Raw genomic sequence first — 113,540 nt, 5'->3', positions numbered from 1 at the left:
GCGTGCGTCGAAGGCCAGCGCTTTGAGAATCTGCACCACGTGCTGTTTGAGGGCACCTAGGCTGCCCGTCGGTAAATCCAAATCTGTTTTGCTCAATCCGAATTCTTCGCAGAGCGATTCAACACGGCGCCGCATGGCTCGCTCGTCCAGGAACGGACCGCGCTTCAATTCGCGACCGAAGTAGACGTTCTCAATCACCGTCAGGTGCGGTGCGAGGGTCTGCTCCTGGTAAATCGTGCTGATTCCCAAGTCCTGAGCCTGTCGCGGGCTGGTGAAGTTGCGCGTCTTATTGTCGACCAGCAACTCGCCACTATCTGGGTTCGAGAGACCAGAGAGCAGACCGATCAGGGTCGATTTTCCCGCCCCATTTTCTCCGAGGAGAGCGTGGATCTCTCCTGCGCGGAGCGACAGACTCACGTCGTCGAGGGCGATGACTCCGGGGTAACGCTTGCCCAGTCGGCGAGCTTCCACAATTGGCGCCTCGGCAGCGAGGCCGACCTGTGTGGCTGCTGTCACGTTGGAGGGAAACATTCATGCTCCTTTGCATGTCTGTCAGGACGACGGGTGCCGTCACGGTTTCGTACCACCTAAACAGGGTGTTCAGGTTAGTTGGAAATCAGGTGGTCTGAACTCTTCGATTACAATTCTCCCCTGTCAAGAGAATTCAGGGCGTGTTGAACGACTCTGAACCGCCACATTTCACCGGCGGGAAACGATCAGACAGCTCTGTTATAAGACAGCCTCAAGGTGTACTTCAATGTCTTTCTGAACTTCGGCTAGATGGTTGGCCACGGCAATTTCAGCGGCGGCCGAGTCTCCCCCGGCCACAGCCTCCACAATGAGCACGTGGCCGGCATGGGCTGTTTTCCGGCGGCCTGGCAAGCGAATCACCCGATGAGAATAGACCACGAACAAGTGCTCAATGCTCTTGGACAGGTCAACCAGAAGCTGATTTCCACTAGCGGCTGAAATCGCCTGATGAAGTTGTCCGTCCAGCTTGATGAATTCATAATCGGTGATGCCCGGAACCGCGGCCTGCTCAAGAAGTGAGTGCAAATTTGCCACCTGTTCTGCGGAGATTTTCTTGGCCGCGAGTGAGGCACCTTCCCGTTCCAGAGCCAACCGTGCTTCAAAGAGGTCTGGAACGGTGTAATCACCCGTCAGAATCATGTCCGAGGGCAGTAACGTTGTTTTCTCGTTACTCACGACGAAGACACCCACACCGTGGTCAGTCCTGAGCAGGCCGCCCGCCTCCACCATGCGAAGGGCTTCGCGCATAGAGCTGCGCCCCACACCAAAGTTCTCGGCCAGAACGCGTTCCGGGGGAAGCTTCTCGCTGATCTTGTATTCACCCTCAATAATGAGCCGCTCAAGTTGGAGAGCCACGGCGTCTGCCAACTTGACCCGCGGTACGCGTTCGATCATTTTGTTGGCACTCATCGCGGGTCTCCCTGGTCAAGATAAAATCGCTTGGAAAAAAGGTGCGGTTCACCTATTGGTGGTCTGAAGATATGAAGTCTCAAGTTTAGTGACCTCTCACCGGAGCGGGCGTAATGACACGCTCATCACAACAAGGCGGGAATGGCCTGAAGCGCGAACCGACCGTAGGCATCCGCGGTCAATTCGATTCCCAGACCGGGGGCATCCGTCGCCTCGAGGAAACCGTTCTTCAACAGCGGAGCAGACGCCAAGAGACCGTCCCAACCGGGACCACCGTAGGCATCATATTCGATCATCGGCGCGTTCTCACAGGCAAGAATGAGGTGGAGTCCGGCAGCCAGAGCGATACCGGTCCCCGAGGAACAGGCGATGTGCGGAACACAGTCAATGTTCCACGAACTGGCCATGTCGGCGACCCTCTTGGCCTCCGAGATTCCCCCTACACTGGTGCAATCAGGCTGGAGAATGTCGAAAGTTTTACGTTTGAGTAGGTCAAGGTATTCAAATCGGGTCAGGAGAGATTCTCCGCCGGCCAGGTTTATGGACACCCGGTCCGAGAGCCAGGTGTGCTCATCGATGTACTGGGTCAGGCTGCGAGACAGAATTGGCTCTTCGAGCCAGGCAATCTGAAGCTGCTCGAGTTCCCGGGCCAACGTCAACGCTTCCCGTCGATCAAAGGCCATGTTGGCATCGACCATGATGTCAATGTTCGGACCCACGGCGTCGCGCACGTCGGCCACCATGTCGACCCCGGCCTTGAGATCAGGACCGTGCCGAAGTTTCATGGCAGTGAAGCCCTGTTCAACGGCTTGGATGGCCTCTTCCACCACCAGATGGGGGGCTTTCAACGAGGGCGCGAAATAGGCGCGAACCTTCGACTTGGCCGCTCCCAGCAGGCGATACACCGGTTGACCGCTCACCTTGCCGAGCAGGTCCCAGAGGGCAATGTCGACCCCACTTAGTGCATAGGTTTCGATGCCTCGTCTGCCCCACATGTGTGTCGCATCCAGCATCTCTTGCCAGAGCGCGGCAATATCCTGGGGGTCCCGACCGATAAGCATGGGACCCAGTTGATTATTGATGATGGGCCCGACGGTGCTGAAATACTCCGATGAGAACCCGGCTTCGCCGATTCCCTCGAAACCCTCATCAGTGCGAATGCGCACCACAATTCCGCCCTTGGAATTGACCGCCATGGCGCCCCAGCGCAGGGGCTCATCGAGAGCGACTCCCACCGGGAAGGCTCTGACCTCAGTGATCTTCATTATTTTCCTTCGTCTAGTGAACAGCGGCCACCAGTTTCCCGGGGGCCGCCGTGGTGAGGTTCCTTAGAGCGTGCCGCCCGCGTCGCGGTAGACCTTCAACTGCGGAATCAGGTCTTCCCACTCGAACTCACCCTGATAGAAGTACTCAGCGGTGCTGTAGGTGCCGTCCATGGTGTCCTTGAGCGACTTCGGGCCAGGGAATCCAATGAACTTCCAGCCCATCTGTTCCTTGTTACCGCCGTAGACCGGGTCACAGTAAAATCCTTGACGGGTGTGCAGGCAGAGAGCACTAAAAAAGTCCAGCCCCTCATCAAAAGACCCCTGCAGGAACGTCGTCACCGGCTCTTTGGTGCCGAGAGTTACCTGACCAGGCTTTGGCGCTCCGGAGAGAAGCTCCAGCACGTGGTCGGCTTCTGCGTCGCTGAGATCAGCAAACCTTCGACCTGACTCAGAATGTGCCAATTCATCGAGCCGGACGAGCCCGTGTCGGTACACATTTTGCATCTCATCCATTCGAGCACGCCAAGCATCCGCATATTTTCCCGACATTTTCAGGAACCCGCTGCCGTCGGCGGCTGCGTAGACATAGTCTGTGCCGGAGAGGTAACGGTCGATGAAAACCACCACCCGGGCCTCGCGTGCACCTGGATCCTGATCGGTCGGCATGATCCGCGCAGTCGCGGCCTCGACCGTGTCCCATTCGGCGTCGGTAAAGAAGAGTCGTTCGGTGGTGTCCGGATCTACCGGAGCCCCAACGATCTCCCATTCTGATTTCAGAGTCATGAGTGTCTTCCTGCCTGTCTCAGCGCTTGGTGTTCGAGAGAATGAGACGTTCTTCGCGTCCCTTGGAATAGACCTGGGCAATGTATTCACTGCACCGCCAGGCGTTGGCCATCATGGTCAACGTCGGGTTGACACCAGTGGCCGTCGGGAAGCCGGAGCCGTCGAGAACGAAGAGATTGTCCACTTCGTGGGCCTGACCCCATTCATTCAGCACGCTCTTGGCCGGGTCGGTGCCCATGCGCGCAGTGCCGTGCTGGTGGCACGTGTTGCCGGTCATCTTGTCCAGATAGACAGGGACGGTCTTGCGTGCCCCGGCCGCCTCCAGAATCTCAACGTTCTTGTCTACTTGCCATTTACCCATGGCGATGTCGTTGCGGTGGGGACTGTGTGTAATGCGTGCAACCGGCCGACCAAAGGCATCTTTCACCGTGGGGTCAAGATCTACCCGATTGGATTCCACCGGCAGGTCGTGCAGAATCAGGCCGATCTTCATGGCGTAGTTGTAGTAGTTGCGGTCCGCGTCTTTCAACGCTTCGCCCCAGCTCGGCCGGCCCGGAAAGACCCAGTTGATGGGGTGGCAGGTCTGCGAGGCGGAGATGATGGAACCACCGATGTGACCACGGTTTTCGTCGGTCTCATAGAATTCCAACGATCCGCCGCTGATGTAGTTGCCGGCAAATCCGTTCAGCGGCTCGTCGATGTCTTTATCGAACAAACCCACCGCAAAGAGGTATTCGTGGAAGGTGGCGTTCTTGCCGACCAAGCCACTGCCGTTGGCCAGACCATCGGGAAACCGAGGCGACTTGGACATGAGCATGAGGCGCGCGGATTCAATGGCACCAAGCGTCAAAATCACGACGCGTGCATCCTGCTCTACTTCGTTTCCATCCGGGTCGATGTAAACGACACCGGTGGCTTTGCCATCATGACCCAACTTCACCGACTGCACGAAGCACTCGGCGCGGACTTCCAGGTTTCCCGTGGCCACGGCTTCCGGGATAAAAGAGGTCAGCGTGTTGGAGCGGGCGCCACTGGGATCGCCATACTGGTTCCAGAAACTGGTCTGATTAAAGGGGTCACGACCGTTGTGTTTGTTCGTAACCATGGCATGCGGAATAGGAAAGGCGTTAATGCCCATTTTGTTGCAGGCATCGTAGAAACGCTTGCCGTACTGGGTCGGTCGGAGCGGCGGGCTGGGATAGCCCTTGCTGCGGTACGGTTCGTACTTGTCGGCCCCCGCGATACCGGAGACGCCGAAGGCCCACTCAACCTTGGTGAGGTAGGGCTCCAGGTGTTCGTAGCGGAAGGGCCAGTCGGCGAGACTTGCGCCTTCGATCTCGCCGTGGAGGGAGCGCATCATGAAGTCAGACTCGCGCGGGCGCGGCACCCAGCCGGCCCAGTGGTTTGTTCCTCCACCGACCATCTGCGGGGTCGGTGAAAAGGGGAATCTTTCTGCCACGGCGTTTTCGTCGTAGCGCACGGTTCGGGGGAACATTTTCGGGTCCGGCCACATGTAGTCACGGTTGACGAACTTGAGTTCATCGCCGGAATAATGTTCCAGGGGTCGCAGCCACGGGCCACGGTCAAAGCCCACTACCTTCAGTCCTGCCTCGGCCAGCACCTTGACAGCGGTGCCACCGTTGGCGCCAAGTCCCACGACGATCGCGTCTACAGGCTCGGGCTTCTTCCGATTCAGCATGATTTTCTCTTCCTTGAGACGGTTTTGTGAACTTCTTGATCACTTTTTACCGCGTCGTCAGTGATCCACGCGGAAGTGTTGTCTGGTGTTGACTAGACGCTGAGTTGCCGGCGAAATGATCGAACCGGCAACTCAGCTTCCCCAGTGCGCGCCTAGTGGGTCTCGAGGTACGTAACGAGAGCCGCTCCGAAGGCAGGCAGGTCGATCGGAGTTCGGGAGGTGATGACGTTGCCGTCAATGACGACTGCTTCGTCAACCCAGACTCCCCCTGCGTTTTCCACATCGTCCTTGATCGGCAGGTAACCGGTAACCTTACGACCGTTTTTGAGCACTCCGGCTGACGCGAGGACCCAGCCACCGTGGCAGATGGCGGCGACCAGCTTGCCCGACTCGTGGGCGTTACGAACGAGGGAGATCATCTCGGGGTGCAGTCGCATATTGTCGGGCGCAAATCCGCCCGGCACGACGACGGCGTCGAAATCTGCCGACGTCACGTCAGCGGCGTCTGCGTCGACGTCCATGGGGTAGTGCTCTTTGGAGTCATAGCTCTTCTTGGTTCCGCTGCCGACGACGACAACGGTCGCCCCGGCCTCTTCGAGGCGGAGTTTGGGGTACCAACCTTCGAGGATCTGGTATTCGTCCTCGATCAGCAGGGCAACTTTTTTTCCGGAAAGTGTCATTTCTGGGAGTCCTTTTTATCGCGAGTTGTGGGGTCACACGGGGTGAGAGGCTGGCGCCTTATTTCGCCAGCATCTTGAGAAACTCGATGCTCGTGCGCACGTCACCGTGATTGGCCTGAATATTGCGCAGAGCCTCCCAGTGCTGGCCGTAGCCCAGCGGGTCGTCCTGACCAGACGGGATAGCTGCGGTTGTGTCGGCCAGGACGACGATCTTGTAGTCCTGGTTGGCGCCATCGATGGCCGTTGCAATCTGGCAGTTTCCGCTGGACAGGCCGGCCACGACGAGCGTGTCTGCTCCCGCGCGGCGCATGTACTCGTTCAGCGGAGTACCGAAGAAAGAAGAAAAACGGTGCTTGCGCATCACAGGCTCGTCGGGAGCCGGAACGAGTTCGTCGACGAGTTCATCGCCACCATTTCCCCATGATCCGGGGAAGCCTGCAAGCTGGCCTTCGAGGCCCCACTTGACATCGGCGTACCCAGCGTCTTTTCCATCGCCACGCAAGCCCCAGAGGGACCAGACGACGGGGATGCCCGCTTCCCGGCAAGCATTCAGCACGTTCACGACCGGCTGTACCGTGTCTTTGCCCTCCGGAGCGCCGCCAACGCTCTCGATGTACATGGCACCGCCAACCTCGGCACACGCCTTCTGCATGTCGAGCACAAGCAGCATCGTCTTCTTCGGGTCGATCGTGGGAGCGACCCACGTGGACCGGTTAATTACTTTGTCAATGTTCTCGTAGGTGAAATCAAGCGAGGACAACATTGTCTCTTTTCTATTCGAGATACTACCGAGGTAGGTTATCTAATGGTCTGGTGGTCTGGTGGTCTGAACTATGACACAGTTGAGGCGAATCAGTCAAACTATTTTTGAAAATTCACGACGGATCACGCGGATCCAGAGCTTCACTCACGATGCGGCGCGGGTCATATTGGCGCGGATCGAGCTTTTTCCAATCGAGATCCTGGGCATCCTCCCCCAGCTCTTCAGTGAATCGACCCTTGGCACCATTGGCCATGGACCTACCTCGCTTGACCAGCTGAGCAAGATTGGCCGTGTAGAGCGGCAGCCGTTCCGGCCCGATAAGGAACGCGGCGATCACGCCAATGATGACTAATTTGTCGAAGGTTAATCCAAACATGTTGACACCATAACACGCAGACCACTAGACATCAGATCACCATCACAGATAGTCTCTACGTCACCGCACACAGCGCTCAAAACGATCGAAGGGTCCAGCTCATGCTTGCAAATCTCAACGGATGGCACGCCGTCATCATCCTCGCCGTCGTTCTGCTCCTCTTCGGTGCACCAAAAATTCCGATGCTGGCGCGCAGCCTCGGGCAGTCGATGAAAATCTTCAAGAACGAGATCAAGCCAGACGCCAAACGTGCCGACGACGAACTGCTCGCAACCTCATCGACCGAGGCATCCGCGTCCCCGAGCAGTAATTCCCCTCTTGTTTAAGAGCGTGCACATTTCTCCGAACTTCGCATCCCCTCGCCGAGCCGACTAAATCCTGCGCATGAACGCAGACAACACATGAACACAGACAACACATGAGCACAGACAACACAGAGACCACGGCCGAAAAAAGTCGAATGTCACTTGCCCATCACCTAATTGAACTGCGCAAAAGGCTCTTCAAATCAGCCTTCGGGCTGCTCGCGGGCGCCGCGGCGGGCTGGATTCTTTCCGATTTCGTGATGAACAGCCTGCGAGTGCCGGTGAGCCTCATCGCAACGGCTCAAAACCGTTCTGCCACACTGAACTTCGCTGACATAACGAGCGCTTTCGATCTCAAGCTTCAAATTGCACTCACCGTCGGTGCCGTGGTCTCCAGCCCGATCTGGCTTTTTCAGATTTTTGCCTTTCTGGTTCCCGGTTTAACAAAAAAGGAGAAGCGCTACACGTTCGGTTTTTTCTTCACGGCCGTGCCTCTCTTCCTGGCCGGGTGCATCTCAGGCTGGTTTGTTCTGCCACAAATCGTTGCACTCATGACAAGTTTTGCGCCCGCTCAAGATGCCGCATTCATCGAGGCCAAGCCCTACTACGACTTCGTACTGAAGCTAGTTCTCGCTATCGGGATCGCTTTTGTCCTCCCGGTATTTATCGTCTTGCTTAATTTCATCGGGATTCTGAGTGCAGTGTCGATCATCAAATCCTGGCGCATAGCCCTTGTGGTGATTGTACTCTTCACGGCCGTCGCCACGCCCGCCGCCGACATCGTCTCTATGTTCATGTTGGCAATTCCGATGATCCTTCTCTATTTCCTGGCCGCGGGAGTCGCTGGGATACATGACCGACGGGTCGCGAAGAACCTGAGGCTTACAGACACGTTGTCTCCCTTTCTGTTGGAGACCTGAGTCAGTTGTCGGCTCATTATTCTTCGGTGAACCGCAGCTTCGGTGTTTTGTTTGCGCGTGTCGGTGGGCTGGTGATGTCACCATGCTCAGCTTATCTAAAGCGAGAGTGGTGGAAGAAGCGGCCTCACTCATGCGCCCAGCCAACTCGTGGGGTCTGACCCCCGGGGTCGCGGAGTACCGCAAAAACCGCATGGGCGTTCAAAGCGGATTCCACGACGCCCTCCAGATCGTTGGTGAGACCTGCTGCCCGGGTACGCCAACGCCGCATGAGGACGCATCGAAGGATCACCTGAGTGCACTGATCGAAACGCCCGCGCATCACCCGCGCATCAAGTCAAGAATTCCCGCGGCACCAGAATGAAAATGGCGAGTAGTCTGGGGAGTAAATCCTGATGGTAGCGCTAGTCCGGCGACTTAGTATGTGTGGTCCCAGCACAGTGTTTACAGCCTGTCTCATGACCTTGTTGGCACTATGTCTCAGGACGTTGTTTACAGGGTGTCTTACGACCTTGCATACACGTTGAGCAGTGGACGAAATCCTCACGTGGCCTCGGTTTTGATGGAGAGTGCCCAAATCTCTCCCACCTTTCGTCCGCCGCCAGATTATCGAATTTGATCCTCTTGCCGCCGATGGCCCCAGTATTTCCGAACTCTGCCAACGTCTGAATATCAGCCGGCCGTCGTTTATGATATCCGGCGACGCTTCCTTCAGGAGGGAAATAAGGCGCTGAATCCGCACTCGTCGGCACCAAAGAATCCGGTGCGGACGTTCGACAAGAAGGCGACGGAAATTGTCCTGCGCATCCGTGCTCGGCTGGAAAAGGATGGCTGGGATAACGGTCCCAAATCGATCTAGTTCACCGGTGTGGACACGAATGAATTCAGTCAACCGGTTCCGTCGGTGGCGACCATCGCCCGGATCCTGTCATCCTCCGGCGTGACGAAGGCCAACCCGCGTAAACGGCCACGGACGGCCTGGCTGCGGTTCGCGCGCTCGTCGGCGATGGAGATGTGGCAGCTGGATGCATTCGAGTATCGCCTGGCGACCGAGCTGGCCTCGAAAGTGACGGTCTACCAGCTGCTGGATGATTCCACCCGTTTCGACGTGGGCAGCATGTGCTTCGCCGAGCCCGAGAACGGCACCGATGCCATCATCACCCTGAGCGCCGCGATCGACGATCACGGCGTGCCCAAAGAGTTGCTCAGCGACAACGGGACCGCTTTCAACCAGAGCCGGCGCGGCAACATCTCGGCGACGGAACGCTTCTTGGCCGACCGTGGGTGCTTGGGGATCAGCGGCCGGGGCGGCCACCCGCAGACGCAAGGGAAAAACGAACGCAGCCACCAGACGCTGCTGCGGTTCCTCGATGCCCGCGCCCCGGAGAGCCTCGAGCAGCTCGCCACCCTCATCGTGGATACCGCAACTATTACAACTACCGTCGCCGGCACCAAGCGTTGCCCGGCTCCATGACACCGGGCCAGGCCTGGGACGCGGCCGAACACCGACCCTAGGACGGAACACACCCGTTAATTTCGTCCGGGAAACACGGGTTTGTGCCCACCGAGGCTGAGCATGGCGAGGGCGATGAGGGCGTCGGGTGATGTGAAGCCGTAGGCGATGCGGGTCATGAGGCGGATCTTGGTGTTCATGGATTCGACGCGGCCGTTGGAGAGGCCGTGTTCGATGGACGCGAGGATCGCGGTGCGGTGCTTGACGATGCTCTTCTGCAGTTTCACGAAGGACGGAATGCGGCAGCGTCGGGCCCAGCCGACCCATTTGTCGAGGGCTTCGGTCGCTTCGTCGAGGGGCAGTTTGAAGATCACCAGGAGGCCTTCCTTCAGGTAGTAGACGCGTGCCAAGCGGGGGTCGGTCTGCACGATCCAGGCGAGCTTGGCTTGCTGCTTCTCGGTCAGGTTTTCCGGGTTCTTCCAGAGGGCGTAACGGCAGTTCTTGATGCCGGCAGCTCGGGCGCTGTCCGGGCGAGCTGGAGCATCGACGGCAGGTCGGCCACGGGTGCGTCGGGCATCGTTTTGGCGGGCGGCTTTGCGAGCATCATTCCACGCAGTTCGGCAGACCTCATCGAGGGCTTCGGTTGCCCATTTCACGACGTGGAACGGATCAGCGCACCGAACGGCGTTGGGCGCTTTCTCCGCGACAACACTGGCGATCCAAGCCGCGCCGTTCGCGGAAACATGCGTGATCTGCGCTGAACGCTCCGGCCCTAACGCGTCAAAGAACGTCGCGAAAGTGGCTTTGTCTTGACCCGGTGCGGCCCACACAAGACGGCCGGAATCGTGGTCGACGACACGGGTCAAATACTTGTGGCCGCGCTTGTAACTGATCTCGTCGATCCCGATCCGCGTCAGGTCCGCGAACTGGTCGTACTGCTTTTCGGTATCGGCCCAGACCCGGGTGATGATTGCGCCGACGGTGCGCCACGCGATGCGCATCAGCACGGTGATGGCGGTCTTGGACGTTTGCGTGGCCAGCCACGCGACCTGGTCGTCAAAGAACATCGTTTGGCCGCTTTGGTGCCGAGCCCAGGGGACGGCGGCGACGGTGACGCCGTGGACGCGGCAGGACACTCGGGGTGCGTCGGCTTCGAGGTGAACTCGAATTGAGCCCACGTCTAACCCTCGCCAGCGACGCCGCCCGTCACCGAGGTCGTAGCGTGGGCTGCGTTTCTGACAGGACCCGCATCGGTTCCGCCTCGGCGCCATCGGACGCACCGACGCGATCAAAATCCTGCCCTCCAGATCAAGATTGATGTCCTCGACGAACGTGCTCTCGACACCGAGGAGGGTTCGCCATATTCTTAGGGTTCGCACGCCGCTTTTTCCCTTCGTAAGTTTCTTACCTTTGACAGTTAGAAACCTAGGCGGAGAGCGGCGTGCGGCCGTTAAGGCGCTCCCAACGGACCCACGGTTTCGTCAGGAGAGCCGATCAAACCGCCGATGCAGCCAAAAATAAACGCCGTCATAGTACTAGGTGGACACCAGCTTGTGCGGCATCCGCTTTTACTCAGCGGATGCCGCAGCGCGGCTATTCCTCCCGCTCGCCAAAGCGCGGCGCAGCCAGGCTGAGCGTCTCGCCGCGGAAGAACGCCGGGCGTACCCGCGACTGCACGATCATGATGACAACACCGATCAGCAAAATAGCCATGCCGAGCACGAAGACCAGACCCAGCCCGAAGATCTCGGAGCCGCTGCCGTAGTTCGGGTCCATGCTGTCGACCAGGGTGGTGCAGAACAGCACCGCCAGGATGATGCCGCCGACCAGGGGAAACAAGAAGGTGAAGAAGGCGTTGCGCACGGTGGCGAACCACTGCCGGCGAAAATACCAGACGCAGGCGAACGCGGTCAGACCGTAGTAGAAGCAGATCATCATGCCGAGGGTCGTAATGGTGTCCCAGAGCACATCTTCGCTGACGAAACGCATGATCGTGTAGAAGCCGGCTGCGACGACAGCGGAGGCGATGGTGGCGTATCCGGGAGTGAAGAAGCGCGGGCTGACCCTCGCGTAGGCCGGCGGCAATGCGCCGTAGTGGCCCATGGCGAGCAGGGTGCGTGCAGGGGAGACGAAGGTGGATTGCAGCGAGGCGGCCGAGCTGGAGAGTACGGCAATCGACATGAGCACGGCGAACGGGCCCAGTGCCGGGCCGGCCAGCGCGAAGAACACATTGCCCTGAATCTCCGGGTTGCCGAGGCCAACGCCCACACCGCCGACACCGGCAAACGAGATGGCCGCAATGGCGACGAACAGGTAAAGCACCATGACGATGATCACGGTGAGCGTGGCAGCCCGGCCGGGAGTCGAGCGCGAGCCCTTGGTCTCCTCCGACATGGTCAGGGTGACGTCCCAGCCCCAGAAGATGAAGATCGACAGGCTCAGGCCGGCCGCAAAGGCGGAGAACGTGGTGACAGCGAAGGGGTTGAACCACGACAGCGAGACCGGCGTCGGGTCGAACGCGGTGCCATTGGCGATGTGCACGAAGGCCATGATGCCGAATCCGACCAGCACGGTCAGCTGAAAGCCGACCAACCAGTACTGCACCTTCTGGGTGGTCTGCATGTCCCGGTAGCTAATCCAGGTTGCGATCAGAATGAACACCAGGCAGGTTCCGACGTTGATGAGCGGGTTTCCGGCGAGCCCCGCGATCTCGGCGCTGTTACCGAAGATCTGCGAGAGCATCAGATAGAAGAAGTCGACGGCGATTCCGGCGAGGTTGCTCAGCACGACGACGGTTGCGGCGATCAGGCCCCAGCCGGCCATCCAGCCGATCCATGGCCCGAATGCCCGCGTCGCCCAGGTGAACGAGGTGCCGCTGTCCGGCATGGCCTTGTTCAGCTCGCGGTAGCCGAGGGCGACCAGCAGCATCGGAATGAATCCGGCGACGAAGATCGCCGGCAGCTGCAAACCGACTTCAGCCACGGTAGGTCCGAGTGCACCGGTCAGGGTGTAGGCCGGAGCGATGCAGGAGATGCCGATGATGACGGCGCCGACCAGTCCGACCGAGCCAGCGCTCAGCCCCTTCTTGGAGATTCCCCCCGTCGGTTTTTCAACGGCTTCACTGGCGTTGATTTGTAGCGTCATGTTGTATTTACTTCCCCACCGTCTCGGTGAATTCGGTCGTCACGGTGGCATCGGGCGGCACGGTGAAATCTCGGGGCACCACGATCAGGGGCACCGGCAGTTCGCGCAGCATCTTGGCCGCGATGGAACCCAGAAAGAGGCGATGGGGCTGGGCCAGCCGGCTGGAGCCGACCAGGCAGACCTCGGTCGGTTCCCAGGGCAGTCCGCGCACGGCGTGCTCGATGCTGCTGCCGGAGGCGACACTGGCGGTCGCCTCCAGCCCGTCCATCAGGTGGTCGGTGGCGTAGTCGAGCACTGCCTGGGCATGGTCGGCGGCCAATACGATCGTCTGATCGTCGGCGCCGGGACGATCGATCGCGACGAGGGAAACCAACCGCAGGGGGGCATCCACTGTGCGCGCCAAGAGGATGCCGGCCGTCAGTAGTCCGTCGGCGCCCGGCTTGGTGCCGACCGCGCAGGTGACCCGGCGGATCGGCTCGTCGGTACCCATCACCCGGGTGCCTTCAGGGGCAAGGGCAACGGGGACGTGGGAGGAGTGCAGCAGGCCGCCGGCGACGCTGCCGATCGCGAAGCGTCCGAGCAGGCCGTGGGTTGCCGCGCCGACGACGATCAGGTTCGCCTGCAGCCGAGCGGCGGCGGCGAGCAGCCCCTGGGTGAAGGAATCGGCGTGTTCGAGGTGGGTGCGCACCGAAATTCCGGCGGGTACCAGGGTGAGCGCTTCGGCCAGCCAGCCCTCGGCCGTCTCGAGCAGCAGCCGGTCGTAGCCGGGATCGGTGGGGGTGAGCGTCGCGCGGTCCCCCGCATTGAGAACGAGGACCACGTCGAGTTCGGCGCCGGGCGCGCGGGCAAGACGCACGCCGAGGGCGAGGGCATCCGCTCCCCCCGAGGTCGCCGTGTAGCCGACCAGAAACCTCACGCGACCACGCGCGTGGCAAGGATCGCCGCAGCGGATTCCTGCCCGACCCGGATCGCCCCGTCCACGTGCTGGTAACCCTTGCCGGCCATGTCGCTGCAGGAGAACGAGATCGGGCCGACGGGACTGCGCAGTTCGGCGCCGTACCGGGCCAGTCCGCCCATATCGAAGCTCGCCGCGTAGGCGCCGCGGGTCCATTCCTCGGAGCCCCAGTCGCTTTCGTAGTAGACGACCGGGTGCAGCGCCTGCTCGCCGTAGTAGTGCGAGAGCGACTCGAGAATGCGGGCCTTGCGCTCGAGCGCGGTCAGCGCGAAGACGGCATCCGCTTCTTCATCGGAGACGAAACCGACCAGGGTGCCGCGTGGGTCCTCAAAATTGGTGTTGTCGTAGGCCTCATGCACGAGCTCGTACGGGCTGAACGCGGTGCCCGAGAGATCGTCGGCGCGCCAGAACGGCGTCTCGTAGACGGCGTGCACCTTGATCACGAAACCCATGGAGAGGTGCTGGTGCAGCTGCTGCTGGCGGCGCGGCAGGGGCGGGTCGAAGCTGATCCGACTGATCAGGGGCGGCGGAACCGCCACGATCGCGTGCCGAGCGGTGACCGTCATACCGTCGGCAACGACAATGACCCCGTCCTCCTCCCAGGTCAGGCTGCGCACCGGCTGCCCGAGATAGACATCGCCGCCAAGCTTCTCGGCCAGCAGCAGCGGAACCTGCTGCAACCCGCCGACCACGCGCTCGTCCAGAATGAAATCGGCATCGACGAGGTTGCTGAACGACCCGGCGCTGGCCGCCATGAGCAGCGCCTGCAACGCCGAGAAGGCGTGCGCGGGCTTGGTGAGCATGGCCCCGGCAATGAACATGCCCATGTTGTCGCGGGCCTCCTGATCGTCGGTCTGGGTCTCCAGCCAGCGGCTGAAGGAGACCTCGTCCAATTCTTTGGCGAGCGGGTGCTCCCACGGGGAATCAGGGTTGATCTCGGCCACGAGGGCGTCCAGTTTCTCGATCAGGCCAAGGATCTGTGCCTCGGTGCCGGCTGGAACCGGAAATATCTCACCGTCGAACCGGCTGACCACGCCGGAACCGTTGATGTACACGTTGCGGCCAGCCCGGTAGCGCGGGTAGGTCTTGAGGCCCAACTCGGCCAGGGTGGTCTTGAGGGCGTGCTGGTCGGGCGAGACCCACTGACCACCGATCTCGAGCATGGCACCCTCGATCTCATGGGTCCACAGCCGCCCGCCGACCCGATCGCGGGCTTCGAGCACCGCGACACTGAGGCCGGCCTTCTGCAATGCCGTGGCGGCGGTGAGACCGGATGCCCCGGCGCCGATTATGACGACGTCACGATCAATCGTGGTCATGGTTGCTCCTGTGTTGACTGAGTTATGACGAGGGAATGAGGGTGTACTTGGTCGAGAGGTATTCGTTGATGCCTTCAATGCCGCCCTCACGGCCGAGCCCGGACTGTTTGACGCCGCCGAATGGTGCTGCGGCATTGGAAACCAGGCCGGTGTTCAGGCCCATCATTCCGGTATCGATACTCTCGATCATACGGTGCCCACGGTTGATATCGGTGGTAAAAACGTAACCGATCAGACCATATTCGGTGTTATTTGCCATTTCGATGGCCTCTTCATCTGTTTCAAAAGTTTGGATGCCGACGACCGGTCCAAAGATTTCCTCCAGCACGAGGCGGCTGTCGGCGCTCACTCCGGTCAGCACAGTGGGGGCGTAGAACGAGCCGGGCCCCTCTGAGCGGATGCCGCCGGTGAGCAGCGTGGCGCCGCGCGCGAGGGCGTCCTGCACGAGGGCAGCCACGTTGTCGACGGCCGCCTCGGTCACGAGCGGCCCGAAGTTCACCGTGGGATCGATGCCGGGTCCCGACACGAGGGCATTGACCCGCTCGGTCAGTCGACGGGCGAACTCATCGGCCACAGACGCGTGCACGATGAACCGGTTGGCGGCCGTGCAGGCCTGGCCGGTGTTGCGGAACTTCGCGAGCATGGCGCCGGTGACGGCCTGCTCGAGGTCGGCGTCGGCGAACACTAGGAAGGGGGCATTGCCGCCGAGTTCCATCGAGGTGCGCAGCACGTTCTGGGCGGCCTGGGCGATCAGGGCACGCCCGACGCCGGTCGACCCGGTGAAGCTGAGCTTGCGCAACCGGGGGTCGGCGATGATCGGGGCCGACACCGCCTGCGACCGGGTCGTCGTAATGACGTTCACCACGCCGGCCGGCACGCCGGCATCCGCTAACAACTGCACGAACAGCAGCGTGGTCAGCGGGGTCAGCTCGGCCGGTTTCACGACCACGGTACAGCCCGCAGCGAGCGCCGGGGCAATCTTGCGAGTGGCCATGGCGAGCGGAAAGTTCCACGGCGTAATCAGGTAACACGGGCCCACCGGCCGCTGGGTGACGACCATCATGCCGGTCCCCTCCGGGTTGGCACCGTACCGGCCGTTGATACGCACGGCTTCCTCGCTGAACCAGCGCAGAAACTCGCCGCCGTAGGTGACTTCACCGTTGGCTTCGGCAATCGGCTTGCCCATTTCGAGCGTCATGAGCGTGGCGAAATTCTCCCGACGCTCCTGCAGCAGGTCGAAGGCGCGGCGCAGAATCTCCGCGCGCACCCGCGCCGGGGTCCCTGCCCAGACATCCGCTGCGGCAACCGCTGCGTCGAGGGCTCGGGCACCATCGGCGACGGATGCGTTTTGAATCTGTTTGAGAACCTGCCCAGTCGCCGGGTCGGTCACCGCAAACGGCTCCCCGGTCCCGTTCACCCACTGGCCGTTGATGTACAGCTGGTCGGGCACGCGGGCCAGCAGCTCTGCGCTGCCCTGCGCTGCCGACTGGCCGGTGCGGGTCACGGCGCTCATGCGACGGCCAGTGTCTCAGCCAGTGCGTCGGCGATAACCTGCAGGCCCTCGAGCAGCAAATGGTCCGGAATGCTGAGCGGCGGCAGAAAGCGGATGACGTTGCCGTACGTTCCGCAGCCCAGCAGGATGACGCCTTGGGCGTGGGCGGCGGCGATGACCCGACCGGTCAGGGCGGCATCCGGCTCCCCCGTGGCGGGGTCGACGAGTTCGATGGCGATCATGGCGCCGCGGCCCCGCACCTCGATAATGCGCGAGTCGGTGGCGGCGAGCGCGCCGAGCCGCTCGTTCAGGATGGCTCCGATGGCGACGGCTCGTTCAACCAGGTGGTCGCTCTCGTAGGTGTCGATGGTGGCGAGCGCTGCGGCGCAGGCGAGCGGGTTGCCGCCGTAGGTGCCGCCGAGGCCGCCGGCCTGGGGCGAATCCATGATGTCGGCGCGCCCGGTAACCGCCGACAGTGGCAGGCCGCCGGCGATCCCCTTCGCGGTGCAGATCAGGTCGGGCACGATGCCCTCGTGTTCACAGGCGAACATGTGGCCGGTGCGGGCGAAGCCGGTCTGAATTTCGTCAGCGATGAAGATGACTTCGTTGGCGCGGCACCAGGCCAGCAGAGTGGCCAGGAATCCCTGAGCTGGAACGATGAAGCCACCCTCGCCCTGAATGGGTTCGATGATGATGGCGGCGAGGTTGCTCGCGCCGATCTGCTTCTCAATCTGCGAGATGGCCCGGTTCGCCGCTACGACGCCGTCCAGGCCGCCGTCGCGCAACGGGTACGACATGGGCGCTCGGTACACCTCGGGAGCGAAAGGGCCAAAACCGTTCTTGTACGGCTGGTTCTTGGCGGTCAGCCCCATCGTGAGGTTGGTGCGGCCGTGATAGGCATGGTCGAAGGCGACGACGGCCTGCCTTCCGGTGAAGTGCCGGGCGATCTTGACGGCGTTCTCCACCGCTTCGGCGCCGGAGTTGAACAACACGCTGCGCTTCTCATGGTCACCGGGGGTGAGGCGGTTCAGGGCTTCGGCAACCTCGATGTAGGAGTCGTAGGGCGCCACGGTGAAACAGGTGTGGGTGAACTGGGCCAGCTGCGCGGCCACGGCCGCCACCACGCGCGGCGCGCTGTTACCAACGCCGGTCACGGCGATGCCGGATCCCAGGTCGATGAGCGAGTTGCCATCGACGTCGACGACAACGCCCCCGCCGGCGGCCACCACGTACACCGGCAGCGTGATCCCGACGCCGGCCGACACGGCCTGGGCCTTGCGTTGGCTCAGCGCGCGTGATTTCGGGCCGGGGATGCTCGTGACGAGCTTGCGTTCCTGCGCCAGCTGGGGGCCACCAACCGGTGTGCTGGTGGGGCGAGGGGTATCCAGGAAGGTCATCAGAGTTTCCGATCCAAAACGACGGGCGGCATCGCGGGACGATACCGCTGTGCCATGGGAGCACTGTGCCATTTGCAGCACGGAGCAATGCTAGGCAACACCGGGCCGCCGCAACATAGCCGGGTTGTATAGTTGGGGCCACCGAGCTCTCCAATCTGTATAAGGCCTCCCATGCTCCCCACACTGCGCCGCCTGCTTGCTGATCCCCAGCTCGGTCTGACTGTGCTCGGCATCGCCGAACCGGTCGCGCTCGAGGCACCGGTGGAGTGGGTACACAGCTCCGACCTCGTCGACCCCACCCCCTTCCTGTCCGCCGACCAGGTGCTGCTCACCACCGGCACCCAGTTCGGCACCGATCCGAAAGCGGATGCCGACTACCGCCGCTATGTGCAGCGCTTGCGCGACCGAGGCCTCACCGCGCTCGGTTTCGGTACCGAGGTCATTCGCAACGGCACCCCGGAGGGGCTGCTCGCCGCCTGCCAATCGCTCGGCCTTCCCCTGTTCGAGGTGCCGTATCGCACACCGTTCATTGCCGTGGCGCGAGCGGCCGGCGACCTCGTCGCCGAGGATCGCTACGCCGGGGCGACCTGGGCGTTGCGGGCACAGCGTGCGATCGCGCTCGCCGCACTTCGCCCCGACGGTTTGAGCGCGACCCTCGCCGAGCTGTCGAACCAGCTCGGCCACTGGGTCGCGCTGTTCGACGCGAGCGGCACCCTCGATCGGGTGTTTCCCCGCGAGACGTTCAGCGCAGCCCCCGACACCCGCGCGACCGTGCAGCACGAGGCCCGCCGCCTGCTCGGGCGCGGCAAGCGATCGAGCAGCAGCGTCGAGGCCGGCGGCGAGACGCTTTCCCTGCAGACCCTCGGCGGGCACGACCACCTACGCGGCGTGCTCGCGTTGGGCGGGCCGCGTGCCCTCGACCAGGCAAGCACCGAGGTCGTTACGAGCGTGATCGCCCTCGCCGGTCTCGCCCTCGAGCAGAACAACGCCCTCGATCGCGCGCAGGGGCTGCTGCGCTCCGGGCTGATGCACACCCTGCTCGGCGGTGACCAGAAACTGGTGGATCAGATTTCCCGGCAGATGTGGGGTGCACTTCCGGTCGGGCCGGTGCTGGTCGCGGTCGTTGACGCGCCGGCCGCGCGCCGCGACGCCATCACGGAGTACCTGGAGCTGCGCGTCGAGGACTCTCCAGGGCAACTGTTCTTCGCCCGCCAGGAGGACACCATCGTGCTCTGTCTCGACCGGGCGGCCGACGGCATCCTCTCGGACCTGTGCACGCTGTTTGAGTTGCACGCCGGCCTCTCGGAGCCAACCGAGTATCGCCAGCTGCCTCGGGGCCTCGACCAAGCCCAGCAGGCGCTCGCCCGAGCGCGGGAGGGCGCCGTCGGCGTGATCGGTTTTGACGTCGTCGCGCGGCAGGGCGTGCTCGCGCTGCTGGCCAGAACGGATGCCCGCGAGGTCGGCCTGGCCACGCTCGCCCCGGTCCTCGCCCACGACCAGACCCACGGCACGGAACTACTCGCCACCCTGCACGCCTGGTTGCTCTGCAATGGGCAGTTCGGGGCCGCCGCCGACCAGCTCGGCGTGCACCGACACACGGTGCGTGCCCGCATTCAGCAGGCAGAGCAGTTGCTCGCCCGCGACCTGGGGTCGTTTCCGGCGCGCGCCGACGTCTGGGCGGCACTGCTGGCCACCGATTCTGCCACCGAGACCGGCCGGACGACGAGAGAAGGGGGTTGAAGAGGATCGATACGGAAATTCACGTTTAGGCTGCACCGGTGCGGGTTCCGGCGCTGCACGGTGAAGCTTTTTTCGAATCAAACCGGCAGTGTCGCCGGCGCGCTGGATTGCACGGTAAACGGTTGACCGGGCTACCCCGTTGATACGCGGGTACCCTATAAGCATCCTGGTCAAGCTTATTGTGTGTACCGGTCAGCCCCCTTGATCAGGCATTTTCTCGGTCAGGGCTTACGGGCATCGGGCGCCGTTTCGGAGTGAACGTTGGCTCTGGCGTCCGGATCAATGGACTCTGGCCGAGGTTCAACGCAGACGTCATGGTCGCAACCATGAACAGTGTCCTCCGACCCCGCTGGGCTGAATGGGAGAGCGTCACTGCGCCGTCTCTTGTCGTCTACGCAGAAGCGGGGATGTTCACCGCTCAAGAAGCGGCTGAGTTCATCGACCGCGGCCGAGACGTGAAACGAGTTGATCTCGCCGGGGCGTCCCCCGACGGACACCTCGATTCATTCGACTCCCGGATCATCGCACTGCGTACATTCCTTCTGGCTTGACATTGTCTCGATCAAGGTTCCGCCTCTGGTACGCGCGCTAACGGCAATGATGACGAGCCTGGATCCTTCTTTGACGGTTATCTCCGGACGATCACCCCGTGTGGACGATTTCCCACAAATCTCCGAGAGTCACGGTGAGCTGCTCTTCACTCGGGCAATCGTCGCACAACGACTGAAACTTGCCGCGCTCAGTTTCACTCGCGCCGTGCTGATCGAGGTAGTGCCGACGTAGCGGGCCATCAGCGACGCCGACCGGACGCCGGTCCATCAATCTGCGCGGTGCGTGATCATGGAAGATCAACTGTTCTTCGAGCTCCGGCCGCATCGCCAGCGCGAGCTCAAGCTGACTCGTTGTCGCCGCCCAATGCCTGACTGTGGACTCCCGTACTGCCTCTTCGGCGTCATCGATCAAGGCTAGGAACACGTCAGCCAGCAACACAAATGGGTAAGCGCCAAGCTGCCACCTCACAGAGACGTCATCGGACCCCGCGGCCGCGCGAAGCACGTCATCAGGAAGTGGAACCGGAGGCACGAACGTCCTGCGGTACTCAGCATCGTGTGCCGCAATCAGCGCCAGCTCAATGTCATCATCGTCTGCCATTCGTCAATGATGCTTCCTGACGTTCATTAGCACCAGCCCCGGGCGCACCACGGGCGGACGTGCCGCAGGGGGGTCCACTTACGGTTGAACCCCTGGATGGCGTTGGGCGGATCTCGCTAGAGAAGTCGGCTCCACGCCACTTCGCGTTGGAGCTGCCCGGATTCTGTAAAGAGCCGCACCTGATGCGTTGACGCGAGTGCGATCGCGAGTTCGTTCCTGTCTGCCGAGACGAAGCCGACCTTGTGCCAGAACGGGCCGGATCGTCGGCTGAAGAGCCAGGCTCGAGTTGCTCCGGATTCGTCGGCTCGGTCAAGCGCGAAGCGCGCCAATTCGAGGCCCTTGCCGCGACCTCGGAGTGCCGGATCGACAGCAACGCTGCGAATGAGGACGTGATGGTTGTCGTCGCTGCGCTCGTAGCCGGTGCTGGCGACGATGCGTCCGGTTTCTGCGTCGCGTGACGTCCACAGTCGCACGGAGGGGGAATTGAGCCCACTGAGCGTCAGGTCAGCGAGTCGAAGGAACTCGGTCACTTCGTCGAGATCCTGGGGAGTCGTGGGCGTCAGGTGGAGCATTGCTCCACGATATCGCTCACGTAGATCAACTTGACCGGCACTGCAGGGTTGGCTGCGTGTGCCGTGCCATAGTCTGTGGCTGGGGAGCGCGGGCATCCGTTCTTGAAGAATTTCTTGCGGGCGAGAGAACGGAACGAGTATGGAATACAGCGGCAGTCGCATGATCAACGCAACGAGCACGACGATTGCGAACATTCTCGCCGATATTCGGCGACTGCCGGAGTGGAATCCCGCGATCTTTTCTGTCACAACGGTTGATTCCCTTGCGTTGGTTGGGAAGCCGTACCGGATTCGAGCCAAACTGCCTGGTTCTCCCACGATCACCTACGACCAGATAACCGACGACAACGTCGTCTGGCGCTTGGACGGTTTCCAGGCACATGAAACAGGCGCTTGGAAACTCGTGCCGGTTGCCGACCAAAAAACTGAGGTTGCCCACACCATCACTCACAGTGGGGCCATCTTTCGCGTCCTTGCCGGCGCTTTTCAAGCTGTGCCAGGTTTGAGACTCGATCGGCTGCAGCGCCGAGCAGAAGACGGCGAGTAGCGCGCCAGACCGCAGGACTGTCACATCGGAGTGACGCGGCGAGTGGCTAGTCCCACGGGTCAGTGGAATCAATGTACCGGTGCGGTTCCATGGCGTCATGTAGTACCCGGACGATAACCAACACGTCGCCGTCCGGGCGACAAATGAGAAAGTGCCGCGGTCGGTTCACAGCCTTACCAGGGGTGCGGGCGCGACTCTGCGCCAGATGCCAGGAGAACACGCCGTCTCCCAATTCTGGTCGGACAATATGCCCGACATCCCCGGTACGCGAAACAGCGTCGCGGATGGCTGTGGCGATCAGTGCCTCGTAGCGTTTGCGGGCATCTTTACCGAATTCCTCTTCAGACCAGGCAAGGATCGTGACGATATCGGCCTGAGCGACGTGAGTGAGGCGGTACTGCGCCATTAGCTGGTGACGTTGGCCCGCGCTGCGCGGTCACCGAGCGCTCCGATGAAGTTATCGAGGTTCGCATCGGCGATGTCGTCATAGCGGCCGGTGGCGAGATCTAACCAACCCGTCTCAGCAGCACCACGGAGGGCGGCAACCTTGGCCGCGTTCTCCAGTTCCTGACGTTCCAGGAGCCGAAGGCCGTCTCGCAGCACCTCGCTGGCGTTCTGGTAGCGCCCGGCCTTCACCAGTGACTCGACGAGTTCGTGCTGGTGTTGACTCAGGACAACATTCCTGGTTGCCATTTCGACCACCTCCATTGGCAGTTTATGCCATCGGAGGCGCGACAGGGCGATTCACAGTCGGAACATTGCAGCTATCCCCTAAAGGTTCCCCTTACGGGCGTTACTATTTGGCAGCTATCCTCGTCGCAACCTGTAGCGGAGTGCTCCAGGTGCGTCATGAAGACGATGCCAAGGCAACGCCGTCGTTCGCAGCCCCAACGACAAGACCGCGTGAATTCAACCGTCCTCCATGTCCTTACTGGGCCCAATGGTGCAGGCAAGTCCACGTTCGTCCAAGCGGTATTGCAGCCTGTCACGCACTTACCGTTCATCAACGCAGATGAGATCGCAGCGATCCGCTGGCCCGGCCACGAGATAGGGCGCGTTTAAGACCCCGGGAAGCATGACGCCCGACCGAGACGGCCAGCAGCACAAGCCTCCGGGGTGATCGTTGCTACGGCTGGAGGGTCCAGGGCTTGCGCCGCACCAAAACGTGACCGCGACTCGTGCTGAGGCGGGTCCACAGGCCCGACTCGTAGAGCTGCACCGGTTCGTCGGCAGCGAGAAAGCCGAGGCTGAACGCGGCAAACCCGGCGCCGGTCGGCACGAATTCGAGTCCATCGACCTGACGGCCCCACACTTCGGCGCGCACCCGCTCGACGATCATTTCGCCGGTTCCTTCCGGAATCGCCGCAGCGACCTCGTCGATGCCGGCGCGGGCGGCGGCTTCGAGATGCGCGGCCGTCGTCTGCCCGTGCCGGTCCCAGCCCCCCTTGGGCGGCGAGATTCCGGCCCAGGTCACGGTGTTCACCTCGAGGGGAACTGTCACCGTCACCGGCAGGGTCAGGTCGCTGGTCGTCGATTCGAGCCGTTTGAGGCGCTCGATCAGGGAACGCACCGGCACGACCTTGTCGAGATCGACCGGCGTGGTCAACGCGAAGGTGCGCAAGCCGAGCACGGTCGGGCTGACATCGAGCAGGCCGCGCGGGTAGAAGATCGCGGTGTACACCGCGATCACCCCCTCCGATGCGATCAAGCGCACGGAACCATCGAGAACGCGACCGGACCGTGACAGAAACACGATCAGATCGCTGAGGGACTGGGAATCGGTAAGAGTGAATGACTGGCTCATCACCTTCTAAACTACCAAGATGCGCCACGACCGTTGGCCGCGCACGCAAACTTGCCAGAGGAGACAGCATGCACAAGCCGATGGAAGGCCTTCTGGCTGTTCTCGATCTGACCGACACCGGAGCCCGCACCAACGAAGACATCTTCACCGGCCCTTCCCAGTGGATGCCGCTCGGTCGCGTCTTCGGCGGGCAAGTTCTGGCCCAGTCCCTCGTCGCCGCGATGCGGACCGTGCCCGATGAACGCCATGTGCACTCGATGCACGGCTATTTTCTGCGCCCCGGTGATGTCAACCAGCCGATCACCTTTTCGGTCGAACGCATTCACGACGGACGCTCGTTTTCGACCCGCCGCACCCAGTGCTATCAGGACGGTGTGCCGATCCTGTCGATGATTGCCTCGTTCCAGGACGCCGATGAAGGCCTGGAGCACCACATCGAGATGCCGGCAGACATTCCCGACCCAGAAAGCCTGCCGACGGCATCCGATTCGCTCGCGCACATCGACCATTCGGTGGCGCGCTACTGGGCAAGCGAGCGCCCCTTCGATATGCGCCACGTTCCCTCTCCGATCTACCTCAAGGTCAATGGCGAGCACACCTCGCGTCAGGCCGTATGGATGAAGACGTTTTCGCCGCTGCCGGACGACCCCGACGTGCATCGCGCCGCGCTCGCCTACGCGAGCGACTACTCGATCATGGAACCGATCTTGCGTCGGCACGGCGTCGCATGGGCCTCGCCGGGCCTCAAGGTCGCGAGCCTCGACCACGCCATGTGGTGGCACCGCTTCGGCCGGGTCGACGAATGGCTGCTCTACGTGCAGGATTCGCCGAGCGCGCAGGGCGGTCGCGGCCTCGCCACCGGTAGCATTTTCAGCCGCGACGGCGTACTTCTGGCCACCGTGGCGCAGGAGGGCATGTTGCGCGTGCCCATAATCCTCGAATAGTTCCGCAGCTACCAGCTCGGTTTGGACTCCAGCAGCACGCGTTCGTCGGGCATCCACCGGATGTCCACGCTCGCGATATCGTCTTCGGCGACACTCGTGGTGCCCGCGGCGGTGATCGTGGTGCCGGGGCCGGCAATCCAGCTGGCCACCAGCCTCTCGTCGCCGGCGGTGTCGGTCACGAACAGGGCGTAGGGCTGCGGGCCGAAGTTGTTGCCGCTCTTCGCGTAACTGCAGCTCGCGTCGATGCGGGTGCCCCAGTTTTCGCCGGTGAGGCGAAAGCTCGCGGTGAGCGGACTCGGGACGACGTCGGTCATGGCCACAGCCGGTTCCCTGGCACTGGTGACTCGCTGGTCCAGCCAGCCGGGCACCATCAGGGCAGCGGATGCCGCGATCGCGGCGGCCGCAAGCACGGCCCCCACCGTGCGCCGGCGGGCCCGCCGGGAGCGGACCCGTGCCTCGGCCAACAGCCGGGGCAGCAGTTCGGCGGACGGCGATGTGCCGGAATCCACTGCCGCACCGGTCGCGTGACCGAGCTGCGCAGCTTGATCCAGTGGCACCAGAGCGAGCAGCCCGGGCAGCCCGGCGAGGTGGGCGACGGCCTGACTGCAGGCGGCGCAGTCGTTCAGGTGTCGTTCGTAGTCACGCCGGTCGCCCGGCGTAAGCGCGCCCAGTACGTAGGCGCCGTCCCAGTCTGCGTACCGGTCAGCAGGAGTGGTCATCGCTCCGTAACTCCTCGCTCTTGCAGTGCGAGACGCAGGGCTCGCAGGCCATAGTGCAGCCTGGATTTCACGGTTCCTTCGGGAATATCCAGGTGTCGTGCAGTCTCCGCGACGGACTGGCCTTGATAGTAGGCGTAGACAATGACGGCCCGATGGTCGAGCGAGAGGTCGGTGAGGGCATCCGCTACCAGCCAGGCATCGAGCAGGGCGTCGGTCTGATCGTCGGTGGGCAGTTCGGGCAGCTGGTCGGTCGGCATCTCATGTCGGGCGCGGGCCGAGCGTCGGTCGTCGATCACCAGGTTTCGAGCCACCGTGAACAGCCACGCCCTGGCCGACACCTCGGTCTGATCGAGCAGGCGTGGCCGGCGCCAGGCGCGCAGCAGCGTCTCCTGCACCACGTCGTCGGCGAGGGCGGTGTCGTGGGTCAGCCTCACAACATAGCGCCACAGAATAGGCCCGTGCGTGTCGTGGAGGGCACGCAATAGTTCGGCACGCTCATCGGCCATGGCCTACCTCCCCTGGTAACACGGAACCGGGGCCATTGCGGTTCAATTGACGTCCTGAAACACTGAACCGAACCACCGGCCGCTTCGTTGATAGCTGAAGCAGCGCCAACCTACCCGCTAATACGTTCCTCAAGGAGAATCATGGCCCCGGCAATCAACCTGTCCCGTCGAAGCATGATCCTAGTGGGGGGAAGCGCCGCCGCAGCGGTCGCCCTGGCTGCCTGTAGCAGCACCCCGGATACCGGTACCGCCTCCACGGACGCGTCCCCGACCGAGACCGAGAGCGCGACCGATCCGACCGGTTCAGCCACGGATCCCGGCGCGGAAACTGCACCGGCCGGGACCGAGGTCGCCAAACTGGCCGATATCCCGGTTGGCGGTGGCATCGCGGCCACCCTCGATGGTCAACCAATCCTGCTCGCCCAGCCGACGGAAGGCACGGTCGTCGCCTTCAGCGCGATCTGCACGCATCAAGGCTGCAAGGTGGAGCCCGCCGCCACCGAATTCGACTGCCCGTGCCACCAGTCGCGCTACGACCTCGCCACGGGTGAAGTGCTCGGCGGCCCGGCACCACGCGCACTGGACCGAGTCACCGTCACTGTCGCTGGCGACACGGTTCTGGCCGGTTAACGATCCCGGTAGGCGCGGCGATCGATGGCCCGCGCTGGCTCATCGGCGGGCAAACTCGATCGGTTCGTCGAGGTAGGGAGTCCAGGCGGCACGTTCGGCATCGTTGATGCGGCGCGGGCGTTCGCTCGTCGCATCGACGAGCACGATGGTCGTGTTCGCCCGCGCATACAGTATCTCCGGCGTGACCCCCTCGGGGCTGTACACCTCATAGCAAACGTCGAGGCTCGCGCCACCGAGCTTACCGAGCCACAGCCGCACGTCGAGCGGCTGACGCAGGTAGGGCACCGGCGCCAGATACTCGATCTCCTGCCGGGCGATCAGCGTCAGGGTCGCCGCGCCCGGACGCCCGTCGAGCACGGCCGTGCTCGCGCCGATCGCCCCGTCGTCTTCGGTCACCCAGAAGGCCAGGATGCGGGCCTCTTCCAGCAGGCGCAGCATCTCGGAGTTGTTGACGTGACCGTAGGCGTCGAGGTCGGACCAGCGCAGACGGATCGGTACGTGCAGCTTCACTTTCTTGACTTTCTAGTCGCGAGTGAGCTTGCGGTAGGCGGAACGGTGCGGCTTGGCCGCGTCGGGGCCGAGTCGCTCGATCTTGTTCTCTTCGTAGGACTCGAAGTTGCCCTCGAACCAGTACCAGTTGGCCGGGTTTTCGTCGGTTCCTTCATACGAGAGGATGTGCGTGGCCACCCGGTCCAGGAACCACCGGTCGTGGGTGATCACCACGGCGCAGCCGGGGAACTCGAGCAGCGCGTTCTCGAGCGAACCAAGCGTTTCGACGTCGAGGTCGTTAGTGGGCTCGTCGAGGAGCAGCAGGTTTCCGCCCTGCTTCAGGGTGAGAGCCAGGTTCAGGCGGTTGCGCTCGCCACCGGAGAGCACGCCGGCCTTCTTCTGCTGGTCTGGGCCCTTGAAACCAAAGGTCGAGACGTAGGCGCGCGACGGAATTTCGGTCTTGCCGACCTGAATGTAGTCCTGGCCGTCGGAGACGACCTCCCACAGGGTCTTGTTCGGATCGATGCCGCCACGGTCCTGGTCGACATAGGAGATGTTGACCGTGTCGCCGATTTTCAGCTCGCCGCCGTCGAGCGGCTCCTTACCGACGATGGTCTTGAACAGGGTGGTCTTTCCCACACCGTTCGGGCCGATGATGCCGACGATGCCGTTGCGCGGCAGGGTGAAGCTGAGATTGTCGATGAGCATGCGCCCGTCGAAGCCCTTTTCGAGCTTGGTCGCGTCGATGACCTGGGCACCGAGGCGCGGGCCAACTGGAATCACAATTTCTTCGAAGTCCAGCTTGCGGGTGCTCTCAGCGGCGGTGACCATCTCTTCGTAGCGGGCCAGACGGGCCTTCGACTTCACCTGACGGCCCTTGGCGTTGGAGCGCACCCACTCGAGCTCGTCGGCGAGACGGCGCGACAACTTCGCATCCTTCTTGCCCTGCACGAGCAGTCGTTCCTGCTTCTTTTCGAGGTAGGTGGAGTAATTGCCCTCGTAGGGGTAAAGGTGTCCGCGGTCGATTTCGGCGATCCACTCGGCAACATGGTCGAGGAAGTACCGGTCGTGGGTGACGGCGATCACGGCGCCGGGATACTTGGCGAGGTGCTGCTCGAGCCACAGGACACTCTCGGCGTCGAGGTGGTTAGTGGGCTCATCGAGCAGCAACAGGTCGGGTTTCTGCAGCAGCAGCTTGGTCAGCGCTACGCGGCGCTTCTCACCACCGGAGAGGTTGGCGACCTCGGAGTCACCCGGCGGGGTGCGCAGGGCATCCATGGCCTGCTCGAGCTGGGAATCGAGGTCCCAGGCATCCGCTGCATCGATCGCTTCCTGCAGAATGCCCATTTCGGCGAGCAGGGTGTCGAAGTCGGCGTCAGGTTCGCCAAGAGCGAGGCTGATCTCATTGAACCGGTCGACCTTGGCCTTGATCGGCCCGACGCCCTCCTGCACGTTTTCGAGCACGGTCTTGCTCTCATCGAGCTGCGGTTCCTGCATCAGGATGCCGACGGTGTAGCCCGGGGAGAGTCGCGCCTCGCCGTTGCTGGGGGTATCCAGACCCGCCATGATCTTGAGAATGGTGGACTTTCCGGCGCCGTTCGGGCCGACCACACCAATCTTGGCACCGGGGAAAAAGGACATGGTGACGTCGTCAAGAATCAGCTTTTCACCGATCGCCTTGCGAGCGCGGACCATTGAGTAAATAAATTCGGCCATAATATCTACCAGTCTATTTGTCGACTGGACCCAACCAGACACAAACCGGTCGAGAGGATCGGCGCGACCACGCTGTGGAAGCCGTCGCTGGCCGGGCCGATTTGACCGATCAGGCATTCGCCGGCGAAGCGCACGGAGAATTGTACGGAGTCGGCGACGAGATCGGCCTGGGTGCGGTCGAAGCTCACTTCCATCGCGCTGCGGTCGAACCCGCCGGCGACGAGGGCGTCGATGTAGGCACGGCCGTCAGCAGAGGGGTTGGCCTTGGTTACCGCTACGGCCAGAAAGTTGAAGTAGACCAGATTCTCCCCGGCGGTTCCAGTCGGTACCAGCGCCGGGTCGGGCGCTGGAGTAGCCGAGGAGTCCGGTGTCGCCGACGTAGTGGGCACAGCGGTGGTCGCGGTGGACTCTGCGGGGACACCGGTACACGCGGCGAGGCTGACGCCGAGGAGCAGCGCAGCGCCCACCGCGACCACGGCGGACAGGGAGAACCGCGAGCGGCCGGCGCGCCGACCGGCCGTAGTCACGACGAACTGATCCTGCGGTTGTGGTTCTGCCACGATCACGTATTGCCTCCCCCCGTCCACGCGCGTGGACGATGTTACGAGTCTAAACGCGCGTAGGCATCCACATCCGCGTCGGTGTCGATCGGTACAAAGCCGTCTCCGGCCGGGTCGACCTGCCCGCGCTCCGCCTCGAACGCACTGGCCGATTCCTCCGATTCAGGGGATTCCACCGGGTCCGGCTCAGCCTGATCGGTGCTGGTACGCGAGGGTGCCACAGAGCGCACCGGCGTCGTGGTGTACCAGGTGAGGTCATGGCCGACAGAGTCAGCAATGATCTCCACGGAAGTTCCGGATTTCTCGGCGTTGGTCCATTTTCGAACGACCAGCCGTCCGGTGACGACAATGTGCTCGCCTTTGTTGAGCGACTTGCCCGCATTCGTGGCCAGCTGGCGAAAGGTCTTGACGGAATACCAGCAGCTTTCGTCGACGATCCATTCGTCTTTGGCCTGGTCGTGGTGGCTCTGGCGGGAGGCCAGCCGAAAGGAGGTGATCGGGGTCCCGTTTTTGCCGAAAGTCACACTGGGATCGGTGCCGATGACTCCGGATATCGTGATGTGGTCGCTCATGGTTTCTCCCGGCACGGTTGTCGCGAAGACGCTCGTTGGGCGCTCGACAGAGAGTGAGCGCACACGGCCCGGGAACGACAACTCGTGCCAGTCTTCGTCGCTCCCGGGTCGCACACTGCGAGTGTGCCGCCCCCATGGGCTGCGACGGATCGATTCAAGCGAATCAGTGGAGAATCCCGCCGACGAGCCGTTGTGGAGAAGAAACTAGCCGACGAGGTACTCGGAGTACGACTTGCGAATCTTGTTGACTTTCGGCACGGCAACGGCCATGCAGTAGCCCTGCCCGGGGTTCTTGTTGAAGAAGTCCTGATGGTAATCCTCGGCATCGTGGTAGTCGCCGAGCGGTTCGATTGTGGTGGTGATGCCGGAGCCCCACCACTCGCTCGCCCGATCGCGGGCCGTCTCAAACAGCCGCTTCTGCTCATCATCGCTGTAGAACATGGCCGACCGGTATTGGGTCCCGATATCGTTGCCCTGCCGGTTGAGCTGGGTCGGGTCGTGCAGTGTGAAGAACACGTCAAGGATGACGCTGGCCGGAATGACCTCCGGGTCGAAGGTGACCGCGACGGCCTCGGCGTGGCCGGTACGCCCGGTACAGACCGCTTCATAGTTCGGGTCGGCGGTGGTGCCGCCGGTATACCCCGACACGACCTCGCTCACACCGCGTAAGACCCGATAGACAGCATCGAGACACCAGAAACATCCACCTGCGATCACAAAAGTTTGCACTCCTCCACCCTAACTCGTCCGGCGTCGCCGCTGCCGAATGCTGCGTCAGCATCGCCGACTGTTCGCCGAAAGCGGATGTCGGTGGTCGCCCATACGGTGGATGAAACAACCGCGGCCGGCCGAAGCAGAAGGAGCAATCATGACCACTCTCATCGCACCGATCGCCCGCATTCGTGGCCGTGACTTCATCCTCGTGCGCGAGGGACTGTGGCGCGTCGTCGACCCCCTTGGCGCTGTCATCGGCTATCTCGAATGCCACGCCGGCATCGACGGCGACCGGTACAGCGCCCGCAGAATAGTCTTCGCCACGCGCACGCGCGATCTCGGTGTGTTCTGCCGCATCGAAGACGCCATCGATTGTTTCCGCTAGTGCTCTAATAGGTGCCGCGCTGCACCCATTGGTTCCAATTGCGTGGGGGCACGCCGAGGCTGGTCCCGCAGAACAGAAACTGCGCGGATAAAATCCTCGACATGGAATGGTGGAATAGCTTCGTAACCTGGCTCACAGACGTCAGCACAGAACCGGTGGTTTTCAGTGCAATCGTCTTCATTGGTGCGATTGTCATCGCCAGCGTGCTGGCGGCGTTGATCTCCCGGGGGGCCGTCAAGCGGCTCCTCACTCAGCGGGATCGGGAGATCAAGGTGGCCGCGATCGCCTCTCTCGTCGATGCCGCCACCGAGGCATCCGTTTGGAATTCACTGACCCCGCAGGAACAGGTCATGAGCGACCGGGCCGTCGGACAGGCCGACATTCAGGTTCGACTGCTGCCGATCCGCGGTTCGGGCATCGCCGCGAACTGGGCCGCCCACGAGTTGTATGAGCTCAAGCGCACCTCGGCCACATTCGGGTACCAGCTGGAACCGGCCCTGGTCGAGTTTCGCGACCGCCTGGTGGAGTGGCAGAACAAGCCCGGGCGTGCCCGCAAAATCTTCCAGGGCGATCTCGATCGTTGGAAGGCCCAGAATTCCGGCGCCGAGAAGAACCTGCTGGCCGAGCAGGAAGCCTGGGTTGCCCAGCAGCACCACGACCAGCACAGTGCGGCAGAGTCCGCCCCCGCACCGGTGCGAGCGGCACCGCTCACTCCTGCGGCGGTCAACCGTGCGCCGGCAGCCACTTCGACGGCGGCTGCGGCCGACGCATCACCGGAGACCCAGCGTCTGCTCGACGACGTGAACAAGCTCGAGGTGCGCAGCACAGACCCGCTCACTCGTTCGTCCTCCGCACCGACCACCTAGGTCAATCAGCACCACCTGAACAAGCCGGTCGGCGCTCTCGCAGCACTGACCGGCTCGTTTTTTCGTCGCGCTGGGGCGCTTACTGCCACCAGTCGTCAAACAGCGAAGCTGGCACTCGCCGCTTATGCTCCGTGCTCAGGAAGCGTGCTTCGATTGCCTCGGCCACTTCGTCCTCGACCGGAAGCCCCTCGAGAAAATCGTCGATGTGGTCATACTGCAGCCCCAGATTGGCTTCGTCGGTCTGGCCGGGCGTGTGATCGAGCAGATCAGCGGTCGGGTCCTTCAAATAGAGCTGTTCGGGGGCGCCGAGCTCCATCAACAGGGCCCGGCCCTGACGCTTGGTCAGGCCGGTCAGCGGGAGAATATCGGTGCCGCCGTCGCCGTACTTGGTGAAGAATCCGGTGACCGCCTCGGCAGCATGGTCGGTCCCGACCACGAGCAGGCCGAGCTGGCCGGCGAGCGCATACTGCGCGATCATGCGGGAGCGCGCTTTGACATTCCCCTTGGTGAAGTCGGTCATCGCCACGTCGAGGCTTGCAAGAAACTCGGTTTCGAAACCTTCGACGGCGAGTTCGATATTGAAGACGGCCTGCGATTGCGGGCGGATGAATTCCAACGCGAGTTGCGCATCCGCTTCATCGCGCTGCACCGCGTATGGCAGGCGTACAGCGACAAAGGTGGCCGGATGACCCTCGGCGACGAGATCATCGATGGCGAGCGCACACAACCGGCCGGCCAGGGTGGAATCCTGGCCGCCGCTGATGCCGAGCGCCAGGCCCGCAGCGCCGGTGCGCTTGAGGTAGTCCTTGAGAAATTTCACCCGGCGGCCAATCTCGGCGGCCGGGTCGATGGTGGGTGAGACGTTGAGTTCCGCGATGATTCGCGCCTGGAGTTCTCGCATACTTGAATCTAGCAATCCTCGAGAATTTGCGCTGCCGCCTCCCTCGAGATCAGCACCGGGGTACCGGCGAATCGTGGCGAAATTTTCCCGCACGGTAGGACAAAGACCGCTCGGGGGACGCAAGAATGATTGTTAAGAATAAGTACAGCATGCACGAGGAGTTCAGCGAAGCGCGATCCGGCAGAACGGTTCGCGGAATCAGCCGGTCTGCACTGGCAATCGCTGTGTCCGGTATTCTCTTGGCCGGACTCGGCGGGTGCGCCGCCGTCACGAACGACGAAGTTGATACCACGCCTGCTGAGCAGACCGCGCAGCCGACTGCCGCCCCACCCGCAGGCTGCATTCCGAACTCGCCCTGGACTACGGCGACGTGGTCGGCCTCGAAGATGTGACCGACGAGTTCGGCACCTACTGCCACACCACGATCAGCCCCACCGCTGAGGCAGCCGTCTACGACTCCACCAAGACCGACTTCGAGACCCTTGCCGAATTCGGCTTCACCGAGGACGACGCCGTGGAGGCCCTGCCGGTCGCCCTGCGTATTCTCACCGAAGAGGTTCTGGACAGCAGCCGGCTGGACAACTACAGCATCGCCCCGGCCGAGTGGTTTGCGGCGAATTCCGATTACATCACCACCGATTGGCAACCCAAGTTTCAGAATGCGATCGATAACGACGGTGCCGTGCTCGGCACGGCAGCCTTCGTCGTCACTGACATTCTGCCGGCCCCGCTTGCTCGCTACGGAGGCGCCCGCGCGTCGAGCACCGTCGTACGTCTGGATCGGGTGTACGCCGAAGAGCCAGACGGAGGCGAGCCGAATCTAATCTTCAGATTCAGCTCAACGAGCACGTTCGTTGCGACGGATGCCCAGATTGTCGCGCTGGTGCTCGCGGCCGACCCCGTCCAGAGCGCAGATGCTCTGCGCGCATCCAACCCCGAACTCTTTGACGGGGCAGACAACTCGTTCCTCATCATGACCGGGAACACCGTTCTGGGATTCGGCCTGGACAGTGACGATCAGGTCATCGGTATGAACTCAAATATCCAGCTGTACACGGACCAGGGCCTCGACGTCATCGCCTAGCCCATTCGAAGCAGAGCACCAAGGCCCCGCCGATGACGGGCCGGGTACCTCTGAGCGCCTCGATGGAGGCCTTGCGGAGAGCGCGCGGCAGAACCATCTGCTCCGTCCTCGCGAGAGCGGGTGAACGGTTACTTCGGCGCTCGTGAAGCAACCGTTCACTCGCTCGCGCCGGTGGGAAGAAACTTCTGAACTTGAGTCAGAATAATCTTGAGATTTGCTCGTATTTAGGGACGATTCGGGCTATAATTGTGAGTGAAGGAGGCACCGACGCCATGACCCTCACCGCCCCGCCCGCCGCAGCCGGCTCGATGCCGCAGGGTTCTCGCGTTGAAGCGGTGGCTCAGGCCGGTGCCATTCTGGCGGCAGCGTTTGACGATGTGCGGTTCGGTCACCTCGACGATGCTGAAGCTGTTGCGGTTCTCGCGGCGTTGGAGGGGCTCGGCCGCACGGTCGATGGGGTCAGGCTACGCGCCACCACCGACATCGGCGTGCGCGCCGAGATCGACCTTGGCAGTGGCTCGCTGGCGTACCGAAACGGATGCCGCAACCGGGTCGAGTTCATCACCCAACTCGTCTGCATCTCGGGCCGCGAAGCCAAACGGCGCCTGAAGCTCGGCGAGACCGCGGTGGAACGTACCCCGCTGGGCCTGCCCGTCCCGGCCCGGTACCCGGTCATCGCCGACGGCCTGACCAGCGGGGAACTCGGCATGGAATCGGCGGAGATCATCGCCAGCACCCTCACCGCTCTGCAGGGGAAGGTCTTGCCGGGCGACCTCGACCGGGTTGAGCGCGCCCTCGTCGCCACCGCCACCGGGGCCATCACCCCGGAAACCGTGGGGCTCCCCGGCGTGGGCATCCGCTTCACGCCCGACGTGCTCCGGGCGCAAGCGATGGAATGGCAGGCCCGCCTCGACCCCGACGGCACCGCCCCCAGCGACGACGTGACTGAGGCCAACAGCACGCTGACGTTCGGGCTGCTCCGTAACGGGTTGTACCCGCTGCGCGCCGAGGTCACCCCGGAGCTGCGCGGCATCATGGACACCCTCTTCGACACCTACCTGTCCGCCCGGTCGCGCACCCCGATGTTCGTGCCCACTGAATCCCTTGACGGCAGCGCCGAGCTGACTGGCCTCGATGGTAGCAACACGGAGACTGAGCGGTTCAGCGCCGACCCGTTCAGTTCTGAACAGTACAGCGGGGACACCCGCTTCGATGGGGACCGCCGCACCGCGGGCGAGAAACGTGCCGACATCCTCCGCGACGTCTTCCAAGCTGCAGCGCGCGACCCCAAAACCCCGACCATGGGCGGCGCCGCCCCCACCGTCATGATCCACGTCAACGCCACCGACCTCAACGCAGGCCGCGGCGTCGGCTGGATCGACGGCGTCGAAGCCCCCGTCAGCATGCGCCGGGTGAAAGAGACCATCTGCTCCGGCGGCGCCCAAAAAATCATCTTCGGCGACAACGGCGACGTCCTCTACCTCGGCGACAAAGTCCGCTGCTTCACCCCCAAACAACGCGCCGCCATCGCCGCCCGCGACGGAGGCTGCATCATCCCCGGCTGCACCATCCCCGCCCGCTGGACCGAAATCCACCACGTACTCCCCTGGCAACAAAATGGCCGCACCGACATCGACAACGGTGTCCTTCTCTGCTGGTTCCACCACCACACCATCGACACCAGCGGATGGAAAATCCGCATGATCAACAGCCGACCCCAAGTACGCGGACCCCTACTCTGGGACCCCACCCAAACCTGGCGCCCCACCCACAGCCACCGCGCCAACACCCCCAGCCCCGAACCACCCTGGCGCACCTAAGACCATCAAGCGCGGCCGGAATTCTGTTCATCTTTGACTTCGACCGGGCTCACCTCGAGCAAAACGGCGAGTCGCGGCCTTCTGCATTACTCACTGCAGTAACCCAGGCGTGGTGCCCCCGGTAGGAATCGAACCTACGACAATCGGATTAGAAGGCCGGTGCTCTATCCACTGAGCTACGGGGGCGGGTTGTGCTCTTCCATTCTACCGGAGGGCGGCTGTAGTCCCAATTCCCGCGTCTTTACGCGGAAGTTGGGGAGTCTGCAGGCTCCATTTTCAGTCGACAATGGTGCTTACGTTCAGGAAGCGCTCAGCTCGCATACGGTCTCAAACGCCCCAGAGCCACATAGGTTTAGGCCCACCTGTAGGCCCACCTAGGTCCACCCGATATACGCTTAGAGCATCGAACACAAAAAGGGGTGTTGTGACTAAAGCAAAACCGAAAGAAGTCAAACGTGCAGCCCCAGGAGACGGCTCGTACAAATTTGACACGAAGCGGGGGCTCTGGGTCGGCCGGGTGACCCTGCCCACCGGCATTGACGGCAAGCAACGCCGGCGCACCGTTACCAGCAAGGATGAAGTTCGAGGGCAGAAGAAGTTCGACGCGGCGAAGAAAGAAGCAGCCAAAGGTGGGGTGCAGCGAACAAGCAACCCGACGACAGGTGCGTACCTCATGGAGTGGCTGGGTACCGTCGCGACCCGGCCGCGAACCAAGGACTCGTACGAAGCGAACCTCCGTCTGTACATTATCCCGGCGCTCGGGAAGATCCGCATCTTGCATCTCGGGTACGGTGACGTGTTTGCGATGACTCAGGGAATGACCGCCCGCGGCCTGTCATCGACAACCGCGCGGACCGCCCACACGATCCTCAGCACCGCACTGACCGCCGCCGTCAACCGGAAGGTCATCGACTGGAACCCGGCAAAAGCAATCCTCCGCCCGCAAGCAGCTGTCGTCAAAGACAACTACTTGACTGTGGCCCAGACAGCGACGTTGCTTCGTTCTGTTCACGGCGATCGCATGGAGGCGATGTGGGCGATGTATGCGCTGACCGGATGCCGGGAAGGCGAAGGCCTCGGCCTTACGATCGATCGTGTAGACCTGACACCCGGTGCTGAAATCATTGACCTGTCCTGGCAGCTGCAACGGCTTCGCTGGGCTCACGCTGCCGGCTGTGTTGATCCAAAAACACGCAAGGCGGCCTGCTCAGGCAAGCGTGGAGCGGACTGCCCCGGCCGGCATATCATCACACCGGCCGGCTTTGAGATGAAGGTGTTGGCCGGCGCTCTTGTTCTCACTCGACCAAAGACGGCGTCGTCCAACCGCATGGTCCCATTGGTGTCCCCCCTGCTGGAGCTGATCACCGCTCGTGTCGCGGCAGCTACCGCTGAACACAACCCGTTAGGCCTGTTGTTCACCGGACCAGCGCACGTTCGTAAGCTGGCCGGTAACCCCTTCTTCGAAGGGGGTGCGCCATGGAACCCGAGTGCCTGCAACCTCGCCTGGCATCGCGCTCTGGCTGACGCCGGCCTTGAGGAGGACCGCAAGCCGGTCTACTCGCTGCACTCCACCCGGCATTCCGCGGTGACAGTCCTCGCATCTATGGGAGTACCGATATCTGTCCGCATGCAGATCACGGGGCATGCATCGACCAAAGCACACGCCGGGTACAACCATAACGCGGAGCTTGCCGAAGCTCGAGAAGCTCTAAAAGCAATGGGGAAGCTGTTCTCCTAAACCGGGATCAGCGAGCACTCTATATAGAGGAGCGAATCATACCGCCCGAAGGTACGCGTAAACCGTTTCTCGGCTGACCCCAAATTGACGGGCCAGCTCTGCTTTCGATACTCCCGCTGCTGCTTTCTCGCGAAGTTCGACGGCTCGAGCCGCGTCCAGTGAAGGCGCCCGCCCACGGTAGATGCCGCGCTTTTTTGCCAGGGCGATCCCCTCGCGTTGACGTTCACGGATGAGCGAGCGCTCGAACTCGGCGAACGCGCCCATGACGCTGAGGAGTAAATTTGCCATGGCGTTGTCATCGCCGGTGAAGGTGAGCTGCTCCTTAACGAATTCGACCCTCACCTTTTTCGCGGTGAGTCGACGCACGATCGCCCGGAGGTCGTCGAGGTTTCGAGCCAATCTGTCCATCGAATGTACGAGAACGGTGTCTCCGTCGCGCACGAACTTGATCATCTCGTCGAGTTCAGGCCTGTTCTGGTCCTTGCCCGATGCTTTGTCCTCGAACGTGCGGTCGACGGCGACGCCGGCAAGCTGCCGTACGGTGCTCTGATCGAGCTTGCTCACGCGCACATATGCCACTCGCTGACCTGCCATGTGGATCCCCCATCGTTTCTGTCAAATTAGAGTCTAAGACCCTGGTGCTAGGTGTGTCAAGTAATCCAAAACTGACCCTATCCTGACGCTTTCACATATCAGTGCTTGACGTCCAGCTGAGGTGTACCCCATGTGGACACCGCCCAGGCTTGCCTAGTAGGTCACAAATTCGACTTCATAGCCTTCTGGAAATACCCCACCGAGTATCCATGCGCTAAATGCGGCCTGAGCGTCAGCCACCAGCAAAACCTGATGCTCACGCAATTCGACGTCGTGTTCGGTGCCGGTGAGACTCACGTAACCTCGGCCACCACCCACCCGGCCGACGACACCAATGACGTTGCTGCCAGCCTCCATACCGCCGAGCTCCACTAAGAGCCCGGCCGCAGAACCCCACGCCTGCATCCACCTGGCGCTCCGAGCATCACCGATAATCACGAAAGGAAATCCGCTCGGCTCGTCGATGCACGCGAAAAGATCCATCGCAAACGCCACCGAAAACACAGGCAGCCGCGGCTGAGTCTCCCAACCCTCCCACCACAGTTCCGGCTCGCACGGCATGACGGAAATCTGCTCGTGGAGCTCTAGCTCAAATTCGAGGTGTAGAAGTGGATCATACGTCGGAGTGAGGGTCATACCGATCTCATGCGCGGCGCCAGCACAGCCGACCGCTCCTAGCTGGTCCGATATTCGGCGTCGTAACCGTCGGGGTACACGCCGCCCAGGATCCAAGAAGAAAATGCGACCCGAGCATCTTCCAGAGTGAGCACCTGAGAGGCTCGGACCGTGACCGGGCTGTGCCCGCCAACGATCTGCACCTGCTCACCGCCACCACCCGGACGGCCGAGTATCCCCATGGTGGTCGTGTCATCAGCATCGGGAGCCGAAAGCTCCACGGAGTATCCGATACCTGCCGGACGCAAACACCATCATCCAGCGATTGCTTGCCACATGCCCGAGCACGGCGTACAAAAAGCCGGCAGTCGCATCAACACAGCCGAGCAAGTCCAGGGCGAACGCTGTGCTCCAGCAAGGAATGCGGTCGTTCGTGTGCTCCGCTTCCCACCAAATATCAGTCTCGGCCGGCATTTGATCGAAGGCCGTCACCAGCTCGGGATCAAAGCTGTCAAGGTGCGCGATGGAAGCTGGTGTGGTCATGGGTGATTCATGCGCGGCAGCGCTGCCGCGCATGAGATAGATATGAAACCGCAACCTGCCGTCAGCTACAGCTACGCGGTCCGAACATCTTCCGAAGTCATTTTCTACGCGCTGCACGCCGACGGGTCAGCTTCCGCTTCTATCCACGCCGGCGCACCCTGGCGGTCGTGTACAGGATCTTTCTTTGAAGTCGGATCCCCGGCGATCGTAACTTTTGGCGTCGAGTGGTTTGTTGGTGGCACCGTCATGGAGGACGCGATCGGGCTGCTCGGGCCGCTACCGCAGCCCGCACCATGATTTCAGAGACGGTCATCTGGGGTGGGTCACAAGTTGGCGAGTACATCGTGCAAGCTGACCGCCAGTTTCGCGTCCAGATCATGCCTGGCCGGATGATCCGCGCCTGGCCGGAACCTCAGGTACACCCACTTCCTGCCTGGGCTGGACAGTGGATCGGCGGAATACGGCGCGTCGTCGTCGATGAGCGGTGGGATCTCGTCGCTGAGGTTGGCAATACTCAGGTCGCCGTCGACCTCGGCATCGTCACGAACATCGAGGCGGTAGAGCTCTGCATCGACGGTCCAGTCACGGCTTCCAGCCCTCCAGGCAGGTATGAGATTAGAACGGACTCAGAACTTGTTGTTGTTCTGATCGGCGAAACCAGCTGCCGAGCCGCCCACGGTCGGCTGATCAACGGGCTCGGTTCCGGGTATGAGGGCGACGGACGGATGCATGAGGCCGAAGATTTCATTTTTGTTCGCGGTTATCGGGGCGCGCTCGCGTGGTCTGAGGATGCCCAAGCTGAGGAGTGGCACGGATTTTCCACCTCAGAGGTTTACCGTATCGACTGGCAGGCACCCCCGACGACGACAAGCCAAATAGCTCCCGGGTCGGTGTTCTAGCCGAACATCGGGATGCACAAAAGCCCGGCCAGAAGGCAGTCCGATTCGACCGGCACGCCGAATGCCGCGCATGATCGTGGTGAAGGGTAGGTGTGAGCGTGGATGAGGACTCTGACCGCGGTGCGCTGTCCGGTATTGAGCTCGAAAAGCGGATGGTTGAGATTGCAAAAGGCCATGAGCTCGCGGGTTACCACCCAGACGGCGACGCCCTCGATCGGGCCAAGCGGATCCTCACTGGTGAACTTTCAGAAGCAGACGCCTGGGCCGAGATCGACGCGAAATGGGACGATGGTGGGCCGGACGCAGAAAAACCGGCCCGTTGACCGGGCCGGCTGTCTGTTCGTTTAGGTGGTTTAGAGGGCGGTGACGCCGTAGATGCTATAGCTCAAAGAGCCTCCATCGTCGATCGTCGCATGAGAGACGTATCGGCTGTCGAACGTGTCACAGAGCAGCGTGTACAGCGCGCGCTCCACCTGCTCGGTGTGATAACTAGGTGGGCACGTTGGGCCACTGATCGCGCGGGTGGGAAACGCGGGCAGCGCCACCGCGCCGATGCGTACAATCACCACGGAGTCTGGGCCTGAGTAGAACCCGCCGTCACCGTCGGCTTGAAAATCTTGGAACTCCGCAACGATCTCCGCTGGCACACCAAGCGCGATCTGGACGAGCACCGCCGCCTGAAACTCTGCCGAGATGGTCGGGGCGTCCGTACCCTCGTCGTCGTACTCCACGCATTCGGGGTATATGCCACATACTGAGCAGCGCAGCTCCCCGGTGCCCCACCCGTTTGTCAGCGTGTGAACTGGTTCGATGTAGAAATGTAGGTTGCCCGGCTCATCGACGCCGACGTTCGTGATCGTCATCTGATCGCGAAGCAGGGCCTCATGCACCCGCTCCTCAATGATGCTGGCGGCGACATCCCCGGCGCATGGCCCGAAGCTGGTGTCACCGATGAACGGGCCGACAGCCCCGCCGTCCTGTGAAATGGTGGTGTTGGGTTGGGTGGCGCTGAGAACGTCGAGGCTGAATGTGCTGTCCGGTCCAGGGAAGGTGCCGTACTCGGAGACTTCCAGGTTCTCGAAGCGCACGATCAGCTCCGGCTGTACATACCAGTCGATCTGGTCGTTGAGCGCGGTGATCAGCTGATCGCTCAGCTTAAAAGTTGTAGTGATCATCAGTTCAAGCTCCCGTCCCAGTTGATGTCGCCGTATGCGAGTGCGGCTTGGCCGATCTCGGCTGGGTCTGTGCTGGTGCCGTATCCGGAGATGCAGGCGTCGATGCCTACAGCTGCGACCATGGTTGCTCCGAGCTTGGCGGTGTGTGATTCGAATGTGATTGTCATTTTCTTGCTGCTTTCAGTTGAGTTGAGTTGGTCGGAGTTCTGATCGATTCGTGCTTTAGTGCTGTTGTAGTTCTCCGTGCCGGTCATGAAGCACCTTCTTCAACGCAGTCCGGCGTTGCGCCGCACGTTGAACAGCTGAACTCACCCGGACGACCGCCTGGTGTGATCGGGTGTTCAGGATCCCCTGCGGCCACCGGCCGGTACCAGCCGACGCCGGCGAGCTGCGGAGCATACTGCCGCTCTCCAGGACCGCCCAAGGCTGCACTAGCCCGGTAAGCGACGCCAACCTCCCAGCCGTCGTGAAGCTCGACGATCCGAGTTTCGGTGAGGCCGACAGGTTCGTGATCGGATGTGATGCGCAGCGGGGGCGGGTTCCACGACATGTCGTTCCAACCGAGTTACGGCGTTCGCCGGCAGTGAGCTCAGATTCGAACAGCATGTCTTCCAGCTCGATGTGGCCCTGCCCCCTATCAGTGGACACCTCACAAGAGAGAATGTTCACATGGGAAAGACACGCCGGGAGTTCACTCCTGAGTACAAAGACGAGGCCGTGAAGCTGGTAATCAACACCGGCAGGGCCATCGCGACAGTGGCCCGCGAGCTCGGGATCAACGAGGCCTCGCTGGGTCGTTGGGTCATCGCTTTCAAGGCCCGAAACGACACCGGGGAGACCGCGGTTACTGAGTCTGAACGGGCCGAGTTGCTCCGGCTGCGCAAAGAGAACGCGGACCTGAAACTGGATCGGGCGTTTCTAAAAAAAGCATCCATCTTCTTCGCCCAGGAAGCGTCGGATACGAGCGCAAAGCGTTCGAACTGATGCTGGCGGAGAAGACCAATTTCACCATCACCCGCATGGTCCGCCTGCTCGAGGTGTCCCGCTCAGGATATTACGTCTGGCTCGACCGGAAGCCGTCGGACCGCATGATTCGACGGGAGGGCATCGATCAGAAAGTGGCGTGGTTCCACGGTGACTCCGACGAGGTTTATGGGTCGCCGAGAATCCTCGCCGACCTCCGCGCCGACGGGGAGACCATCTCGCGCAAAACCGTCGCCAAGACCATGCAACGCCTCGGACTGGTGGGCATCTGCCCCAAAAAGTGGAGGACCACCACGATCATCGACCACGCCGACGCTTACCCCGTCGACGCCGTCAAACGGCAATGGGATACCGGGGCCCTGAACCAGGTCTGGGTCGGTGACATCACTTATCTGAGGACTTGGGAGGGGTGGGTCTACTTGGCGACCGTGATCGACGCACACAGCCGCCGGGTCATCGGCTGGGCCATCGCCGCCCACATGCGGACCGATCTGATCGAGAATGCCCTCGGGATGGCCATGACGCTGCGCGGAGACAGGCCGGCGCAGGTCATCTTTCACAGCGACCGCGGCACCCAGTACGCCTCCGCACAAATCACCAAGTTCGCGATCAAGAACGGCATCACCCGCTCGATGGGCTTTACCGGTATCTGCTGGGACAACGCCATGGCCGAAAGCTTCTTCGCGACGCTGAAAACCGAGTTCTACTACCGCCGAGTTTGGCCCACCCGCGACCGCGCCACCCGCGAAGTCGGGGCCTGGATCGAAGACCGCTACAACCGTCGGCGCCGGCACTCCTCGATCGGAGATGTCACTCCGGTCGCCTTCGAACTGCAATACTCGCTACAGACTGCGGAAGTTCAACTCGCCGCTTAACCCGTGTCCACTAACCGGGGGCAAGGCCAATGTCAGTCATCAGTTGCAGCTCCCGTCGAGGTTGATGTCGCCGTAGGCGAGAGCTGCCTGACCGATGGCCGCTACGCTGGCGGTCCCATATGCCTCGGTGCAGTGATCCAGGCCAATTGAGGCGATCATGATCTTGCCGAGCACTGTGCTGGGGTTATCAACGGCCACCGGGATCTCGGCTGCCGGTGCCACCCAGTCGGCGCCGACAACCTTGAACTCGTCGGTGCTCGAGAAGTGCAGCTCAGTGTTGTAGCCTTCAAGCCGGACCATCGTCACTGGGCGCTTGGCAGCGTCTCCCCCGCCCCGGCCCGTGGGGATCTGTCGAGCGTCAGCGAGTACCCCCGCGCGCAGCCCGACGTTGAGGATGACGATCCGAGATCCGATATCAGATGCCGTCATAGTAGCTAGCGTGCGATTTGCCATGTGAACTTCCTGTGGTTGTGGGGCTTCGTTGTGAGGCTGCTGATTACCTCCTCTATATGGAGGGGGATACTCACACCCCACAAAACTGTCTTCTCATGCAGCAACGCGGCCAAAACGAGCGGTTGCCGTGCGAACGTTCTTCACCGACTCGAACGGAACTCCCTCAATCTCGGCTGCGATAAGCCCGAGGCCACCGGTGAGGCTGCCGAAAAGCAAAGCCACCAAGCTCTTCCAATCCTCAAAAGGAAAATCGAGGGCATCAGCAAGCCCGCGCTCACGACGGAGGGCGTCGATGGCGCTTCGTACCGAACCCAGCTCACGACCGCGACGGAGCATCGTCTCCAGAACGGCGTCGGCTAGTTTTTCCGAGTGACCATGACTGATGATCAGTGCGCGGGCAGTTTTCAAGGCGACGGTACGGAAGCCGGTGGTCTCCAGTACCTCATCGACGGCCGCAACAAAATCTGAGTCGAGCAGCGGCGAGTAACCGGAGAATTCTGCCGCACCGATACGGTGGAGTCCTTTGCGCGACGTCTGCTTGCGCTGAGCTTGGTGCTCTTCAACCAAGCTGCCGTTGACTTCCTTGGCGGTGAAAGCCCAAGCATCGCGGGCGCCGATAATTGCGGGGTTCAAACGGAACGGTGCCGGCTTTCCGTCAGCGGTCTTGGCAAAGGGTTGCGCCCAAGCTTCCCAGAGAGCCATGTGCAGGTCGCCAGCCTCAAGGTTGTTCTTGTGGGCGATGCCGGTGAAGCGTTTGACGCCGAGGGTGAAAAGGGCGCGGCCGCGGCGGCTGTTCCAGCGATCTTCGTCCGCTTGGATGGCTTCAAGCTCAGTCACCAGGTACCCACCCATATTCTGAAGTTCTGCCTCCGTAGAGACGCCCTCAGCAACCGCTGACCCGTAAGCTGCTAGGGCTGCGGCCCGAGGGGCGATACGAGCCGCGGCGACCTCTGCTCGCTCCTGGGCGATGCGCAGGTCACGAGCGAGCTTCTTTGCAGCTTTTTCGATGGTTTTCGACACGGTATTTCCTTCTGAACCGGGGGTTTTTCGGTTCAGAAGGAAGACATGCGGCCAAAAGCGGGGAGAAACGGAGAAAAACGGAGAAAATCAAGAAAGAAACACCAACCACCCTCAAACTGGGGGTAAGCGTCCGGGTGCTGCTCTGATTGCGTTCTGCGTGCTCAGAAGCCGCCCCACCCCTCAGCCAGGCGACGAAAACAACATCGGCCCGAACACCGGGGAGGTATTCGGGCCGTTCGTTGGAGTGGCTGGTGATCAGTACGTGGGCATAGCTTTCTCTACTGCCGAGCTGGTGCTCCGCAGACCAACGCCATACCAAGTCGGATACCCCTTGATCCGCTTCTCGAAATCGGCGTCGATACGCGGGAGCACACCTCGCTCCTGCAAACCCTCACGGATCGCTGCGAGCGTCCAGCTGGTTCGGCGGCCCTGCTCAAACACGTAGGCGTCGAAAGCTGCCTTCAGATCGGCACGGCGGCAATGAACGCGATCCGCCGGCTCCCCCACAATCAGGCACTCGGTGATGAACCCGCCGAGGAAGTCCTGACTAGCGCGGTATGAACTGGTGGCCTCGGCAACGACAGCGCAGGTGCCGAGACCTTCGTTGCCGAACGCGAGAGCACCGTCGACCAACCAGCGAAGGATGCCAGCTGCTTCCGCTGCGAGTTTCATGGCCAGGTCTGCGTCCTTCTGCTCCTCCGTCACGATGTTGTTGAAGGGCATGATGCGCACTCGGCGCCACGTGCCGGCATCCTGTGCCCGGATCGAAGGTCGGTGGTTGGTGAGTAGAGCCATTGTCGCGCTCGGTTCAAACGTGACGCGGGACTTGTAGAGGCCGCGACCGCTGATCGTGTCGCTGCTGGTCATAATTTTCAGAGCCTTCTCATCGAGGGCATTGCCCGCACCGGTCTCAGCAGCCAGCACCAACCTGGCGCCTTGCAGTTCCAAAAGCATCTCGTCAGTCAAGTCACCAGTGAAGGCCTTTGCTGGCATCGTGCCGGCATACGAGCCGATCGTCGAGGTGATGGCCTTGGTCATGGTTGATTTTCCGTTCTGGCCGCCACCCGTGATCATTCCCATGACCTCCTCGACGGTTTTCCCGATCAGAGCCATGCCAAAGAAGCGTTGGATGAAACCGACGTACTCGACATCACCACCCGCGGACTGCAAGACGAAACGATCCCAGACCGGCGACACTGCTTCCGGGTCATAGCCCACTCCGGTCACCTTGCGCATCGCGTAGGCGGGGCCATGCGGCAGCAGTTCACCGGTCAGGAGATCGACGACGCCTGAGGGAGTATTGAGAAGGTAAGCGTCAACGTCACATTCATCGGAGCGGAGCTGAACGGACGGATCGGAGCTGGCGATGATCCCGGCGTTCTTGATAGCAGGAGCGGAGCGGGAGTTGCGATACCGGACGGGGTCGGCGACATCACGCTCGGTCAGAATCTTGGTGACATGGGCCACATTGGCGCCACGGCCTTCGGCAGTCCAAATACCATTGGCCGCGTCGTAGCTGTTCCAGGAGTCGGTGGTCGGGTCAAAGGTGTGGCTCCGCTTTTCAAGCAGTTCATCGACCAGGCGTTCGGAGCGCCCGCTGTCGTCGTCTGAGTAGACGCGTGCGACATTCTCGGCGCTCGAGATGGTTACGAGGTGGGTGGCGAGCAGATCAGCTAGCGGGGTTACAGATCCTTTCTGGAGCATGGCCTGCAAGTAGTCGTCTACGCCGCCCTTGCGGTCTTTGGTGACGCCCGGGGTGTCAACGATGTAGACGGTGGCGCCGGCAGCTTCGAGCAGCTGGCCGAACACGACCATAGCGCCGCCGACGTTTTTGTTGGTGCGCCAGTCGGCGTCCCAGAAGAGCAGCTCGGTGCGGCCGACGTGATCAATGAGGCCGACCGTTTCGGCTGTGAGCACCGGGGTCGGCGCCAACCCTGACTCCGCATCGCCAGCCTTGTACCCCATGGTCACCCCAGTGAGAGCGACAGGGACGATGGAGAGACCTTCCCGCAAAGCAGCTGACAGAATCGCGTCGGCCTTAGCCACCCCCTCAGTCCAAGCGATGATCGCAGCCGGGTTGGCATCGAGCATGCGCTGGCCGTACGGGTGGACGTCGGCCGGTAGCTGGCCTACTTCTGAGCCGCGGACGGCGCCGGCCGGGGCCTCAAATTTGACGGAGCGGGATTTCGGTTTTTTGTCGCGGCCGAGGACCGGGATTGGTTCCCCTTTCTTGTCGAGCTTGTTTGCACCGGTCTCATCCTTTTCAAACTCGACGATGACGCGCGGCAGGTCGGGGCGTACCTGGAAGAGCACCGGGTGCGCTGGGCCGTGCGCGAGCGAGTAGAGGGGGATGACCAGGCAGTCGTTGTCTTCGACCGTCATGTTCTTGAGGGCATCACCGCCAAAGCCCTCAATCTCAATTTTCTGATCACGACGGACCGCGCTGTGGATGCCACGGCCGCGAGCAACATACTCGGAATTTGCGCGCCACTGCAGGTAGTGGAGGTGCGCCGGTGTTGCCGTGCGGAAGCTCTCCGCTGAATCGTCCGGCCACTTGTGAGTAGTGAAGTCATCGGTGGGGATGTTTCGTATGTTCCAGTCGCCTGGTCCCGCTACGTCGCGGGCGTTGGCTGCGAGCCAGGCGTTACGTTCTGCGCGTTCTGCATTCGGTGTCATGAAGGCTAGTGCCTCCGGGCTGCTCACCGCAGCCTGCTGTGTCGAGATGGTTTCGGTGTTCATGGTTTCGCGTCCTTCGCGCCGGTGGCTGCCCGGATGGGCTTGCCTCATGAACGGAGGGGGACAGTGAAACCCCACGAAACTGGGATCTGAAGTTCTGAGCGCCCCCAAGACGCCCCCTGCGCCACCCGAATCGGAAACGTGAGTGGGCGCCGGACGCCGAAATTTGGGCAGAAAACGTGAATAGGGGGCGCTGGGGGTGACGAAGGGGTGGTCATCCACCCCCTCAATTTGAGGTTTTATTTAGACCTCTGGAAAATAAAAACCCCGTAAATACAGGGTTCTTTGAGATCAAATTAGGTCTAGGGGGTGTGGGGGGCGCCGGGGGCGCTGCTCAGAAGAGTTTGCATAGAAAAACTGTTTCGAACCGGTTTGGCATGCTTGAGGCTGTTTTGGATCCTCAGTGGAAAAGGTTCCTGACCGGGCGCCCCCGCGCCCCCCGCGCCCCCTCGGCACTGTATCTGACCAAATTTGGGCCGTTGCGGATCACTCGTGGGCACTATTTTCATACTGCTCATGTACGCGCTCTGGCGAAGCGCTCGTTTCGGGGTTCTGTGGGGTTTCAATACCCCCCTCCGTATAGAGGGCAGCCCGTCCGAGGTCGCCCCGTCACTTGAGGGATCACCACGATGGAAATGCCAGCAACACTTCAGACCTACACAGTTCCACCGGCACCATACGGTGTCCGTCTCGAATCCGATGTTCACGCACGTCTGATCCTGCGAATCGTCCACGGACGGCGACCGACCGCAACCGAGGACGAGCGCAAGCAGGGCACCGCCGCTCGCAGCGATCTCCTCACGGCATACCTGCCATGGATCAAAGCACGGGCAACCGCCACTTCTTCTTCTGCACTAGCGTCCGAAGATCGGGCTGCGGAGGCGTACCTGCTCTGCGTCGAAGCCCTGGCCAAATACGATCCCTGCAAGGGGGTGCCGCTCGGTGCCTACCTGATCTCGCAGCGAGCGACTTCCGGTGAACGGGTCACTCTCGCCGGAATGCCGCTCGACCAGTTCACTCGCAAGCAGCGTCGGTCTGCGGTGCAGAATGGCCAGCCCATCTCCCGGCCGGCGTCGCTTGGTGCACCGGTCGGTGGCGTGGACGGCTTGAGCATCGAAGACCGCGCGCCGAGCCAGGCCGACGGGCCGCAAGAACTGGCTGAGCGTTCCGAGCTCAGCGCGGCGATAGCCGAAGCCCTGGGCGAGCTGACCGAGCGTCAAAGGGATCTGGTGATCAGCCGTTTTGGCTTGGATGGTGGAGCGCCAATGGAGCTGAAGGAGATTGGCTTACTGATGGGTATGAATGTTCCGAGCGTGTCAAAAGCTGTGAACCGAGTTCTGGCACAAATCAGCAAGGCCAGCCCGCAGCTGAAGGCTCACCTTGACGCATTCGGCGCCACCGAAACGGCGACTGTCTGATGCCGTACACGATCGAAACACACCGCGCTCAGCCGAACCACAGAGTCGGGCCTGGCGGCCCTCCACAACGCCGTGGAAGCACGTGCTGGCAGCCGCGGGCCGGAAAGCCTGGCTGATCCCCCAGGTGCGCGAGGCGAGCAGCAACAACCTCGGCAGCGAAGGCGAGGCGAAGCGGGCGAAGCCAAGCACCTGCGGAGGCCGATTGATGTTGGCGCGGCGGACCTCTGTTCGCACAACATCGTGAGTGCCGGGCGCGCGGCGCTCTCAGTGATGACCGGCGAACCGCAGCCTTGCACGGCCACACCCGAAGTCGCACTCACCAAGTGGTTCATCTTTGTAGCCGCAGCCGCCCACGCAGGCACCGTCACGGAGACCGAGCTGTCGGCCATGACGAGTAACTTGGACGTCCCCATCGTCTTTGGGCAGATCCGGCATACGCCGGTGCGCCGCGCTGAAGTCCGGTATACGTGCCCGGCATGTCCAGCACTCCGATCCGAGCTTGGCGTTTACACGCGTCAGGCCTACTCTCCGGCGGCGTGATGACGGACGCGGGTGTGGTGAGTATGCCGAGAAATGGTCCGATACGCTCGGCTGGGCGCCGCTCGCAGAGAAAACTGGTCGCGAGCTTTTAAAGCAGGCTCCCGAGGTTCTTCAGGCTGCAGCGTCATCGCGTAAAAAGGTGAGGGAGTGCGGCCTCCGCTTACATGCCCAGCTCGGCCTTTACTCGTGCCACGCAACCCCCTACCGCTGGTACATGCGCGGCCCGAGTTTTTCACGCCAATTTAAGCGCAGTGGGAAACTTACTGTGACGTCAGCACATATAGATAGCACGCTGAATAAGTTTGCCCACGGGGCAGCCGGCGCAAACGTTCTAGGGGGACAACATGTTCGAAATAATCACCCACCGGCCATCACCGGTCGGCAAGTTTCAACGTTATATCGACGGTCTCGATGAAGAGTCACAGGCCAATCTGAGCCGCCACTTGGCAAACCCTGATGTCTCCATTTCGGCTCTACGGGATGCCCTCGCCGCCGAGGGTTTTCGTATCGGCTATACAGCCATTTGGAATCGCCGCCAGGCTGCGGCCCCTTTCATTCAGCACGCCGCCTGATCATCGTGCTCCGCGGAAATCTGCTCGCACGGCTACCACCGTCAGTATGGCGACAAGTTCGTGGCGGCTACCGCGCTCGAATGGTCAGCACCAACCTCAACGGCGCCGCGTGGACACGCGACGCCGAAGGCATTGATGCGGTTACCCAACCGATCCGACCTACATAGTCGCGATCAACCCCTCCCGACCCAGAGGCACGGTCCGGGACCTCATGGTCGCCTACCCCACCCGCACAATCCGCGGCGCGAGCCTAACCGGTGCACGCCGCAGGCGCCCTCAGGCTTCATCCCGCGTGCTCGTAATAATCGCCATGCTTTGCGAGACCGCCACACCCACAAGGCGTGGCCGCCGCATACGCCGCACCTGCCGGCCGAGCAACGGGCTCCCGGCTCTGAGAGGCTCTTGCATTGCGGTCCCCCTCCGACGTGGTGCAGGAGCTGCTCAACGTTCTATCGCACTACCGAGACAAGGATGTCTGATGTGCCGCGGAGCTTGCCGGCCAGCGGGAAGCTGAGAGAGATCGTGCACATGGCGATCACGTTCGTGGTCATGGCACCGTATCCAACCGCCAACACGAACCACGCCAGCTGCCAAACTGCCTCGACGCCCCTTGCACTGGCAAGACGCCATCAACCCACGTTGACAACTTCGGCTGGTATCGCGGCCTGCTCCAGTATTCGCAACGACGGCAAAGCGTTCACAATGGCGACCGTCTCCACACTGACCGTCACGATGCGCTTGAGAAGATTGAGAATGTATTCGGGATCGTCGTGCTCGGCCGCCCAGTCGTTCGGGTCGTTGACGATCCCGCTATCAAGGTCTGGTTTCACTCGGTAGCGCTCGATGATCCACTCGATGGCGGAGCGTGAGCCGAGTACGTATTCGTGGGCTGCATCGGGAATTCCGGTGAGGGTGATCTCATCGTTGAATCGGATCGTCGATTTGTCCCAGGATCCGGCTTTACCGGCGAAGCGCATTTTGGTCACACTCAGATCAGGCTGCCCGTTCGCCCGGCTTGTCGAAACCACCATTTCGAGTGGATAAGGCGCGACCATCTCGTAGTCCCAGTGCAGCGCCGAGAGTTTGCGTCCCGCTTCGCTAAAACTCACAAAATCGGATGCGTCTGCCAGCTTCGGGATGCGCGGCAGCATCTTCTTGAGGTCTGCCGCGTAGGTCGTTCGATAGTCGGGTGAGTGCAGCAGTCCATAGACGAAGAAGAAAACATCATCCTTCGTTACCTCGACGCCATAAAGTTTTTGATATTCAGTAAGGATTCCTTCGGTAACGTTATCGACTCGCGTGTACGGATCGCTGTCGCCGAAAATATCGAGCTCGGCATCACTGCCCCGCGGCTCGTATATGTACCGGGGAAAGTATTGTCCGCTGCCAGAGCCCCACAGGGCCAGATCCGGGATCGCCCTCGTCGCCAGAATCGAGAAAGAATGCCCGGATCCAGCCGCAGTCATATAAAATCCCTGATTATCCTGCAACGCAGCCGGAAATATTTTGGGGATACTGCCACGGCGGTGGATGAGGTCGGCGTCAAAGTAGACCTTTTGCTTTTGAAACGGTCGGTAGACGGCTTCAGCGACTTGCGTCGGATCAAAGCATAGTTCCTGGTTGCGTTGGAGGCGTGCGGTGAGAGTCGAAGTCCAGCTGATGTGTGTCGGATCTGAATCGACGAGCGCGGTATTGACCACACCACCAGCATTCGCTTCGGCCCATTTCCGACGTTCGGAGTTGTAAGCGCTAATGGTGCGCTCGACGTTTGCCTCGAGCTTTTCGCGCGAAGAGTTGTACACCCAAGCGTCGCGGCCACTCTCCAATCCTCGCGAATAGGTCGTAAACACTGCTCCCCCAGGAGAGCTTTTCTCCCCGATAGAGGTGAATCCGTTGAAGGAGTCGTGGCGCTGGTTGAGCCAGTCCCCTTCGTCGTTCGGGAGAATAGGTTCCCACGGGACTCCGTCGATACTGCCGTATTCGGTGACAAGCGACAGCTTCTGCTCGCGAGTGAGGTAATCCCCGATATCGCGATAGTACAGGATCCCGTGCTCGGTGGCATCCGGATTCTTGACCAAGACCGAAATAGCGACCGTAGCCCGACTGCCAGCACCGAAGACTTTCCCGCCCTCTCGACGAGATTGTTCTCCTGAGGTGCGCTGATTGCCACGCAGGTTGAAAATATAGAGGGAGCTGAACTCCTCAGCAAGGCTTTTGCGGAGGCCGTCTGCAGTGTTGCCGTCGAGGAATCCACCGTTGGAGACGAACGCGATGACGCCGCGGTCCTTGACCCGGTCGCTGGCCCAGCGGATGGCCCGGATGTAGGAGTCGTAGAGGCTGTTCTTGTTCTGCGCGGTTGACTTGGCGGCGTACGTCGAAGCGATCCGGGCGTCCAAGAACGGGTACTTCAGGTTCTGGTTGTTGTCGTTCGCGCTGTCCTGGCCGGAGGAATAAGGGGGGTTACCGACGATCACCCGAATGTCGAGCGCATTCTGGGCCTTGGCACGCTCGTTGTTGTCGCCGAAGATGCCGTCAGCGTCGTAGCGGTCGTCGTCTTCAGCGGACTGGAATGTGTCGGTCAGGACGATGCCCGGGAAAGGTTCGTAGCCGTCGACGCCGTAGCTTCCGGCGTGTGCCCCGCCGGTGTCTTTGACAAGGCCGTGGAAGGTTTCCTCGATGTTCACTGCCGCCACGTAGTAAGCCAGCAGCACGATCTCACTGGCGTGCAGTTCGTGCCGATACTTCCTCACCAGGTCAGCGGGCTTGATCAGTCCCGACTGCAGCAGCCGAACAATGAATGTGCCCGTACCCGTGAACGGGTCAAGAATGTGAACGCCTTCGTCTGACAGCGAGGCACCGTTGAATTCGGCGCGCAGGACGTCGTCGGCGCTTTTCAGGATGAAGTCAACGATTTCATTCGGGGTGTAGACGATGCCGAGGCGTTCGTGGGTGTCTTTGAATGCGCCGGAGAAGAACTTCTCGTACAGGCGTTTGATGGTGGTCTGCTTGCCGGCCGCGTCGGTGATCCCCGCGACACTGCGCCGCACGCTCGCGTAGAAGGATTCCAGTTCCGCGGTCTCGGTCTGCAGGTTGCTGCCCTGGAGCGCGTCGACCATGCGCTGCATGACCTGGGAGACAGGGTTGTGGGCGCTGAAGGAGTAGTCCTGGAACAAGGCGTCGAAGACCGGCTCGGTGATCAGGTGCTGGGACAGCATCTCGATCGCGTCCTCTTCCGTGATCGACGGGTTCAGGTTGTCTTGCAGTCCGCCGACGAACGCGGTGAATTCGTCACGGATGTGCTCGTTGGAGCCTTGGACGAGGCTGGCGATGCGAATCCTTTGGCGGTTGGCGATTTCGGCGACGTCGCGGGCCCAGTTCTCCCAGTAGTCGCGTTCGCCGACTTTGTCGACGATCTTGGCGTAGATGGCGGTGCGCCAGTCGGCGCCGATGGTTGACCAGTCCATGGTGGTGGATCTTGAATCCGGACCCGAGCCGGGGCCGTCGCCTCCGTCAGGGTTTCCGCCGTCGTCGTAGGGGCGCACGTCGATGACTTGGAGCTGGTCGTCGCTTCGACCATTGAGGTCAAGCTGCTCGATCTTTGCCTCAAACCGTTCGTCGTGGGCGCGAAGCGCGCGGAGTACGTCCCACACGACCTTGTACTTGCTGTTGTCATTGAGCGCCTGCTCGGGTGTGAGATCCGCGGAGACGGCAATGGGCAGGATGATGTAGCCGTAGTCTTTGCCGTCGACTTTGCGCATGACCCGGCCGACGCTCTGCACGACGTCAACCTGGCTGTCACGGGAGTTGAGGAAGATGACCGCGTCGAGCGCGGGGACGTCGACGCCTTCGCTGAGGCAGCGTACGTTGGTGAGGATGCGGCACACGTTGTCTTCGGGGTCAGTTTCCGCTTTCAACCAGTCGAGCATCTGGTTGCGGATCATGACGTTCATCGTGCCGTCGACATGCTGGGCTTCCAACCGCAGCGGCGGCCCATCCTGCGTCGGGGCGGCGGTCTCGAGTTTCTGTTCCGTTTCGTTGAGAAACGAGACGACGGCTGTTTTCGTGTAGCTGCCGTCGTAGCCGTGGAGCATGGACTGCACCTTCTGGCTGTCCTTGATCGAACGCGAGAACGCCACAGCCCGCCGCAGCGGCGCCCGATCGGCCGCATCCGTTCCGAGACCCAACACACCACGTTTCGCGAGCCCGTTGTAGATACCCACAATCCGGGCGGCATCAGGAATGTTCAGGTCACCGTCAACGGCGAAGCTTTCTTGGAAGTCAGCGCCGATGGTGCCTTCATCGACGGCGAGGACCAGAACCCTATAGTCGGTGAGGAGGTCGCGTTCCACAGCCTCGCCAAAGCCGAGGCGATGAAATTCTGGACCGAACGTGGTTTCATCATCCATGCTCACGAGCACGGCATTCTTCTCAGTGGCCTTCGAGCGGACAGAGTCGGCGTAGATCTTCGGCGTCGCCGTCATGTACAGGCGCTTCGTCGCCGTGATCGCGCCCTCATCGTGCACCCGAAGAAAGGACGACTCCACGCCCTTTTCGAGGGTGAACCCCGCTGTTCTGTGTGCTTCGTCGCAGACGACGAGGTCGAAGGCGGGTAGCCCGGCGGCCTGCGCTTTCGCGACGACATCAATGGACTGGTACGTGGAGAAGTACACAGTCATGCCATCGGGCGTTTCCGCTTTAGCAACCTCGCCCAAGAGCTGCGCGGTGCTCGTCGTCGCGGGGTAGGCGAGGTCGGAGACCGAGTAATCTTCCGCGTACTTACCGACCTTGTTGTCCGAACAGATCGCGAACGCGCGCAGCGGCAGGGTCCGCTCGGCCGCCCATTCCTTCAGCGTCTGGGACAACAACGCGATGGACGGGACCAAGAACAGGACCGATCCGCCAGCGCCGACAATGGATTCTGCGATGCGCAAGCTCGTGAACGTCTTTCCGGTTCCACACGCCATGATGAGCTTGCCGCGGGCCGCTGTTTTGAATCCCTTCGCTACATCGGCGAGAGCTTCCTCCTGATGCGGCCGCAACTGCTTGCGTGTCGGAGCGACCAGCTCGTCAGGCTTGGCCAGCGAATACTGAGACCAGTCAATATCGGACTGCGCGAGCTCGTCGACGCCCACCCGCCACGTCTTCACGTGCTGATCGACAAGAGCATCCGCCGCGTGCTTCGACCACTTGTCTGTGGTCGAGATCACCATGCGACTGGTGAACGGATGCTTGCCCGATGCCGTGAAGAACGAATCGATATCGCCCTTATCGATCGAATGAGTCGGCGCATAGAACTTGCATTGGATCGCGCAAAACCCGTCGCCATAGCGTTCCTTCGCGATCAAGTCGACGCCGGTGTCCACCTTGCCGTCACGCCCCGGCCAGTCCTGCCACAGCCACACCTCTTCAAAGCGTGCCGTCCACACGGGATCCGTCGTCAGATAGGCCCGGACGAGCCGTTCGAGGAGGAAGCCCTTCTCCCGTGTATCGCGCGCCATCTGGGCGTACTCGTCGAGAAGGTCGTGAATTGATGTCATTGAAGCTCCAGAATGCGTTCGCGAAGGCGAACCCCCCTACGGCCCTGAAAGCGGGCCCCAAATCAGACTATGGCAGTCGTTCCCTTTGACGTTACCGCAGCACAGACCCCCCTCCACTTCGGTCGGCAGGGGCACGATCCTTCGCCTGACTTGTGAACACCTCGCGCGGAGCATATTCACTCACGCACCAAACATCACTTCGTAGGTCAACGACGAGTCCACTGAACCGCTAATCGAGGCTCGGTGACCACGTCGAAGGCCGCCCAGGAACAGGTCATCGAAGAAGCAGCAGTGGGCCACGGCATCAACCTGGTGCAATCCATGTGCATGACAAACTCTCCGACCGATTCGAGCTCCTCCACAAAATCTTTCAATCTGAAACATGCCGCGCATGTACTCGAGGGAAGCACGGGACTGAAAATACGATCCACTTCCCACACCAAATTGAATCTCGAATTGGCTTCAAGGCCACGACGAAAGGCACACCATGCACGCAAAGACCATGACCGAACACGAACTAAGCGAATTTCTCACCGAATCACGCCAAGCACGACGCGACGGCCTACTGAAAGATTGGCAGATAGCGGCACTCGACAGGATTGGCATTTCTTGGGTCGACTTCAACTCCTCACCCAACGACTACCGCCGGGCTGTCGCCGACCAACTTGAAAAGCACGGCCTGGACAACGGTTCTATGCACGTCGATCGCAATCGCAAGCTCGTCGCACACCTCCAAGCACAGAGATGGGAACCTTTCGAGATTGCTGATGCTGCTGTCGCCGGTCACCTGAACTGAAACCCGCGCAGCATTGGCACCACGCCGGTTGTGTTCAGTGGAACGGGCGGGTGCGGGAACCGTACCTCTGATCCAGAACCTGAACAGACAAATCCTGCCGGGCCGCGATCCTTGCCGATGGCCCGGCAACGCAACGAGGAGGGGCACTGCACCACGAATCAGTGGTCGCAGTACGGCACCCCGGCTCGCTTACTCGCAGCTGGACTCTGCATGCGCCCTGAAGGATGCAGAGTCCAGCTGCATCATAAACGTCAATCAACCCTTACGTGAGGTTTGATTTATGCTGGAGTCTACGTCAAGTTCTACGGATCAAGACCTTAGGGAGCACGAAAACATCCAAACCCCCGACGGCGTCGATCCCTATGCATATGTTTGATGACCACACCTCAAGCCACCTCCGCCGTACAAGTCACGACTGAAATGAGCACCATGAACATGCACATCGGCCTCATCGGCCTCGGAAAAATGGGCGCCAGCATGCGCACCCGCCTCCGCGAAAACAACGTGACAGTAACCGGCTACGACCGCAACCCCGACGTCACCGACGTCGCGACCCTCCAAGACCTCGTCGATGCCCTTCCCTCGCCCAAAACCGTCTGGGTAATGGTCCCCTCCGGCGCCATCACGAAGACCGTCATCACCGAGGTCGGAGTCCTCTTGGGCACCGGTGACTTGGTCATCGACGGCGGTAATTCCCGTTTCAGCGACGATTTCGTGCACGCGGCCCTTCTCGCTGAGAAGGGAATCGACTACATCGACGCCGGCGTTTCCGGCGGAGTCTGGGGCCAGGAGAACGGTTTTGCGCTTATGGTCGGCGGCAGCGCGGCATCCGTTGACCGGCTCATGCCGGTATTCGACGCCCTGCGTCCGGCCGGCCCGCGCGAGGAAAGCTTCGTGCACGCCGGCGAGGTCGGTGCCGGTCACTACGCCAAGATGGTGCACAACGGCATCGAATACGCCCTCATGCAGGCCTACGCCGAGGGCTACGAACTGCTCGCCAAGCGGGACGACATCATCAAAAATGTTCCCGGAACGTTCAAGGCATGGCAACGCGGAACGGTCGTCCGGTCCTGGCTGCTCGAGCTCCTAGTTCAGGCACTCGAGGAGGATCCGACCCTGGCCAGTATCGAAGGATACGTCGATGACTCCGGCGAGGGCCGCTGGACCATCGAAGAAGCATTGGCTAACGCCGTGCCCGTTCCCGCCATCAGCGCGTCCATCTTCGCCCGGTTCGAATCTCGCCAAGAAGATTCCCCGGCGATGAAAGCCGTCGCCGCACTGCGCAACCAGTTCGGTGGCCACGCGGTCAAGTCCGCAGAGTAGCCGCCGTACAGGGACAGCGTCAGAACCGAGTCCGGCCCAAGGGGCTGGCCTCGGGGCGTTTGGGCAGAACGTGATCGCCCGAGGATTGGTGCCGAGCACGTCGCAAAACCCACGGCACCAGATAGGTGCGCGCCCACGCGACATCGCTGGTTCGTGCGCTCCGCCAGGACGGCATCGGCAACGGGTCGATCTGGGATGGCTGCAATGAGTTCTCGACACGGAGCGCGCTCAGAACGCTGCGTGCAATCGTGTGGTGACCCAGTGAGTTGAAGTGCAACCGATCCGGAGCCCACATACCCGCGTCCCGGATGGCCGTCAGTGACCAGAGGTCAACGACCAGGCAGCCGTGCCGTGCTGCCACAGAACGCAAGTTCTCGTTGTAGATCGCGACTTTTCCCCGCATGCCCCGAAAAAATGGTGAGAACCCGAGGTCGGGCCCGGTGAAGAGGACGATCGTGGCGCCGGACCTGGACAGACGCGAGATAACATCATCGAACCGAGCCGCGATATCATCCGGGTCGGCACCGGGACGAATCACGTCATTACCGCCAGCGGAGATGGTGATGAGATCCGGGCGCAGCTGTAGCACCGGTTCCACCTGTTCGTCGCTGATCTGGCTCAAGATCTTGCCGCGCACGGCGAGGTTCGCGTAGCTGAAGTCCGGCTGGCCGTCACTGAGTACCTCGGCGACCCGGTCGGCCCAGCCTCGATTCCCGCCCACACTCTCTGGCTCGGGGTCACCGATGCCTTCGGTAAAGGAGTCGCCGAGCGCGACGTATCGCGTCCACGGGTGGTTCAGATATGCGTTGGTCATATGCCTCATGTCTATTACCACTAACTCTACTCTTACGTTAGAGTAGAGATGTACGATTATTCCCGTACAAGACGAGGTGGCATTCATGCTTATCGGTGAGTTCGCCGAACGGACTGGGCTCTCCCAGCGCACCGTGCGGCACTACGACGAGATCCACATTTTGCAAGCGTCAGGGCGCAGCGAGTCCGGCTACCGGATCTATGCCCCGGCCGACCTCGACCGGGCACGCATCATCCGCAGCCTCCGAGCACTATCTCTCACCCATCCGGAAATCAAGGACGCCTTGGCGACACTTGATCTGGTCGACTCCGACCCGGACGCGACGGTGTCAACAATCCGGCGCGAACTCTCCATCCTGATCAGCGATATCGAAGCGCGTGAATGCTCACTGCGCGAACAGGTTCGCGTAGCCAGCGGATTCGTCGAACTGCTGCGGAGTCTGTGACTCCACCGCGCCCGCCTCGTGATCACGCTCAGACAGGAACACCGTGACGCATCAAACCACCCCCACCGTCTCTAACCTCGACATCCTCGCCCAAGCCCACAAACGGCGCACCTTTGCCGTTATTTCTCACCCGGATGCCGGCAAGTCCACCCTGACCGAAGCACTCCTGCTGCACGCGCACGCGATCGATCGGGCGGGTGCGGTACACGGCAAAGCCGGCCGGCGGGGCACCGTGTCTGACTGGATGGCCATGGAGCAGGCCCGCGGCATTTCCGTGACGTCCGCCGCTATCCAGTTTGAGTATCGCGACACCGTGATCAATCTCGTTGACACCCCCGGTCACGCCGATTTCTCCGAAGACACCTTCCGGGTCCTTTCCGCTGTTGATGCCGCTGTGATGCTCGTCGATGCCAGCAAGGGCCTCGAACCGCAAACCATGAAACTGTTTGAGGTGTGCCGACAACACGGCCTGCCCGTGATCACGGTCATCAATAAATGGGATCGACCCGGAAAGTCCGCGTTGGATCTCATGGACGAGATCCACGACCGCACCGGGCTCGTGCCCACACCGCTCACCTGGCCTGTCGGGCTCGCCGGCGAGTTTCACGGAGTTCTGGATCGACAATCCCCCGGATTTGTGCGTTTCACCCGAACTCCAGGAGGCGCGACCGCTGCCATTGAAGCTCGTACCACGGCGACGGCCGCTGCTGCGGAACTCGGTCCGGATTGGACTAATGCTGCCGAAGAATCAGCACTGCTCCATGCCGAAGGGCAAGACCACGACGAGGTACTTTTTCTTCGCGCGACGACCACGCCGGTACTTTTTTGCGCTGCCGTCCTCAATTTTGGTGTTCACCAGCTGCTGGACGCTCTCGTGGAATCCGCTCCGCCCGCACTGGCCCGGGCAGATATCACCGGTCGACAACGGCCCGTCAACGGTGACTTCTCCGGCTTTGTCTTCAAGGTTCAGTCCGGCATGAACGCCTCGCACCGTGACCACGTCGCATTCGTGCGGGTGTGTTCGGGCATGTTCCACCGCGGGATGGTTGTGACGCAGGCATCGACCGGCCGTCCGTTTGCCACGAAATATGCGCAACAGATGTTCGGACGGGAACGCACCATGGCGGAGCAGGCTTGGCCCGGCGATATCGTTGGGTTGATCAACGCAGCCTCTCTTCGGGTGGGCGATTCACTCTATGATTCCGAACCCGTCGAATACCCGCCCCTGCCGGTGTTCGCCCCCGAGTATTTTCGTGCCGTACGCCCCGCCGACACCAGCAAGCACAAGCAATTCCGTCGTGGAATCGATCAGCTCGACCATGAGGGGGTCATTCAAGTCATGCGGTCTGACCTGCGGGGCGACCAGGCTCCGGTACTCGGGGCCGTGGGTCCGATGCAGTTCGATGTCGTTGAGGAACGCATGACGCACGATTTTGGTGCTGATATCCGCATGGAGGCGTTGCCCTACCAAGTCGCGCGCCGCACCGATCGAGCAAGCGCGGGCAGACTGGGGTCGCTGCGCCAGGTGGAGGTGCTCACTCGATCCGACAACACCCTCTTGGCCCTGTTCAGCACCCCTTGGCGGTTTCAGGCTGTCGCTCGGGAGTTCCCGGATATCGTGCTGGAGAACCTCAGCCCGTCCGTCGAGATGGAGTCCGTCGAGGGCGCAGCCCGACGATAACGCCGCGGAAGGTGAGCCGCCGGCGAGCATAGCAACGGCCCGGCACACGTGATGTGCCGGGCCGATCGCGTTCGTAGCTCCCGCTAAGCGCTAGGCGTCAACGACGACCGCCGTGATCACCGGGTTGCGCCGATACTTGCGTTGCATCCATCGGGTCACGCTCTCGGAGAAGATGCGCTCGAGGGCTGCTCCGTCGAGAGCGCTGTTCCGGGTTTCTGCGGCTATGGCCTTGTCGATGATCTGTGCGGCATTGGCTGCCCAGTCGGCATCGTGATTGAAGCCGCGGGCGATGAATTCCACTGGTTCGGCCAGGCGTCCCGTCTTAGTGTTGAGAATGCCCAGAACGGTAATGGCACCGTCTTCTGCGAGGAGTCGACGATCTTCCATCGCTTCTGTTGCGTCTCCTCCGACGGTCATGCCGTCGACCAGTACGTAGTCGGCCGGTACTCGCCCTACAACGGTGGCGCGGCCATCGACCAGGTCGACCACGATGCCATCTTCGACGACGAGAACGCGGTCTTTACTGATTCCGGTGCGCACGGCCAGATCCGCGTTGGCGGTGAGGTGGCGCCATTCACCGTGCACGGGCATCACGTTGGTGGGGCGCATCACGTTGTAGCAGTAGACGAGTTCACCCGCACTGGCGTGCCCGGACACATGGACTTTGGCGTTGGCCTTGTGCACGACGTTGGCACCCCAGCGAGTGAGCCCGTTGATGACCCGGTAGATGGAGTTCTCATTTCCGGGAATGACCGAACTGGCCAGAAGAACCGTGTCGCCCTCACCGATCCGGATGGTGTGTTCACGGTTCGCCATACGGGCCAGAGCCGCCATCGGCTCTCCCTGCGAGCCGGTGCAGATAAGAACAACCTGGTCGTCCTTCATCCGCTCCAGAGCCTTGACGTCAACGAGCAATCCCTTCGGGACGTGCAGATACCCCAGTTCGGCAGCCATGCCCATGTTGCGCACCATGGATCGACCAACGAAGGCGACCTTGCGCTTGTGGCGTGCCGCCGCATCGATCACCTGCTGGATGCGATGGACGTGACTGGCGAAGCTGGAAACAATGATCCGTCGTGGCGCGGTACGAAACACGGTGTCGATGGCGGGACCGATGTCGGCTTCGGGTGTCGTGAATCCAGGCACAACGGCGTTGGTCGAGTCGATCAGCAGCAGGTCGATGCCTTCGTCGCCAAGCCGGGCGAAACCCGGCAGGTCAGTGAGCCGGTTATCGAGGGGGAACTGATCCATTTTGAAGTCGCCAGTGTGCACGACCAGCCCGGCTTCTGTGCGGATACCAATAGCGAGCCCGTCGGGGATGGAATGGTTCACGGCCAGGAATTCAAGGTCGAAGGGACCAACAGAGCGGCGTTCGCCTTCCTTGACTTCAACAACCGGGGGATGCAGGTGGTGTTCCTGAAATTTTGCCCCGACGAAAGCCAGGGTGAGCTTAGACGCGATGACCGGAATATCGCCGCGTTCCTTCAGCAGATAGGGCACGGCGCCGATGTGGTCCTCGTGGCCATGGGTGAGGACGATGGCTTCGATGTCGTCGAGCCGGTCACGCAAGATCGAAAAATCGGGCAAGATCACGTTGATGCCGGGCTGGATGTCTTTGGGGAACAGCAGCCCGCAGTCGATGACGAGCAGTTTGCCTTTGTGCTCAAACACGGTCATATTACGGCCGATTTCGCCGAGACCGCCGAGCGGGATGATGCGCAGGCCGCGCGCAGGAAGTGCGGGCGGTGCGGCAAAGGACAGTGGATGGGTACTCATGGAGCTCTCTTCTTGGGGCGCGGGCGTCAGCCCACGGAGTGGTCAGATTCGTACGGGTCCGGCAGGAAGTCGGCCACGTCGCTGGCAATGAAGTCCGGCGCCGGCACGGTGAGCCGGTCGAGAAGGTCAAAGGCGAGTTGTCGAATTGCCGGAGCGGCGATATCTGTTTCGGCGCTGAAGTCGGTGGAGAACCACCGTGTCAATGCTCGTGTGGGGTCGTTGCTGGCGACAGCATCGATGAAGTCGCCAAGAAATGTTGACTCGTCGCGATCGGGACCGGTCTCGGAGGTGTTGAATTCCGCATGGGCGCGGGTGACTGCGACGTAGTATCGCGCGACGGTGTAGATGAAAAGGAATGCGTGTCCCTGCGACGATCTTTCGCGGGACTTGTCGTCCATTGCGGTGAGTTCGAATTCCCACTCCGCATGTTCCGCATGGCGGGCCAGCAGGAGGGTGATCTTGGTCAGCATGAAATCCTGAATCAGGTGCTGGTCGGTACGAGCGAGGGGATGAATGAACATGGAGTGCTCCTCTCGGGAACCTAGAACGGGGAAAGTTGGGGCCGCGATCGGGTCAGGGACCGCATAAGTAGTTTCCTGTCAACCACTTACAGCAACTCTACCGTAACGTAAGGGAAGAGTATGAATTGACGGCAATTTCCTATCCATCATCGGTCACCTTCCTCTCACGTGAGAGTAGAGTGTAGGTGGGTTTGCGTGTCGCTCACCGTTCGAAAGCTGTTCGAACCTTCCAGATGCGCTCTTTTCCCACGTCGCAGCCAGCGCACTGCTGGCGCGCCGTCTGCCCCATTCTTGTGAAAGCTTCCGTGTCGTCTCCTACACCACATTCCCCCGCGCCGTCCGACCGCACGGCAGCGCCGCGTCCACGTCCGCGAATCTCGTGGTCTTGGCTGGCCCTCATCGGTGCCGCTGGGCTGATCTCGGTCATGACGGCCCCCGGCCAGACTGCCGGTCTCTCCGTGTTCACAGATCCCCTGATTGCCGACCTGGGACTGTCGCGAACGGATGTCTCGCTCAGTTATCTCATTGGCACGCTCGTTGGCGCGTCCGTGCAGCCGTTTGTTGGGCGGGCGTTGGATCGATGGGGAGCACGGTCCGTCACGGTCGTGATTGGCCTTAGCTTTGCCGTCATCCTTCTGGCCTTCAGCTTCGTTGGCGAGATCATCGGACTCACCGCCGGCTTCACCGGTGTTCGGATGGCCGGCCAGGGCGCGCTTACCCTGGCCGCGACCACCGCGGTTGCCCGGGCCATCCACCATCGGCGCGGGCTGGCCCTCGGCATTGCGAGTGCCATCGGTTCGGCCGGCATCTCACTAGCACCGATCTTTGTGGAGCGACTGATCGCATCCGTGGGTATTTACGATGCGTGGCGGTGGGAAGCGGTGCTTGTGGCTGTGGTGGTCATTCCGCTGGCGTTGGTCTTTCCCAAGCGCGCCCCTGCCGTCGATCCGGAATCGACCCCCTCCACGGCTCAACTCACCATTCAGAAAGAATCGTGGACACTGCCGGAGGCCATCCGATCGGGCATGTTCTGGGTCATCGCTGCAAGCCTGGCAACGTCGGGCATGTTGACAACGGCGCTGGCGTTTCACCAAATCGCCATTTTAGGCGCCCAAGGCCTGACCCCGTTAGAAGCGGCGGCGAACTTTCTACCGCAGACCGTGACCGGGATCTTAGCCACCCTGCTCACGGGCAGCCTCGTCGACCGGGTCAGCCCCAAGGTTTTCATCGTGTTTTCCATGGTGACGCTAGCCGCTGCTCTCGTTATGCTGCCGTGGGTGAGCAGCGGAGTGGCGGCCATCGTCTACGGCCTCGTTCTTGGTGCCGCCGGAGGGAGCCTGCGCGGCATGGAAGCCGCCTCATACGTGCGCTACTACGGCCTGGCACACATTGGCAATATCCGTGGAGTCGCCACGGCAATCGGCCTCGCGTCGACGGCTTTCGGTCCGGTCGCGCTCTCGCTCGGGTTCGACCTGACCGGCAGCTTCACCACGCCTGCGCTGGCGCTGGCACTTATTCCCGTAATCATCATCGGTGTCGCCCTCTTCGTGCGACCGCCGCAGCGCACCTAGCGCGACCGCCCGGCCCTACTGAGTGCGCAGAACCTCAAGAAACTCGTCGGCCATTCCCAGCTGGTCCTGGAGTTTTTGCCGACGCTCAACCGCTTGTGCAATGAAGGTGTCAAGCTCCGCGCGGACATCCGGATTGTCCGAACCAGCCACGCCGCCCTGCAGCGTGTCGATGATCTTCAACAGCGCCATCATCTCTTCGAGAGAGAACCCCAGCGGCTTCATCCGTCGAATCAAGATCAGCCGAGAATGATCTTCCTGCGTATAAAGGCGAAAACCACCCTCGGTACGACCGGAGGCCTTGAGCAGCCCGATTTCGTCATAGTGACGAATGGTGCGCAGTGAGAGGCCGGTCTTCTCGGCGAGCTCTCCAATGTGCATGGTGCCCGTGGTGGCTTGGGAAGTCATAGTTGATACCTTTTCTCGAACGGATTAGCAATCAACCCTAACGTTAGAGTAGTGTTGCAGTAGTTGGCTGACATTGTCATGTGAGCCCACTCTCCCACCATTGTCCCTGATGACTGGTGGAGGTGCGCGATGGGGCGCCCACATTCACTTCTCTATTCATTTGACACCACTCGTGTGTCCCGCTCCAGGAAGGCCCCATGGCCATCATCGAAAAAACCACGGAAAAAAATCGGTACAAAGCCGATCCCACCGTGATGAAAGCTCTGCGCACACCGCGCATCCTCACCCGGGAAGTGCTCGCCGGTCTCGTTGTGGCCATGGCCCTCATCCCCGAGGCGATTGCGTTCTCTATCATCGCCGGCGTCGATCCGCGCGTCGGCCTCTTTTCGACCTTCATCATGGCCGTGTCGATCGCATTTCTCGGTGGCCGCCCCGCCATGATCACCGGTGCGACCGCAGCCATTGCGCTCGTGATCGCCCCGGTCGCGCGGGATTACGGCATCGACTACTTCATCGCCACCGTGATCCTGGCGGGTATCTTCCAGATCATCTTCGCCTTCATCGGCGTCGCCAAAATCATGCGATTCATTCCCCGCAGTGTCATGGTCGGATTCGTCAACGCCCTCGGCATCCTGATTTTCACCTCGCAGCTGCCGCAACTGCTCGGCGTCCCGTTCATGGTCTACCCGCTCGTCGCGGTCGGCATCATCATCATGATCGTCATGCCGCGCTTCACCAAGGTGGTCCCCGCGCCGCTCGTCGCCATCGTCGTACTCACGGTACTGACCGTCGTGGTATCGATCAATGTCCCCACCATTGGGAACCAGGGCGAACTGCCCACGACGCTTCCGCAGCTATTCTTCCCCAACGTCCCGCTCAACCTAGAGACGTTGACGATCATCGCTCCCTACGCCTTCGGAATGGCGATGGTCGGAATTCTCGAGTCGCTGATGGCCGCCAAGATCGTCGACGAGAGCACCGACACCCACTCCAACAAGACCCGTGAGTCCTGGGCTCAGGGCGTTGCCAACATGCTCTCCGGCTTCTTCGGCGGCATGGGCGGCTGCGCAATGGTCGGCCAGACCATGATCAACGTCAAGGCCTCCGGTGCCCGCACACGCATCTCCACCTTCCTCGCCGGCATCTTTTTGCTCGTCCTCGTGCTCGGCCTCGGCGATGTACTGGCGGTCGTGCCCATGGCCGCCCTGGTCGCGGTGATGATCATCGTGTCCGTGCTGACCTTCGACTGGCACAGCATCCGCATCTCAACATTGAAGCGCATGCCCAAGAGCGAGACGACCGTCATGGTCGTCACCGTCGTCGCCGTCGTCGCTACACACAACCTCGCAGTCGGCGTCGTCATCGGCGTCGTCATCGCTATGGTCGCCTTTGCCCGACGCGTCGCCCACCTCGCCCAAGTTGAACGCAGCCTCACCGTCGACGAGACCGGCCCCGTCGCTTACTACACGGTCACCGGCGCCCTGTTCTTCGCCTCCAGTAACGATCTGAAGACCCAGTTCAGCTACCTCGACGATCCGGACCGCATCGTCATCGATATGACGAACTCGCACATCTGGGATGCTTCCACCGTCGCTACCCTCGACGACATCAAGTACAAGTACCAGCGCCACGACAAGGTGGTGACCATCGAGGGACTCAACGAATCCAGCAGTCTCCTGCACGCCCGCCTCGCCGGAAATATGGGCTCGGGTCACTAACCCACCCCGCTTCATAGCCGGAACAGGTCGGGCCCCGCCACGTAGCGGGGCCCGACCTATTTGTGCGCGAAGGGCGTCAAACCCTTACGTTGAGGTAAGGTTGTGATGGTTGAGTGTTTCGACGGGCCACATATTCTCCTTCGGGTCGACTCTCATCACGCCGCACCCCCAGTGGTGAGACGCGTGAATCCGGCGCCCCAATCGCCACTCCCATCCATCTGGCTTCTCCCTGAGGTCCCGTTCCTGGAGGCCACATGGCCATCGTTCAAAAATCTGCTGCAGCCAACCGATACAAAGCGGAACCCTCGGTGCTCACCGCGCTGCGCACGCCCCGCCTGCTCACCCGCGAAGTCCTCGCCGGTCTCGTTGTGGCCATGGCGCTCATTCCCGAGGCGATCGCGTTCTCGATCATCGCAGGCGTCGACCCGCGCGTCGGCCTCTTCTCCTCGTTTGTGATGGCCGTGACCATCGCCTTCGTCGGCGGGCGCCCCGCCATGATCACCGCTGCGACCGGCGCCATCGCGCTCGTTATCGCCCCCGTAGCGCGGGAATACGGCATTGACTATTTCATCGCCACCGTCATTCTCGCCGGAGTCTTCCAAATTGTGCTGAGTGTGATCGGCGTCGCCAAGATCATGCGGTTCATCCCGCGGAGCGTCATGGTCGGCTTCGTCAACGCCCTCGCCATCCTCATCTTCACCGCCCAACTGCCGCAGCTGCTCGGCGTTCCCTTTCTGGTCTATCCGCTCGTCGCCGTCGGCCTGATCATCATGGTCGTCATGCCCCGCATCACCAAGGTGGTTCCCGCGCCGCTCGTGGCGATTGTCGTCATCACCGCCGTCACCGTGCTGATGGCTATCAACGTACCGACGATCGGCGATCAGGGCGAGCTGCCCCAGAGCCTTCCTGAGCTGTTCTTCCCGAACATCCCGCTCAACTGGGAGACGTTCACCATCATCGCCCCCTACGCGCTCGGCATGGCCCTGGTCGGCATCCTCGAGTCGCTGATGACCGCGAAGTTCGTCGACGAGATCACCGACACCCACTCCAACAAGACCCGCGAGACCTGGGGTCAGGGCGTCGCCAACGTCATGTCGGGCCTGTTCGGCGGCATGGGCGGCTGCGCCATGATCGGCCAGACCATGATCAACGTCAAGGCCTCCGGCGCCCGCACCCGCATCTCCACCTTCCTGGCCGGCATCTTTCTGCTCGTGTTGGTGCTCGGCCTCGGCGACGTGCTCGCCGTCGTGCCCATGGCGGCCCTGGTCGCCGTGATGATCATCGTGTCGTATCTGACCTTCGACTGGCACAGCATCCGGTTGTCAACGCTCAAGCGGATGCCCAAGAGCGAGACCACCGTCATGATCGCCACGGTCATCGTCATCGTCCTCACCCACAACCTGGCCATCGGCGTCGTCGTCGGTGTGATCGTGGCGATGGTCGCGTTCGCGCGCCGCGTCGCCCACCTGGCCCGGGTGGAACGCACGGTTGAACTCGACCAGTCTGTGCCGTCCGCCTATTACACGGTGACCGGGGCGCTGTTCTTCGCCTCGAGCAACGACCTGATGACCCAGTTCGAGTACGCCGACGACCCCGACCGCATCGTGATCGACCTCTCGGCGTCACACATCTGGGATGCCTCGACCGTCGCCACACTCGATGCCATCACCTATAAGTACGAGCAGCACGACAAGCACGTCGTCATCGAAGGCCTCAACGAGGCCAGCCATGAGCTGCACAACCGTCTCGCTGGCAACCTCGGCGGCGGGCACTAGCCGCGGCATACGACTATCGATCGAGGCGACACCCCGACAACTGTGCAATGCCACCGGCAGGCTTTCAGCCTTCCACGTGAGCATAAAGAACATCGACCGGCTTGACTGGAAGCCGCGCGTCAAACACCTAACACTGTCGGCGAGAAGCGCCCACCGCTTCCACGTGTCATGTATACGCCGTTCCACGGGCCGAGAAGATGCCTATCCCGTAAGCCGGACCTCCAACGGGAATAGCCCCGCCGAGACTGGGTGGCGCCGCCCGCCTGAGCAAACTTGTCGCGTTTACCCCGCCCGTAAGGAAATCCCGCTCAGGTGCGTCTTACGGGACAAGAATTCGAGGCTATTGCCGTCTTTCAACCCATGGGTTGCGAGGCACTTCGGACGAGACGATGGATGGCCTGAAGCCGAGTCGGACGAATCCAATACTGTCCCTGAGGGGATCCGCTATCGCAGTCGCGTTGAGGCGGCTCAACTTCGGCGCCAGGCCGCAAGGCAATAGCCTCAGATCATTAGAGATCATCTCAACCCGGAAGCGCCTGTGATCAAATTCATCGATTTTCTGCCCGTCCCCGTTCCAGCGCGCACGAAAGTCAAGTTCAACATCAGAGCCGGCGCAGATGGCGTTCCCGCATGGGAACTTCTGCAAAGCGAAGACCAAGAGCCCTGGTTAAACATGACTAGGTACCGCGCAGAGGGGAACTCGAACAATAATTTGGACGAGGCAGACTTCGTTCTAGCATTCGCCCAATACCCGCTCTATGGGCCCAACTTCTTCATATTCGGCGGCCTCTTCGAGACACGGCTCGTCATTCCCAAGATTAACAAAGGCTCCGGTTACGTCCTCACGCCGATGCTTCAGCATTCGGAGTACATCAGGCGGTTAATTGTGAAGCTCGACATTCCGCCTGGTCAGTCATACCTGCGTTGGTATGAAACGCTACAAACGAGCCTCATCAAACCGATCATCTATGAGCTCGCACCCGACACAAAACTAGGAGCGTTCCCCGGCTACCAGAACGTGCTCCTTCGCCACAGCGAGATGCAGCGCATCATCAAGAATGCTGAGCCATCCTGGCGAAACGCACTGTCGAACATCAAAGCGGTCTACGTGATTACGGACACCAGCGACGGACTCCTCTACGTCGGGTCAGCATCCGGAGAGGCAGACGGTTTATGGCAGAGATGGACCGCCTACGCGAATGTCAACAAGCTCACCGGCGGGAACAACAAACTCGAGGCACTCCTAAAGGAGCGCGGACCGGAACACATCGTGAACCACTTCCAATACTCCATTCTCGAAATCTTCGACAAGAAGACCCGCGACGACACGATCCTGCAGCGCGAAGCATTCTGGAAGAAGGCACTCAACAGCCGCGAAAATGGACTGAACGCCAACTAGCGCCGCACGGCCGCGGGCTAATCGATATCGCTGTCCATAGCCACCAAGCTGGCACCATCGCCACCCTCGGGGAACCCCGCCCCGGCGCAGGCGAAGTCCCAAGAATCAGTGCTCTCGACCAACGACGGCAAACGGCGAAGGTCGTCAACTTCACACGTCAGATTCCGACAGTGAAACGATCCTCACCGGCGGGTAGTCGTTCAGGCGCCGGTCGAACTCCGCCATGATCTGGTTGGTGATCGTGCCTGAGACGACGATGACAGCTTGCTGTGGAATGAGCGGCATGTTTCCCCCAAAAGTGATTCTGTATCCCTAATAACACTGACGACCGCAACACCGCCGCGCATGAACCAACCATGGCCTCCATCTACTACCTGACCGGCATGCTGGCCGACGATGAACTCCGGATCTCGGATTCAACAGAAACACTGCTCGGCAGCATTATCGACGGCTACGCAGACCTACAATCCGAAACCGAGCGTTCCGTAGCCCGATACGACTACCTGGTGGGAGCTGCCGAAGCAGCTCAGCTCGGGCTGATAGAGGCGGCTGTACTCGCCGGCAGCTGGAGTTATGAAGATGCGCCGGCCTGGGAGCGAGATCGGCTCCTGGCTAGCAAACGCGGGCGAGCGCCAGGGCGTGGGTCCGTATGGGCATGCAGCATACCTCTTCTGCTGGTGCAAAAATGCGGCGGCGGAAAATCGCGATCGACACGGATCTCGGTGGCGGGAAATACGTTGGTGCTTCAGGACGGGTCAGCCACACAGACGCTCATTGCGCTGAAGCACCTGGGGATGGTGGATACCGGGCATTTGAACGGACCTGCTCAGGTACAAGAGCCGTACCTGTGAGCGTCGCTCACGTATAGCCGATTTTCGGCAGTCGGCATAGAGACCATCAAAGCGTTCGCGCGCTGAAATCGGTTCCCCTTGATCATCGTGCGGCCGATCGTCGGCGTAGTGGATAGCAGCGCTTGTGCCGAGGACCCCACGCGCAGCACTTAAGCAGAACAGCTGAACAAAAACTGCCAGTCCGCCCCTCGAGGGGCGGACTGGCAGTTTTTGTCGTAAACGAGTGTGTGAATGTCGCTCACCTCCAGCCGATTTTGGGGTCTGCGCATAGAGACCGTATGAACATCCTCGAAGAACCTCAGCCGGCCACTCTTGGTGTTACCTACATCACGGTAGCTCCTGCACCTATCGCTTACACCATGCAAGCCGCCGCCGCAGCATGCGGCCTGTCAGTGACGACATTGCGCGGTGCGGTCATCCACGGAAGCCTTCCGGCGCGGTGGGTCGGCAATAAGCCGATCATCCGTCATCAGGATTTGGCGGATTGGGTTGATGAGCTCAGCGCTGACGACCCGAAGTACGCAATCTGACCTCATAACCAAAGCCCCATCATTCTCACCGTCAGGTGGGCGTGGTGGGGCTTTTTGTCTGTTCCAGGTTAACCCGTCAAACGGGACGTTTAGGCCCACCTAAAGGCCCACCTAGGCCAAACTTCCTTGCTATGACTGCGATCCGCGAGTTAGAGCCACGGATTAGAAGGCCGGTGCTCTATCCACTGAGCTACGGGGGCGGGACTGTACAAGGTTACAGGTCGCGAGCGGGGTCGGCTCGCCGAAGCGCTCCGGTCGACGAAGCCTGCCAGGTCAGGTGGCGCGGCGCCGGACCAGGTCGGGCATCGACGGTGTCGCGCTGATCAGCTTTCGGGTGTACGGGTGCAGGGGCCGGTCGTAGACATCGCCGGTGGGGCCGCACTCGACGATACGTCCGTCGGAGATGACGGCCACGGTATCGCACAGGTGGCGGACGACGCCGAGATCGTGCGAGACGAACACGAGCGTGAGCCGGTACTGGTCGACGAGTTCGGCGAGCAGGTTCAACACCTGGGCCCGGACCGACACGTCCAGGGCGCTGACCGCTTCGTCGGCGACCAGAACCCGCGGCCTCGTGATGAGCGCTCGTGCGATGGAAATTCGTTGTCGCTGGCCTCCGGAGAATTGGTGCGGATGCCGGTCCATCACGTCGGCGTCGAGTCCGACCGCGGCCAGCTGGGCTTGAACCCGGGCTCGAGCCTCTGCCCGACCGACCTGCTGCAGGGGTTCGGCGACGATGTCGCGCACCTTCATGCGCGGATCCAGCGACCCCATCGGGTCCTGGAACACCATCTGCACCTGCCTGCGAAACTCGCGTAGTTGCCGTTCAGAGGTTCCCCCGAGCGGTTGACCGAGCACGTCGACCGTGCCGGAACTGGGCTGGTCGAGGGCGCACAGGATGCGCATCAGGGTGGACTTGCCGGACCCTGATTCGCCGATGATGCCCAGCCGTTGCCCCTCGGCCACGTCAAAGGACAGGTCGCGCAGGCCGTGCACGATCTGTTTCGGGGCGAGCAGACGGCCGCCGTTCCGCCGATACTGCCGGCTCAGGTTGCGCACCGAAATGGCGGGTTCGCCAGCCACCTCGTTGAAGATAATTGGAGGGCCTCCGGGTTCAAGGCGCTGGTGGGCGGCGCGGCGCGGCGGCTGGATCACCGGCGACGCGGCATCCGCTTCGATTCGGCTGGGTCCGGTTCGGCTGGGTGCGATTCGTGTCCGGGGCGCGGACGTGGGCGTGCGCGTGAGCGTGCGCAGGCGGCCTCGGTCGTCGACCGCGGAGAGATCGGCGGCCGCAATGAGATTCTTCGTATACGGATGCTGCGGCGCGGCCAACACCTGCCCCACCAGCCCCTCCTCGACGATCGTCCCCCGGTGCATCACGAGCACCCGCTGGCAGACCTGCGCGACCACGGCTATGTCGTGGGTGATCAGGAGCAGGGAGGACCCCCGGTCAGCCACTAAACCCCCGATGAGCCCCAGCACCTCGGCCTGCACGGTGACGTCGAGGGCCGTGGTCGGTTCATCGCAGAGCAGCAGCTGCGGGTCGTTCGCCATGGCCATGGCGAGCAAAACCCGCTGGCGCTGACCACCGGAGAGCTGATGCGGAAAGGCGAGGGCCGCCTGGGCCGGGTCGGGCAGCTTGACCTGGGCCAGCAGCAGGGCGGCACGGTCCTGGGCCTGTCGCCGACTGGGTTGGGTGCGGTGCACCGTCATGATTTCAGCGATTTGAGCTCCGACCCGCATGAGCGGATTCAGGGCGGTCATCGGCTCCTGAAAGACCATCGCCATGGTGTTGCCGCGCACCTGGTTCAGGCGGCGCTCGCCAGCCGTGAGCAGGTTGGCATCGACGCCGCCCAGGCGCACCGAACCGGTGGCCGTGAGGGTATCGGGCAGCAGCCCCATAACGGATGTCGCGGCGAGCGACTTTCCCGACCCGGATTCCCCGATCAGGCCGACCCGTTCGCCGGCGGCGATATCAAAGCTGATCCCGTGCAACAGCTCGGTGAAGGGCGAACTGACCCGCAGGTCGGTCGCGCTGAGGGCGGGCGCGGTCACCGTTTCACCTGCATGCGCGGGTCGAAGCGATCGCGCAGACCGTCACCGAGCAGGTTGAAGCCCAGCACCGCGATGGCGATAGCGATCCCCGGCCAGACGATGAGCAACGGTTCGATGAACAGGTAGCCCTGGGCATCCTGCAGCATGCGGCCCCACGAGGGCGTGGGTGGGGGCGTGCCGAGACCGAGGTAGGACAGCGCGGCCTCGGCGAGCACCGCGATGCCGAACGAGACCGAGGCCTGAACGATGAGCATGCCGCTGATATTGGGCAGAACGTGCCGCACCCCGATGAACAGGCCGTTCTTGCCCGCGGCGCGCGCGGCCAGCACGTATTCGCGGCTCATGATCTGCCGGGTTCCGCTGCGGGAGATGAGGGCGAACGCGGGTGCCGTGCCGATGCCGAGCGCGACCATCGCGGTGACCGTTCCGGCGCCGTAAATGGCACCGAAAATGATCGCAAGCAACAGGGCCGGGAAAGCCAGGGAAATATCGTTGCCGCGCATCAGGAATTGGTCCAGCCGGCCCGGATTCATGCCGGCCACGATGCCGAACGGCACGCCGAGCACGGCCGCGATTGAAACGGCGACGGTGCCCACGAGCAGGGAGATCTGAGCGCCGCGCAGGAGGGAACTGAAGACATCACGCCCGAAGCTGTCGGTGCCGAGCAGGTGTTCCGCGCCGGGCGGCAGCAGGATCGAGTCCGAGAAGACCCCTTCCGGGTCGAACGGCGTCCACCACAGAGACACGACGGCGGCCAGCACAACGAGACCGATCAGCACGAGGCCGACCCGGAGCGTTGCGTCGCCACCACGAACCGCACGACGAGAAGATTTCGCGGGCCTGATGGCGGTCATGACTCGCTCCGCAGTCGCGGATCGATCACCGTGAAGGCCAGGTCGACGAGAAAGTTCAGCACCAGCACGAACACGACGAGCACTAGCACGATGCCCTGCACTGCGGGCAGGTCGCGCAGTGCGACCTTGTCGAGCAGCAGGCTGCCCAGGCCGGGAATGCTGAACACCCGCTCGATCACCACGGCACCAATCAGCAGGGTGGCGATCTGCAGGCCAAGCACGGTCATCACCGGAACGGCCGCGTTGCGAAGCCCGTGCCGAAAGAGGGCGCGCGCTGTTCCGAGGCCCTTGGCCCTTGCCGTGCGCATAAAGTCGTCGCGCATGACGTCGAGAACCGCCGATCGCACATAACGGCTGAGCACGGCGCCCTGCACACTGCCGAGGGCGATCGCCGGCAAAATCAGGTGCTCGATGAAGCCACTGAAATCGTCCGCCGGATCAACCCAGCCGCCCGCCGGAAGCCAGCGCAGCGTCACGGCGAAGACGGTGACGAGCAGAAGCCCGGCCAGAAACCCGGGCACGGCAACACCGATCTGGCTGATGCCCGAAAAAATCGCGCCGTCCGGTCCCCGCTGCCGGATCGCGGTCAAAATTCCAAACGGAATCGCGAACAACAGCGCCAGAACGACACTGGTCAGCACAAGGATCACCGTGATGCCGAGGGCATCCGCTATGTCGGGGCCGATCGGCTGACGCGACACGGTGGAGGTACCGAAATCGCCGACGAGCACGTGCCCGATCCAGTCCAGGTAACGCACAACCGCTGGGCGGTCCAGACCCATCGCTGTGGCCTGAGCCGCAACATCCGCTTCGGTGGCTTGCACGCCCAGGGCGATGCGCGCGGCGTTTCCGGGCAGAATAGCCAGCAGCAGAAAGGTCACGATCGACGCCACGATACCCGTCGTCGCGAAGATACCGATGCGACGCAGAATCACCAGAACCATTGCAGACTTTCTCGAAAGCGCGTGAAACGGATGCGCCATCCGCTCGACATCAACCGTAGGGGTGAACGGCTTCGTCCGTTACCGGGCGATGGTCGACAGGTCCAGCGCGAGGCTCGGCGTATTCTTCGGCACACCTCTCAGATCGGCGTCGGCCAGCGAGATCGCCGGTTGCAAATACAGCCAATTCGCGGATGCCTCCTCTGCCATCGTGCGCGTCGCCTCCTTCATGAGTTCCACATAAACGGCCGGGTCGGCGGCATCCGCTTGAGCGAATTTTGCCATCACCGCGGGCGAATCATAGCCAGCGTAATAGCTGGCGGCGGCGAAGACGCTGACGTCCCGTGGCTCGCTGTGCATGATGAGCGACAGGTCGTAATCGTGGTCGGCGAACACCTCGTCGAGCCACACCGCCGGAAATTCGAGTGGGGTCACCTCGGCGGTGATGCCGACTTCGGCGAGCTGGGCCTTGACTACCTGCGCGCCAGCCACGGCGTAGGGCAGGTTCGGAATCTTGAACGCGACGGTCAGGTCGCTCATGCCTGCCTCGGCGAGAAGCGCGATGGCCCGGGCGGGATCGAAGGGGTAGAGGTCAGCGAGGCTGGCGTCGTACCAGGGGTCGGTCGGCGGGACCATCGAGCCGATCAGCAGACCGTAGCCGCTACTCACCGTGTCCATGACCGCCTGCCGGTCGATGGCGTACATGACGGCCTGCCGCACCCGAACATCGCTAAACGCATCGCTGGCATTGTTCATCGACAGGGTGACTTCACCGGTGCTGGCGCCCTCGAGCACCTGGTAGTCGGCGTCTGATTTGAACTGATCGACCAGTTGAAACTGCGAGATGCCCGAGATGAGGTTAATGTCACCGCTGAGCAGGGCGTTGGTCTGCGCGGTCGCATCGGTGAAGTAGCGCAGTGTGACATCGGTCAGGTACGGCGCCGCTCCCCAGTAGTCGGCGTTGGCGGCCAGGACCAGGCTGTCGCCGGTTTTGAAGGAGCTGACCGTGTAGGGCCCGGTTCCGACGGGGGCTGTCGCCAGGTCGGAAATGCCGGCTTCGGTGAACATGGTGCCGACCGGGCCGGTCATATTGAAGAGCCAGCCGTTGCTCGGTGTCGACAGAGTGATTCGAGCCTGGGTGTCAGTGACGGCCTCGATGCCGGCAATCGGATCGAGGTAGGCCGGCCCATTCGCGGTCCAGTTGTCTTTCACGCGTTCGAGGCTGAACTTGACGCTGTCGGCGGTGAACGGGGAGCCGTCCGAGAAGGTCACGCCCTCGTTCAGGACAAAATCATAGACCAGGCCGTCATCACTGACCGTCCACGACTCGGCGAGCAAGGGAATGACCGTGCCCTCGTTGTCGAGTTTTACGAGGCCCTCGTAGACGTTATAGAGAAGCGCCTGCGGAATGGCCGCACCGGCGGTCGTGGTGTAGTCGAGGTTGCCCGGCGTAGCGAGCAGACCGACGGTCAACGTCGTGTCCGGCCCACCGTCCGTGGACGCGGTTCCGGCGGAACACCCGACCAGGGCCAGCGACGCGATCAGCGTACCCGTGATGCTGGCGAGAATCGTGCGCCGGGTGGGGGCTCTCATCACTCAGAGGGCTTTGGCCGCGGCAACGAGAACCTGGGCCAGGGTCGGTACGCCGGCCGCACGAAAGACCTCGGCACCTTCGCCGTTGGTAATGATGACGGTCGGGGTGTTGCGAATGAGCAGGGCTTCGGCTTGCTCGGGTGCACCGGCAACATCAATCTCGCGCACGGTCGAACCGGGAACGAGTCGCTTCGCCTCGGCCAGCACGGCACGCGTCTGCATGCACGGCTCGCAGAATGAAGACGAATACAAAGTGAATTCCATCAGGAGCCTCGCAGATCAGCGCAAAAGAACAGTGTTTTCAAGTTTACAGGCCCTGTCGGGGGCCACCGGTAGACTCAAGGCATGACGAACAGCACGACGGATACAGCACCGACGCCCGCCCCGACCGCCTCCCCGACCTCGAAGAGCCCCGACCGCCTGGTCTGGATCGACTGCGAGATGACCGGGCTTGACCTGGACCGCGACGAGCTCGTCGAGATCGCCGTCGTCATCACCGACTACGACCTCAATGTGCTCGACCCCGGTCTTGACCTCGTCATCAAGCCCAACGACTCTGCCCTCGAAAACATGGGCGATTTCGTGCGCAACATGCACACCTCCTCGGGGCTGATCACCGAGATTCCGAACGGGATCAGCGCGGCCGAGGCCGAGTACCAGGTACTCGAGTATGTCTTGAAGTTCATTCCGGCCGAACAAAAGGCACCGCTGGCCGGCAACTCCATCGGCACGGACCGTGCCTTCCTCACCCGCTACATGCCGCGCCTCGACAACCAGCTGCACTACCGCAATGTCGACGTGTCGTCGATCAAAGAGCTAGCCCGACGCTGGTACCCACGCGTTTACTTCAACGCCCCAGCCAAGGACGGCGGCCACCGTGCCCTGGCCGACATTCTCGAGTCGATTCGCGAACTCGCGTACTACCGCCAGACGGTGTTTGTGGCCGACCCAGGGCCCTCGAGTGACGAAGCCAAGTCGCAGGCCGCGGAGGTTGTGCACTTATTCGCCTCCGAGGTGTAATAGGATTGCTGAGTTGCCCCGCGTTGTAGACGTGGGGACGCATGGTGGGTATAGCTCAGTTGGCAGAGCGCCTGGTTGTGGTCCAGGAGGTCGCGGGTTCAATCCCCGTTACTCACCCCAATGATTCACCGTTCACGATTTGGTCAGTGATGCTAGAGCTGGACGCGTCCGAATTCGAAGCCCTCGTTGTCGGCGAGCTCGATCTGCTGCCCGATGACATGGTCGATGGTCTCGACAATATTATTTTCGTGGTCGAGGACCGGCCCGAGAACGGCACCCTGGACACCCTCGGCCTCTACGACGGCGTGGCGCTGACCGAACGCGGCCAGTACGGCTTCGGGGAGATGCCCGATCGCATCGTGCTGTACCGGGAGCCGCTACTCGCTATCTGTACGACACTCGACGACCTGCACGACGAAGTTCACATCACACTCGTGCACGAAATCGCCCATTTTTATGGCATTGATGACGACAGGCTGCATGAGCTCGGCTGGAGCTGACCGCAAGCGGTCTAGCCTTGCAGAATGAGCTCCTTCCGTCCTGGCCGTCTGATCGGAATTCTGGTCGGAACCGTCGTGATTCTCGGCCTTGGTGTCTACGGCCCCGCGATGCTTCTCGGTCCGCTACCCGCCGTGACCGCCATTACCGTCACGCCCGCCGCCGGTGCCTCGCCCCTCACTCCCCCGGTGCTCTCCGCCAATGGCGCCAGCGCCATCGCCGTGCTCACCGCGACGACGAGTGACGTCTCCGGCACCACGTCGACCGGTACCACGTCGACCGGTACCGTTTCGCAAGCTGCGGAGCCGATCGCCGTCGCCGGAACGGCGGAAGCACTGCCGATGGCATCCATCGCCAAGGTTGTCACCGCCCTCGTCGTTCTCGATGCCAAGCCGATCGCGGACGGGGAAGCCGGCCCCGTGGTGACTTTGACTGCCGCCGACTTTCAGAGCTATCTGGACTACGACCAAGTCGGTGCCCGCTCGGTCACGGTCTTCGCCGACGAGCAGTGGACGGAGCTGGAATTATTACAGGCACTGCTGCTGGGCTCGAGCAACAACCACGCCGACAGTGTGGCGCGCTGGGCCTTCGGCTCGCTCGACGCCTACGTTGAAGCCGCCAACGCCTGGCTCGCCGACAACGGGTTGACCGGCTCCGCCGTTGTCGACGCTACCGGCCTGGGCGATGGCAGCGCTGGGACCGCTACCGATCTGGCTCGCCTCGCGGGTCTCGCCGCGACCGACCCGGTCGTGTCTTCGATCCTGGAGCGCCCGGCATCCGCTTTGGCGGACCGTCGCGGTGTCGAGAACACCACTTCGTTTCTGCCCGAGGAGGACATCACCGGTATTTCGCGCAGCTACACGGATGCCGCCGGCGTCTGTTTTCTGTTCACCGCCGAGGTCAGCGATGGCGCGTCGAGCTTCACGTTCTCGGGCGCTTTCATCGGCGAACCGACCTACGATGCACTCACCGCGGACCTCACCGCCCTAATGGAGAGCGCCCGCGCTGGAGTCGGTCCGCTGCCGGTACTGGCTGCTGGCGACGAGTACGCGACGTTCGAATCGGCCTGGGGTGACGAGGCTTCCGCCGTGGTCGGCGTCTCGCGCACCCGTTATGCCTGGCAGACCGCCACGCCGGAGGCTGCCACGGTCACACTCAAGGATTTCGCCACCGCGCGCACCGGCGCGAACGTCGGAGAGGTGCAGCTCACCGTGGCCGGGGAGGAACTCTCGGCCGCGCTGAAACTCGACCAGGCGATCAACAATCCGGGGCTGGGGTGGCGATTGCTGCACCCGATCGTGATGATCACGGCGCTGCTCGACCAGTAGTTAAATCGGTTCCACCTCGGTGTCGATCGGATCACTCTCGCCCTTGTCGAAGAAGTAGCGCACGCGGCGTTGCCCGTTGACGTCGCGTTCGTCGACCTCGTCGTACCAGAACACCGATTCCAGACCGGCGACGGCGGCGACCATGCTGATGCGGGCCGCGTGTTTACCGCGCACGAGCGCCCGGGAATCGATCTGGCCCCCGAGCGGGCCGTCGATGAACTCGGCGATATACAGGGTGGGGGCACCGGCATCGTCACGGTCGAAGGTATTCATGGCAATCAATCTAGTCCTGTGCGCCCCGGGTTACCCGGTGGGCGCGCTGGCGCGTGTCGCCCGCTCTCGTCGCCTACCGGCCCGCCCGCAGGCGCACGGTGGCACGACGTTCGGGTGCCTCCTGCGTGAGGTAGGCCGTCCATTCGTCCTGCCACTGGTCCCAGTGCGTTCGAAACGCCTCGCCGTCGCGGTCGAGCGCTCGTTGTTTGCGCAGGTCATCGTCGGCGGTGAGCCACACGCGCACGTCGCTGAGCGGCTCATGTGCGGCCGCGAGCGTTCCGCAGCCCTCAACGACCAGTGGTCGTTCTTTAGTCAGCGGATGCCACTCGGCTCGCTGATTCGCGCTCCAGTCGTAGCGCTGCCAGGCCGCCGGCCGCCCGGTGCGTCGGGGTTCGAGAAGGTACCGGCGCAGGTGGTCGATGGCCGCGTCGAGGCCGTCCCAGCCGGGGTAGATATCGTCCATCCGCACAAGCTGCGGGGTTTGGCTGCCCGGCCACTCTGCCACGAGGGCGTCGGCGAGGGTGCTCTTGCCCGCACCACTCGGCCCATCGATGAGCACCACCGGGTTCGGCCCGGCGGCGGCGACGGCCTGGAACACCGGCGCCAGCAGGGTCGTGACGCGCACAGATTTAGGCGAAGACAAAGTTCCAGTTTCCGGTTGATACCGAGATCATGACGGCCAAAACGGCGATCATCAGCCCGATCCCGATGAGTGACCATTCCCGCAGGCCGAACGTTGAACTCCGAGCCCAGGTGCGTTGGATGGGGGCGCCGAAGCCACGCGCTTCCATGGCGGTGGCGAGTTTACTGCCCCGCCGAATGGACAACACGAGGAGCGCGAAGGTCTGGTTGCCCAGGCGGCGCAGCACCGCGCCATCCGCTACCCCGCGTGCCCGGCGGGCTAGTCCCAGGGCACGCCAGTCCTCGATGAACAGCCCGACCATCCGCAGCGCCGCAAGTCCGCCGAGCACGAACCGGGCTGGCAAGTGCACGACCTGTCCCAGCCCGTCGGCGAGATCGGTGGGATCGACGGTGATGAACAGGACGACGGCAGGCAGCCCGATCGCGAGCACCCGCAGGGTCGTGGCGAGGGCCAGATCGATTGAGCCATCGGTTACCTGGATGAGTCCGAATGACCAATATTCCTGACCGGAGGCCTGGCCATACAGCAGCGTCGTGATTCCGGTGGACGGTGCAGCCAGCCAGACCAGCGCGGTTCGCCACAAGAAGACTCGAAGAGTAAGCCCCGCCCACAGAAAGAGCAGCATTTCGCAGGCCAGGGCGACGGCGGCGGAGACCCAATCAATGGTCAGCACCAGGACTGCGGCGAGCAGGAGCGCGGCAGCGAGTTTCGCGACCGGATTGATCCGGTCGATCGCTCGCACTCCCCGCGTGGGTGTCAAGACACTCATGGCAGAACCGCGCTGAGATCGTACTTGGAGCCGCGGCCCTCGACTCGAAATTCCCGATCAGCGACGGCGGCAACGAAGTCTGCGTCGTGGGAGACCGCGACGATGGCGGTGCCCGCATCCAGGAGGTCACGCAGCAGCGCAACGATCTCCTGCCAGGTGCGAAAATCCTGACCGAACGTGGGTTCGTCCAGCACCAGAAGTCGAGGTTGGGTGGCCAGCACTGTGGCGACCGACAGACGTCGTTTCTCGCCACCGGACAGGGTGAATGGGTTGGCCTCGGCGAGGTGGTCCAGGCGAAGGCGCTCCAGCAGATCGTCGACGCGCCGGTGCAGCAGTGCGTCCGACAGACCGAGGGCTCGCGGACCGACGGCCAGTTCGGCGCGCACGGTGCCAGCGACGAACTGGTGTTCCGGGTCTTGAAAGACGGTGCCCACTCGACTCAGAAGCTGGCGCGATTTCCAGCGGATCGGGTCACTGCCTGCGCCGGCGGCGAGAGCGCTGCTGGCGACGACCCGCCCGGCGGCGGGGCGCAGGAGCCCCGCCAGGGTGAGCGCGAGGGTGGACTTGCCGGCTCCGTTGGGTCCGGTGATGAGCAGAGCGCAGGCCTCCGGCACCTCAAGGTCGATATTTTCGGCAACCACACAATCCCGAGTGCGCGCAATCGCGAGAGAATTAGTCGACAAGAGCGTTGGCTGACCGGTCTCTCGCGGAGGCCTTATGGGAAGCGTGTGTGGCACACCGGGCACCCAGACGCCGGAGGCGGTCAGTGCAACTCCCTGCGCGAGGAGAACGTCGCTCGGGGATCCGTCGGCCAGGACTCCCCCGTCGGCACCCAGAACGATCACCCGGTCGACGAGGTCCTTCCAGATCTCAACCCGATGTTCAATAACGATGAACGTCGAGTCAGTGTGTGCCAGAACGCGGGCGACGGACTCGCGCACCTCCCGCACACCGACCGGATCGAGATTTGCCGTCGGCTCGTCGAGGAGCAGCAGACCCGGCTGCATGGCCAACACTCCGGCGAGAGCAAGACGCTGTTTTTGGCCGCCCGACAAGGCGGACGTCGGGTGGCCAACGGGGACGTCGAGGCCGACCATCTCGAGGGCATCCTGTACGCGCCGCCAAATTTCCCCACGCGGCACGCCGATATTTTCGCAACCGAAGGCGACATCATCGCCGACGCGAGCGAGAATTACCTGCGAGTCGGGGTCCTGGAGGACCAGGCCGACCTGACCCCTGGCGTTGCCAGGCTCGGCGCCGTTCACGCGCAGAGTACCGCGTTGCTCGCCCTCTTCGTCGCCGCCGAGCACGCCAGCCAGCGCGTGCAGCAGCGTCGATTTTCCCGAACCGGATGCACCGAGCAGGAGAATCCGCTCGCCAGGCTCGATGCGGAGGGACAGCTCGCTCACCGCCCAGCGCCGCCGACCGGAATGGCGCCAACCCCAGTCGCGGGCGTCGACGGATGCACCTCCCCGCGTCGCGCCCACCAGCATCCGCTCGCCTAGATCGCGGTTCGACCGGCGATGCGACCCGCCGCGAAGCGGTTGAGCGCGCCCGTGCGAGCCAGGCCGCGCGCAGCGAACCAGGACAGGAGCCCGGCGATAACGACGCCCGAAATAATCGCGCTCACGATATAAATCGTCGCGAATGCGCTCGCTGAACCGGGATACCACAGCACCAGGTCGTTGATGGCCATGGCAAGTCCGGCCCCAGCGCCCGCCAACAACACGACGTACAGACGATAGTTCGTGTAAAGGAACAGAGCGAAGACAAGCTCGGCGCCAAGTCCCTGCACCAGGCCTGACACCAGAGTCAGTGGTCCCCATTGGTTGCCGATCAGCGTGGAAACGACGGCGGCTAGGAGCTCCGTGTAGAGCGCGGCCCCGGGTTTGCGAATGATGAGACCACCGAGCACGCCAGCGAACAGCCAGCCTCCGCCCAGGAGAGCCGACAGGCCCGGCAGCAGCGGCGAAAGCAGACCGCTCAGGGGGTTGCTCGCCTGATTCCAGACGAGGAAGATGACACCGCTCGCGACGCCGATGACGCTGGCGACGACGATGTCGACGACGCGCCAGCGAAAGTTGCGCTTCGTGGCTCCCGCCGGAGCGGATTGCTTGAGTGAACTCGTTGTAGCGTGCACTGTTTCGTGCCCTTTCCGTAGGTGAATACAGGGCACGGGATTGAGAAGCCTCCCTGCGCTGGCATGATCCAGATCAGGTTCGACGGTCGAAGCTTGGTCAGCTTCCTCTCAGCCCGGTGTACCGGACTCCCGTGATCATAATCAAGTATAGTGCCCCGTTTAGACTGACGACATGGGGATCACGACATGAGCATCGGCATTCTGCTCGTTTTGGCGGGCCTGTACCTGCTGCTCATGCGCCGGTTCGTTCTACGGCGGCGGCGAATTGCGCAGGGTCTGCCGGTGAGCGGCCCCTGGCACTTTCCGGCCTGGCTGCGCCCAAGAGTGCCGCGCTGGGCGCGGCGACGCTTCGCGCGTCGCCCGCGCCGTCCGCGCGCCGCGCGGCGGTTGCGCCACACCCGCCCGGGCCCACCTTAGCTCCGTGGGCCCATGATCTATCATGGGCCCGGTTTCCGGGCCCGGGCCCCGTGCAGAAAGCGACTACTTCTTTAGGGCTCGAATCACCCGGGCCAAGGCGCGGCCGGTGACTATAAGGAACGGCACACCGACGGCGAGCAGGGCGATGACGTTCGGCTCGAACCGGGCTGTACCGCCCGACTTGACGTACGCGCCGATCGGCAGCGAAACGCCGCCTCCTCCCCCGCCGGACCCGGCCCCGCCCTCACCGGCATCACCGCCGCCGAAGCCGTAGTAGGCGAGCGCGACGGGCACCAGGGTGACGCCATCGATCTGTACAGGGTCACCGTACGCCGACTTCACACCGGCGGAACGGAACGTTTCTGCGAGTTTTTCCGGGAGGCTGGTCATGCCATCAGGTTAGCGTGGCTGAGACTTCAGGGGCGAGGTGTGAAGTGCGAAGCCGGGCGCACGGTTCCCGCTCCGAATCGCTCGGTCACGGTATCCACGGCCAGCTCCGCGCCCCGCCAGTCCTCGTCCGGGTCCCAGAGTCCAACCGATCCAGATGCCGTGCCGAGCTGCTCCGCACGCACCCCGATCAGACGCACCCGAATGCCGGAGGCTGCCAGCAGGTCGAACGCCGCCACCGCTTCCTCGTAGATGCGCCGGCCCACATTGCTAGGTTCGGCGAGGGTGCGCGACCGGGTCACCGTACTGAAGTCGGTGTAGCGCAGCTTGAGGGCGACCCGCCGGGCCACGAGATCACCCCGACGCAGCCGCACGGCAACGAGGTCGCACTGCCGCAGCAATTCGCTGCGCAACCGGTCGATATCCGTCACATCGTGTTCAAAAGTCACCTCGTGACCGACGCTCTTCTCCTCCCGCTCGAGCGTCACCGCGCGCGGGTCGCGACCCCAGGACAGGTCGAACAGTTTCTGACCGGATACCTCCCCCAGCGCTTTGCGCAGTACCGCCAGCGGCGTGTGCGCGATGTCGCCGATCAATTTCAGGCCGAGTCTGCTCAGCGCCTGCTCAGTGGCGGCCCCGACGCCCCACAGCGCAGCGACGGGCAGCGGATGCAGAAACTCGACCGTATCCTCGGCGGGAACGACGAGCAGTCCGTTCGGTTTGGCCAGGCCGGAGGCAAGTTTGGCGACGAACTTGGTAGAGGCCGCGCCCACCGAGCAGACCAGCCCGGTCTCGGCGAACACCCGGGCGCGAATGAGTTCGCCGATCACGGCCGGTGAGCCAAACAGGTTGGTCGCGCCGGCCACGTCGAGGAAGGCCTCGTCGATGCCGAGCCGTTCCACCAGCGGGGTCACGTCATCGAAAATGCTCATGACCCGGCTGGAAAAGTCCCGATAGAGCCCTATGTGCGGCTCGAGCACGATTGCATTCGGGCATTGCCGCAGCGCGAGCGCCATCGGCATAGCCGAGTTCACGCCGTATTTGCGGGCGATGTAGTTGGCCGCAGTGACGACCGACCGGCCGCCGCGATGGCCGACGATCACGGGCAGGTTGACGAATTCGGGGTGCGACAGCAACTCGACCGAGACGAAAAACGCGTCGAGGTCGACGTGCAGCACGGTCGCAGAACGGTCGTCGACGTCCCGCGCCGACACCTGCCGCCCACTGCCGTCCTGTCTACCCACCGAAAAACCCTAACCCGAACCCGGCCTGCGGCTCTACCTCCCGGTGACGAGCCCTCTCCTGCATAACTCCGGCAATTCCCTGCCGGCTGAGGCCGCCGCCGTGCATTCACGCGGGCGGGCGGCATCCGTTCTCACGTTCTGCAGGAGTTATGCGCGGGGGAGGGGGCGAAACGGCTAGCGCACGACCTTCTCGGCGCCGGCGATCCGCTGCGCGAAGTAGATGGGAATGATCGAGATCAGCACGAGCACCACGGCGATGACGTTGACGACCGGGGCCTGGTTGGGCCGGAATAGGTTGTCCAGAATCCACAGCGGCAGCGTCTTCACACTCGACCCGGCCGTGAACGTCGTCACGATGATCTCGTCAAAGCTCAGCGCGAAGGCGAGCAGTCCCCCGGCAAACAGCGCCGAGCGCAATTGTGGAAAGGTGACCAGCCGAAATGTGGTCCAGATGCCGGCGCCGAGGTCTGAGGATGCGTCTTCGAGGCTGGTGCCGAGGCGGCGCAGCCGGGCGATGACGTTGTTGAACACGGTCACGATGCAGAAGGTGGCGTGGGCGATGATGAGCGTCAAAATCGACAGCTGCACGCCCAACCCGGTGCGAAAGGCGTTGTTCAGGGCGATTCCGGTAACGATTCCGGGCAGTGCGATCGGCAGGATGACCAGCAGGCTGATGGCATCTCGGCCGAAGAATTCGAAGCGTTGCAGTCCGATCGAGATGAGTGTGCCGAGCACGAGGGCGATCGCCGTCGAGGCGAGCGCCACCTGCAGGCTGGTCACGACCGCGTCCAGGGCACCCTCGCTCTGAAAGGCCTTCGCCCACCATTCCAGGGTGAAGCCCGGCGGCGGCCAAGTGAGATTCTTGCTAATGCTGAACGAGTTCACGAACACCACGAGCAGCGGCAGGTAGATCAGGGCCAGTACCACGGCGGTGATGCCCGCGAGCAGTCCGCGGGCCGGTCGACTCAGACGCATGACAGGCTCCTACAGGTTGTTGAGCGCACCCGTGCGCCGCACAGCGGCCAGGTAGGCGAAGATAATCAGAATGGGAATGAGCGCGATCGCCGCAGCGAGCGGCAGGTTGTTCGCCGCGCCCACATTGGTATAGACGAGGTTGCCGAGCATCTGGTTGGCCCCGCCGACGATATTCACGGTGATGTAGTCACCGAGCGATAGCGAGAAGCTGAAGATCGACCCGGCGATGATGGCCGGCCAGATCATCGGCAGCACCACCAGGCGCAGCGTCGACCAGGTACCCCCGCCGAGATCGGCGGATGCCTCGAGCAGCGAATCCGGTACCCGCTCCAGTCCCGCATATATCGGCAGAATCACGTACGGCAGCCAGAGGTATGACAAGGTGATGATCGTCGCCGGCAGCCCGTAACCGGGGCTGTGCCCGCCGAACGGAGACACGAGCCATTCGAAGATGCCGCCCTGCGATAGAACAGAGCGCCAAGCGTAGGCCTTCACGAGGTAACTCGCCCAGAGCGGCATCAGAATGGCGATCACGAGGATGCGCTGAGCCCGGGGGCTGGCCACCTTGGCCATGTAGAACGCGATCGGCAGGGCAATCACAATGTCGATGATCGTCACCAGCAAGGCCACCCCCACCGTGCGCAGCGTCACGGTTTGGTAGAGCGAGCCGGTCAGCACCGCCACGATGTTGTCGAGCGTCCAGGTCTGCGAGATCTGCCCGGTGAACGAGTCGACCGTCCACAGAGCGGTGATCAACAGCGCGGCTAGGGCCGCGATGTAGACCAGCCCGAGCCAGAACAGGGGTGCGCTCAGCAGCAGAGACAGCCGCAGGCGCGGATGCCGACTGAGAAAGACCGAGCCCCGCCGGGCAATGGTGCCCCGCTGCTGGGGCACCACCGCCCGGCGGGGAGGCGCGGGAGCGTCAACCGTCATGATCTACCTCGATTCGGGCCGTTAGCCCTTGATCTCCTGCCAGGCCGTGGTCCAGTCGGAGTAGTCGGTGCATTCCACGTCGGTGCGCCCATCGAGGCATTCGGCGATCGGCGTTGACCAGTACCAGATCTGCGCCGCGTACTCGGCATCGCCGGCGTGGTAGCTCTTGCAGTGATCGGGGTTGACCGTGAAGTCGCACGCACCGGCGTTGGAGGGTGCCTCACCGAAGTACTCGGTGGCCTGCGCGTTGGCCTCCGGGCTCGCGATGTAGTCGAGCCAGGCATAGGCACAGTTGGGGCTCTGGGCGTTGGCGGCGATCATCCAGGTGTCCGACCAGCCTGTCGCCCCCTCGTCGGGCAGCACGACCTCGGCCGGGGTGCCCTCGGCGAGCGAGTTGCGGATCACCTGCCAGGTGGTTCCGACGACGGTGTCGCCGGTCTCAAAGGCCTGCACCTCCTTGAGGTAGTCCGACCAGTATTCGCCGATGTTCACGCGCTGATCCTTGAATAGTTGAACGGATGCCGCCAGCTGCGTCTCGTCCAGCGCGTACGGGTTCTCAATTCCCAGTTCCGGCTGGTGCGTCATGAGGTAGACGGCGGCATCCGCTATGGAAATCGGCGAATCGTAGGCGGTCACCGCTCCCTTGTAGGCGGACGACTTGTCGAATACGACGTCCCAGGACGTCGGCGCCGGGATGACGACCTCCGTGTTGTACATCAGCAGGTTGGCGCCGTAGCCGTGCGGGATGCCGTAGGAAACGCCGTCGACACTGTTCCAGGACTGCATCTTCAGAAAGTCGAAGATGCCCTCATAGTTGGGGATGAGGTCGGTGTTGACCGGGGCCACGTCACCCGCCGCGACGAGCCGCAGCGAGGCGTCACCGGAGGCGGCGACGACGTCATAATCGCCGGTCTTCATGAGGCTGAACGCTTCGTCGGAGGTGCCGTAGGTTTTGCTGGTGACGGTGCAGCCGGTCTCGTCTTCGAAGGCGCTGACCCAGTCGATCTCCGGATCGTTGCTACCGTCCTCGACGTAGCCGGGCCAGGCCAGCAGGGAGACGCTGCCCTCCAGCTCGCCGAGTTCGGTCTGAGCCTCGGTCGGTTCGGTCGTGCCGCCGCCCTGGCTGGTACCGCAGGCGGTGAGGAGCAGGGCGGTGGACAGGATCGCGACGCCGGTGAGGGCGAGCGATGTTCGGCGTGCGGGGGTGCGTTTCATGACGTTCTCCATTCGTGAATCGGTCAGGGGCGGGAAGAGAGGGCAGGTTCGGCGAGGGTGACGATGTCGGAGTCGTTCCAGCCGACGGTGACCCGGGCGCCGCGTCCATTGGTCGCCACGCGGTGCGCATCGTTCTGCTCGAGCACAACGATGCGCGTTCCGACGTCGAGGTCGACGATGATCTGGGTGCTGCTTCCGACGTAGATGACCTCCGCGAGAACACCGGCCGCCGTGCGATCGGCGTTCAGGGGCAGGTTCTCCGTGGTCACGCTGATCTTTTCCGGACGCACCGAGTGGGTGCCGTTCCGGCCGAGCAGCGCGCGCGAGATGTCATCGTCGAAGATATTGGACGTGCCCACGAAAGCGGCGACGAAGGGCGAGGAAGGGCGCTCGTAGATCTCGGCCGGGGTGCCGAGCTGCTCGATCCTGCCCTCGTTGAACACCGCGATGCGGTCACTGAGGGTGAGCGCTTCCTGCTGATCGTGGGTTACGAAGATGAATGTGATGCCGAGGTTGCGCTGCAGTTCCTTGAGCTCGACCTGCATCTGCTCGCGCAGCTTGAGGTCGAGGGCGCCGAGGGGTTCGTCCAGCAGCAAGACCTTGGGTTGCACGACGGTTGCCCGCGCCAGGGCGACCCGCTGGCGTTGTCCGCCGGAGAGCTGGCTCGGCTTGCGATCGGCGAATCCGCCGAGCCGCACGGTGTCGAGGGCCGCTCGGGCTTGCTCCTGCCTGGCTCGTTTGGCAACCCCGCGCACCCGGAGCCCGTAGGCCACGTTATCGAGCACACTCATGTGCGGAAACAGGGCGTAGTCCTGAAACACGGTGTTGACGTCGCGGTCGAACGGCGCCCGGTCGGTGACGTCCTGGCCGAGCAGCAAGATCGTTCCACTGGTGGGCTGTTCGAAGCCGGCGATCAGGCGCAGCACCGTGGTTTTGCCCGACCCGGACGGCCCGAGCATGGAGAAGAATTCCCCCTCGACGATGTTGAGATCGACCCCGTCGACGGCATTGACCGAGCCGAAATTTTTGGTCAGGCCGCTCAAGCGGATGGCGGGCTGCGCACCGGTCACATTTGCTCCCTGATCATTGAACATCTCCCTGCTCACTCACAGGGTAATCATATGGAGTTAGATGTCATGAAAGTGCGCCGTGATGTTACGGTCGTGTCACAACCTGAAATGAGCAGCCCATGCCGCAGTCCATCCGTGCCGGATCGGGAACCCGCGCGGCTATTTTCGCGCCGCTCGACGGTGCCGGCCGGGCCGAACTGGTGTTGCAGCGTCTCACCGACGCCATCGTGCTCGGGGTGCTGCACGATGGCGAGCGTCTGCCGAGCGAGGCCGAGCTGGCCAGGCAGCTCGGCGTCGCCACGGTCACCGCCCGGGAAGCACTCGAGATTCTGCGTCGGAATAAGCTCGTGCACACCAAGCGCGGCCGCGACGGCGGCAGTTTCGTCACGTTCGCCGGGCGCGGCGCGAACGATTTTCAGGACGAACGGCTGCTGGCCTGGTCGCGGGTTCAGGTGCGCGACTTCGGCGTGCACTATTCCGCGATCGCCGGTCTGGCCGCCGAACTCGCCGCCGACCGCGCCAGTGCAGCCGATATCGACAACCTCGAGCGCATTCTCGATCGCTCCGATGCCCTCACAGCGGATGCCGCGCGCCGCGGCCACGGTACGTTCCGTCTCGAGGTGGCCGCGCTGAGCCAGTCCGCCCGGCTTGTGCGCGAAGAACTGCGCTTGCAGGCCGAATTTGGCTCCCTGCTCTGGCTCAGCCTGAGCGAACCACTTCGGCGGGAACGCTGCCGAGCGGTACAACGGGAGACGGTCGCCGCCCTCGTCGCCGAGAACGGCGCTCGAGCCAGGCAGCTCACCGTGAACCAGATCACCGACTCCATCGAGTGGCTGATCGAGGCCAAGTCCATTCTGGAACAGGACCCCGTGTCACCGATGCAAGCCAGAACAACGACACCGGAGCCCGAGGACACCCGCTTATGACGTTCGAGCCGCTCGTTCACAACGAGGCGCATGGCTTCGCCAGCGTGTCCTGGATAGCGGCCGTCTTCGACCCGGTGTTCGCACGCCTCGTGGGCTGGGCCGCGCAGGTCGAAGACTGCGCCAGCCAGCCCGAGTGCGGCCGAACCACACTCGATCCCTTGATCGAGACCCTGATGCGAACGGAATTCGCCGACGCCGATGGGATGGTGATCGGGGCCGGTTTCGTCTCCGCGCCGAGCTTCCTGGGCTGGCACCTGGCCTGGTGGCTGGGCGGGCAGAACCCGGCGGGGTCTGCGCTGCCGGCCACCGGCATCCGTCATCTGGAAACGGTTGAAGACCCCCGCGACGAGAGTTTTCGCGACTACACGGCGTTGGAATGGTGGCGCGTTCCCGCCCAGACCCGGCGCCGCCACGTGACCGGGCCCTACGTGGACTATCTGTGCACCGATGAATACACCCTCACGTTGACCCTGCCGGTCTACCGCGGCGGGACCGAGCTGATCGGTGTGGTCGGAATCGACCTGTCGGTAGATCAGCTCGAGCGCCAACTCGTGCCGCGCCTCGGCGCCAGCGGTGTGCGGGTGACGCTCATCAACGCCAGCGCACGGGTCGTCGTCTCGACCGACGCCCACCTCGCCACCGGCGCGCTGCTGCGCCTGCCAGGGCTGACCGAGCGCCTGCGCGACCCGGCGTCGTCACCGGCTCTACTGGCCGATGGGGCACACGCGTTCCGGTGGTGCGGTCAGACCGGACTCGCCGTCGTTGTCGGCCCGGCCGCGGGTCAGCCGATCGAGGCGCCGAACACCCATCCGAGCAGATAGGTCACCGCGGCTGCGCCGAGGCCGATGACGAGCTGCCGCAGGGCACGCTTCAGCGGCGGCCCGCCGGAGAGCAAACCGACGACGGCGCCGGTCGCGAGCAAGGCCACGCCGACCAGGACGGTCGCCAGGATCATGGCCGGGTAGCCGGTCAGGCCGAACAGGTAGGGCAGCACGGGCAGCAGCGCTCCGGATGCGAAGAAGCAGAAGCTCGACAGGGCCGCGCCGGTGCCCGTGCCGATGGCTTCGTGCTCGTCGGGCTCGACGGCCGCGTTGGTGACCGCGGAAATCGGACCGGTCGCCGCATACGCGGTGGCCAGCACGCCACGGGCATAGGTCTCGGCCTCATCCTCGGACATACCGCGGGCCCGGTAGACCAGGGTCAGCTCGTTGGCGGCGAGGTCGAGGTGCGAGAGCACACTCTTGGCCGGTGCCGCCGGAGTGGATGCTTCGAGCAACTCCCGCTGGGACCGCACCGAGACATATTCGCCAGCGCCCATCGAGAGCGCCCCGGCCAACAACCCGGCAATCCCGGTGAACAGAATCGTTGCAGCCGGTACGCCGGTGGCGCCGATGCCGAGCACGAGGGCCAGGTTACTGACCAGGCCGTCATTGACGCCGAACACGGCGGCGCGAAAGGTACCGGACAGGCGTTTGCGACCGCGCGCGGCGAGGCCGCGCACGACCTCTTCGTGCACGGTTTCGTCGGCCGCCATCGCGTTGGTCGCGTCGGCATCCGCATCGTAGGGCGAGCGGCTCTCGGCCCGTTGGGCGAGAGCGAGCACGAACACCGAACCGAACCGGCGGGCCAGCAGCCCCAGAAACCGGGTGCGCAGGGCACCACGACGTGGCGAGCCCACGTCGCTGCCGAGCAGTTGGCGCCAGTGATCTTCGTGTCGTCCCTCGGCTTCGGCGAGGGCGAGCAGAATCTGGCGCTCCTCACCGGCCCGACGGTTGGCGAGGTCACGATAGACCGCGGCCTCAGCCCGCTCGTCGGCCAGGTATTGCCGCCACCGACGGATGTCCCGCTGCGATGGCTCACGCCCGACCGGCCCCGGAGCGGTCACGCCTCCGGCGCCGCTTCGAGGAGGCCCTGCGGAATGCGCGCCGAATCGTGCGGGCCGGAGCCATCGAGGCCAAAGAACGGTTGCTCGAACTGAACCACCCAGAACTTTTCCCGCACCACGGTCGGTGCGTACAGCCCAGACCCCTCCGACTCCCCCGCAGCCACGATCACACCGATCGGGTCGTCGATCAGGGAGTCGGGAAAGCGGGTGCGGTCGAGGTGCACGATCACCTGCACGCCCACGCCGAAAGCCTGAGTTGTCACGTGCTACTCGATCGCCTGGGCGCGTTCGAGCACGAGCTCGCGCACGCGCGCGGCATCCGCTTGGCCACGCATGGCCTTCATGACCGCGCCAATGACCGCGCCGGCGGCCTGCACCTTGCCATCGCGAATCTTGGCGAGCACGTCGGGCTGACCGCTCAGCGCGGCGTCAATGGCCGCGATGAGCGCGCCGTCGTCGGACACTACGGCCAGGCCACGGTTCTCGACGACCTCGGCAGGGGTACCCTCGCCGGCGATGACGCCTTCGAGCACCTGGCGGGCCATGCGGTCGGTGAGGGTGCCAGCCTCGACCAGCTGGATCAGCGCGGCAAGCTGCTCCGGCGTGACGAGCGAGTCGGCCGCGACCCCGGCCACGTTGGCGAGCCGGGCGATCTCGCCGGTCCACCACTTGCGCGCAGCCTGAGCGGATGCCCCGGCGGCGACGGTCGCCTCGACCGCGTCGAGCAGGTCGGAATTCACGACGTCCTGGAACTCGAGGTTCACAAAACCCCACGCCGCCTGCAGACGCTTGCGGCGGGCCGCGGGCGGCTCCGGCAGAGTGAGGCGCAACTCTTCGACCCAGGCGCGCGACGGCGCCATCGGCAGCAGGTCGGGCTCCGGAAAGTAGCGGTAGTCGTCGGCGTCGCTCTTGGGCCGACCGGCGCTCGTGATGCCGGTGTCTTCGTGCCAATGCCGGGTCTCCTGCGTGATGGTGCCGCCACCAGACAGCACGGCCGCCTGACGCTGGATCTCGTAGCGCACGGCGCGTTCGACGCTTCTCAGGGAGTTGACGTTCTTGGTTTCGGTGCGGGTGCCGAGCACGTTCGACCCGCGCGGGCGCAGGGAGACGTTGGCGTCGCACCGCACGTTGCCCTCTTCCATCCGGGCGTTGGAGACGCCGAGCGCCTTGGCGATCTCGCGAATGGCCGCGACGTAGGTCTTGCCGATCTCGGGGGCGTCGTGTTCGGCACCCTCGATCATCTGGGTGACGATTTCGACCAGCGGCACGCCGCCGCGGTTGTAGTCGACCAGCGAATAGTCGGCACCCTGGATGCGTCCGGTCGCACCACCCATGTGGGTGAGCTTGCCGGCATCGTCTTCCATGTGGGCACGTTCGATCTCGACGGTGACCTGACGTCCGCTTTCGAGTTCGATCGTGATCGATCCGTCATGGCAGATTGGGTCGTCGTACTGGCTGGTCTGAAAGTTCTTCGCCGTGTCGGGGTAGAAGTAGTTCTTGCGGGCGAACCGCGAGTGTTCCGCGATTTCACAACCCAATGCCAGCCCCAAACGGATGCTGGATTCCAGCGCCTTCTTGTTCACCTGCGGCAGCCCGCCCGGCAGACCGAGGCAGGTGGGGCAGGTGTTCGTGTTGGCGCCGGAGCCGAACTCGTTGGCGCAGCCGCAGAACATTTTGGTTTTGGTGTTGAGTTCGACGTGCACCTCGAAGCCGAGCACCGGCTCGAACAATTCGAGCGCTTTGTCGAAGTCCATCAATTCTGGCTTGGCCATTAGACGGCTCCCTCTTCGCTGGCAAACATTTCGGTCGGGGTCAGTGCTGGGGCCTGGCTGAGCATGGTGTGCCCCCAGCTCGCTTCGAGAAGCTGCTCGATCGCGGCGCCGACGGTGTAGAGGCGGGCATCCGCTTTGGCGGGGGCCATGATCTGCAAGCCGACCGGCAGGCCGTCTTCCGGCGCGAGCCCGATCGGGATGCTCATTCCGGGCACGCCGGCGAGGTTCGCCGGGATGGTGGTGACGTCGTTGATGTACATGGCCATCGGGTCGGCTAGCTTTTCACCGAATTTGAACGCGGTCGTCGGGGAGCTGGGCGACATGAGCACGTCGACCTGGCTGAACGCGGCGGCGAAGTCACGCTGAATGAGCGTGCGCACCTTCTGCGCGCTGCCATAGTAGGCGTCGTAGTAGCCAGCGCTCAGGGCGTAGGTGCCGAGGATGATGCGGCGCTTGACCTCTGCCCCGAAACCGGCCTCGCGGGTGGCGCTCATCACGTGCTCGCTGGTGAGCGAGCCGCTGGCCGGGTTGACGCGGATGCCGAACCGCACCGAGTCGAAGCGGGCCAGGTTGCTCGACGCTTCGGCCGGCAGGATCAGGTAGTAGGCCGCGACGGCGTACTCGAAGTTCGGGGCGGAAATCTCGGTGATCTCGGCGCCGGCGGCGACGAGCAGCGCGAGGGTTTCGTTGAAGCGCTGGGTGACGCCGGCTTGGAAGCCGTCGCCGGAGAGTTCCTTGATAACTCCGATGCGCACGCCCTTGAGGGCGCCGTCCTTGAGACCTGCCTGGGCGGCTGCGGCCATCGACGGCCAGCTGTCGGTCAGCGAGGTGGAGTCGAGCGGGTCGTGGCCACCGATGACGTCGTGCAGCAGGGCGGCGTCGTAGACCGTGCGAGAGACGGGGCCGACCTGGTCGAGGCTCGAGGCGAGCGCGATGGCGCCGTAGCGGGAGACTCCGCCATAGGTGGGCTTGACGCCGACCGAGCCGGTGACGGCGGCTGGCTGGCGGATGGATCCGCCGGTGTCGCTGCCGAGGGCGAGCGGTGCCTGGAACGAGGCGACAGCCGCGGCCGAGCCACCGCCGGAGCCACCGGGGATACGATCGCGGTCCCACGGGTTGCGGGTAATTCCGTAGGCGGAGTGTTCGGTGGAGGAGCCCATGGCGAACTCGTCCATGTTGGTCTTGCCGAGCGGCACGAGGCCGGCCGCACGCAGTCGGGCAACGACGGTCGCGTCGTAGGGCGGAACCCAGCCCTCGAGAATTCTTGACCCCGCGGTGGTGGGCATGTCCTGGGTGGCGAGCACGTCCTTGATCGCGATCGGCACGCCGGCGAGCGGGTTCAGCGCCTCACCGGCTGCGCGGCGGGCGTCGATCTCGGCGGCGGTCGCCAGGGCGGCGTCAGCGGCGACGTGCAGAAAAGCGTGCAGGTCGGTGTCGACGGCCGTGATGTGGTCGAGGTGGGCGCGGGTCGCCTCAACCGCGCTGACCTCCTTGCGCACCAGGAGGTCGCTGAGCGCGGCGGCGGAGAGCTTGGTGAGATAGGTCATGGTTACTCCTCGTCCAGAATGGCGGGCACGCGAAATTTGTCGCCAGCGCGGTCGGGGGCGCCGGACAGGGCCTGCTCGACCGTCAGCGACGGCACGACGACGTCCTCACGGTAGACGTTGGTCAGCGGCATCGGGTGGCTCGTGGCCGGGGTGTCAGCGGTGGCCACCTCGGAGACCTTGGCAATCGAGTCGACGATCTGGCCGAGGTCACGGGTGAGACTGGTGATCTCGAGGGGGCTGAGGTCGATCCGGGCAAGGTATGCCAAATGGGCAACCTGCTCGGCCGTGATTTCAGACATGGTGCTCCGATACGCATTGGGGTGGATAATTCAATCCTATTCGCCAGCCGCCGCGCGCCCGATTCGCCGACCGCGTTAGGTGGGCACCCGCGCCCCTGGTGAAGTCCGTATCCGCTGCCCAGGACCGGCGCCGACACCGGCACCGGTAGGCGATTCGCGTTGATCGTACAAAACCAGGCATCGCCGACGAGGAGAAAAAAGTCTCCACTGAGCCGAAATTTCGGCAGGAAGTAACCGTGAAGTAGCACACTGGCAGATATGAGAGCAATTGTTGTCGAGCAGAAGCCGGGCGGATCCGTGTTGTCGATGCGGGATCTCTCAAGCCCTGCACCGGGCCCGCATCAGGTGAAGATCCGTGTGCGGAATGCTTCGGTGAACCGTGCCGACCTGGGCCAGCGCGCGGGAACCCACCAGCCGGTCAACCCGGGCAGCGGTCCGGTCGTCGTGGGGCTCGATGCCGCGGGCGACGTTGTCACGGTGGGAAGCGAGGTGAGGGGCGTTCACGTCGGGGACCGCGTCATGGCCATCGTCAGTGGAGGTTTGAGCGAGGAAGTCGTTGTCGACGCTGCGCTGGTCATACCGATTCCGCCGGCGTGGACCTACGCGGAGGGTGCTGCTGCCATCCTCGGGTTGATGACCGAGCACAACGCGCTCCGCACTGCGGGTGAGCTTGAGCCGGGCGAAACGGTGCTCGTTCATGCGGCGGCCTCAACGGTGGGGCTTCAGTGCGTACAGCTGGCAAAATATCTCGGCGCTGGACTGATCATTGCCACCGTTCGCACGGACCGGGCAACAGATCTGCTCCGTTTTTCGGGTGCCGATCACGTGGTCGAGGTTGGCGAGGCTGGTTTTGCAAATCGGGTTTTGGAACTCACGGATGGCCGCGGGGTCGACGTCATCGTCGACCATGTCGGCGGCCCCTATCTGGCGGATAATATTCGCTGCGCCGCGCTCCGGGGACGCGTAGTCGGTGTGGGGCGCCTCGGTGGTGCCCACGGTGATCTTGATCTGGAAGCACTGGCCTTCAAACGAATAAGCATCATCGGGGTCACTTTTCGTACCCGTGACGCTGCGGAGAAAGCCGCTATCGTCACCGCGCTGCTGTCCGACGTCGATCCGGCTTTCGCAGCACTGCGCCCATCGATTGATCGGATCCTGCCCTGGACCGAAGTTCAACAAGCGCAGGATCTCATGGCCGCGAACTCGCACCTGGGCAAGATTGTTTTGAGTCTTGAAAATACGTAAGCCAGAACGTCTGGAAATGCACACTAGGTAAGGAACCACATGCGCGAAACCGACTTCTTCAACGGCGTCCAGGTGCCCGTCATCGGCCAGGGAACCTGGCATCTCGGTGAGGACGCTGCGAAGCGAAAGGCCGAGGTGTCGGCCCTCTGCGCGGGGATCGATGCCGGCCTGATCGTGATCGACACGGCCGAAATGTATGGCGATGGCGCCTCGGAAGAACTGGTCGGCGAGGCCATCCGAGGCCGACGCGATGACGTCGTGCTGGTGAGCAAGGTCTATCCACACAACGCGAGCCAGAGCGGCGTGGTGGCGGCGTGCGAGCGCAGCCTGCGCCGGCTCGGAACCGATCGGCTCGATGTCTACCTCCTGCATTGGTCTGGCGGTGTTCCATTGTCCGAGACCGTTGACGGGTTCGAACACCTCCGTGCAGCGGGCAAGATCCGGAGCTGGGGGTTATCGAATTTCGACCAAGATGACCTGGAGCGAGCACCAGACGGATGCGCCACCAATCAGGTGCTCTACAACCTCGGCAGTCGGGGCATCGAGTTTGATCTCCTGCCCTGGCAACAACGCGCAGGCATGCCGCTCATGGCGTACTCGCCACTCGGTCAGGGACCGACCCTGCTCGAGCATCCGCTACTGGCCGAAATCGGAGAGCGCCACGGAGTGACTGGTGCCCAGATCGCGCTGGCCTGGGTCATCAGGCAACCGGGCGTCATCGCGATCCCCAAAGCATCCTCGCTCGAGCACGTGCAGCAGAATGTCGGCGCGGGCGCGGTGGTTCTCGACGCCGAGGATTGCCTGTCGCTGGATAGCGCATTCCCGGCGCCCCGCAGCAAACAACCGCTCGATATTCTCTGACGCCGCCCACTTATTTCTGAAGCGCGCTCCGGCCAGGCGGAGGGCGCTGAATATGGTTACCGCGCTGCCAGCCACCCCTCCGGGAGCACAGTGGCAGGTCCCGTCGGATTGTGATAAAACTGATACATGCTCATGTTCTGCACAGTCTAGGGCTGTCGGACATTCATCCATTCAATACCTCCGAAAGTGAAGGCGGACCCTCCGTCCTACACGGTCACAAATTCAGGGAGTGAAAAAATGAAAGCAGTCGTTTACAAAGGACCCAATGAGGTCGCCGTGGAAGAAGTTCCAGATGCCAAGATCGAACGCCCCACTGACGTTCTCGTGCGCATCACAGCGACAAATATTTGCGGTTCAGACCTGCACATGTATGAGGGACGTACCGATTTCGCGGTCGGACGCACGTTTGGCCACGAAAACATGGGCGAGGTCATCGAGGTCGGTAACGGCGTCGATGCGGTCAAGGTCGGCGAGCTCGTCGTACTGCCGTTCAATATTTCTTGCGGGTTTTGCAAGAACTGCGAACGCGGTTTCACGAACTACTGCATGACCACTCAACCAGACCCCGTCGGCGCCGGCGCCGCCTACGGCTTTGCTGGCATGGGTCCGTACCCCGGCGGGCAGGCCCAAATGCTGCGTGTGCCCTACGGCGACAACAACTGCCTGCGCCTGGGTGAAGATGCCGTAGAAAAGCAAAACGATTACGTGATGCTCTCGGACATCTTCCCTACCGGCTACCACGCTACCGAGATGGCCGGCGTCATGCCCGGTGACACGGTCGTGATCTACGGCGCTGGCCCGGTCGGACTCATGGCTGCCCTGTCTGCCACGATCAAGGGCGCCAGTAAAGTCTGGGTTGTGGACCGACGCCCCGACCGGCTGGCCCTGGCCGAGCAGATCGGCGCGATCGCCGTTGATGACTCGAAGACGGACCCGGTGCAATTCGTACTGGACCAGACCAAGGGTATCGGCGCTGACCGTGGATGTGAATGCGTCGGCTATCAGGCTCACGACCCCCAGGGCACCGAGGATCCTGCCATGACTCTGAACCGGCTGATTCAGTCCGTGCGCATCACCGGGGGCATCGGCGTAGTCGGTGTCTTCCTGCCGGCGGATCCCGGCGGCTTCGACGAGAACGCCAAACAGGGCAAACTTGCTATTGACTACGGCTTGCAGTGGCTCAAAGGCCAGAGTATGGGCAGCGGCCAATGCCCGGTGAAGAAATATAATCGACAACTGCGCGACCTGATTGCCGTCGGCAAAGCCAAGCCGTCGTGGATCGTTTCGCACGAGGTCCCGCTCAGTAAAGCCGTGGATGCCTACAAGAACTTCGGTGACCGCAACGACGGGTGGACCAAAGTCATCCTCAAGCCCGAATAGGGCACCGTTGAACGAACTCGCCGCAGCGTGTTCTACCCTCGGACTTGACGAATGCGGGCGTGAACTCGAGTTCGGATAGTAATCCACACCGAAAGCGCAACCAGCACACGCTCTAATTTGGGCGCGGCGTTCGGCGGGGTGGCATTTGCGAGTGCCGCCCCGCGTTCAGCGCGGCGCCGGTGCAGCAGCCTACGTGGATGCCGGCACGGTCGCCAACCCGGCCGGCCCCTCCGTGAGCAGAGTTCGAAATTCGTCGGCGTCGAGGATTCGGATGCCGAGGGTTTCGGCCTTGCCGAGTTTCGATCCCGCGCCCGGCCCGGCTGCCACGAAGTCGGTGTTCTTGGACACGCTCGATGCGCTTTTACCGCCGGCGGCGATGATAGCTTCCTGCGCGCCCTCCCGGGTGAAGCCCTCGAGGGATCCGGTGGCCACGACGGTCAGCCCCGCGAGCACTCCCCCGGCGGCCTCGGCCGCGCCCGGACCGGGATGGCCCGGGGTGGCGAACTGCACGCCGGCCGCAGCCCACTGGGTGACGATATCGACGTGCCAGTCCACCACGAACCAGGCGAGCACTGCGTCGGCGATGATGCCGCCAACCCCGTCGACCCCGGCGAGTTCTTCGCGGGTCGCCGCACGAACGGCGTCGAGTGAGCCGAAGTGGTTGGCCAATGCCCGGGCGGCGACCGGGCCGACATGACGGATGTTCAGGCTCACCAGAATGCGCCACAGCGGCTTCGTCTTGGCCTTCTCGATCTCGGCCAGGAGCTTGAGCGCGCTGGAGGACGGCTGCAGGCCGGTCAGACCCTGCTTCTTCTCGGCCGGACTCGGATTGCGACAAAACGGCATACGAATTTTCGCAACCCCGTCGTCTTCCTTCGGCAAGCCCGTTTCGGCGTCGCGCACGATCACCTGGATTGGCAACAGGTCGGCCAGTCTCAGGGCGAACAAGCCGGCCTCGGTCGACAGCGGCGGGTCGACCGGCACGGTCGGCTGAGTGAGCGCAGAAGCCGCGACCTCGCCGAGCACCTCGATGTCGAGCCCCCCACGGCTGCCAATGTGTTCGACCCGGCCGCGTACCTGCGCGGGGCAGCTGCGCGCGTTCGGGCAGCGTAGGTCGATGTCGCCCTCTTTGGCCGGGGCCAGCGGGGTGCCGCATTCCGGGCAGTTCTGGGGCATGACGAATTCGCGTTCGGTGCCGTCGCGCAGTTCGACGACCGGGCCCAGCACCTCGGGAATGACGTCGCCGGCCTTGCGCAGCACAATCGTGTCGCCGATCAGGACCCCCTTGGCCTTGACGACGTCCTGGTTATGCAGTGTCGCCTGGCGTACCTCGCTGCCGGCCACGAGTACTTTCTGCATGACCGCGAAGGGGGTGGCGCGGCCGGTGCGGCCGACACTCACGACGATATCGAGCAGTTTCGTGTTGACCTGCTCGGGTGGGTACTTGTAGGCGATTGCCCAGCGCGGCGCCCGATTGGTCGCGCCAAGCTCGGCGTGCAGGGCGAGCTCATCGATCTTGATCACGATGCCATCGAGCTCGTGTACGACGCTGCCGCGGTGGGCTCCGTAATACTCGATGAACTCAGCCGCCTCGGCGACCGAGGGGACCACACGAAAGTAGCTGCTGGTCGGCAGCCCCCAACCTTGGAGCAGGCCGTAGACCTCGGACTGGGTGTGCACGGGCGGGTTCTCCCAGGCACCGATGCCGTGAACAAGCATGCGCAGCCGGCCCAGGCGCGCCTTCATGAGGCGCAGCGGGTCCACGTTTTTGCCGGAGGCTTTCTGCCGCAACGACCCGGCCGCAGCGTTGCGGGCGTTGGCGAACGTCCGCTCGCCGGCCGCGGACTGCGCCGAGTTCAGTTCGTCGAACGCGACCGTCGGAAAGAACACCTCTCCGCGCACCTCCATGAGTGACGGATGCCCGGTACCAGCCAGGCGACTAGGGATGCCGGGTACGAGGTCGATATTCTCGGTCACGTCTTCGCCGACGACCCCGTCGCCACGGGTCGCGGCAGAGACGAGCACTCCATTGGCGTACCTCAGGTTGATGGCGAGGCCGTCGATCTTGAGCTCGCACAGGTAGTGCACCGCGCGGCCGGAGTTCTCCGCGGCTTTGCGAGCCCAGGCCTCGAATTCTTCGAGAGAGAAAACGTTGTCGAGGCTGAGCATGCGTTCGGCGTGTGTCACCGGGTCGAACAGGGTGACTTCAGCTCGACCGCCGACCGTTTGGGTGGGGCTGTCCTGGCTCGCCAGCTCGGGATGCAATCGCTCGAGTTCGCCGAGGTGTTGAACCAGCCGGTCGTACTCGGCGTCGGAGATGATGACGGTGTCGCGCTCGTAATAGGCGTCACGGGCGGCGAGCACGCGGGTGGTGATGTCGACAGCCTCAGCGGCTGCCGCGCTCAGCGCGGCGGGTGTGGTGGCAGCGACGGACTCAGGCATTGACCGGGACGGGGCTGGCCGAAGCGGTGGAAACAGTAGCGGTGGGAACAGAAGCGGTGGAATCAGTAGCGGTGACAGCAACCGGAACGGCGCTGACGGTGCGGTCGATGGTGCATTGGCCGACTACCCGGGTTCCGACGTACACCACGGCGGTCTGCCCGGGGGCGACGCCAGCCAGCGGCTCGTTCGGAATGATGCGCAACTCGACCGAGCCGGGGACTCCGGTCACTGCGGTGGTCGAGACGACCTGGGCTACCGCAGGTACCGGATCGGCGTGGGCGCGGATCTGCACGTGACAGGGGAACGCGACATCTGGATGTTCGGGGGCAAGCCCCGCCCAGGTGTACTTGTTGCCGGCGATCTCCTTGATGGCGAGCGCCTCCTTGGGACCGACGACGACCGTGTTGGTGATCGGGCGCACCTCGAGCACGAAGCGCGGCTTGCCGTCGGCGGCCGGGGTGCCGATCGACAGCCCTTTACGCTGGCCCACGGTGAAGGCAACGGCGCCGTCGTGCTGGCCGAGCGTGTTGCCCTCCCGGTCGAGAATGTCGCCGGTGACCGGGGCGACGCGTTCGCCGAGCCAGCCCTTGGTGTCACCGTCAGGAATGAAGCAGATGTCGTAGGAGTCGGGCTTGTTCGCCACCGAAAAGCCGCGTTCGGCCGCTTCGGCGCGCACCTCGGCCTTGGTCGGCGTGGCGCCGAGCGGAAACATGGAGTGGTTGATCTGGTCGGCGGTGAGCACACCGAGCACGTAGGACTGGTCTTTCGCCCAGGCGGCCGCGCGGTGTAGTTGCTTGTTGCCATCGGCATCCGTCAGGATACTCGCATAGTGGCCGGTGCAGACGGCGTCGAAGCCGAGGGCCATGGCCTTTTCGAGCAGGGCGGCGAACTTGATCTTCTCGTTGCAGCGCATGCACGGGTTCGGCGTGCGGCCGGCGGCGTACTCGGCGATGAAGTCGTCGACGACGTCGAGTTTGAACCGTTCCGAGAAGTCCCAGACATAGTAGGGAATGCCCATGATGTTGGCGGCACGCTGGGCATCCATCGAATCTTCCACGGTGCAGCAGCCACGGCTGCCGGTGCGCAGTGTGCCCGGCATCCGGCTCAGCGCCAGATGCACGCCAACCACCTCGTGTCCAGCTTCGACCGCACGCGCGGCTGCGACGGCGGAATCAACACCGCCACTCATTGCTGCTAAAACCTTCACCCAACGAGTGTACGCGCCAGTGCTGACCCCGCAAACGTAAGGGTCAGTGCCCGGGCACTCGATCGGCCATGCCCGCGGCGAGCGCCAGGGCGTGCGCCGCGGGCAGCGCCGCCAGCAGCGCGTCGACGTCGGCGTCGGTCGACGTGTGCCCGAGCGTGATGCGCAGCGCCCCACGGGATTCGACCTCGCTGCGTCCCATCGCTCGCAGCACGTGCGAGGGCTCAGGCACGCCGGCCTGGCAGGCCGATCCGGTCGACACCGACACGCCGGCAACGTCGAGGGCGAACAGTAACGAGTCGCCCTCGCAGCCCGGAAAACTGAAATGGGCGTTACCGGGCAGCCGGTGGGTCGGGTCGCCGTTGAGCTGCGCCCCCGGCGCGACCAGGGCCACACCAGCGATGACGCGGTCGCGCAGCGCCATCAGGCGAGCGTTTTCATCGCCGTGCGCGATGAGAGCCGATGCCGCCACCGCGAACGAGACCGCCGCCGCGACATCCTGGGTGCCGCTGCGCACCTTGCGCTGCTGGCCGCCACCATGGATGAGAGGTTCGACGGTCGTGGCACGACCGAGCACGAGCGCCCCGATGCCGACCGGGCCGCGGACCTTGTGCGCCGAGACGCTCAGCGCCGACACGCCCGCGGCCGCGAGGATGCGAAAATCGACAGGTATGTAGCCGTAGGCAGCGACCGCATCGACGTGCACCGGAATTCCGTGGGCTGAGGCGAGCGCCGCCACCTCCGCGACAGGTTCGATGGTGCCGACCTCGTTGTTGGCCATGATCACGCTGACCAGGGCGATATCGAGCGGGTCACGCGCAATGGCGGCCTCGAGCGCGCCGAGGTCGATGCGGCCCCGGTCGTCGAGCGGAATCCACTCGACGATGGCGTCTTCGTGCTGAGCCAGCCACTCGACCGTGTCGAGCGTGGCGTGGTGTTCTCCGCCGGGCACCAGAATGCGCCGGCGTGGTGCGCGCGCCCAGTACAAACCCTTGATGCCGAGGTTGATCGCCTCGGTGCCGCTGCCGGTGAAAACGACCTCGATCGGGTCACAGGCGAGGCTCGTGGCCACGATTTCACGCGACTCTTCGAGCATCCGTTTCGCATTTTGACCCTGGCTGTGCACGGACGCGGGGTTACCGACGACGCTCATCGCTTCGGCGTAGGCGGCAATAGCGGCGGGAAGCATGGGCGTGGTCGCCGCATGATCCAAATAGACAACCATGCCTGCCATTTTACAGTCGAGCGGATGCCGGTGGTCGTCACCCTCCCCCACACTGATTACTCTTGAATCCATGAGTTCCGCCGATCCCCTGCGCAACCTCGGTGTGCGACTAACCAGCGCCGGCGGCGAACTCCGCGTCTGGGCCGAACATGCCGACGCCATGGACCTGTGCCTGTTCGACGAGGTCGACCCGAACTGGATCATCAAAAGCGTACCGATGACGCAGGACGCGCATGGTGTGTGGTCCGGTAAATCGCGCACGCTGTCACCGGGGCGCCGGTACGGCATCCGTGTGTCAGGTCCGGCCAGCCCACAGAATTCTTTCCACCCCGAGAAGACTCTGATCGAACCGTATTCACGTGGTCTGGTTCGGGTCGGCGCCGGACTGTGGCAGTCCTCGGTGATCGACGACGATTTCGATTGGAACGGCGCCGAGAAACCGGGCACGGCCCTCGATCACACCGTGGTCTACGAGGCGCACGTTCGCGGCCTCAGCCGGATGAACCCGCTGGTTCCGGCCGCACTGCGGGGCACCTACGCCGGTCTCGCCCACGAATCCACTATCGCTTACCTGACGGACCTCGGCGTGACCGCGGTTGAACTCTTGCCGGTGCAGGCGTTCGTGTCCGAGCAGCGCCTGATCAAACAGGGCTTGATCAACTATTGGGGGTACAACACCCTCAATTTCTTTTCCCCGCACGCCGACTACGCCACTCAGGCTGCCCAGTCCGCCGGGCCGGCAGCGGTGCTGCGCGAGTTCAAGGGCATGGTCAAGCTGCTGCACGAGGCGGGGCTCGAGGTCATCCTTGACGTCGTCTACAACCACACCGCCGAGGAGGGTCGGAACGGCCCGGTCACGAGTCTGCGCGGCATCGACAATGCAGGCTATTACCGGCAGGACGAGTCCGGTGCCTACATCGACGTGACCGGCTGTGGCAATACTGTCAACTTCAGCCACGACGTGCCGAAACGGCTCGTACTCGATTCGCTGCGCTACTGGGCCAACGATGTGCAGATCGACGGGTTCCGCTTCGATCTGGCGACGACGCTCGGCCGCGACGGCGGCGTCGTCTACGACCCGGAGCATCCGCTGCTCACCCAGATTCGCGACGACCCGGATCTGGCTGGCGTGAAGCTCATCGCGGAGCCGTGGGATGTCGGCCAGGGCGGCTGGCAGACCGGCAATTTTCCACCCGGCTGGACCGAGTGGAACGACCGCTACCGCGACCGCATGCGCGACTTCTGGCTTTCGGATATAAAGAGCCTGCGCCAAAGCGGCTCAGCCGGCAGCGGGATCGGACGGTTCGCGACCCGGGTCGCCGGTTCCTCGAACACGTTCTCCGAGAAACGCGGCCCACTCGCCTCGCTCAATTTCATCACCGCACACGACGGGTTCACGCTCGCCGACCTGACCGCGTACAACAGCAAGCACAACCTCGGCAACGGCGAGTCGAACCGTGACGGAACCGACAACAACAGCTCCTACAACCACGGCGTCGAGGGCCCGACCCGCGACGTGGCGATTCTGGCCACAAGGCGCAAGGCCATGCGTAATCTGCTCGGCACGCTGCTGTTATCGGCCGGAATTCCGATGCTCACGGCCGGCGACGAATTCGGTCGCAGCCAGCGCGGCAACAATAACGCCTACTGCCAGGACAGCGAGCTGACCTGGCTCAACTGGGACTTCGACGATTGGCAGCAGGACCTGCACCGAGTCACCCGGCGGCTGCTGCAGCTGCGCCGGGAGAACCCGGCATTACGGCCGGTACACTTCGGCCGGTTCGGCGAGACCACCCCGAGTGCCAGCCAACTGGACTGGTACAACATCGCCGGTGACGCGCTGCAGGGTGACGCCTGGAATTCCCCCACCGAACGCACCCTGCAGTACATGGCGGCGTCCACACCGGAGCACGAAGCCTTCAACCGCATCCTGCTCGTGGTGAACGCGCGCGAGCAGGATGAGACCGTCACCCTGCCCAAACACGAGGGAGTGGATGCCTACACGCTGCTCTGGGATTCCAGTCACGACGACCTGCGCGATTCGGTCATCGAGCATGCGCCGTGCGCTCGCCTGTTCGTGCCGGGGGCCTCGATGCAGCTGATGCGGGCGCACGGAGCATTCGTTCCGCGCAGCACCGCGCGTCCCTGACCGACCAGCATGAGCCGGCCAGCATGAGCCGGCCAACGTGAACCGGCCAGCGTGAGCCGGCCAACGTGAACCGGTGGGCCGGCCGCAACCGCTAGTTCGCGACGGCGACCAGACCCATCTCGGCCGGGCTAATCAGCAGCGCGTTCTTGGGCACGACCCGAACGGTGTAGCCGAAGGCTCCGGCCCGGTCGAGTTCGACCGTTCCGGTGAACAGGGTCGCTCCGCCGGCCGGTGCTTTCTTCAGCGAAGCCGGAGCGAGCGCCTGAATCGCGACATCGCGCAGTTCGTCGGTACCGAGGCTCTTGCCGTAGACGACTTCGACGATCACATCGTCGGCGGACAGCCCGTTCAGCTGCACGTGCGCCCGCAGGTGAAGGTCGTCGCCCACTTCGGGCACCGAGGAGACCCCGCCGGATTCGACGTGGGTCACGGCAACCTGGGGCCAGGCGGAGACGATCTTGCCCTTCCAGGCAGCCAGTTCGCGGGCGGCCCGGTAGTTGTTGGCCGACATCAGCGCCTCAAAATGACCGGCCGGACGGTACAGTCGCTCCACGTACTCGCTCACCATCCGATCCGCCGACAGCTGCGGTGACAGCGTCGAAAGCGTGTGCCGAATGTTGGAGACCCAGCGTTCGGGCACGTCGTCGGCGTTACGCTCGTAGAACATCGGCGCGACCTGGTGCTCGATCAGCTCGTAGAGCGCTTCGGCCTCGAGCCGGTCACGTTCAGCGGAATCACCGGCGGAATCGGCCGAGGGAATCGCCCAGCCGTTCTTGCCGTCGTAATATTCCGGCCACCAACCGTCAAGGATCGACAGGTTGAGCGCGCCGTTCAGCGCAGCCTTCATGCCGCTCGTGCCGCAGGCTTCGAGCGGGCGGAGCGGATTGTTGAGCCAGACATCCGTTCCCGGATACATCAACTGGGCCATCGCAATGTTGTAGTCCGGCAGAAATGCGATGCGGCTGCGCAGCGCCGGATCGGCGGCGAACTGCACGATCTTCTGGATCAGCCGTTTGCCTTCCTCATCGGCGGGGTGCGATTTGCCGGCAATCACGATCTGAATCGGATGCTCCGGGTGCAGTAGCAGGGCACGCAAGCGCGCGGGGTCGTGCATCATCAGGGTCAGGCGCTTGTAGGTGGGCACGCGGCGGGCGAATCCGATGGTCAGCACGTTCGGGTCGAAGACCCGGCCGATCCAGGCCGGAGCGATGCCCCCCGGGTTCTGGTCGCGCCAGGCGTTCAGCAAGCGGCGGCGGGCATCCTCGACGAACTGTAGGCGCATCTGACCGCGCACCGACCAGAGATCCTGGTCCGAGACCTCACCGGAGGCCCAGTTGGCCGTTGACGTGTCACTGGTGCCGAGTTTATTCAGCGCGAGGCTCTTGAGCGCCGGGTCGGTCCAGCTCGGGGCGTGCACGCCGTTCGTGATCGACGTGATCGGGACATCCGCTGAATCAAAACCGGGCCAGAGGCCGTTGAACATGCGGCGGCTGACCTCCCCGTGCAGGGTCGACACGCCGTTGGCGTGCTGGCCCAAGCGCAGGCCCATAATGGCCATGTTGAACACGTCGGAGGAACCGCCGGCGTAGCTTTCGGCCCCGAGAGCGAGCAGGTCCTCCACGTCGACGCCGGGCAGCAGGTCGGTGCCGAAATAGCGGCGAACCAGGGAGCGTTCAAACCGATCGATGCCGGCGGCGACCGGGGTATGGGTGGTGAAGACGGTTCCGGCGCGGGCCACCTGCAGGGCTTCCTGAAAGCTCAAGCCCTCGCCGATCAGGCTCGAAATGCGCTCCAGACCGAGAAAGCCGGCGTGGCCCTCATTGGTGTGGAACACTTCGGGTTCGGGCAAACCGTGCAGCGAGCTCCACAGTTTGACGGCGCGTGCGCCGCCGATGCCGAGCAGCAGCTCCTGCAACAGGCGGTGTTCGCCGCCGCCGCCGTAGAGCCGGTCGGTGACCAGGCGCAGGTCGTCGGCGTTTTCGGGAATGTCGGCGTCGAGCAGCAGCAGGCGCACCCGACCGACCTTGGCCTGCCAGACCCGGGCATGCAGGGTTCGGTCATCCGGCAGGGCGAGCGAGACCTGCACTGCAGAGCCGTCGGCTCGGCGCAACACGGAGAGCGGCAGCCCGTCGGGGTCGAGCAGCGGGTAGCTTTCCATCTGCCAGCCGTCCGGCGAGATGGACTGGCTGAAGTAGCCGGCGCGGTAGAACAAGCCAACGCCGACGAGTGGCAGACCGAGGTCGGAGGCGCTCTTGAGGTGGTCGCCGGCCAGAATGCCCAGGCCGCCGGAGTATTGCGGCAGCGCGGCGGCGATACCGAATTCCGGTGAGAAATACGCTATCGCGGCGGGCTTCTCGCCTTCGAGGCTCTGATACCAGCGCGGCTGCTCCAGATAGTCGCGCAGGGCGTCTCGGGCGGAGTTGACCTCGGCCACATAATCGTGGTTCTGGGCGAGATCGTCGAGACGGTGCGGGTCGACGGCGCCGAGCAGGGCGACCGGGTCGGTGCCGATCTCGCGCCAGAGCTCGGGGGCGATGCGCTCGAACAGCTGGCGGGTGGGCTCGTGCCACGACCAGCGAAGATTGCCGGCAAGCTCCTCCAGCGCCGCGAGGGGCGCGGGGAGGACGGCACGGACGGTAAATTTGCGGATCGCCTTCACGAAGTCAACCTTAGGGGTGCCAGATGGCGAACACGTAACGCCGAATGTTCGCGTCCCGCGGGCGAGGGTGGCGCGAGGCGAGCATGATTGCCACGCTTTCACGCTACGGTCATTCTGTGGCCAAGACAGCAGCAAAAAAGACGACCCTGCCGACAGCATCGAGCAGCGCCACGGCCGGTGCGTCTCCACAAGAGGCTAGCGGTGCCTCCGGCGCAGCCATTGGCCGTATCCCCGTTCTCGATCTCTCGCCTCAGCTGACCGACAACCAATGGCCGGCCCGCGCCTTCGCCGGCGAGGTCGTCCCATTTGGCGCGACCGCTTTTCGTGAGGGCCACGACCTGATCGGCGTCGACCTGCAGCTCACGGCGCCCGACGGCAGCGAAACCCGGCATCCCATGCTGCTGCAGGGCGAGGGGACCGACCGCTACGGCGTGCAGGTGCTCCTCGGCGTCGCCGGCCACTGGAGGTATCGGGTGCGTGCTTATGCCGACGAGTTCGCCACCTGGGAACACAACGCGCAGATCAAGGTTCCGGCCGGCATCGACGTGGAACTCATGTTCAGCATCGGCGGCGCGCTGCTGCAGCAGGCCGCCATCGACCAGAATCGCCCGCTCGCGGCCCGCCGCCTGTTTCAGGCCGCAGCGACCGCCCTCGCCGACACCAGCAAGCCGGCCGCTGCACGACTACTCGCGGTCGCGGATGCCGCGCTGCGGCAAGCCATCGCCGCTCACCCCCTCGCCGGGCTGGCTTCGCTCTCGGCCGAACGCACCATCATCGTCGAACGTGCCAGGGCTGGGGTGGGCTCGTGGTACGAGTTCTTCCCGCGCTCGGAGGGCGCCGTTCGGCAAAAAGATGGCAGCTGGAAGAGCGGAACGTTCCCCACCGCCGCGAAACGCCTGCCCGCCGTCGCGGCGATGGGGTTCAACGTGCTGTATCTGCCGCCGATCCACCCGATCGGGCAGGCCTTCCGCAAGGGTCCAAACAACTCACTCACAGTCGCCCCCGGTGATCCTGGCTCGCCGTGGGCGATCGGCTCGGCCGACGGCGGCCACGATGCCATCCACCCCGACCTCGGCACCGTCGCCGATTTCAAGTCCTTTCTGAAAAAAGCGGCGGACCTCGGCATTGAGATCGCCCTCGACTTTGCCCTGCAGGCCTCCCCCGACCACCCCTGGGTGCAGCAGCACCCGGAGTGGTTCACGACCCTGCCCGACGGCTCCATCGCCTACGCCGAGAACCCGCCGAAAAAATACCAGGACATCTACCCGATCAATTTCGACAACGATCCGGCCGGCATCCGGCTCGAGGCGTTGCGCCTGCTCCGCTACTGGATCAGCCTCGACGTGCGCATCTTTCGGGTCGATAACCCCCACACCAAGCCGCTGGACTTCTGGGAGTGGCTGATCGCCGAAGTCAATCAGACCGAGCCCGACGTGGTGTTCCTGGCCGAGGCGTTCACCCGCCCGGCGCTCATGCAGGCGCTCGGCAAGGTCGGCTTCCAGCAGTCGTACACCTACTTCACCTGGCGCAACACGAAGACTGAGCTCGAGGAATTCTTCGACGGCCTCGCCAACGACACGGCCGATTTTCTGCGCCCCAACCTGTTTGTGAACACGCCGGATATTCTCACCGAGTATCTGCAGTTCGGCGGCCCGGCCGCGTTCAAGATTCGCGCGGCCCTCGCCGCTACGGCAGCGCCTAGCTGGGGCGTCTACGCGGGTTTCGACCTGTTCGAAAACGTCGCCCGGCCCGGCGCCGAAGAGAGCATCGACAACGAGAAGTACGAGTATCGGCCGCGCGACTGGAGCAAGGCCGAGGAACTCGGCAAGTCCCTCGCGCCCTACCTCACCCTGCTCAACCGCATTCGGGCCGAGCATCCGGCGCTGGCGCAACTGCGCAACCTCGACATCCACGCCAGTGACGACGACTCGATTCTGGTCTACAGCAAGTACCTCGACGCCGCGTTCACCGGCACCGGCCAAGCGGATGCTCTCATCATCGTCGCCAACGTCGACCCGCACTCCGTGCGCGAAACGATCGTGCACCTCGACGTCACCCGGTTCGGCATTGTCCGCGGTGACAACTTCGACGTGCACGATCTAGTCTCCGGAGCCACCTGGACCTGGGCGGCCGACAACTTCGTGCGACTCGACGCCTTCACAGAGCCGGTGCATATTCTGCACGTCACACCGCACACTTCGGCCCCAGCATGAGCGGTCACAAAGAAAAAGACAAGAAACACAAGAAACACCAGAAGCACGAGTCCACGGATACGAAGGGTCAGGCAAAGAAAATCGACGGCAAGAAGGCACAGTCCCCGAAATCCGGACCCAGCACAGTCCAGGAGAACTCGGCCCCGATCGAACCCGCGACCATACCCGAGCACGTGCTCGAGGCCGTCGCCGCCGGCCGGTACTACAACCCGCACGAAATCCTCGGCCAGCACCTCGCCCACCAGACCGGCGTGTCCGACCCGCGCGTCTCCATCCGGGCGCTGCGTCCACTCGCCACCGAGGTGTTCGCGATTCTCGCCAACGGGTCGCACGTTGAGCTGGCCCACCTCGCGCACGGCATCTGGCAGGGCGAAAGCACCGTCGGGCTCAGCGACTATACGATCGAAGCCCGTTATGAGTCGGCGCCACCGTGGATCTGCGACGACCCCTACCGCTTCATTCCGACCCTCGGCGAACTCGACCTGCACCTGATCGGCGAGGGCCGCCACGAACGCCTATGGGACGTGCTGGGAGCACACCACCGTCAGCACCAGGGCGTCACGGCCAGTTCGACCGGTACCTCGTTTGCCGTCTGGGCGCCGCACGCGCAGGCCGCGCGGGTCATCGGTGACTTCAACGGGTGGAGCGGCTCTACCCACGCCATGCGCAACATGGGCAGCACCGGCGTGTGGGAACTGTTCATTCCGGGCCTGGCGCTCGGCACCAACTACAAGTTCCAGCTGCTCACGCAGTCCGGCGCCTGGATCGATAAGGCCGACCCGATGGCCCGCCTCGCCGAAGTTCCACCGCAGACGGCGTCGGTCGTTACCGCGTCGAACTACGAATGGGCGGATACCGAATGGCTCGCCAACCGTAGCGCCACCGATCCGCACAACCAGGCCATGAGCATCTACGAGATGCACGTGGGCTCCTGGCGACCCGGGCTCGGTTACCGGGAACTCGCCGACGAGCTGGTCGGGTACCTGAACGAACTCAGCTTCACGCACGTGGAATTCATGCCCCTGGCTGAGCATCCGTTTGGCGGATCGTGGGGCTATCAGGTCAGCGGCTATTACGCGCCGACCAGCCGGTTCGGCTCGCCAGACGACCTGCGCTACCTGATCGATCGGCTGCACCAGGCCGGCATCGGCGTGATCATGGACTGGGTGCCCGGCCACTTTCCCAAAGACGACTTCGCCCTCGCCCGCTTCGACGGTCAGGCCCTGTATGAGCACCCGGACCCGCGCCGCGGTGAACAGCTGGACTGGGGAACGTACATCTTCGACTTCGGTCAGATGCAGGTGCGCAATTTCCTCGTCGCCAATGCCCTGTACTGGCTCGAGGAATTCCATATTGATGCCCTGCGCGTCGACGCGGTCGCCTCGATGCTCTACCTCGACTATTCGCGCGAAGACGGCCAGTGGGAGCCGAACCAGTATGGCGGCAACGAGAACCTCGAGGCGATCAGCCTGCTGCAGGAGATCACCGCGACCGCTTACAAACGCAACCCCGGCACCATCATGATCGCTGAGGAATCCACCAACTGGGGCGGGGTCACGGCGCCGACCAGCGGCGGCGGGCTCGGCTTCGGGTTCAAGTGGAACATGGGCTGGATGCACGACTCGCTCGAGTATATGCAGGTCGACCCGATGTACCGCTCGTACCACCACAACGACATCACGTTCTCGTTCATCTACGCGTTCAGCGAGAATTTTCTGCTGCCGATCAGCCATGACGAGGTCGTGCACGGCAAGGGCGCCCTGGTGTCGAAGATGCCCGGCGACTCCTGGCAGCAGCTTGCCAACGTGCGCGCCTACCTCTCATTCATGTGGGCGCACCCGGGCAAGCAGCTGTTGTTCATGGGCAGCGAGTTCGGACAACGTTCGGAGTGGAGCGAGGAGCGCGGCCTGGACTGGTGGATGCTCGACCAGCCGGCGCACCGCGGCCTGTTCAACCTGGTCGGTCAGCTCAACCGGGTCTACCGCGACAACGCGAGTCTGTGGAGCCGCGACAACGACCCGGGTGGTTTTGAGCTGCTCGACGGCGGTGCCGCGAGCCAAAACATCGTGTCGTTCCTGCGCTGGGACAACCACGGCGTTCCGGTCGCGTGCTTCTTCAACTTCGCCGGGCAGCCGCACACGGACTACCGGGTGGGGCTGCCATTCGCCGGAGCGTGGGAGGAGATTCTCAACACGGATGCCGGAGACTTCGGTGGTTCCGGGGTGGGTAACCAGGGCAGCGTCGAGGCCTACAACGAGCCCTGGGCCGGTCGCCCCGCCTCCGCAACCCTGACCCTGCCACCCCTGGCCGGTCTTTGGCTGCGCCTCCGCCGCTAACTCCCCGACCTTCCATTGCGGGGGGGGGG

The 113,540-nt window shown here is 63.1% G+C and carries 105 protein-coding genes, 2 tRNA genes, 2 pseudogenes and 1 riboswitch (1 of these 110 running past the window's edge); of the genes and pseudogenes, 41 read left to right on the top strand and 68 right to left on the bottom strand.

Going from position 1 to position 113,540, the window contains the following annotated elements:
* The 8 genes from CXY80_RS16180 to CXY80_RS19205 all read right to left on the bottom strand — a co-directional run.
* Positions 1-531, bottom strand: the start of a protein-coding gene (locus CXY80_RS16180; RefSeq protein ID WP_104133081.1) for a sugar ABC transporter ATP-binding protein. Its footprint begins 1,089 nt before the window's first position; only the first 531 of its 1,620 coding nucleotides appear in the window; its start codon is at positions 529-531; the stop codon falls past the left edge of the window.
* A 198-nt stretch (positions 532-729) separates the two neighbouring features.
* Positions 730-1,440 carry a FadR/GntR family transcriptional regulator gene (locus tag CXY80_RS16175; protein WP_092450915.1) on the bottom strand — a complete coding sequence of 237 codons (711 nt, stop codon included), beginning with the start codon at positions 1,438-1,440 and terminating at the stop codon, positions 730-732.
* Positions 1,441-1,565: 125 nt separating this feature from the next.
* Positions 1,566-2,705: a mandelate racemase/muconate lactonizing enzyme family protein gene (locus tag CXY80_RS16170; RefSeq protein ID WP_092450917.1), complete on the bottom strand. Its 1,140-nt coding sequence runs from the start codon at positions 2,703-2,705 to the stop codon at positions 1,566-1,568.
* 63 nt (positions 2,706-2,768) lie between these two features.
* Positions 2,769-3,488 carry a gluconate 2-dehydrogenase subunit 3 family protein gene (locus CXY80_RS16165; RefSeq protein ID WP_092450919.1) on the bottom strand — a complete coding sequence of 240 codons (720 nt, stop codon included), beginning with the start codon at positions 3,486-3,488 and terminating at the stop codon, positions 2,769-2,771.
* 19 nt (positions 3,489-3,507) lie between these two features.
* Positions 3,508-5,187, bottom strand: a complete 1,680-nt coding sequence (locus CXY80_RS16160; RefSeq protein ID WP_092450921.1) for a GMC family oxidoreductase — start codon at positions 5,185-5,187, stop codon at positions 3,508-3,510.
* Positions 5,188-5,339: 152 nt separating this feature from the next.
* Positions 5,340-5,867, bottom strand: coding sequence for a type 1 glutamine amidotransferase domain-containing protein (locus CXY80_RS16155; RefSeq protein ID WP_092450925.1), 528 nt, complete (start codon positions 5,865-5,867; stop codon positions 5,340-5,342).
* Between the two features lie 58 nt (positions 5,868-5,925).
* Positions 5,926-6,630: a cysteine hydrolase family protein gene (locus tag CXY80_RS16150; protein WP_092450927.1), complete on the bottom strand. Its 705-nt coding sequence runs from the start codon at positions 6,628-6,630 to the stop codon at positions 5,926-5,928.
* A gap of 112 nt (positions 6,631-6,742) precedes the next feature.
* Positions 6,743-7,006, bottom strand: a complete 264-nt coding sequence (locus tag CXY80_RS19205; RefSeq protein WP_134476717.1) for a hypothetical protein — start codon at positions 7,004-7,006, stop codon at positions 6,743-6,745.
* A gap of 101 nt (positions 7,007-7,107) precedes the next feature.
* Here CXY80_RS19205 and tatA point away from each other — a divergent pair, with 101 nt between their 5' ends.
* From tatA to CXY80_RS20320, 3 genes and pseudogenes are all read left to right on the top strand, one after another.
* A complete protein-coding gene (gene tatA / locus CXY80_RS16140; protein WP_092450931.1) occupies positions 7,108-7,332 on the top strand; it encodes a twin-arginine translocase TatA/TatE family subunit in 225 nt (74 codons plus the stop codon).
* Positions 7,333-7,466: 134 nt separating this feature from the next.
* Complete coding sequence (gene tatC / locus CXY80_RS16135) at positions 7,467-8,231, top strand: twin-arginine translocase subunit TatC (RefSeq protein WP_092450933.1); 765 nt, start codon at positions 7,467-7,469, stop codon at positions 8,229-8,231.
* A 566-nt stretch (positions 8,232-8,797) separates the two neighbouring features.
* Positions 8,798-9,737: pseudogene (locus CXY80_RS20320) on the top strand (integrase core domain-containing protein); the annotation flags it as partial.
* Positions 9,738-9,758: 21 nt separating this feature from the next.
* On the opposite strand, the gene CXY80_RS16125 reads toward CXY80_RS20320, so the two are convergent.
* The 6 genes from CXY80_RS16125 to gabT all read right to left on the bottom strand — a co-directional run bounded on the left by CXY80_RS16125 (position 9,759) and on the right by gabT (position 17,988).
* Positions 9,759-11,060 (bottom strand): ISL3 family transposase, encoded by a 1,302-nt coding sequence (locus CXY80_RS16125; protein WP_104133078.1) that lies wholly within the window; start codon positions 11,058-11,060, stop codon positions 9,759-9,761.
* A gap of 214 nt (positions 11,061-11,274) precedes the next feature.
* Complete coding sequence (locus CXY80_RS16120; RefSeq protein ID WP_104133077.1) at positions 11,275-12,825, bottom strand: APC family permease; 1,551 nt, start codon at positions 12,823-12,825, stop codon at positions 11,275-11,277.
* Positions 12,826-12,832: 7 nt separating this feature from the next.
* Positions 12,833-13,741: a universal stress protein gene (locus CXY80_RS16115; protein WP_104133076.1), complete on the bottom strand. Its 909-nt coding sequence runs from the start codon at positions 13,739-13,741 to the stop codon at positions 12,833-12,835.
* Entirely contained in the window at positions 13,738-15,099 is a 1,362-nt protein-coding gene (locus CXY80_RS16110; protein WP_092450942.1) for an NAD(P)/FAD-dependent oxidoreductase, read from the bottom strand. The genes CXY80_RS16115 and CXY80_RS16110 overlap by 4 nt, the downstream gene beginning before the upstream one ends.
* Before the next feature lie 22 nt (positions 15,100-15,121).
* Positions 15,122-16,612: an NAD-dependent succinate-semialdehyde dehydrogenase gene (locus CXY80_RS16105; RefSeq protein WP_104133075.1), complete on the bottom strand. Its 1,491-nt coding sequence runs from the start codon at positions 16,610-16,612 to the stop codon at positions 15,122-15,124.
* Positions 16,609-17,988, bottom strand: coding sequence for a 4-aminobutyrate--2-oxoglutarate transaminase (gene gabT / locus CXY80_RS16100; RefSeq protein ID WP_092450946.1), 1,380 nt, complete (start codon positions 17,986-17,988; stop codon positions 16,609-16,611). The genes CXY80_RS16105 and gabT overlap by 4 nt, the downstream gene beginning before the upstream one ends.
* A 171-nt stretch (positions 17,989-18,159) precedes the next feature.
* Here gabT and CXY80_RS16095 point away from each other — a divergent pair, with 171 nt between their 5' ends.
* Together CXY80_RS16095 and CXY80_RS19200 are read left to right on the top strand one after the other, a co-directional pair.
* Complete coding sequence (locus CXY80_RS16095; RefSeq protein WP_092450948.1) at positions 18,160-19,728, top strand: PucR family transcriptional regulator; 1,569 nt, start codon at positions 18,160-18,162, stop codon at positions 19,726-19,728.
* A gap of 326 nt (positions 19,729-20,054) precedes the next feature.
* Positions 20,055-20,279: a hypothetical protein gene (locus CXY80_RS19200; RefSeq protein WP_134476706.1), complete on the top strand. Its 225-nt coding sequence runs from the start codon at positions 20,055-20,057 to the stop codon at positions 20,277-20,279.
* A gap of 91 nt (positions 20,280-20,370) precedes the next feature.
* Here the strand turns inward: CXY80_RS19200 and CXY80_RS16090 are convergent, their stop codons facing one another.
* Together CXY80_RS16090 and CXY80_RS16085 are read right to left on the bottom strand one after the other, a co-directional pair.
* Entirely contained in the window at positions 20,371-20,880 is a 510-nt protein-coding gene (locus tag CXY80_RS16090) for a hypothetical protein (protein ID WP_104133074.1), read from the bottom strand.
* Positions 20,881-20,996: 116 nt separating this feature from the next.
* Positions 20,997-21,452 (bottom strand): GNAT family N-acetyltransferase, encoded by a 456-nt coding sequence (locus tag CXY80_RS16085; RefSeq protein WP_092450952.1) that lies wholly within the window; start codon positions 21,450-21,452, stop codon positions 20,997-20,999.
* A gap of 139 nt (positions 21,453-21,591) precedes the next feature.
* On the opposite strand from CXY80_RS16085, the gene CXY80_RS16080 reads away from it, so the two are divergent.
* A complete protein-coding gene (locus tag CXY80_RS16080) occupies positions 21,592-21,999 on the top strand; it encodes an SRPBCC family protein (protein WP_104133073.1) in 408 nt (135 codons plus the stop codon).
* A gap of 46 nt (positions 22,000-22,045) precedes the next feature.
* Here CXY80_RS16080 and CXY80_RS16075 read toward each other — a convergent pair whose 3' ends face one another.
* The 3 genes from CXY80_RS16075 to CXY80_RS16060 all read right to left on the bottom strand — a co-directional run bounded on the left by CXY80_RS16075 (position 22,046) and on the right by CXY80_RS16060 (position 23,803).
* The gene (locus CXY80_RS16075) at positions 22,046-22,405 is read right to left on the bottom strand and encodes a type II toxin-antitoxin system RelE/ParE family toxin (protein ID WP_104133072.1); all 360 of its coding nucleotides are present in this window, start codon (positions 22,403-22,405) and stop codon (positions 22,046-22,048) included.
* Positions 22,405-22,692 carry a type II toxin-antitoxin system ParD family antitoxin gene (locus CXY80_RS16070; protein ID WP_104133197.1) on the bottom strand — a complete coding sequence of 96 codons (288 nt, stop codon included), beginning with the start codon at positions 22,690-22,692 and terminating at the stop codon, positions 22,405-22,407. Before CXY80_RS16070 ends, CXY80_RS16075 begins: the two co-directional genes overlap by 1 nt.
* 433 nt (positions 22,693-23,125) lie before the next feature.
* A complete protein-coding gene (locus CXY80_RS16060) occupies positions 23,126-23,803 on the bottom strand; it encodes a hypothetical protein (RefSeq protein WP_104133071.1) in 678 nt (225 codons plus the stop codon).
* 68 nt (positions 23,804-23,871) lie between these two features.
* Here CXY80_RS16060 and CXY80_RS16055 point away from each other — a divergent pair, with 68 nt between their 5' ends.
* Positions 23,872-24,747, top strand: coding sequence for an acyl-CoA thioesterase II (locus CXY80_RS16055; RefSeq protein ID WP_233195428.1), 876 nt, complete (start codon positions 23,872-23,874; stop codon positions 24,745-24,747).
* Between the two features lie 8 nt (positions 24,748-24,755).
* Here CXY80_RS16055 and CXY80_RS16050 read toward each other — a convergent pair whose 3' ends face one another.
* Complete coding sequence (locus CXY80_RS16050; protein WP_104133070.1) at positions 24,756-25,466, bottom strand: zf-HC2 domain-containing protein; 711 nt, start codon at positions 25,464-25,466, stop codon at positions 24,756-24,758.
* Positions 25,463-25,972 (bottom strand): sigma-70 family RNA polymerase sigma factor, encoded by a 510-nt coding sequence (locus CXY80_RS16045; protein ID WP_092450957.1) that lies wholly within the window; start codon positions 25,970-25,972, stop codon positions 25,463-25,465. Before CXY80_RS16045 ends, CXY80_RS16050 begins: the two co-directional genes overlap by 4 nt.
* A gap of 141 nt (positions 25,973-26,113) precedes the next feature.
* Here CXY80_RS16045 and CXY80_RS16040 point away from each other — a divergent pair, with 141 nt between their 5' ends.
* Positions 26,114-26,602, top strand: a complete 489-nt coding sequence (locus CXY80_RS16040) for a ubiquinol-cytochrome c reductase iron-sulfur subunit (RefSeq protein ID WP_092450959.1) — start codon at positions 26,114-26,116, stop codon at positions 26,600-26,602.
* Between the two features lie 39 nt (positions 26,603-26,641).
* Here the strand turns inward: CXY80_RS16040 and CXY80_RS16035 are convergent, their stop codons facing one another.
* The 5 genes from CXY80_RS16035 to msrA all read right to left on the bottom strand — a co-directional run bounded on the left by CXY80_RS16035 (position 26,642) and on the right by msrA (position 30,668).
* A complete protein-coding gene (locus tag CXY80_RS16035) occupies positions 26,642-27,112 on the bottom strand; it encodes a thioesterase family protein (protein ID WP_092450960.1) in 471 nt (156 codons plus the stop codon).
* Positions 27,113-27,124: 12 nt separating this feature from the next.
* On the bottom strand, positions 27,125-28,807 hold the full coding sequence (gene ettA / locus CXY80_RS16030) for an energy-dependent translational throttle protein EttA (protein ID WP_092450962.1): 1,683 nt from the start codon (positions 28,805-28,807) through the stop codon (positions 27,125-27,127).
* Between the two features lie 5 nt (positions 28,808-28,812).
* Positions 28,813-29,367 (bottom strand): hypothetical protein, encoded by a 555-nt coding sequence (locus tag CXY80_RS16025; protein WP_233195427.1) that lies wholly within the window; start codon positions 29,365-29,367, stop codon positions 28,813-28,815.
* Between the two features lie 41 nt (positions 29,368-29,408).
* Complete coding sequence (locus CXY80_RS16020; protein WP_104133069.1) at positions 29,409-29,939, bottom strand: single-stranded DNA-binding protein; 531 nt, start codon at positions 29,937-29,939, stop codon at positions 29,409-29,411.
* 204 nt (positions 29,940-30,143) lie between these two features.
* Positions 30,144-30,668 (bottom strand): peptide-methionine (S)-S-oxide reductase MsrA, encoded by a 525-nt coding sequence (msrA, locus tag CXY80_RS16015; RefSeq protein ID WP_104133068.1) that lies wholly within the window; start codon positions 30,666-30,668, stop codon positions 30,144-30,146.
* A gap of 139 nt (positions 30,669-30,807) precedes the next feature.
* On the opposite strand from msrA, the gene CXY80_RS16010 reads away from it, so the two are divergent.
* Entirely contained in the window at positions 30,808-31,038 is a 231-nt protein-coding gene (locus CXY80_RS16010; protein WP_092450968.1) for a hypothetical protein, read from the top strand.
* 101 nt (positions 31,039-31,139) lie between these two features.
* Positions 31,140-31,904: a hypothetical protein gene (locus CXY80_RS16005; RefSeq protein ID WP_199182284.1), complete on the top strand. Its 765-nt coding sequence runs from the start codon at positions 31,140-31,142 to the stop codon at positions 31,902-31,904.
* Positions 31,905-31,983: 79 nt separating this feature from the next.
* On the opposite strand, the gene nadE is transcribed toward CXY80_RS16005, so the two are convergent.
* Positions 31,984-32,805, bottom strand: a complete 822-nt coding sequence (gene nadE, locus CXY80_RS16000; protein ID WP_104133067.1) for an ammonia-dependent NAD(+) synthetase — start codon at positions 32,803-32,805, stop codon at positions 31,984-31,986.
* A gap of 370 nt (positions 32,806-33,175) precedes the next feature.
* Here nadE and CXY80_RS15990 point away from each other — a divergent pair, with 370 nt between their 5' ends.
* Complete coding sequence (locus tag CXY80_RS15990) at positions 33,176-33,889, top strand: hypothetical protein (protein ID WP_104133065.1); 714 nt, start codon at positions 33,176-33,178, stop codon at positions 33,887-33,889.
* A 272-nt stretch (positions 33,890-34,161) separates the two neighbouring features.
* Positions 34,162-35,709: an HNH endonuclease signature motif containing protein gene (locus CXY80_RS15985; RefSeq protein ID WP_104133064.1), complete on the top strand. Its 1,548-nt coding sequence runs from the start codon at positions 34,162-34,164 to the stop codon at positions 35,707-35,709.
* Between the two features lie 110 nt (positions 35,710-35,819).
* Here CXY80_RS15985 and CXY80_RS15980 read toward each other — a convergent pair.
* A tRNA-Arg gene (locus CXY80_RS15980) sits at positions 35,820-35,895 on the bottom strand.
* A gap of 238 nt (positions 35,896-36,133) precedes the next feature.
* Here CXY80_RS15980 and CXY80_RS15975 point away from each other — a divergent pair.
* Positions 36,134-37,447: a tyrosine-type recombinase/integrase gene (locus CXY80_RS15975; RefSeq protein WP_158251682.1), complete on the top strand. Its 1,314-nt coding sequence runs from the start codon at positions 36,134-36,136 to the stop codon at positions 37,445-37,447.
* 36 nt (positions 37,448-37,483) lie between these two features.
* Here CXY80_RS15975 and CXY80_RS15970 read toward each other — a convergent pair whose 3' ends face one another.
* The 4 genes from CXY80_RS15970 to CXY80_RS15955 all read right to left on the bottom strand — a co-directional run bounded on the left by CXY80_RS15970 (position 37,484) and on the right by CXY80_RS15955 (position 39,199).
* A complete protein-coding gene (locus CXY80_RS15970; protein ID WP_104133062.1) occupies positions 37,484-38,041 on the bottom strand; it encodes a recombinase family protein in 558 nt (185 codons plus the stop codon).
* Positions 38,042-38,194: 153 nt separating this feature from the next.
* Positions 38,195-38,677, bottom strand: coding sequence for a hypothetical protein (locus CXY80_RS15965; protein ID WP_104133061.1), 483 nt, complete (start codon positions 38,675-38,677; stop codon positions 38,195-38,197).
* A gap of 38 nt (positions 38,678-38,715) precedes the next feature.
* Entirely contained in the window at positions 38,716-38,937 is a 222-nt protein-coding gene (locus tag CXY80_RS15960) for a hypothetical protein (protein WP_146070756.1), read from the bottom strand.
* Positions 38,912-39,199: a hypothetical protein gene (locus CXY80_RS15955; RefSeq protein ID WP_104133059.1), complete on the bottom strand. Its 288-nt coding sequence runs from the start codon at positions 39,197-39,199 to the stop codon at positions 38,912-38,914. The genes CXY80_RS15960 and CXY80_RS15955 overlap by 26 nt, the downstream gene beginning before the upstream one ends.
* 293 nt (positions 39,200-39,492) lie before the next feature.
* On the opposite strand from CXY80_RS15955, the gene CXY80_RS15945 reads away from it, so the two are divergent.
* Together CXY80_RS15945 and CXY80_RS15940 are read left to right on the top strand one after the other, a co-directional pair.
* Positions 39,493-40,098: a hypothetical protein gene (locus CXY80_RS15945; RefSeq protein ID WP_104133057.1), complete on the top strand. Its 606-nt coding sequence runs from the start codon at positions 39,493-39,495 to the stop codon at positions 40,096-40,098.
* A gap of 92 nt (positions 40,099-40,190) precedes the next feature.
* Positions 40,191-40,421, top strand: coding sequence for a hypothetical protein (locus CXY80_RS15940; protein ID WP_104133056.1), 231 nt, complete (start codon positions 40,191-40,193; stop codon positions 40,419-40,421).
* 30 nt (positions 40,422-40,451) lie between these two features.
* On the opposite strand, the gene CXY80_RS15935 is transcribed toward CXY80_RS15940, so the two are convergent.
* Entirely contained in the window at positions 40,452-41,273 is an 822-nt protein-coding gene (locus CXY80_RS15935) for a hypothetical protein (protein ID WP_104133055.1), read from the bottom strand.
* Positions 41,273-41,527: a hypothetical protein gene (locus tag CXY80_RS15930; RefSeq protein WP_104133054.1), complete on the bottom strand. Its 255-nt coding sequence runs from the start codon at positions 41,525-41,527 to the stop codon at positions 41,273-41,275. Before CXY80_RS15930 ends, CXY80_RS15935 begins: the two co-directional genes overlap by 1 nt.
* A 415-nt stretch (positions 41,528-41,942) precedes the next feature.
* Here CXY80_RS15930 and CXY80_RS15920 point away from each other — a divergent pair.
* Positions 41,943-43,132 (top strand): IS3 family transposase gene (locus tag CXY80_RS15920; protein WP_369828711.1). Its coding sequence is split into 2 segments (ribosomal slippage): positions 41,943-42,207 and positions 42,207-43,132, totalling 1,191 coding nucleotides; the frame shifts between segments, so codons are not numbered across the junction.
* Positions 43,133-43,171: 39 nt separating this feature from the next.
* Here the strand turns inward: CXY80_RS15920 and CXY80_RS15915 are convergent.
* From CXY80_RS15915 to CXY80_RS15905, 3 genes are all read right to left on the bottom strand, one after another.
* Entirely contained in the window at positions 43,172-43,561 is a 390-nt protein-coding gene (locus tag CXY80_RS15915; RefSeq protein WP_104133051.1) for a hypothetical protein, read from the bottom strand.
* A 117-nt stretch (positions 43,562-43,678) separates the two neighbouring features.
* Entirely contained in the window at positions 43,679-44,605 is a 927-nt protein-coding gene (locus tag CXY80_RS15910) for a hypothetical protein (protein ID WP_104133050.1), read from the bottom strand.
* A 255-nt stretch (positions 44,606-44,860) separates the two neighbouring features.
* Entirely contained in the window at positions 44,861-47,344 is a 2,484-nt protein-coding gene (locus tag CXY80_RS15905; RefSeq protein ID WP_158251680.1) for a phage/plasmid primase, P4 family, read from the bottom strand.
* A gap of 632 nt (positions 47,345-47,976) precedes the next feature.
* Between CXY80_RS15905 and CXY80_RS15900 the strand changes: the two genes are divergently transcribed.
* Entirely contained in the window at positions 47,977-48,759 is a 783-nt protein-coding gene (locus tag CXY80_RS15900; RefSeq protein WP_158251679.1) for a sigma-70 family RNA polymerase sigma factor, read from the top strand.
* A gap of 884 nt (positions 48,760-49,643) precedes the next feature.
* A complete protein-coding gene (locus CXY80_RS15895; RefSeq protein ID WP_104133047.1) occupies positions 49,644-49,871 on the top strand; it encodes a hypothetical protein in 228 nt (75 codons plus the stop codon).
* A 629-nt stretch (positions 49,872-50,500) separates the two neighbouring features.
* Here the strand turns inward: CXY80_RS15895 and CXY80_RS15890 are convergent.
* Positions 50,501-55,408, bottom strand: a complete 4,908-nt coding sequence (locus CXY80_RS15890) for a type ISP restriction/modification enzyme (RefSeq protein WP_104133046.1) — start codon at positions 55,406-55,408, stop codon at positions 50,501-50,503.
* Between the two features lie 502 nt (positions 55,409-55,910).
* Between CXY80_RS15890 and CXY80_RS15885 the strand changes: the two genes are divergently transcribed.
* Both CXY80_RS15885 and gnd read left to right on the top strand, forming a co-directional pair.
* Entirely contained in the window at positions 55,911-56,204 is a 294-nt protein-coding gene (locus CXY80_RS15885) for a hypothetical protein (protein ID WP_146070754.1), read from the top strand.
* A gap of 435 nt (positions 56,205-56,639) precedes the next feature.
* Positions 56,640-57,527, top strand: a complete 888-nt coding sequence (gnd, locus tag CXY80_RS15880) for a phosphogluconate dehydrogenase (NAD(+)-dependent, decarboxylating) (RefSeq protein WP_104133195.1) — start codon at positions 56,640-56,642, stop codon at positions 57,525-57,527.
* 19 nt (positions 57,528-57,546) lie between these two features.
* Here gnd and CXY80_RS15875 read toward each other — a convergent pair whose 3' ends face one another.
* The gene (locus CXY80_RS15875; RefSeq protein ID WP_104133044.1) at positions 57,547-58,341 is read right to left on the bottom strand and encodes an SGNH/GDSL hydrolase family protein; all 795 of its coding nucleotides are present in this window, start codon (positions 58,339-58,341) and stop codon (positions 57,547-57,549) included.
* Between the two features lie 85 nt (positions 58,342-58,426).
* Between CXY80_RS15875 and CXY80_RS15870 the strand changes: the two genes are divergently transcribed.
* Both CXY80_RS15870 and CXY80_RS15865 read left to right on the top strand, forming a co-directional pair.
* The gene (locus tag CXY80_RS15870) at positions 58,427-58,786 is read left to right on the top strand and encodes a MerR family transcriptional regulator (protein WP_146070753.1); all 360 of its coding nucleotides are present in this window, start codon (positions 58,427-58,429) and stop codon (positions 58,784-58,786) included.
* Between the two features lie 43 nt (positions 58,787-58,829).
* A complete protein-coding gene (locus tag CXY80_RS15865; RefSeq protein WP_104133042.1) occupies positions 58,830-60,467 on the top strand; it encodes a peptide chain release factor 3 in 1,638 nt (545 codons plus the stop codon).
* Positions 60,468-60,557: 90 nt separating this feature from the next.
* Here CXY80_RS15865 and CXY80_RS15860 read toward each other — a convergent pair whose 3' ends face one another.
* On the bottom strand, positions 60,558-62,243 hold the full coding sequence (locus tag CXY80_RS15860; RefSeq protein WP_104133041.1) for a ribonuclease J: 1,686 nt from the start codon (positions 62,241-62,243) through the stop codon (positions 60,558-60,560).
* Positions 62,244-62,269: 26 nt separating this feature from the next.
* A complete protein-coding gene (locus CXY80_RS15855; RefSeq protein WP_146070752.1) occupies positions 62,270-62,713 on the bottom strand; it encodes a hypothetical protein in 444 nt (147 codons plus the stop codon).
* A gap of 476 nt (positions 62,714-63,189) precedes the next feature.
* Between CXY80_RS15855 and CXY80_RS15850 the strand changes: the two genes are divergently transcribed.
* Positions 63,190-64,335: an MFS transporter gene (locus CXY80_RS15850; protein ID WP_104133039.1), complete on the top strand. Its 1,146-nt coding sequence runs from the start codon at positions 63,190-63,192 to the stop codon at positions 64,333-64,335.
* A 15-nt stretch (positions 64,336-64,350) separates the two neighbouring features.
* On the opposite strand, the gene CXY80_RS15845 is transcribed toward CXY80_RS15850, so the two are convergent.
* Positions 64,351-64,740, bottom strand: coding sequence for a MerR family DNA-binding transcriptional regulator (locus CXY80_RS15845; protein WP_104133038.1), 390 nt, complete (start codon positions 64,738-64,740; stop codon positions 64,351-64,353).
* 197 nt (positions 64,741-64,937) lie between these two features.
* Between CXY80_RS15845 and CXY80_RS15840 the strand changes: the two genes are divergently transcribed.
* From CXY80_RS15840 to CXY80_RS15830, 3 genes are all read left to right on the top strand, one after another.
* Complete coding sequence (locus CXY80_RS15840; RefSeq protein WP_104133037.1) at positions 64,938-66,458, top strand: SulP family inorganic anion transporter; 1,521 nt, start codon at positions 64,938-64,940, stop codon at positions 66,456-66,458.
* A 254-nt stretch (positions 66,459-66,712) separates the two neighbouring features.
* Positions 66,713-68,233, top strand: coding sequence for a SulP family inorganic anion transporter (locus CXY80_RS15835; protein WP_104133036.1), 1,521 nt, complete (start codon positions 66,713-66,715; stop codon positions 68,231-68,233).
* Between the two features lie 538 nt (positions 68,234-68,771).
* Positions 68,772-69,632 (top strand): GIY-YIG nuclease family protein, encoded by an 861-nt coding sequence (locus CXY80_RS15830; protein ID WP_104133035.1) that lies wholly within the window; start codon positions 68,772-68,774, stop codon positions 69,630-69,632.
* Between the two features lie 150 nt (positions 69,633-69,782).
* On the opposite strand, the gene CXY80_RS20485 is transcribed toward CXY80_RS15830, so the two are convergent.
* Positions 69,783-69,917, bottom strand: a complete 135-nt coding sequence (locus CXY80_RS20485; RefSeq protein ID WP_255411862.1) for a hypothetical protein — start codon at positions 69,915-69,917, stop codon at positions 69,783-69,785.
* 71 nt (positions 69,918-69,988) lie between these two features.
* Here CXY80_RS20485 and CXY80_RS15825 point away from each other — a divergent pair, with 71 nt between their 5' ends.
* A complete protein-coding gene (locus tag CXY80_RS15825) occupies positions 69,989-70,483 on the top strand; it encodes a hypothetical protein (RefSeq protein ID WP_104133034.1) in 495 nt (164 codons plus the stop codon).
* Between the two features lie 278 nt (positions 70,484-70,761).
* Positions 70,762-71,013, top strand: coding sequence for a DNA-binding protein (locus tag CXY80_RS15820; protein ID WP_104133033.1), 252 nt, complete (start codon positions 70,762-70,764; stop codon positions 71,011-71,013).
* A gap of 273 nt (positions 71,014-71,286) precedes the next feature.
* Here the strand turns inward: CXY80_RS15820 and CXY80_RS15815 are convergent, their stop codons facing one another.
* The 5 genes from CXY80_RS15815 to CXY80_RS15795 form a co-directional block, all read right to left on the bottom strand.
* Positions 71,287-73,068: an ABC transporter ATP-binding protein gene (locus CXY80_RS15815; protein WP_104133032.1), complete on the bottom strand. Its 1,782-nt coding sequence runs from the start codon at positions 73,066-73,068 to the stop codon at positions 71,287-71,289.
* Entirely contained in the window at positions 73,065-73,922 is an 858-nt protein-coding gene (locus tag CXY80_RS15810) for an ABC transporter permease (protein ID WP_104133031.1), read from the bottom strand. The genes CXY80_RS15815 and CXY80_RS15810 overlap by 4 nt, the downstream gene beginning before the upstream one ends.
* Positions 73,919-74,866 carry an ABC transporter permease gene (locus CXY80_RS15805; protein ID WP_104133030.1) on the bottom strand — a complete coding sequence of 316 codons (948 nt, stop codon included), beginning with the start codon at positions 74,864-74,866 and terminating at the stop codon, positions 73,919-73,921. Before CXY80_RS15805 ends, CXY80_RS15810 begins: the two co-directional genes overlap by 4 nt.
* 78 nt (positions 74,867-74,944) lie before the next feature.
* A complete protein-coding gene (locus CXY80_RS15800) occupies positions 74,945-76,456 on the bottom strand; it encodes an ABC transporter substrate-binding protein (protein ID WP_104133194.1) in 1,512 nt (503 codons plus the stop codon).
* Between the two features lie 3 nt (positions 76,457-76,459).
* Complete coding sequence (locus tag CXY80_RS15795; protein ID WP_233195426.1) at positions 76,460-76,678, bottom strand: thioredoxin; 219 nt, start codon at positions 76,676-76,678, stop codon at positions 76,460-76,462.
* Between the two features lie 123 nt (positions 76,679-76,801).
* Here CXY80_RS15795 and orn point away from each other — a divergent pair, with 123 nt between their 5' ends.
* From orn to CXY80_RS15775, 4 genes are all read left to right on the top strand, one after another.
* Positions 76,802-77,476, top strand: a complete 675-nt coding sequence (orn, locus tag CXY80_RS15790) for an oligoribonuclease (RefSeq protein WP_092451906.1) — start codon at positions 76,802-76,804, stop codon at positions 77,474-77,476.
* 44 nt (positions 77,477-77,520) lie between these two features.
* Positions 77,521-77,596: transfer RNA gene (locus tag CXY80_RS15785), tRNA-His, on the top strand.
* Positions 77,597-77,625: 29 nt separating this feature from the next.
* Complete coding sequence (locus CXY80_RS15780) at positions 77,626-77,976, top strand: metallopeptidase family protein (protein ID WP_092451908.1); 351 nt, start codon at positions 77,626-77,628, stop codon at positions 77,974-77,976.
* Positions 77,977-78,000: 24 nt separating this feature from the next.
* Complete coding sequence (locus CXY80_RS15775) at positions 78,001-79,302, top strand: hypothetical protein (protein ID WP_104133029.1); 1,302 nt, start codon at positions 78,001-78,003, stop codon at positions 79,300-79,302.
* Here the strand turns inward: CXY80_RS15775 and CXY80_RS15770 are convergent, their stop codons facing one another.
* The 11 genes from CXY80_RS15770 to CXY80_RS15720 all read right to left on the bottom strand — a co-directional run bounded on the left by CXY80_RS15770 (position 79,303) and on the right by CXY80_RS15720 (position 89,368).
* Complete coding sequence (locus CXY80_RS15770; RefSeq protein ID WP_092451912.1) at positions 79,303-79,575, bottom strand: hypothetical protein; 273 nt, start codon at positions 79,573-79,575, stop codon at positions 79,303-79,305.
* A 73-nt stretch (positions 79,576-79,648) separates the two neighbouring features.
* Positions 79,649-80,200 (bottom strand): AAA family ATPase, encoded by a 552-nt coding sequence (locus CXY80_RS15765; protein WP_170851591.1) that lies wholly within the window; start codon positions 80,198-80,200, stop codon positions 79,649-79,651.
* A 4-nt stretch (positions 80,201-80,204) separates the two neighbouring features.
* On the bottom strand, positions 80,205-80,987 hold the full coding sequence (locus CXY80_RS15760) for an energy-coupling factor transporter transmembrane protein EcfT (protein ID WP_092451914.1): 783 nt from the start codon (positions 80,985-80,987) through the stop codon (positions 80,205-80,207).
* Positions 80,984-82,480 carry an ABC transporter ATP-binding protein gene (locus CXY80_RS15755; protein ID WP_199182283.1) on the bottom strand — a complete coding sequence of 499 codons (1,497 nt, stop codon included), beginning with the start codon at positions 82,478-82,480 and terminating at the stop codon, positions 80,984-80,986. Before CXY80_RS15755 ends, CXY80_RS15760 begins: the two co-directional genes overlap by 4 nt.
* A gap of 8 nt (positions 82,481-82,488) precedes the next feature.
* The gene (locus CXY80_RS15750) at positions 82,489-83,127 is read right to left on the bottom strand and encodes an ECF transporter S component (protein ID WP_092451916.1); all 639 of its coding nucleotides are present in this window, start codon (positions 83,125-83,127) and stop codon (positions 82,489-82,491) included.
* Positions 83,128-83,159: 32 nt separating this feature from the next.
* Positions 83,160-83,270, bottom strand: a riboswitch (TPP riboswitch).
* Between the two features lie 337 nt (positions 83,271-83,607).
* Positions 83,608-83,934, bottom strand: a complete 327-nt coding sequence (locus CXY80_RS15745; RefSeq protein ID WP_092451917.1) for a hypothetical protein — start codon at positions 83,932-83,934, stop codon at positions 83,608-83,610.
* A 26-nt stretch (positions 83,935-83,960) separates the two neighbouring features.
* On the bottom strand, positions 83,961-85,175 hold the full coding sequence (gene dinB, locus CXY80_RS15740) for a DNA polymerase IV (protein WP_104133028.1): 1,215 nt from the start codon (positions 85,173-85,175) through the stop codon (positions 83,961-83,963).
* 174 nt (positions 85,176-85,349) lie between these two features.
* A complete protein-coding gene (locus CXY80_RS15735) occupies positions 85,350-86,150 on the bottom strand; it encodes an ABC transporter permease (protein WP_092451920.1) in 801 nt (266 codons plus the stop codon).
* A 9-nt stretch (positions 86,151-86,159) separates the two neighbouring features.
* Complete coding sequence (locus CXY80_RS15730; RefSeq protein WP_092451922.1) at positions 86,160-87,083, bottom strand: ABC transporter permease; 924 nt, start codon at positions 87,081-87,083, stop codon at positions 86,160-86,162.
* A 21-nt stretch (positions 87,084-87,104) separates the two neighbouring features.
* Complete coding sequence (locus tag CXY80_RS15725) at positions 87,105-88,298, bottom strand: extracellular solute-binding protein (RefSeq protein ID WP_092451924.1); 1,194 nt, start codon at positions 88,296-88,298, stop codon at positions 87,105-87,107.
* 23 nt (positions 88,299-88,321) lie between these two features.
* Entirely contained in the window at positions 88,322-89,368 is a 1,047-nt protein-coding gene (locus CXY80_RS15720; protein WP_233195425.1) for an ABC transporter ATP-binding protein, read from the bottom strand.
* A 119-nt stretch (positions 89,369-89,487) separates the two neighbouring features.
* Here CXY80_RS15720 and CXY80_RS15715 point away from each other — a divergent pair, with 119 nt between their 5' ends.
* Together CXY80_RS15715 and CXY80_RS15710 are read left to right on the top strand one after the other, a co-directional pair.
* Complete coding sequence (locus tag CXY80_RS15715) at positions 89,488-90,294, top strand: FadR/GntR family transcriptional regulator (protein ID WP_092451928.1); 807 nt, start codon at positions 89,488-89,490, stop codon at positions 90,292-90,294.
* Positions 90,291-91,115 (top strand): PDC sensor domain-containing protein, encoded by an 825-nt coding sequence (locus tag CXY80_RS15710; RefSeq protein ID WP_104133026.1) that lies wholly within the window; start codon positions 90,291-90,293, stop codon positions 91,113-91,115. The genes CXY80_RS15715 and CXY80_RS15710 overlap by 4 nt, the downstream gene beginning before the upstream one ends.
* On the opposite strand, the gene CXY80_RS15705 is transcribed toward CXY80_RS15710, so the two are convergent.
* The 5 genes from CXY80_RS15705 to gatC are packed head-to-tail and all read right to left on the bottom strand — an operon-like array spanning position 91,076 to position 95,797.
* Positions 91,076-92,179: a VIT1/CCC1 transporter family protein gene (locus CXY80_RS15705; RefSeq protein WP_092451932.1), complete on the bottom strand. Its 1,104-nt coding sequence runs from the start codon at positions 92,177-92,179 to the stop codon at positions 91,076-91,078. The genes CXY80_RS15710 and CXY80_RS15705 overlap by 40 nt on opposite strands.
* Positions 92,176-92,442 (bottom strand): hypothetical protein, encoded by a 267-nt coding sequence (locus CXY80_RS15700; protein WP_092451934.1) that lies wholly within the window; start codon positions 92,440-92,442, stop codon positions 92,176-92,178. Before CXY80_RS15700 ends, CXY80_RS15705 begins: the two co-directional genes overlap by 4 nt.
* Positions 92,443-92,445: 3 nt before the next feature.
* The gene (gatB, locus tag CXY80_RS15695) at positions 92,446-93,951 is read right to left on the bottom strand and encodes an Asp-tRNA(Asn)/Glu-tRNA(Gln) amidotransferase subunit GatB (RefSeq protein WP_104133025.1); all 1,506 of its coding nucleotides are present in this window, start codon (positions 93,949-93,951) and stop codon (positions 92,446-92,448) included.
* Positions 93,951-95,498, bottom strand: coding sequence for an Asp-tRNA(Asn)/Glu-tRNA(Gln) amidotransferase subunit GatA (gene gatA, locus CXY80_RS15690; protein WP_104133024.1), 1,548 nt, complete (start codon positions 95,496-95,498; stop codon positions 93,951-93,953). The genes gatB and gatA overlap by 1 nt, the downstream gene beginning before the upstream one ends.
* A gap of 2 nt (positions 95,499-95,500) precedes the next feature.
* The gene (gene gatC, locus CXY80_RS15685; RefSeq protein WP_092451940.1) at positions 95,501-95,797 is read right to left on the bottom strand and encodes an Asp-tRNA(Asn)/Glu-tRNA(Gln) amidotransferase subunit GatC; all 297 of its coding nucleotides are present in this window, start codon (positions 95,795-95,797) and stop codon (positions 95,501-95,503) included.
* A gap of 258 nt (positions 95,798-96,055) precedes the next feature.
* Between gatC and CXY80_RS20840 the strand changes: the two are divergent.
* The 4 genes and pseudogenes from CXY80_RS20840 to CXY80_RS15670 all read left to right on the top strand — a co-directional run.
* A pseudogene (locus CXY80_RS20840) lies at positions 96,056-96,310 on the top strand (alcohol dehydrogenase catalytic domain-containing protein); the annotation flags it as partial.
* A 6-nt stretch (positions 96,311-96,316) separates the two neighbouring features.
* Positions 96,317-97,042, top strand: coding sequence for a zinc-binding dehydrogenase (locus tag CXY80_RS15680; RefSeq protein WP_233195424.1), 726 nt, complete (start codon positions 96,317-96,319; stop codon positions 97,040-97,042).
* Between the two features lie 39 nt (positions 97,043-97,081).
* Positions 97,082-97,903, top strand: coding sequence for an aldo/keto reductase (locus CXY80_RS15675; protein WP_092451954.1), 822 nt, complete (start codon positions 97,082-97,084; stop codon positions 97,901-97,903).
* Positions 97,904-98,140: 237 nt separating this feature from the next.
* Positions 98,141-99,283: a glutathione-independent formaldehyde dehydrogenase gene (locus CXY80_RS15670; protein WP_092451956.1), complete on the top strand. Its 1,143-nt coding sequence runs from the start codon at positions 98,141-98,143 to the stop codon at positions 99,281-99,283.
* A gap of 189 nt (positions 99,284-99,472) precedes the next feature.
* On the opposite strand, the gene ligA is transcribed toward CXY80_RS15670, so the two are convergent.
* The 3 genes from ligA to CXY80_RS15655 all read right to left on the bottom strand — a co-directional run bounded on the left by ligA (position 99,473) and on the right by CXY80_RS15655 (position 104,154).
* Entirely contained in the window at positions 99,473-101,725 is a 2,253-nt protein-coding gene (gene ligA / locus CXY80_RS15665) for an NAD-dependent DNA ligase LigA (protein ID WP_104133023.1), read from the bottom strand.
* On the bottom strand, positions 101,718-102,914 hold the full coding sequence (mnmA, locus tag CXY80_RS15660; RefSeq protein ID WP_104133022.1) for a tRNA 2-thiouridine(34) synthase MnmA: 1,197 nt from the start codon (positions 102,912-102,914) through the stop codon (positions 101,718-101,720). Before mnmA ends, ligA begins: the two co-directional genes overlap by 8 nt.
* Positions 102,915-102,975: 61 nt before the next feature.
* Entirely contained in the window at positions 102,976-104,154 is a 1,179-nt protein-coding gene (locus CXY80_RS15655) for a cysteine desulfurase family protein (RefSeq protein ID WP_104133021.1), read from the bottom strand.
* 70 nt (positions 104,155-104,224) lie between these two features.
* On the opposite strand from CXY80_RS15655, the gene glgX reads away from it, so the two are divergent.
* Complete coding sequence (gene glgX / locus CXY80_RS15650) at positions 104,225-106,303, top strand: glycogen debranching protein GlgX (RefSeq protein ID WP_104133020.1); 2,079 nt, start codon at positions 104,225-104,227, stop codon at positions 106,301-106,303.
* A gap of 91 nt (positions 106,304-106,394) precedes the next feature.
* Here the strand turns inward: glgX and glgP are convergent, their stop codons facing one another.
* Positions 106,395-108,962 (bottom strand): alpha-glucan family phosphorylase, encoded by a 2,568-nt coding sequence (gene glgP / locus CXY80_RS15645; protein WP_104133019.1) that lies wholly within the window; start codon positions 108,960-108,962, stop codon positions 106,395-106,397.
* Between the two features lie 116 nt (positions 108,963-109,078).
* Between glgP and CXY80_RS15640 the strand changes: the two genes are divergently transcribed.
* Both CXY80_RS15640 and glgB read left to right on the top strand, forming a co-directional pair.
* The gene (locus tag CXY80_RS15640; protein WP_369828708.1) at positions 109,079-111,175 is read left to right on the top strand and encodes an alpha-1,4-glucan--maltose-1-phosphate maltosyltransferase; all 2,097 of its coding nucleotides are present in this window, start codon (positions 109,079-109,081) and stop codon (positions 111,173-111,175) included.
* Positions 111,172-113,511: a 1,4-alpha-glucan branching protein GlgB gene (gene glgB, locus CXY80_RS15635; RefSeq protein ID WP_104133017.1), complete on the top strand. Its 2,340-nt coding sequence runs from the start codon at positions 111,172-111,174 to the stop codon at positions 113,509-113,511. Before CXY80_RS15640 ends, glgB begins: the two co-directional genes overlap by 4 nt.
* Positions 113,512-113,540: the final 29 nt, after the last annotated feature.

Origin of the sequence: Cryobacterium sp. M91 (assembly GCF_002929615.1) — a bacterium.
Taxonomy (GTDB): domain Bacteria; phylum Actinomycetota; class Actinomycetes; order Actinomycetales; family Microbacteriaceae; genus Cryobacterium; species Cryobacterium levicorallinum.
Note: the sequence above shows the minus strand (reverse complement) of the source record. Positions and strands in the feature narration are given on the sequence as shown.

Excerpts from the sequence above, each read along its gene's own strand:
- CXY80_RS15755 (WP_199182283.1), bottom strand. The coding sequence starts at position 82,480 with ATGCTGGTGGGCGCGACGCGGGGAGGTGCATCCGTCGACGCCCGCGAC.
- CXY80_RS15890 (WP_104133046.1), bottom strand. The coding sequence starts at position 55,408 with ATGACATCAATTCACGACCTTCTCGACGAGTACGCCCAGATGGCGCGC.
- CXY80_RS15970 (WP_104133062.1), bottom strand. The coding sequence starts at position 38,041 with ATGGCAGGTCAGCGAGTGGCATATGTGCGCGTGAGCAAGCTCGATCAG.
- CXY80_RS15905 (WP_158251680.1), bottom strand. The coding sequence starts at position 47,344 with ATGAACACCGAAACCATCTCGACACAGCAGGCTGCGGTGAGCAGCCCG.
- gatB (WP_104133025.1), bottom strand. The coding sequence starts at position 93,951 with ATGGCCAAGCCAGAATTGATGGACTTCGACAAAGCGCTCGAATTGTTC.
- gatC (WP_092451940.1), bottom strand. The coding sequence starts at position 95,797 with ATGTCTGAAATCACGGCCGAGCAGGTTGCCCATTTGGCATACCTTGCC.
- CXY80_RS15855 (WP_146070752.1), bottom strand. The coding sequence starts at position 62,713 with ATGCTGACCAAGATCACCCTCCTGCTGGCCCGCCATGCGGAACATGCG.
- CXY80_RS15870 (WP_146070753.1), top strand. The coding sequence starts at position 58,427 with ATGCTTATCGGTGAGTTCGCCGAACGGACTGGGCTCTCCCAGCGCACC.
- CXY80_RS16020 (WP_104133069.1), bottom strand. The coding sequence starts at position 29,939 with ATGAGCGACCACATCACGATATCCGGAGTCATCGGCACCGATCCCAGT.
- CXY80_RS16155 (WP_092450925.1), bottom strand. The coding sequence starts at position 5,867 with ATGACACTTTCCGGAAAAAAAGTTGCCCTGCTGATCGAGGACGAATAC.
- CXY80_RS15805 (WP_104133030.1), bottom strand. The coding sequence starts at position 74,866 with ATGGTTCTGGTGATTCTGCGTCGCATCGGTATCTTCGCGACGACGGGT.
- CXY80_RS15875 (WP_104133044.1), bottom strand. The coding sequence starts at position 58,341 with ATGACCAACGCATATCTGAACCACCCGTGGACGCGATACGTCGCGCTC.
- CXY80_RS16170 (WP_092450917.1), bottom strand. The coding sequence starts at position 2,705 with ATGAAGATCACTGAGGTCAGAGCCTTCCCGGTGGGAGTCGCTCTCGAT.
- CXY80_RS15835 (WP_104133036.1), top strand. The coding sequence starts at position 66,713 with ATGGCCATCGTTCAAAAATCTGCTGCAGCCAACCGATACAAAGCGGAA.
- CXY80_RS15915 (WP_104133051.1), bottom strand. The coding sequence starts at position 43,561 with ATGACGGCATCTGATATCGGATCTCGGATCGTCATCCTCAACGTCGGG.
- orn (WP_092451906.1), top strand. The coding sequence starts at position 76,802 with ATGACGAACAGCACGACGGATACAGCACCGACGCCCGCCCCGACCGCC.
- CXY80_RS16040 (WP_092450959.1), top strand. The coding sequence starts at position 26,114 with ATGGCCCCGGCAATCAACCTGTCCCGTCGAAGCATGATCCTAGTGGGG.
- CXY80_RS20485 (WP_255411862.1), bottom strand. The coding sequence starts at position 69,917 with ATGCCGCTCATTCCACAGCAAGCTGTCATCGTCGTCTCAGGCACGATC.
- CXY80_RS16150 (WP_092450927.1), bottom strand. The coding sequence starts at position 6,630 with ATGTTGTCCTCGCTTGATTTCACCTACGAGAACATTGACAAAGTAATT.
- CXY80_RS16175 (WP_092450915.1), bottom strand. The coding sequence starts at position 1,440 with ATGAGTGCCAACAAAATGATCGAACGCGTACCGCGGGTCAAGTTGGCA.
- tatA (WP_092450931.1), top strand. The coding sequence starts at position 7,108 with ATGCTTGCAAATCTCAACGGATGGCACGCCGTCATCATCCTCGCCGTC.
- CXY80_RS15655 (WP_104133021.1), bottom strand. The coding sequence starts at position 104,154 with ATGGTTGTCTATTTGGATCATGCGGCGACCACGCCCATGCTTCCCGCC.
- CXY80_RS16095 (WP_092450948.1), top strand. The coding sequence starts at position 18,160 with ATGCTCCCCACACTGCGCCGCCTGCTTGCTGATCCCCAGCTCGGTCTG.
- CXY80_RS16060 (WP_104133071.1), bottom strand. The coding sequence starts at position 23,803 with ATGAGCCAGTCATTCACTCTTACCGATTCCCAGTCCCTCAGCGATCTG.
- CXY80_RS16045 (WP_092450957.1), bottom strand. The coding sequence starts at position 25,972 with ATGGCCGATGAGCGTGCCGAACTATTGCGTGCCCTCCACGACACGCAC.
- CXY80_RS19205 (WP_134476717.1), bottom strand. The coding sequence starts at position 7,006 with ATGTTTGGATTAACCTTCGACAAATTAGTCATCATTGGCGTGATCGCC.
- gnd (WP_104133195.1), top strand. The coding sequence starts at position 56,640 with ATGCACATCGGCCTCATCGGCCTCGGAAAAATGGGCGCCAGCATGCGC.
- CXY80_RS15730 (WP_092451922.1), bottom strand. The coding sequence starts at position 87,083 with ATGACGGTTGACGCTCCCGCGCCTCCCCGCCGGGCGGTGGTGCCCCAG.
- CXY80_RS16165 (WP_092450919.1), bottom strand. The coding sequence starts at position 3,488 with ATGACTCTGAAATCAGAATGGGAGATCGTTGGGGCTCCGGTAGATCCG.
- glgX (WP_104133020.1), top strand. The coding sequence starts at position 104,225 with ATGAGTTCCGCCGATCCCCTGCGCAACCTCGGTGTGCGACTAACCAGC.
- CXY80_RS16010 (WP_092450968.1), top strand. The coding sequence starts at position 30,808 with ATGACCACTCTCATCGCACCGATCGCCCGCATTCGTGGCCGTGACTTC.
- CXY80_RS16120 (WP_104133077.1), bottom strand. The coding sequence starts at position 12,825 with ATGACGCTACAAATCAACGCCAGTGAAGCCGTTGAAAAACCGACGGGG.
- CXY80_RS16090 (WP_104133074.1), bottom strand. The coding sequence starts at position 20,880 with ATGGCAGACGATGATGACATTGAGCTGGCGCTGATTGCGGCACACGAT.
- CXY80_RS15930 (WP_104133054.1), bottom strand. The coding sequence starts at position 41,527 with ATGACCGGCACGGAGAACTACAACAGCACTAAAGCACGAATCGATCAG.
- CXY80_RS15895 (WP_104133047.1), top strand. The coding sequence starts at position 49,644 with ATGTTCGAAATAATCACCCACCGGCCATCACCGGTCGGCAAGTTTCAA.
- ettA (WP_092450962.1), bottom strand. The coding sequence starts at position 28,807 with ATGGCCGAATTTATTTACTCAATGGTCCGCGCTCGCAAGGCGATCGGT.
- CXY80_RS15900 (WP_158251679.1), top strand. The coding sequence starts at position 47,977 with ATGCCAGCAACACTTCAGACCTACACAGTTCCACCGGCACCATACGGT.
- CXY80_RS15735 (WP_092451920.1), bottom strand. The coding sequence starts at position 86,150 with ATGCGTCTGAGTCGACCGGCCCGCGGACTGCTCGCGGGCATCACCGCC.
- mnmA (WP_104133022.1), bottom strand. The coding sequence starts at position 102,914 with ATGAGTGGCGGTGTTGATTCCGCCGTCGCAGCCGCGCGTGCGGTCGAA.
- CXY80_RS15820 (WP_104133033.1), top strand. The coding sequence starts at position 70,762 with ATGAACATCCTCGAAGAACCTCAGCCGGCCACTCTTGGTGTTACCTAC.
- ligA (WP_104133023.1), bottom strand. The coding sequence starts at position 101,725 with ATGCCTGAGTCCGTCGCTGCCACCACACCCGCCGCGCTGAGCGCGGCA.
- CXY80_RS16005 (WP_199182284.1), top strand. The coding sequence starts at position 31,140 with ATGGAATGGTGGAATAGCTTCGTAACCTGGCTCACAGACGTCAGCACA.
- CXY80_RS15885 (WP_146070754.1), top strand. The coding sequence starts at position 55,911 with ATGACCGAACACGAACTAAGCGAATTTCTCACCGAATCACGCCAAGCA.
- CXY80_RS15770 (WP_092451912.1), bottom strand. The coding sequence starts at position 79,575 with ATGAATACCTTCGACCGTGACGATGCCGGTGCCCCCACCCTGTATATC.
- CXY80_RS15955 (WP_104133059.1), bottom strand. The coding sequence starts at position 39,199 with ATGACCACACCAGCTTCCATCGCGCACCTTGACAGCTTTGATCCCGAG.
- CXY80_RS16105 (WP_104133075.1), bottom strand. The coding sequence starts at position 16,612 with ATGAGCGCCGTGACCCGCACCGGCCAGTCGGCAGCGCAGGGCAGCGCA.
- CXY80_RS15800 (WP_104133194.1), bottom strand. The coding sequence starts at position 76,456 with ATGAGAGCCCCCACCCGGCGCACGATTCTCGCCAGCATCACGGGTACG.
- CXY80_RS15680 (WP_233195424.1), top strand. The coding sequence starts at position 96,317 with ATGGCCATCGTCAGTGGAGGTTTGAGCGAGGAAGTCGTTGTCGACGCT.
- gabT (WP_092450946.1), bottom strand. The coding sequence starts at position 17,988 with ATGACCTTCCTGGATACCCCTCGCCCCACCAGCACACCGGTTGGTGGC.
- CXY80_RS15710 (WP_104133026.1), top strand. The coding sequence starts at position 90,291 with ATGACGTTCGAGCCGCTCGTTCACAACGAGGCGCATGGCTTCGCCAGC.
- CXY80_RS16050 (WP_104133070.1), bottom strand. The coding sequence starts at position 25,466 with ATGACCACTCCTGCTGACCGGTACGCAGACTGGGACGGCGCCTACGTA.
- CXY80_RS15965 (WP_104133061.1), bottom strand. The coding sequence starts at position 38,677 with ATGACCCTCACTCCGACGTATGATCCACTTCTACACCTCGAATTTGAG.
- CXY80_RS15715 (WP_092451928.1), top strand. The coding sequence starts at position 89,488 with ATGCCGCAGTCCATCCGTGCCGGATCGGGAACCCGCGCGGCTATTTTC.
- CXY80_RS15860 (WP_104133041.1), bottom strand. The coding sequence starts at position 62,243 with ATGAGTACCCATCCACTGTCCTTTGCCGCACCGCCCGCACTTCCTGCG.
- CXY80_RS15760 (WP_092451914.1), bottom strand. The coding sequence starts at position 80,987 with ATGAGTGTCTTGACACCCACGCGGGGAGTGCGAGCGATCGACCGGATC.
- CXY80_RS15985 (WP_104133064.1), top strand. The coding sequence starts at position 34,162 with ATGACCCTCACCGCCCCGCCCGCCGCAGCCGGCTCGATGCCGCAGGGT.
- CXY80_RS15845 (WP_104133038.1), bottom strand. The coding sequence starts at position 64,740 with ATGACTTCCCAAGCCACCACGGGCACCATGCACATTGGAGAGCTCGCC.
- CXY80_RS15810 (WP_104133031.1), bottom strand. The coding sequence starts at position 73,922 with ATGACCGCCATCAGGCCCGCGAAATCTTCTCGTCGTGCGGTTCGTGGT.
- CXY80_RS16110 (WP_092450942.1), bottom strand. The coding sequence starts at position 15,099 with ATGACCACGATTGATCGTGACGTCGTCATAATCGGCGCCGGGGCATCC.
- CXY80_RS16085 (WP_092450952.1), bottom strand. The coding sequence starts at position 21,452 with ATGCTCCACCTGACGCCCACGACTCCCCAGGATCTCGACGAAGTGACC.
- CXY80_RS16075 (WP_104133072.1), bottom strand. The coding sequence starts at position 22,405 with ATGGCGCAGTACCGCCTCACTCACGTCGCTCAGGCCGATATCGTCACG.
- CXY80_RS15795 (WP_233195426.1), bottom strand. The coding sequence starts at position 76,678 with ATGCAGACGCGTGCCGTGCTGGCCGAGGCGAAGCGACTCGTTCCCGGT.
- CXY80_RS15675 (WP_092451954.1), top strand. The coding sequence starts at position 97,082 with ATGCGCGAAACCGACTTCTTCAACGGCGTCCAGGTGCCCGTCATCGGC.
- CXY80_RS19200 (WP_134476706.1), top strand. The coding sequence starts at position 20,055 with ATGAACAGTGTCCTCCGACCCCGCTGGGCTGAATGGGAGAGCGTCACT.
- CXY80_RS15745 (WP_092451917.1), bottom strand. The coding sequence starts at position 83,934 with ATGACCAGCCTCCCGGAAAAACTCGCAGAAACGTTCCGTTCCGCCGGT.
- CXY80_RS15725 (WP_092451924.1), bottom strand. The coding sequence starts at position 88,298 with ATGAAACGCACCCCCGCACGCCGAACATCGCTCGCCCTCACCGGCGTC.
- CXY80_RS16080 (WP_104133073.1), top strand. The coding sequence starts at position 21,592 with ATGGAATACAGCGGCAGTCGCATGATCAACGCAACGAGCACGACGATT.
- CXY80_RS15945 (WP_104133057.1), top strand. The coding sequence starts at position 39,493 with ATGATTTCAGAGACGGTCATCTGGGGTGGGTCACAAGTTGGCGAGTAC.
- CXY80_RS16160 (WP_092450921.1), bottom strand. The coding sequence starts at position 5,187 with ATGCTGAATCGGAAGAAGCCCGAGCCTGTAGACGCGATCGTCGTGGGA.
- nadE (WP_104133067.1), bottom strand. The coding sequence starts at position 32,805 with ATGCGAGAACTCCAGGCGCGAATCATCGCGGAACTCAACGTCTCACCC.
- CXY80_RS15850 (WP_104133039.1), top strand. The coding sequence starts at position 63,190 with ATGACGGCCCCCGGCCAGACTGCCGGTCTCTCCGTGTTCACAGATCCC.
- CXY80_RS15935 (WP_104133055.1), bottom strand. The coding sequence starts at position 41,273 with ATGATCACTACAACTTTTAAGCTGAGCGATCAGCTGATCACCGCGCTC.
- CXY80_RS16055 (WP_233195428.1), top strand. The coding sequence starts at position 23,872 with ATGCACAAGCCGATGGAAGGCCTTCTGGCTGTTCTCGATCTGACCGAC.
- glgB (WP_104133017.1), top strand. The coding sequence starts at position 111,172 with ATGAGCGGTCACAAAGAAAAAGACAAGAAACACAAGAAACACCAGAAG.
- CXY80_RS15840 (WP_104133037.1), top strand. The coding sequence starts at position 64,938 with ATGGCCATCATCGAAAAAACCACGGAAAAAAATCGGTACAAAGCCGAT.
- CXY80_RS15670 (WP_092451956.1), top strand. The coding sequence starts at position 98,141 with ATGAAAGCAGTCGTTTACAAAGGACCCAATGAGGTCGCCGTGGAAGAA.
- CXY80_RS15775 (WP_104133029.1), top strand. The coding sequence starts at position 78,001 with ATGAGCTCCTTCCGTCCTGGCCGTCTGATCGGAATTCTGGTCGGAACC.
- CXY80_RS15825 (WP_104133034.1), top strand. The coding sequence starts at position 69,989 with ATGGCCTCCATCTACTACCTGACCGGCATGCTGGCCGACGATGAACTC.
- gatA (WP_104133024.1), bottom strand. The coding sequence starts at position 95,498 with ATGACCTATCTCACCAAGCTCTCCGCCGCCGCGCTCAGCGACCTCCTG.
- CXY80_RS16070 (WP_104133197.1), bottom strand. The coding sequence starts at position 22,692 with ATGGCAACCAGGAATGTTGTCCTGAGTCAACACCAGCACGAACTCGTC.
- CXY80_RS15780 (WP_092451908.1), top strand. The coding sequence starts at position 77,626 with ATGCTAGAGCTGGACGCGTCCGAATTCGAAGCCCTCGTTGTCGGCGAG.
- tatC (WP_092450933.1), top strand. The coding sequence starts at position 7,467 with ATGTCACTTGCCCATCACCTAATTGAACTGCGCAAAAGGCTCTTCAAA.